The following is a 114168-nucleotide window of genomic DNA, read 5'->3' as shown; positions in this document are numbered from 1 at the left end:
CGCCGTGTACCGCTCGGGCGCCCTGGTGTGGCTGGTGACCTATCTCTACTGGACGGCCTTCGGCACGCTGACCTTCTTTGCCGCCACCATGCCCACCTACCTGGTGGACCAATGGCAGGTGGACACCACCCAGGCCTCCATGGTGTACACCTCGGCACTGGTGGTCTGCGTTGCCGTCACGCGGCCCCTGGGGGGCTGGCTGGCCGACCGTTTCGATACCCTGAAAATCCTCGCCTGGATGTTCGGCCTTGCCACCGTCCTGGCCCTGCTCATGGTGTTGCAGATTTCGCTGAGCGTGCAACTGTTCGCGATCTACGCCCTGGCGTTGCTGTCCGGCGCGTCCGCGGCCTCGGTGATCAAGCTGATCCCCACCTACTTCAGGCACGTGGGGGCGGTCAGCGGCCTGGCCAAGGCCGCCGGCGCGGCCTGCGGCTTCACCATGACGGTCACCCTGGCGGCCAGCAAACACATGCTGGGCGGTTATACCTTCGGTTACGCCGTGTGGGCACTGATGAACGTGGCCGCGTTCTACATCGTGTTCACCCGGGTGGGCTTCAGACACGCTCAACCCTTGCATTGAAGAATGCCCCTTGGGCGCCGGAACGCCCCGGGGAAGTCCTCTTGGTCAGCCGGGCTTATACCCGATCCACCCGGCTGACCCAGCCTCCAGGAGATGCTCCCGCAACACCCATGCGTTGTTGTGGCTCTCATTCCTGGCCGCATAGAGCAGCGTCGACCGCTCTCCCGCGCCAAGAGCAAGGGTAATAGGGGTAATAGGGGACGAGGGGGTAATAGGGGACAGACCAAGCACGGTAATAGGACACGGTAATAGGGGACCACGGTAATAGGGGACCACGGTTTTCATCTCTCCAACAAACCCCAAGTATCAATCTCCGCTTTCTTCCGGGGCCTGCCTGAAACTCCCGGGGCTGCACGCCTGCCCAGGGCTGTTTCAATCTCGGCTGCAAAGCGATTGTCTCCCAACGCATAGTTCCCATTCGTCGCCTGGCGAATGCTGTCCACCATGCCAGGTTCCAGTTCATGTCGGAACAGTTCCCGGTAGATCGACGCCCATCCTGCTTCATCGCCGGACAGCGACTGGTAAAGCGCGTGGGGCGTAACCAGTGGGTCGGGCTCTCCCTGGGCGTTGGCCCGATAACTTGACCATCGGTATTCTCCTGGATGGGCCACCATGCCCGCCCGAACAGGGTTCAATTCGATATAGCGCATACAGGTCAGCAGGTAACTGTCCTGCTGGGTCAGGCAGGAGCGGAAACGTCCCTCCCAAAGCGTGCCGCTGCGGCGATAGGTGCGATTGACGTACTGCACGTAGCGTTGCCCTAAAGCCTTCATCAGGGCACCGGCACCATGGCCTTCTTCTGATGTAAGCAGCAGGTGCACGTGGTTGGTCATCAACACGTAGGCGTGGATTTGGCAACGGGTCCTCTTTGCGCACTCGCCAAGCGTATCCAGGTAGTTACGGTAATCTTCGTCAGCGTAGAAACAGGCTTGACGGTTGTTGCCCCGCTGGATGATGTGTAGCGGAATGTTGGGAAGGGTCAGGCGCGCGCGGCGGGGCATACCGGATGAGTTGTTGGATCGTCTTCAATCATAATAAACCGTGGTCTGTCCCCTATTTCTTGTCCTATTTCTCTACTATTTCTCCTAGTCCCCTATTTCTCCTCGCTGCCCGTTCAGATAGGCATAGGCCACGTCGCGGGTGAAGCTGCTGCCGTGCACCTGGGTCTTGCTGGCGACGTTGCCGCCATAGTCGTAGGTCCAGGCGGTGGTGCCGCTTTCGTCGGTCATGCCGGTGAGGCGGTGGGCGGCGTCGTAGGTGAACTCGAACGCGGGACCGCTCATGAAGTCCACACCGGTCAACTGGCCCGCCAGGTCATAGGTGTAACTGACCATCTGGCCCACGGAGTGGCTGAATGTAAGCCACCCACGGGGGTGCGTTATTGCAAGACCTGACCCCATCCCTGCCATCCCTGCTCATCCCTGCTATCGTTTCTTGCGGCGATGGCCATTCCTCGCAGCACGCTTTCTCTTTCTGCTCCTCAACTCCTTCATGGCAAGGGCAAAAATTCCGAAGGCTGAGATACCGATCACCACGTAGCCCTCGTTTCCAGGAAAGAACTCTCGAGTCACCATGATGGCGACCGCGAAGATTGCGAATACGCCTCCAACACGCAAGAAGTAGCTTGACCACGTTGGCTCACTCATAGCATTCACCTGCACTCGCACGGGTCGCCGATGCGGATGTGACGTTCATCTGGGATCAGATTACCCAAAAGTTCCGCTCCTCCTTCGATGCCAGCCCATGAAGCACCTTCTTTCCAAGCACTACTGTTGTGTTTGTCTCCGCGCAGTGCGGTGCGGCGTGCGGCACGGCTGCCTGGGCGTAAGCCCTTAGCTCGCACCCACTGCCTTTCGGCTTTCAGCGTAGAACTCAACGCCGACAATTCGCTGAATGGGTTAACCAATCCGGCTAGTGCCGAGATCGCGACTACATCCCACTTGATACAGCGAAACCTGCCTCCGTTAGACATCAACTGAATCCCTATGTCTATCCCAGCACCGACAAGTGCTCCCCCAACAGCAAATTCACCTGTGGGGTCCGTATACATCAGCGGATTCCCATCCACATAGCCATAGGGGTTTGTGCCGCCCGCAAGGCCAATCGGATCAAACGAGGTATAGCGTCCTGTTCTGGGGTCGTAATCTCGATTGATGTTGTAGTGCAGCCCCGTTTCCCCATCGTAGTACTGCCCCGGGAACCTCAGGTTGTAGCTGAAGGTCCCCAGCCCCGAGGGATTCTCGTCAGGCAACCCCACGCCGAAGGGATCGGCATTATCCCACCGCCACACCACCCGGCCCTGGGTGTCCATGATCACCCTCGGCGCATTCAGGTGGTCCGCCTGCACGGTGTACACCGCCCCGCCCTTGAGCACGGCCACGGGCAGGTCGCCCAGCCACACCGTCTCCTGGATCGCCTGGCCGCTGCCGTCGTATTCCCCCAGCAGGTGCCCGTCCTCGTCATACACATAGCGCAGGGGGCCGCTGGAGACACCCCAGCCGCTCTTCTCCACCCGCTCGCCCAGGCCGTTGTGCTTGTAGGTGGTGGTGTTGGTGCCCAGCCTGGCCTGACGCAGGCGGCCGAAGTCGTTGTAGACGAAGGCGTAGGTGCCGTCGTGCGTGATGTTGCCGGCGGCATCGTACTGGTAGGCCTTGGCCACGGGGCCGGCCACGCTCATGAGCCGGTTGCTGCCGGCGGCCAGGGTGTAGGGGAAGATGGCGCTGCCGCTGACATGGCTAGTACGGTTGCCGTTGGCGTCGTAGGGGTAGGCCTGGCTGCCCTGGTAGGTGGTGGTACCGGAGAGCCGGTCCAGGACGTCGTAGCTGAAGCCCTGGTCCAGGGTGGACTGGCCGTGGGCATAGCCGGTGATGCGCCCGGCGGCGTCGTAGGCCAGGGCGCGGGCCTCCGACCCCAGGGGATGGCTGTTCAGCCAGCCCGTCTCCCCATCGAAGCCCCGTGCATAGGGCTGGCCGTTGCCCCAGGTCCAGGCCTTGGGGGCGCCGAAGGGCTGGTACTGGATTTCGCTCACCAGGGGGGCGCCATTGAGGGTGACGGCGGTGATCCGGCCCTGGCTCCAAGCGTAGTCCACATAGGCGCCGCTGGGGTAGGCGATGTGGGTGCGCTGCCCGTTCAGATAGGCATAGGCCACGTTGCGGGTGAGGCTGCCGCCGTGGACCTGGGTCTTGGTGGCGACGTTGCCGCCGTAGCCGTAGGTCCAGGCGGTGCTGCCGCTTTCGTCGGTCATGCCGGTGAGGCGGCCCAGGCCATGGTCTCCCTGGTCCCAGGTGTAGGTGGTGGCCGGTGTACTGCTGCCCCCGCTGATGCGGGTCAGCCGGTTGAGGGCGTCGTAGGTGTAGGTGAGTGTCTTGCCCCGGGCGTCGGTGCGGGTCTTGAGGTTGCCGGCCGCATCGTAGGTGTAGGTGGTGATGCCCCGGTCCGGGCTGGTTTCCCTGCGGACCTGGCCAAAGGCATCCCGCTCGTAGGGGGTGTTAAGGCCCCTGGAGTCGGCCACGGCGGTGAGGCCGTCCATCGCGTCCCGGGCCACGTCGGTGTGGCCCTGGAGGGCGTCCTCGCTGCGGGCCAGGCGGTCCAGGGCATCGTAGAGGGCCTGGCCGGCGTGGCCCAGGGGGTCGGTGCGCCGGGTGGGATTGCCCTGGGCGTCGTAGGCGTATTCGGTCACCGCGTCCTGGCCGTTGACGCGGCGGATCTCCTTCCAGAGCCGGCCCAGGGCGTCGAACTGGCGGGCCAGCTTCCGGGTCTGCGCCCCCTGGGCGTCGCGCACGGTTTCGGCGGTGACGTGGCCCAGGCCGTCGAGTTCATATTGGAGGGTGTTGCCCTGGGCGTCGCGGATGCCGGTGAGGCGGTGGGCGGCGTCGTAGGTGTATTCGAACCATGGGCCGTTCAGGAAATCCAGGCGCGTCAACTGGCCCGCCGGGTCATAGGTGTAACTGACCATCTGGTCCCCGGAGTAGCTGAATGTGAGCCATCCACGGGGGGAGTAATTCAGGACGACGACCTCGTAGTTGGGGCCGTGCAGGTAGAAGGGCCGGCCCTGGGCATCGTAGAGGTCGATGGTGGTGACGTGGCCCAGGGCATTGGTGATCGTCCACAAGCGGCCGCGCCGGGCCGGGTCCCAGTCGTCATCCGGGTGGTATGCGTAGGTGGTGACGTCGGCCACGTCGGTGCGGGGGCCGTCGGCGCGGGTCATGCGGCCCAGGGTGGTCCAGGTGTAGGTCCAGGTGCGGGACTCGTTGCGCGGGTTGTCGGTTTCCGTGCGGGTGAGCAGGTTGCCGTGGGTGTCGTAGGTGGAGGTGACGGTCTTGATGAGGGTGCCCAGGGGGGTGCCGTTGATGTCGGCGCCGCCGGTGTAGGTCTTCTCCACCGTGGGCAGGCGCCAGGTGGGGTGCCAGGCGGTGGTGAAGGTGCGGGTCTCGGGCCGGACCTGCTCGCTGCCGCTCACCACGGCCAGGCCTTCCACCCGGGTGGTCTCCAGGTTGCGGGCCAGGTCGTACCAAGTGCGGGTGCGGTGGCCGTTGAAGTCGTCCCAGGTGGTGACGTTGCCATTGACGTCGTGGCTGATGGCGGAAGAGGCCGCGCTGCAGCCGGCGCCGCCGGGCTGGGAGATGCCGGTGCCCTTCACCACCCTCAGGATGGTCTCGAAGCCGTAGGTGCGGGCCGTGCCCAGTGCGTCAGTGACGGTAGTGGTGCCGTCGGGGTTGTAGGCGAGGTCCACCCGCTCGGCGCCACCGGCATGCTCGCTGGAGACGGCCCGGCCCTGGGCGTCGTAGGTCCAGGTGGCGTAGCGCTGGCCGTTCTCGTCGGTGATGCCGGTGAGGGCGTGGGGGAAGTTGGGGTCTTCGTAGTGGTAGGTCTTGGTGGTGCCGTCCTGGTAGGTCACCGTGGCCAGGTTGCCTGAGGCGTCGTAGGTGTAGCTGATCACGCCGCCGGCGGGGTCGGTCAGCGTGGTGATCTGCAGGAGGGATGCGTATGAGAATGTCAACGAACGACCAAAATGATCCTCCACGCGCAATAACAAACCGGGTGGGAGCGGCGTGGAGGTTCCTTCAAAAACACCGCCACCAGGTGCCGCGGCGGTGCCGTCGCTATAGGTGAAGGTCGTGGTCAGGCCCGATGGTGTCTGAACCGCCAATAACTTGCCCGCGCCATCGTATTGCTCCACGTTCCTGTCGCTGGATGTGTAGCGCCAATCTCCTGAGATCTGGTCCAGGCTGGCGTTGATATCCGCATCGGGGGTCCACACGCCACCCACCCTACGGAAGAGATGCTCGTTGCCGCCGGGGCGCTCCACCCGGGCGAATTCCACCGCACCATCAACGCCAGTGACGATGCGCCTGTCATAGGAATGGCGCCACCCTTCGCCGACTTGTCCCGTTCTTGGCGCTGAAGTGCCATAGCGCCGCATCAGGTGTAAAGGGGCTGGGCCTGCCCCTCGATAGTCTTCCTCAATCTGGTGTTTGCCCCCTATGCCTAGGTGAATGGGGTTGGCACCCCAAACGCTGTCGCCCTTACAAGAGATCTCATTGTTCTTCAACGCATCATATGTGCCGTCCTCGCAGAGGCCACTGGCGGCACGGTAGGCAGTCCCGGCAGGGCAGCCGGAAGAATTCCAGTACACCCATCCTCCGTAATTGTCGCTACCACATCCGGCATTGGGGTTTTTGTGCAGCGCATAGCCACAGGAACCGCTTGTGTGAAAGACGTCAGGGGCAAGGCCTGCGCAACTATTAAAGTACACCGCTCCACCACAGGGACAGCCTGCGACATAGCCTAATACCGCAGCAAACGCCGAACCAAAATTCGGATGCTGGGTAACGCCGGTGTTGCCACAGTAGAAATCCCAACTGTGCGCAGAGAACTCAGTTATTGGTGCAACGGCGGGAGCAGCCTTGGCCGGTGTTCCTCACACAAGCAATCCGAGCGCCAAAGAAATTCCGAACAATGATTTGCACGTATGGATAAGCCCGGTCATTGTTTTCTCCCTTAGGCTGGATGCCTTATTGAAAAAACCTAACCGGAATCTAGTGGATAGGCCATATGCCAATCGGCATAGTGACTAAGTGCCCTGCTGCACAACGCGTCCGTTAGGCCAATTCTTCTACGTCATAGATAGATGCGCCTGTGTTATCGGATGGCGTAGCGGTCCGTCATGCACACGGTGTAATTTCCGAGCCATGGAGTCAGGATGTCCTGGCAATGACTGCCTTGAGACGAGGGCAGGGTCAACAAACGCCAGGCCGAGAAGCCTACCCTTTGCCCCCCAGCAGGTGCAGCAGATGGGCCTGGGCATCGAAGCCCCGGCCCCGGCGGGCGCGTTTGTGGAAGCTGCCGTCGGGTTCCATCTCCCAGCTCAGCACGTTGTCCTTCAGGTAGGGCTTGATGCCCTCGTTGATGACCCGCTTCTTTACCCTGGGGTCCAGCAGGGGGAAGCCGGTCTCGATGCGGCGGAAGAAGTTGCGGTCCATCCAGTCGGCGCTGGCCAGGTACACGTCCTCCTGGCCGCCGTTCCAGAAGTAGAAGATGCGGTGGTGCTCCAGGAAGCGGCCGATGACTGAACGCACGCGGATGTTGTCCGACACCCCGGGGATGCCCGGGCGCAGGGCACACACGCCGCGGATGACGAGGTCGACCTGCACTCCGGCCTGGGACGCGTCGTACAGGGCGGCGATGATCCTGGGTTCCAGCAAGGCATTCATCTTGGCGGCGATGATGGCCTTTTCCCCGGCCCGGGCCCGCTCCGCCTCGTTCTGGATGGCCTTCACCATGCTGGAATGCATGGTGAAGGGAGATTGCAGCAGGTGGCTATGGACCCCCGCGTCGCCCAGGCCGGTGATCTGCTGGAACACGTCGCTCACGTCCTGGCAGAGTTCCTGGTTGCAGGTGAGCAGGCCGAAGTCGGTGTAGAGGCGGGCGGTGCGGGCGTGGTAATTGCCGGTGCCCAGGTGGCAGTAACGTTTCAGTTTTCCGTCTTCCCGGCGCACCACCAGGGCCAGCTTGGCGTGGGTCTTGTAGCCCACCACGCCGTAAACCACGTGGGCGCCGGCTTCCTCCAGTTTCTGGGCCCAGTTGATGTTGGCCTCCTCGTCGAAGCGGGCCAGCAGTTCCACCACCACCGTCACTTCCTTCTGGCGCTGGGCGGCCTTGATGAGGTGGCGCATGAGTTCAGAGTCGGTGCCGGTGCGGTACACGGTCTGGCGGATGGCCAGCACGTTGGGGTCTTCTGCCGCCTGGCGGATGAATTCCGTCACCGGCTGGAAGCTCTGGAAGGGGTGGTGCAACAGGATGTCGCCCTTGCTGATGGCCTTGAAGATGTCCGGCTGCTTCAACAGGGGCGCGGGCGTGCCCTGGGTGAAGGGGGGGAATTTCAGGTCCGGCTTTTCCACCCGGTCCGGCACCTGCATGAGACGCACCAGGTTCACGGGGCCGTGGACCTGGTAAAGGTCTTCCCGTTCCAGGCTGAACTGGCCCAGCAGGAAGTTGGTCATGTCCTCGGAGCAGTTGTCCGCCACCTCCAGGCGCACGGCGTCGCCGAAGTGGCGGTGGGGCAGTTCCCCCTGGAGCTGTTCCCGCAGGTTCTTGTTCTCTTCGTCGTCCACGAACAGGTCGGAGTTGCGCGTGACGCGAAACTGATAGCAGCCCAGTACTTCCATGCCGGCGAACAGTTCCCCCACGTGGGCGTGGAGGATGGAAGACAGGAACACGAAGCCGTATTCGCAGCCGGCGATGGCGGCGGGCATCTGGATGACCCGGGGCAGGCTGCGGGGGGCCTGCACCACCGCGCCGCCGGAGTTGCGGCCGAATGCATCCTTGCCGGTTAGTTCCACCGCGAAGTTCAGGCTCTTGTTGAGCACGTTGGGAAAGGGGTGGGCCGGGTCCAGGCCGATGGGGGTGAGCACCGGCATCAGTTCCCGGAAAAAGTAGTCCCGGATCCACTGGGCCTGGGTCTCGTTCCAGTGGGTGCGGCGCAGGAACCGGATGCCCTCGTCCTCCAGCATGGGCAGCACGGACTTGTTCAGCAGCTCGTACTGGCGCGCCACCAGCCCATGGGCCACCTGGGCCACCTGCCCGTAGGCCTGGCGCACGGTCAGGCCGTCCGGCCCCTTCATGCCCGGGTTGAGCCGCAGCTGCTCCTTCAGGCCCGCCACGCGAATCTCGAAGAACTCGTCCATGTTGCTGGAGAAGATGCACAGGAAGCGCAGGCGCTCCAGCAGGGGTGTGTTCTTGTCCTCGGCCTGGGCCAGCACCCGGCGGTTGAATTCCAGGATGCCGAGTTCGCGGTTGATCAGGTGTTCGGGGGCGGGCAGGGGCAGGCTCATGGAGGTCTGTAACACATGGATGACCGTCTGATGCTAACTTCAAACCCCCAGCTCCATCTATCGCGCTCCTGAAATGAAACGGTTCCCTCACCTTCCCCCTGGCGGAGGTCCGGTTGGCGTGTCAGGCCTCCCGCAAGGCAAGGCGCTGAGCGCCGTGAGTTCCCTGCCGCAATGCGCCAGGGGAGAGCAACCCCCTTGAGGCGGCCTGGAGAGTACTGACATGGAAGTCGAACTCAAGCTTTCCCTGGACCCGGTCCACGCGACCAGGTTACGGCACGCCCCCCCGCTGGCCGGCGTCAAGGCCGCTACTCGCCACCTGCACAGCGTCTACCTGGACACGCCTGCCTGGGATCTGGTACGGCGGCGCATCGCCTTCCGGGTGCGCAAGGCGGGCAGCCAATGGCTGCAGACCCTCAAGGCGGAGGCTCCATCGGTGGGTGCCCTGACGCGGCGGCCCGAATGGGAAGTGGAACTGGCCCGGGGCCATCACGACCTGGCCCTCCTGCCGAAGGAGGCTATTTCCCTGCTGAAAGGCCTGGACACGGACCTCATCGGCCCGGCTTTCGCCACGGACTTTCGCCGCACCACATGGCTGGTGGCCCACGGCGGCGCGCGGATGGAAGTGGCTCTGGATTTGGGAGAGATCCGGGGCGGCGAGCAGGTCTTGCCCCTTAGCGAGGTGGAGATCGAATTGAAGGCCGGCCCCAGGGAGGCCTTGTTCGACCTGGCCCTGGCCCTGCTGGACCACGTACCCCTGGGTGTGGAGCCACGCAGCAAGGCGGCCCGGGGCTATGCCTTGGCTGGGGCCGTGACCCCCGGGCCTGTGAAGGCCGTCGCCCCCGGCCTGGCCCCGGGAATGCTGGCGGGCCAGTCCTGGGCGCTGCTGGCGGAGGCGGCCCTGGTGCAGATGGTGGGTAACGTGCCGGGTTTCCTCGTCGCGCCTGATGAGACCGAATACCTGCACCAGTTGCGCATCGGTCTGCGCCGCCTGCGCACCATGGCCGGCCTGGCCGCCAGCCTGGGCCGTGCAAGGCCCGCCTGGGACAAGGGCCTGAAGGACGTCATGGGGGACCTGAACGGCGCCCGGGACTGGGACGTGCTGCTGCACGAGACTCTGCCCCGGCTGGATGCCACCCTCCAGGCCCCCCCCCTGGGCCGGGCCATGAAGCTGCGGCTGGGCCGCGAGGGCCAGGCCGCCAGGGATGCGGCCCAGGCGGCTATCGCCAGCCCGGTCTTTGCACGACTGGTGCTGGAGATTGGCCGGGATCTGCTGGTTCCGTCTCCAGCCGCCGAGTTGATGCGCACCTGGGCAGCAGCCTGCCTGGAGACCCGCTGGCAGGGCGTGCTCAAGCGGGGCAGGGGATTCGATGGCCTGGATGCGGCCCAGCGCCACCGGCTGCGCATCGCCGCCAAGCGCCTGCGCTATACGGCGGATGTGCTGGGCAGCGCTTTCGCAGGCCAGCGGAAGTTCATGGATCGCCTGGCCAGCCTGCAGGAACATCTGGGAGCCCTGCAGGACAACGTGGTGGCCTCCCGAATGGTGAGCGGCCTCGGGACCCGTTCCCAGGCCATGCGCTTCGATGCGGGGCGATTGGTGGGCGTGCTGGCCGGTGAACGGGAAGGTCGGGGCCAGGGCGGCGGCAAGGCCTGGCGGGCATTGGCACGCTCCAGGCCCTTCTGGCACGCCAAGACGGGTAAAGCCGGGATCAGGCCAGGGAAGCGTTGAGGACGTCCCGGGCCGCCTGGGCCACCTCGGACGCGGTGAGTCCCACGGGCCCGCGCTTCTGGGACGCGGCCTTGTCTCCCGCCGCCCCATGCAACCAGACACCCACCACCGCCGCGTGGTCCAGGCTCATGCCCTGGGCCGCCAGGGCTGCAATGATGCCGCACAGCACGTCTCCCATGCCCGGTGCCGCCATGCCGGGATTGCCCGTGGTATTTCGCCAGGGGATGCCGTCCTCTCCCAGGACCAGGGTGGCAGGGCCCTTGAGCACAACGCTGGCGTAACAGCGCTGGGAAAGGGCCAGCAAGGCGTCATGCCGGTTTGCCTGCACCTCGGCGGCCGTGGTGCGTAATAGCCGCGCGGCCTCGCCGGGGTGGGGGGTGATCAGGGTCGGGGCGCGGCGGACGGCCAGGGAGGCCACCAGGGCCTCGTCCCGGGCCAGCAGGTTCAGGGCGTCCGCGTCCAGAAGCAGGGGCTGGGGAACGGTCAGGGCCTTTTCCAGCCAGTGGCGGGCGGCGCCGGACTGGCCCAGGCCTGGGCCTGCCACCAGGCAGGCGGGCGACGGCAGAGCCATGGCCTGGTCCGGCAGGGTAAGCATGAGCTCCGGGGTTGCGGCATCCACCGCCACCCGTTCGTCCAGCAGGCCCGCGAAGACCCTTCCGGCACCGCACAGCAGGGCCGCCCGGGCGGCCAGCAGGGCGGCTCCCACCGTGCCGGCAGCACCGCCCACCACGCCCACGGCACCGAAGTCGCCCTTGTTGCAGACGACCTTTCTGGGCGCTAGCCGGGCGGGAAGGGTGCTATGGCATATTTTCAGCATGGTTTTTTTATTGAATTCATGGGCCTATAAAAAGTGTTACACACCTTTGGCAGGAGGATGTCATGGAACACCCCATCCTTTCACCCCTCACATCGGCCGGCGGGCCGGTCACATCCTGCGACCTGGACGAGGCTTGCATGGAACTGCCTTGCAGCGATGTCATGGATGAATTTGGCGACATTTTGCTGGAAAGCAGCGAGGGCCGGGATTTCCTGGCCCACTACTGTGGCCTCGACTACATGGAAAAATTGCCCGGTCAGGGGAAATCTGGGAAATAATCCCGCCATAGCAAGACTTGTCAGGGACCGGCTGCGCCGGTCTTTTTTTCGTACCGCCCATGCCGCCAAACGATAAATCACCGAATGTCCTTGTTGTTGATGACGACACCCTGATGCGGGAGGTATTGAAGGCCATCCTGCGGGATGACGGTTTCACTGTGGTGGGGGAGGCCCGGGATGGCCAGGGCGCCCTGAGCCAGTTGGGCAAGCTGAACCCGGACGTGGTGTGCCTGGACGTCAACATGCCTGGCATGTCCGGACTGGATGTGCTGAAGGCCATGCAGCGGGCCGCGCCGGACACCAAGGTGGTGATGATCACCGGCGATGCTTCCATGGCCACGGTGCGGGAAGCCGTTAGCTTCGGCGCCGCCGGCTACATCATCAAGCCCTTCAAGGCCGGGCGCGTGGGCCCCGCCATCCGGGCCGCCCTGAAGGGGCCGGGCGACTCGCCCTTCAGCTAAAATCCCGACCTTTCCCATGCCTTGGGTAGGTCCATGTCCCGTGTTGACTCCCGCGTTCTGTTTCTTTCCGGCGCACCCGCATATTCCGATTTCCGCATCACCAAGCTGCTGGAGGCCCTGAAGCCCCGGGGCGTAAAGGGCCTGGAGGCCCGGTTCCGCTATTTCGTGGAGCTTGGCGATGATCTGGCAGAAGCAGATCTGGCCTTCCTGTGCGAACTGCTCCACGCCGAGGCCCACACGCCCGAGAAACCCGCCATCCTGGTGACTCCCCGCCTGGGCACCGTGTCCCCCTGGTCCTCCAAGGCCACGGACATCGTCGCCAACTGCGGCCTCACCGCCATCAGCCGCATCGAGCGGGGCGTGAGCTGGACCATCACCGCCAGGAAGGGCAGGACCCTGGACCTGGATGCCGTGCTGCCCGCCCTCCACGACCGCATGACCGAGAGCGTGCTGCTGGACGAGGTCGAGGCGCAGAAGCTGTTCCACCACGTGGAAGCGCCCCCCTTCAAGACCGTGGATGTGCTCAAGGGCGGTGTCAAGGCGGGCACGGGTTTGGGTAAAAAAGCACTGGAAAAGGCCAACAGGGACTGGGGCCTGGCCCTGTCCCCCGACGAGATCGACTACCTGGTGGAGAACTTCACCAAGGCCGGGCGCAATCCCACGGACGTGGAACTGATGATGTTCGCCCAGGCCAATTCGGAGCACTGCCGCCACAAGATTTTCAACGCCGACTGGGTCATCGACGGCAAGAAGCAGGACGAGTCCCTGTTCGGCATGATCCGCCACACCCACAAGCTGCGTCCGCAAGGCACCCTGTCCGCCTACACCGACAACGCCTCGGTGATCGAGGGGGCCACCATCGGCCGCTTCTACCAGGACGAAAAGGGCGTGTACGGCTACCACACCGAGCCCACCCACATCCTCATGAAGGTGGAAACGCACAACCACCCCACCGCCATCTCTCCCTTCCCGGGCGCGGCCACGGGTTCCGGCGGCGAGATTCGGGACGAGGGCGCCACGGGCCAGGGTTCCAAGCCCAAGGCCGGGCTATGTGGATTTACGGTGTCCAACCTGCGCATCCCCGGCGCCGAGCAGCCCTGGGAGAAGGACCACGGCAAGCCCGACCGCATCGTCTCCGCCCTGGACATCATGATCGAGGGCCCCCTGGGCGCCGCCGCCTTCAACAACGAATTCGGCCGGCCCAACCTCACCGGCTACTTCCGCACGTTCGAGATGGACACCCCCGATGGCCAGGTGCGGGGCTACCACAAGCCCATCATGCTGGCGGGCGGCGTGGGCAACATCCGCGAAGATCACATCCACAAGCTGGACTTCAAGCCCGGCACCCTGCTGATCCAGTTGGGCGGCCCTGGCCTGCTCATCGGCCTGGGGGGCGGCGCCGCCTCCAGCATGGGGGCCGGCACCAATGCCGAGGCCCTGGACTTCGATTCCGTGCAGCGGGGCAACCCGGAAATCCAGCGCCGCGCCCAGGAGGTCATCGACCGTTGCTGGCAGCTGGGCGAGGCCAACCCCATCCTCTCCGTCCATGACGTGGGGGCCGGCGGCATCTCCAACGCCATGCCGGAACTGGCCCACGGCGCGGGCCTGGGCGCCACCTTCCAGCTGCGGGACGTGCCCAGCCTGGAACCTGGCATGTCGCCCCGGGAGATCTGGAGCAACGAGGCCCAGGAACGCTACGTGTTGGCCATCGGCCCCGAATCTCTGGACTTGTTCAAGGCGATCTGCGAGCGGGAGCGCTGCCCCTTCGCAGTGGTGGGCAAGGCGACGCGGAAGAACCAGCTGGTCGTCGAGGACCGGCTGTTCAAGAACAAGCCGGTGGACATGCCCATGGACGTGCTCCTGGGCAAGCCACCGAAGATGACTCGCAACGTGAAGCACGTGGCCTCCGTCCTCAAGCCCTTCACCGCCGAGGGCCTGGACCTGGTGGAGGCCGCCTACCGGGTGCTGCGCCATCCCACCGTGGCCAACAAGACCTTCCTCATCACCATCGGCGACCGCACCGTGGGCGGCTACACCGCCCGGGACCAGTTCGTGGGCCCCTGGCAGATGCCTGTGGCGGACGTGGCCGTCACCACCCTGGGCTATGACACCAACCTGGGCGAGGCCATGGCCCTGGGGGAACGCACTCCCATCGCCCTCATCGACGGTCCCGCGTCGGGCCGCATGGCCATCGGCGAGTCCATCACCAACCTGGCGGCGGCCAACGTCAACGACATCGGCGACATCCGCCTGTCCGCCAACTGGATGTGCGCCGCCGGCCACCCGGGCGAGGACGCGGCCCTGTACGACACCGTGCAGGCCGTGGGCAAGGAGCTTTGCCCGGCCCTGGGGATCAGCATTCCCGTGGGCAAGGACTCCATGTCCATGGCCAGTCGCTGGGAAGAGAACGGTGAGAAGAAGGCTGTGGTGGCGCCCCTGTCGCTGATCGTCACCGCCTTCGCGCCAGTGACGGACGCCCGCCGCACCCTCACACCCCAACTGCGCACCGACTGCGGCGACACGGACCTGATCCTGCTGGACCTGGGCCGGGGCCACAACCGCCTGGGCGGCTCCATCCTGGGCCAGGTCTACGGCGAGCTGGGGGACAGTTGCCCCGACGTGGTGGACCCGGAACGCCTGAAGCGCTTCTTCGCCCTCATCCAGAAGCTGAACAGGGAAGGCAAGCTGCTGGCCTACCACGACCGGGCTGACGGCGGCCTGTTCGCCACCGTGGCGGAAATGGCCTTCGCCGGCCGCTGCGGCGTGGACCTGGACGTGGACGAGCTGCGCTACCACCGCCTCCACGACGACATCATGGAAGACGTGGAAGACGCCCCCGACCCCCACGAGCCCTACACCAGCCGTTTGTTCGGCATCCTGTTCAACGAGGAACTGGGTGCCGTGATCCAGGTGCGCAGGAAGGACACGGGCGACATCATCAACGCCTTCATCGACGCCGACCTGCGGGACGAGTTCTACATCATCGGCCAGCCCAACAAGAAGGACCGCCTGCGCATCAAGCGGGAAGGCAAGGCCGTGTTCGACGAGAAGCGGGAAGCCCTGCTGGCTGCCTGGTCCGAAACCACCTGGCGCATGCAGCGCCTGCGGGACAACCCCGCCTGCGCCGACGAGGAATTCAAGGGTCTCACCGACAAGAAGAACCCGGGCCTCCACGCCAGGCTGACTTTTGACCCCAACGAAAATGTCGCGGCTCCTTTCGTGAAGTCCAAGCGCACCCAGCCCAAGGTGGCCATCCTGCGGGAGCAGGGCGTCAACGGCCAGGTGGAAATGGCCGCCGCCTTCCACCGGGCCGGCTTCACCCCCGTGGACGTGCACATGAGCGACATCCTTTCCGGCCGGGAGAAGCTCAAAGGCTTCAAGGGCCTGGCCGCCTGCGGCGGGTTCTCCTACGGCGACGTGCTGGGGGCGGGGGGCGGCTGGGCCGCATCCATCCTCCACAACCAGCGCGCCCGGGACGAGTTCGAGGCCTTCTTCCAGCGGGAAGACAGCTTCGCACTGGGCGTCTGCAACGGCTGCCAGATGATGAGCCGCCTCAAGGGCATCATTCCCGGCGCCCAGCATTGGCCGAGGTTTGAACGGAATCTGTCGGAGCAGTTCGAGGCTCGCTTCGTCATGGTGGAGGTGCCCGAGTCACCTTCCATCCTGTTCGACGGCATGGCTGGCTCCCGCATGCCCATCGTCGTGGCCCATGGCGAGGGCAGGGCGGTATTCGACAGCAAGACGCAACGCCAGGCCGCCCAGGACTGCCTGCGCTACGTGGACAACCGGGGCAGGAAGACCGAGGCCTACCCCCTCAACCCCAACGGCTCCCCCAAGGGCATCACCGGCCTCACCACTCCCGATGGCCGCTTCACCATCATGATGCCCCACCCGGAGCGGGTCTTCCGCGCCGTGCAGCATTCCTGGCGACCCGACGACTGGAACGCAAATGCATGGCAGGAGGACGGTCCCTGGCTGCGGCTGTTCCGCAATGCCCGGAAGTGGGTGGGGTGATAGTAAGTGGGGCTGAGCGACGCGAAGTCTTCCGGCAACGGGACCAATCCATGTTGAGCACCGGTATCCGCCCGTCTGCAGGCTATTCCTTTTCGATCAGGCAGATCACTTCGTGGCCATTCATTTCGAAGTGAACGACTGATCCGGGAAACCTCAAGTACTCGATTCCCGCGGTCAGGCAGTGGAGCAGGGCCCTTGCGTCCCATGCGTGAAAGTGGATCGAGTATGCGGCGTCCATCAGAGACTGGGCGTAGGCTCCTGCTTTGTGAGCGGGTGTCTTCGCGACGAGATGAACCCATTCCAGGTAGTGATCACGCTTGCTCAAGCTGGGTCCTTGCTCATGGTCCAGAACCAGGTGTTCGATCGTGGTGTTCGGCCTATCCCTGTCAAAGGTGAACAGACGGTTGGGAATCGCGTAATACAAGCGACCACCGGGCCTGAGCTTCCCAGCGTGCACGAGCAATGTGCCAAGAAAGTCCTGGCAATGCTCCATGAAGTGGTTCGCGATGATGAAGTCAACTGATGGGATGGACTCCCCCCGCCTTATCGCGGTGTCTAAGCACCAATGATCTACCAAGGGTTGGGGATCAGGTTGAGACGAAAGGAGTCCACCATGAAAGCTAGTACAACCGTAGCCGTTGATCTGGCCAAATCCATTTTCCAACTCGCCGTCGCCGATGCGCAGTGGAAGGTAGTCGAATCCCACCGCCTCACCCGCGCCCAGTTTGAGCGCTGGTTCGACAACCGCGATATCGACACCGTGATCATGGAAGCCTGCGGTTCCGCCCACTACTGGGGCCGGCGCCTGGCCGGCCTGGGCATCCGGGTCCTGCTTTTGCCCGCCGCCTATGTCCGCGCCTACGTGAAGCGCAACAAGACTGACGCCGCCGATGCCCGCGCCCTGCTTGAAGCGGCTCGCGCGTCCGACATCGTGCCCGTGCGGATCAAGTCGGAAGAGCAGCAGGCCTTGCAAGGCCTGCACCGCATCCGTTCCCTCTGGATGAGCACGCGAACCGCCCGCATCAACGCCTTGCGCGGTTTCTGCCGGGAATTCGGCTTGGTCATTCCACAGGGGGCGCGCACCGGCGTCGAGGCAATCAGCCGGGCATTGGCCGATCCCGAGGTGCGTATCCCCGGGCTGATCCGGGGCGCCATGAACCGGCTCATCGAGGAAATACGCCTTTTGGAACAACGCATCGCCCAAATGGAACGGGAACTGACCGATGCCGCCCGTCACAGTCCGGCCTGTGCCCACCTGCTCACCGTGCCGGGTATTGGCCTGCTCACCGCCACGGCGATGGTCGCCGCCACCGGCGGCTCGGTGGCCCACTTCAAGGATGCCCGCCACTTCGCGTCCTGGTTCGGTCTCACGCCGAGGGAATTCTCGTCCGGCAACAGCCGGACCCTGGGGCGCATCTCGAAGAAGGGCGACCGTTACCTGAGGATGCTGTTGACCCACGGGGCGAGAGCCGTGCTGCGCGCGGCCTACGTGGCCCGACAGGCGAACCGGAGCCTGGATGGCCTGCGCACCTGGGCGCTTGAGGTGCAGGCACGGGCCAACCACAACAAGGCGGCCTGCGCCCTGGCCAACAAGCTGGCGCGCATCTGCTTTGCCGTGCTCCGGGATGCCGCGCCCTACGGCCAGCCGGTCAGCCGGCCGAACAAGAAGATCGAACGCACCGCGTTCGCCATCGCCCAATAGGTTCAGCAAGGAGAAAACAGTGTTTCCCACCCCGCGTTTGCCAAGAGACTGATCGCCCATCATGGCTAAAGAGGTCGCACCCACACGGATTGACGCCGATAACACTGCCGGCTCCCCAGCAGCCGCTTGTACCGATTGGCGCCCCGTGGGCAGATTCCATGTCGGCACGGGTCATTCAGAACCCACTCCAGATGCCGGATATACGACTGCATGCGTTTCCTCCCTGTCATTCTTATCGATCAACGCTCTTGCTTTTGGGGGGAGTCCATATACGAGTTGTTAGGAATGTGCTGGAGCACCTCTCCGTCGTCGATGCACTCGACATCCACCAGGGACCTCCCCTTGAGTTCTGGATATTGTTCGTACAAGGCGCTCTTCGACATCCTGTCCACGTACTGCACCCTGGCACCCCTTGGAACCTTCAAGGGCGTGCCGAGAGCGCCTATCTCGATGCCTTCGCCGCGGATGTACCGCTTCGCGACGGACGCGCGCAGGATTCTCTTGTCGAATTTCCGTGCAAATTTGAACATGCTGGTGAACCGCCGTTGTCGAAGTGCCAACCCGGGGGGGGCGGTGCCTGCTCTGCCCCGATCCTAGAAGAGCTCCATTCCCCCATCCTGCTGGGGCGGGTTGAGCAGCCCGGCTTCCACCAGGGCTTGGTAGTCCCGCACCTGGTTGCGCCCGTGGGCCTTGGCGAAATAGAGGGCCCGGTCGGCCTCGACGATGCTGAGGCTGGCCGGCTGCAACTGGCAGTCGATGGCACTGAAACCGACGCTGACGGTGACCTTGCCCACCTGGGGAAAGCCATGGCTTTCCACATTGTGGCGGATGCGATCCAGAGCGGACTGGGCGTGTTCCCGGGTGACGTCCTGGAGCAGGATGAGGAATTCCTCGCCGCCGTAGCGGAAGCACATGTCGGATTCCCGCAGGCTCTGGTGCAGGATGTTGGCGAAGATGATGAGTACCTCGTCGCCGATGAGATGACCGTGCTTGTCGTTGACCTTCTTGAAGCGGTCCAGGTCCAGCAGGGCCAGGTACTCCCCCCGGCCGGTGCGGTCTTCCTGGCGCCGGCTGTTGAGGTGGGCGGTGGTGATCTCCGCCAGGCGTCGCTCCAGGCGCTTGCGGTTGTAAAGGCCGGTGAGGGTGTCCTTCTCGCTGTCGAACAGCAGGCGGGTGAAGTTCATGTAAACCCGCACCATGCCGAGGGCCAGGCGGGTGTCGGTGTCGTCCCAGGTGGTCCGCCACAGCACCAGCACACGCCTGGCTGTCAGGTCGTGCACGGTGAGATTGACCAGCAGGAAGGACATGCCGCCCAGTTGGGTGTTGCGGGTTTCTTCCATGCCCGCCATGTCCAGAGCCATGTCCAGGATGGCATCGGGCAGGTCGTGGCCTTCCTGGGTGGTGTGGATGACGTGGAAATCGCCGGATTCCCGGAATTCCAGCACCTGGCATTCCACACCCTCCAGCATTTCCTCCAGGGAATGGAACAGGCTGTGTTCCAGGGAACGCTGGTCTCGTTGCTCCGTGAGCAGGACGATGGACTCCAGGACCTCGTGGATGAGTTCCGGGCTGGTGGCTTCCATGATGTTTTTCAGCTCAGAATGAAAAGGGTCAGAGGACGGGGAGCATGAACAGCAACATCCACCAGGGCACCTGCCGCTCCAGGGTGAAGGCCACGGCCGGGCTGGGCAGGCTTGCAACACCGTCCTCGCCCAGGGCGATGACCCGGACGTGGTAGTCGCCGGGTTGCAGGTCCTTCAGGACAGCACTGGAGGCGTCTGTGACCATGCTCAGGACGGGGTTGGCGAAGGCGGGTTCCGGTGCCACTTCCACGCGGTAGCGCTTGGCCTTGCCCTGCCAGGCCACGCCGGGTGGCGTGGCCTTGGCGTCCACCCGCAAGTCCGTGGGGGGGGGCGGGGGCAGGATCACCACATTGTGGGGGCTCCAGCCGCCGGCCTGGCCATCCTCCTCGTGTCCCCGCACCCGCCAGTGGTACTTGCCCGGCTCCAGTACCGCGAAGGCGGCGGTTTCCCTGGCTTGCTTGCTGGCCACCACCTTCCGGTCCCTGGCGATCTCGATGCCGTAGCTGTCGGCGCCCTTGACCGTGCTCCATGTGAAGTGAGCCTTGCCGCCATCTGCCTTGCTCTGCGCGTCGGCAGGGGGTATGGGCAGGGGTTTGACGATGAAGGCCCGGTGGGGGCTGAAAAGGTGCATCCGGCCCGCGTCGTCCAGGCTGGCCACCCGCCAGTGCCATTCGCCTTCCGTCAGGACTTCCTGGTGCTGGACCACCGGGGGCAGCTTGCGCTCCAGCACGCCGTTGTTGAATTCCGGGGTGGGGGAAACCTGCAGCACATAGCCGTGGGCGTCCGGTACGGCGGTCCAGGCGAAGTTGGACTGGGGCACGTAGAACCGTTCTCCCAGGGCCGGGGCGATGGGCACGGGGGGCATGGGGTGTACATCCAGGATGAAGGCGTGGACGCTTTCCATGCCCTCCAGGCCCGCCTCGTCGATGGCACGGGCCAGCAGGTAATAGGTGCCGTCCGGTAGGTTGTCGCTCCATTGGGCCGTGGGGCCCGTGAATACGTCGTCCAGCAGCACCGAACCATGGCCCTCGTCCCCGGCCACGCGGGCGCGCCAGGCCACGGCGCCCGCCTGGGGCGGCTTGGTGAACTGCAGTGGCTGGCGCTGGATCGTGCCGGGCATGGCGCTTACGTCGGGCGGGGCCAGCAGTTCCCGGGGCTGCACCGGGGCCTTGCCTGCCTCGGTGTAGGTGCCGTAGCCGGCGTTCACGGCCACGGCCTTGCCTTTGGCGCTCACCGCGACGCTGCCTTCCATGACCTCGTTGGTCATGCGCTGGCCGTCCTCCGCCACGTTGAGGCGGAATCCGGTGCCCCGCAGACCGGCCACGGCCACGGGGGTGCGTACGCTGAAGCCGCCGGCGGGGGCCTGCTGCCTGGCGGCGCTGGCCTCCAGGCGACCGGCCTCCAGGCTCAGTTCCGTGGAGATCATGCCGGTGTTGCCGTAGGCCGCCAGTCGGCCGAAGCCCAGGCGGCTGGAGGCCTGCTGGGTGAGGGTGGTGCCATCGGCGAAACGGAACGCGGCACTGCTGCGGGGACCGGTGATGACGGTCTCGCCGCCAATGAGCCGGGCGTTGGCCTGGAGGGGCTGGAAGCGGCCATCGGCTCCCTTGGCGCGCACGTTGCCAGTCACCGAGGTGACGGTCACGGGGGCCGGGGTGACCTTGAGGAGTTGCACGGGGATGCGCAGGCGGAAGTTGGTGGGCATGCGCTTGGGAATGTCCACCCTGTTCTCGGACTGGATTCGGGGCCAGTCGCCGGGATTCCTGAGGTAGCGCTGGCCGATGCCGATGAGGGTGTCGCCGGGTACCGTGAGGTATTGCCAATCGCTTGAGTCGCTGGCGGCGTGGCCCGGCAAAGGCAGGAAGAGCAGACCGGCCATGGCGAGCGCCATGAGGCGAAGTGCGATGTGTCGATGAGGTTCGGCCATGGGGTGCGCTCTTACGGTAACCTTGGTAGGCCTATTTTACGTTCGATAGATTGGATTGGCCGACATGCATATCGGAACCCCTTTGTCCCCCTTTGCCACCCGGGTCATGCTGCTGGGAGCGGGCGAACTGGGTAAGGAAGTCATCATCGCCCTGCAGCGCCTGGGCGTGGAAGTCGTCGCCGTGGACCGCTACGACAACGCCCCGGGCCACCAGGTGGCCCATCATGCCCAGACCATCGACATGAGCGATGGCAACGTGCTGGCCCGCCTCATCGACTCGGAGAAACCCCACCTGGTGGTGCCGGAGATCGAGGCCATTGCCACCGAGACCCTGCTGGAACTGGAGAAGGCGGGCCTCTGCACGGTCATTCCCAGCGCCCGGGCCGCCAATCTCACCATGAACCGGGAAGGCATCCGCCGCCTGGCCGCCGAGGAACTCAAGCTGCCCACTTCGCCCTACGCCTTCGCCGACTCCTTGAAGGACTTGCGTGCCGCCGTGGAAGGCAAGGACGGCATCGGCTACCCCTGCGTGGTGAAGCCCGTCATGTCCTCTTCCGGCAAGGGCCAGAGCAAGGTGGACAGCGAGGAGGACCTGACCGGGGCCTGGCGTTATGCCGCCAGCGGCGGACGGGTGGACAAGGGCCGGGTCATCGTCGAGGGCTTCATCGACTTCGACTACGAGATCACCCAGCTCACCGTGCGGGCCAAAGGTGCTGACGGGCGGATCGAAACCCACTTCTGCGAGCCCATCGGCCACGTGCAGGTGAAGGGGGACTATGTGGAAAGCTGGCAGCCCCAGCCCATGTCCGCCAAGGCCCTGGCGGAGGCCCGGCGCATCGCCAAGGCCGTCACCGACAACCTGGGGGGCCTGGGGCTGTTCGGCGTGGAGTGCTTCATCAAGGGGGACAAGGTGTGGTTCTCGGAAGTGAGCACCCGGCCCCACGACACGGGCATGGTCACCATGGCCACCCAGCGGCAGAGCGAATTCGAGCTCCACGCCCGGGCCATCCTGGGCCTGCCCGTGGACACCAGTCTGCGCAATCCCGGTGCCTCCGCCGTCATCTACGGCGGCATGGAGGCGGAGGGCATCCGCTTCGAGGGCGTGGACGAGGCCTTGCGGGTCCCGGGTACCGACATCCGCCTGTTCGGCAAGCCGGAGGCCTTCTTCCGCCGCCGGATGGGCGTGGCCCTGGCGGAAGGCAAGGACACGGACGAGGCCAGGGCAAGGGCCAAGAAAGCGGCCGGCAAGGTACGGCCGGTGAAGGCCTAGGAGGACGCCTCAACAGACCCGTAGCCTGGAGGAGTACAACGAGTCCAGGACCGGTGCGACGGGCTTTCCCGGACTCGGCTTCGCCTCCTCCGGGCTACATTGTTCAGGGCTTGCCCAGGGGCAGGCTCAGGGTGAACAGGGCACCGCCCTCGGGCGCGTTGGCGGCCTCCAGGCGGCCGCCGTGCTTTTCCACCAGGCCGTAACTGATGGCCAGGCCCAGGCCCGTGCCCTTGCCCACGGGCTTGGTGGTGAAGAAGGGCTCGAAGATGTGGGCCAGGTGGCTTGCCGGAATGCCGGGGCCGTTGTCGTGAAATCCCACCTCCACCTGATTCCCGCTTTGCCGCGCCGTGATGGTAAGGCGCGGTTCGGCCACGTCGGCGGTGGCGTCGCTGGCGTTCTGCACCAGGTTCATCACCACCTGCTGGATCTGGCCGGAGGAACCCACCACGGTGATGCCCTCGGGCAGGTCCAGGTCCACCTGGAAGCGGTCCGGAGCGGCCTTGCGCACCCAGTTGACGGAACGCTCGATCACCTCCGCCAGATTGAAGGGGCGGGCCTGGTCCCGGTCTACCACGGAGAAACGTTTCAGGCTGTCGACGATGTCCCGGGTGCGCTCCGCCCCTTCGATGGTGCCGTCCATGAGGGAGGGCAGGTCTTCCACGATGCGGTCGATGCGCAGCTCGTCCCGCAGGCGGGCCAGTTCCTCTGGGCTGTGATCGCCGTGCAGCAGCTGGATGTACTGGCCCAGGCGTTCTGCATAGCGGCGCAGGGCGTGGACGTTGCCCAGGACGAAGCTGATGGGGTTGTTGAGCTCATGGGCCACGCCCGCCACCAGGCGGCCCAGGGAGGCCATCTTTTCCGAGTGCAGGAGTTGCTGCTGGGTGCGCTTCAGGTCCTCGTGGGCCTCGTGCAGGGCCTGGTAGGCCCGGCGCAGTTCGCCCAGGGGCCGGCCTGTCACCACCATGCCCAGCAGGGCGCCCCGGTGGTTGTGGCGGGGCATGCAGTTGAAGGACACGGCCACGGGCACAGTGTCGGCGCCCAGCAGTTCCAGTTCGCAGTCCGCCAGGCCCTTCAGGCCCCGGGTGGCGAAGGACTGGCGTGCTGTGATGCGGGTGGCCTCGTCCGGGAACAGGTCGAACAGGGAGGTGCCCACCAGCGCCGCCTCGGTTTTGCCCGTGAAGTTGATGAGGGCCTGGTTCACCACCTCGATGCGGCCCTCCCGGTCGCACACCAGCAGCAGGTCGGACATGGAGGACAGCACCGACAGGACGAAGCGCTGGGATTCCTCCAGGGCGGCGTTCTTCTCCTCCAGGGCCACCTCGTACTTCAAGAGGTCGCTGTAGACCTCATCCATCTTGTGGATGACCTCGATCCAGGCCTCCTCGCCCTTGCGGCCTTCCTCGCCGCTCAGGGGGGAGGGCAGGGAGGTGTGATCCTTGGCCGACTTCGTCGTGTTCATGATTTCAGTGCACCGTGCAGACCATGCACGGATCGAATGATCGGACCACATGCTGTACCAGCAGGGGTGGCTCCTCGGCCTCGGGGGCGGGCAGGCCGGCCAGGGCCTGCTCCAGGGCGCCGGGGGTGCCTTGCTCATCCCGGGGAGAGAAGTTCCAGGTGGTGGGGGCGATGATCTGGTAATTGGCGATGCGGCCGTGCTTCACCGTGAGCCAGTGGCCCAGGGAACCCCGGGCCGCTTCCACCAGGCCCGTGCCGGATGCATCGTCCGGCAGATCCCCGTGGTGGCACCAGGGGGCCTTGGGCTCCAGTTGCCGCGCCCAGGCCTCCATACGGGGCAGCACCAGGGCCAGTTCCAGCAGCCGGGCCAGCACCCGGGCGGTGACGCTGCCCCCGTGGGTTTTTACCAGCTCCCGGATGAGGGGATGGCCCGCCACCATTTGCCGCGCCAGGGCGCCGGTCTCCGCTACGCCGCCGTTATAGCGGGGGGCCTTGCACCAGGTGTAGGCCTCGGGCTTGTCCGCCAGGGGCAGGGTCTGGCCCTGGGCGGGAGAGGAGGTATCCCCCGCCAGCCAGGCGTGGCTCAGGTCCTCCACGATGGCATCGGGTTCCAGGGGATGCCCTTGGGCCGCCCGCCACAGGCCGGAGGCGAACAGATGGCCGTGGGCTTCCTCATAGGCGCCGTAGCTGAGGAACACGTCCGTGGCCCGGCCGATCCTGTCCAGGCCCAGGTCCTCGGCCGCCTCCAGGAACAGGGCCAGGTCGCCATGCCTGTTTTGCCGCCAGGCGGCCAGGTCCGAAAGACTGGCGAGACCCCCCACGCTTTCCAGGCTGTCGTCGAACACGTGGCGCTCCAGGAAGCGGCGGAAGGCCCTCAGCAGCGCCGTGAGTTGAAGGCATTCCGCCTGCTCCAGGGGCCGGGCGGTGCCGCCGGGTTGCAGGCTCAGGGTGTGGGGCCATTTGCCGGCCATGAGGCCCATGAGGTGCATGAATTCCGCCCGGGCGGGGAGCACGTCGGCCGTGGCGCTGCCGCTGCTGGCCTTGAAGCGCTTTGCCACCCGCTCGAACCAGGGCCGGCCCGTGTAGCCGTCCCGGGCGAAGTCCGGCATGAAGAACAGATAGAAGTGGCTCAGGTGGTCCGCCAGGTTTTCGCAGGCGCTCACCAGGTTGTGGGCCAGGCGGCCGTTGTCCGGCAGGGCCAGGCCGGAGAGTGCGCGCAGGGCCGAGGCGGAAGCCGCGCTCTGGGCCACGGAACAGATGCCGCAGATGCGGGGCACGATGACCAGGGCGTCTCCCGGCGCCTTGCCGGACAGCATGGGCTCGAAGCCGCGATACAGGGGGGAGTTGACGTAGGCGGCCTTCACCTGGCCGCCTTCGGTCTCCAGGCGGACTTCCAGGTCGCCTTCGACGCGGTTGAAGGGGCCCACCAGGCGGGTGGTCATGAATCGATCCTCCAAGGAATGGAAGCGCCGCTGGAATCCCCCCTGGCCCCCCTTTTGCAAAGGGGGGGACTGGTGTGGGGGGCTTCTCCCCCCTTTGGAAAAGGGGGGCGGGGGGGGATTTGAGTCCGTATGAAGCCCTGCCCACGCATCCTCGCCTCCCTCACTTCAACCCCGTCTTCTTCACCGCCGGCGTCACCACCACGTGGTCGGAGGTGGCGTTCTCACGCACCCGCTTGGGCGTGGCGGATTTGGACAGGGCCGCCAGGGCCACGAACCAGGCCTTGGGCATGTCGCTGGGCAGGCCGATGGGAATGCCCGCCACCTTGGGGGTTTCGGTGAAGGGGTGGCCCGGCTCCTCGAAACGGGGCTCGGTGCAGGAGATGCAGGCATAGCCCCCCCGCAGGCAGGAGCCGCTGCCGTTCCACAGGCGGGTGTTGCAGTCGGCGTGGGCCTGGGTGCCCTTGCAGCCCATGTTCTCCATCATGCAGCCCAGGTCCGAGGCCTTCTCGGCGCTGGCCTTGAATTCGTAGAACTCGTTGCGGGGGCAGCCATGGTGGACCAGGTGATCCGCGTAGAAACGGGGACGGTGCAGGGCATCCAGATCATCTTCTGTCAGGCGTCTCATGGACAGGGCCAGCAGGGTGTCCAGCACCCAGCCCGGATGGGTGGGGCAGCCGGCCACGTTCACCACGGGCAGGCCGGCGCCGGCGCGGAAGCTGGCCGGCAGCAGGCCGCCGGGATGCTCGCCATGGAATTGCAGGCCCGTGGCCCCCACACTGGGGCCGGTGATGCCGGCGCTGGTGATGCCGCCGTAGGCCGCGCAGGTGCCCACGGCCAGCACATGGGCGGCTTTTGCCGCCAGCTCCTCGACCCAGGCCATCATGGGCCGGCCCGTGCCCGCCAGCATGTGGAAGCGGCCGGTGCCCGAGGGGCCCGTCATCACCGAGCCTTCCAGGCAGAGGATGTCCAGCCGCTGCCGGCCCTCGGCGCAGGCGCGGAGGATCTCCAGGGCCTCGTTGCCGCTGGCCTCCGACAGGCTGGGGTGCCACAGCAGGCGGATACTCGCGTCCGCCAGCCGGTCCATGAGGGCCGGCTGTTCCGCGTTGAGCAGGGACAGGGTGCAGCCGCCGCAGCCGCCGGACTGGAGCCAGAGCAGGTTGAGTTCAGGCATCAGTATCCCGTTCCGTGTCCCGGGGTCGGCCCCGCCGGGCCTGGGGCCGGGCCACGCCCAGGCGGTCCAGCTTGTTGCGCAGCCCCAGGCGGGTGAGGCCCAGTTCCGCCGCCGCCCGGGTCAGGTTGCCGCGATGGCGGGCCATGGCCTGGCGCAGGGCCTCGGCTTCCACCGCCTCCACCCGGCTGCGCAGGTCGTCGGCGGCCGGGGCGCGGGGCGCGTTGTCCAGGCCGGATGTGGCCGACTCCATGCCCAGGCGCGGCCCGTCCGCCAGGACCAGCATGCGGCGGATCTCGTTCTGCAGCTCCCGCACGTTGCCCGGCCAGGGTCGGGCCATCAGATGATCCAGCAGTTCCCGGCTGAAGCCCGTGGCCTTGCAGCCCAGCTGCTGCGCGGCCTGGGCCAGGATGGCCCGGGCCAGCAGGGGGATGTCCATGGGCCGCTCCCGCAGGGGCGGCACCCGCACGGGCACGGTGGCCAGGCGGTAATACAGATCCTCCCGGAAGCGCCCGGCCCGCACCTCTTCCCCCAGGTCCCGGTTGGTGGCGGCGATGACCCGCACGTCCACGGACTGGGCCCGGTTGCTGCCCAGGGGACGGAACTCGCCCTCCTGCAGCACCCGCAGCAGCTTCACCTGGAAGGCGGGGGAGGTCTCGCCGATCTCGTCCAGGAACAGGCTGCCGCCGTGGGCCGTCTGGAACAGGCCGATGCGGTCCTCGCTGGCGCCGGTGTAGGCCCCCTTGCGGTGGCCGAACAGCTCCGACTCCAGCAGGTTGTCCGGCAGGGCGCCGCAGTTCTGCACCACGAAGGCCTGGTCCGCCCGGCCGCTGGCGTAGTGGATGGCCCGGGCCAGCAGTTCCTTGCCGGTGCCGGACTCCCCCATGAGCAGCATGGACACGTCGTAGCGGGCGGCCTTGGCGATCTGTTCGCACAGGCTCTGCATGGGGCTGTCCGGGGCCCGCACGATGCGCTCCAGGCTGAAGGCCTCCTTCACCCGGGCCCGGCTGGTTTCCACGTGCTTGCGCAGCACCGGCTCGGCGGCCCGCAGTTCCACCGCCAGCTGGCAGTTCTCCTGTTGCAGGCGGTACAGCTCGGCGGCCCGCTTCAGGGTGAGCAGCAACTGTTCCGGGTGCCAGGGCTTGAGCAGGTACTGGTAGATGCCCGCCTCGTTGATGCCGGCGATGATGTCCTCGCTGTCCGTGTAGCCGGAGATGATGATGCGCACCGTGTCCGGCCACTCCTGGCGCACCTGGCGCAGGAATTCCACGCCGCTCACCTCGGGCATGCGCTGGTCCGTGAGCAGGATATGGATACCTTCCCGGATGCCTTCCCTCTCCATGACGGCCCGGGCCTCGGCGGCGCTGGAGGCGGTGAACACCTGGAAGTCCTCCTCCAGGGTGCGGCGCAGGGCCTCCTGGGAACGGACCTCGTCATCGACGACCAGGACGGTGGGCAGGGAGGGTGCGCTCATAGGCATGATCGTTCGGTACCAAAGTGTTTCAGGCCCGCAGGAATCCCTCCTGTCCTCCCTTTTGCAAAGGGAGGGACCCTCCGGCTGAGGCTTGTGGTACTCCCCCCTTTGGAAAAGGGGGGCGGGGGGAGATTTGACGGCCTATCCATCATGCCTCCGCGTCCCCCGGCACCACCCAGCCCAGCTCCCGGTGCCTGGCCAGGTGCCGGGGCGTCCAGGAATGGGGCGTCTTGTCCACGAAGTGATGCCGCGCCACGTGGTAGCTGGGATCGAAACCGTAGAAGTTGCGCTTCATGTGGGCCAGTTCCTCGGCCCGGTACTGGGCCAGGGGCTTGGCCGCCTCGTCCGCCGCCCGTCTGGCGCGCTTCTCATCCAGGTGGCCCATGAGTTCCGGTGCATCGGCCAGGGCGGCGGCGCGGTGCCGGACCTCGGCCTGGAAGGACGCCACATCCTGGCCAAAGCAGGTCTCGATGAAGCCGGTGGCCACCGCCTCCTTCGTGCCCAGGGGCAGGCGCCGGGCCATGATACGTTGCGCGGCCTCGCCCCCCACCCGCCTGGGCAGCAGGTAGGTCCAATACTCGGAGCCGTATAGGTTGCCCATGTTCTTGTAGTGGGGGTTGAGGATCACGCCCTCCCGTGCCCAGACGCAGTCCGCCGCCAGGGCCAGGAAGGCGCCGCCGGCCCCGGCGTTGCCCTGGAGAGCGGCCACGGTATGGTGGGTGGTGGTTTCGATCACCGCCCGGCACAGGTCGTCCATGGCCTCGATGTTGCGCATGGACTCGTCCGGCGGGCTGTCCGCCGCCTCGATGCGGTTCAGGTCCAGGCCGTTGCTGAAGAAGTCCGGGCCGCCCAGGAGGACGATGACCCGGGTGGGGCGCAGGCGCGCCGCTTCATAAGCCGTTTGCAGGCGCCGGCAGGCGTCCGTGCCCATGGCGCCGTTGTAGAAGTCGAAGTGGAGATAGCCCACGCCGTCGGCTTCCTCGTAGCGGATGTCGGGGTCGGCGGGATTTGATTCGACAGCCAATTCCATTAGTCCCAGCACTTCCGGAAACGCCACTGCGGCGGGCAGTTTGATGGACAGCGGGCTGTCGCCGCGCTTCACATGGCCGATGCACACCGCGCCATCGGCCGTGGCTCGCACCACGCCTTCGCCGCTACGCCCCAGCACGTCCCCCGGCGCGCCCCGGGCGGGGAAGGCATGGGCATTGAACAGATGGCAGGGGTGGCCGAACAGCTCATCCTTCACCCCGGGAAACCCATCGGCGGCATTGAGCTTGGCCAGCACGGTCTCGGTATTGTCATGGGCCCAGTCGATGGCCCGGTTCGCTTGCTGCATGAGGGCATGCATGGGGCGCAGGGGCACGGCCTGGGGGTGCCACTTGCCCGCGCGGTAATCCGGCAGCCGCTCCAGGGCCGTCATCACCACCCGCACCGCCGCCTCGGTCACCTCGTTGCGGTAGACACTGGATTTCTTCGCCTGCCGCAGGGGGAAGGTCGCGCTGGCCCACACGGGCCCGGCATCCATTTCCGCTTCGGCCTGGAGCAGGGTCACGCCCCATTCCTGCTCCCCCTTCAGGATGGCCCAGTCCAGGGCGGAGGGGCCCCGGTCGCCGACGATGCCCGGGTGCAGCACCAGGCACAGGTGGTTGCGCCAGATGGCCTCCGGGATGGCCCGGCGCAGGTAGGGGGCCAGGATCAGGTGGGGTCGGAACAGGTCCACCGCCTCGATGGTGACGCTGTCGTTGATGTCGAACTCGATGGAAACCTCGTGGCCCAGCCGGCTCAGTTCCAAATACAGCCGCTGGGTCAGGCTGTTGAAGGCGTGGGTGAGGAAGAGAATGCGCATGTTTACTGGGTGCTCCGGGGTGGATTGGAGGCGCCGTCAAATCCCTCCTGTCCTCCCTTTGCCAAAGGGAGGGACCCTGCGATCGACTGCGGAGGTATTTCTCCTAAAGTGGGGGGGCTTTCGGCGATGGTTTGCCGGGGTTCTCCCCCCTTTTGTAAAGGGGGGTTGGGGGGGATTCCAGCGGCGCTTCCATCTCGCACAGCCTGAAAAATCACCCCCAGCACGGCTTCTGTCTCGGTCAAAGCCTGCCGGTCGTCGAAGCGCAGGACACGGATGCCTTGCGCATCCAGCCAGGCATCCCGCTGAGTGTCCTTCCGCCTCTGCGTAGGATCGTCAACATGCTGGCTGCCATCCAGTTCCACGACCAGTTGGGCTTTGGGTGCGTAGAAATCCAGAATGTAGGGCCCCAGGGGGCGCTGTCGGTAGAAGCGGACACCCAGCTGATCCCGGCGCAGGTGGGACCAGAGCTTCTGTTCGGCTTCGGTCTGGCGGCTACGCAGGTTGCGGGCCAGGGGTTTCAGGCGGGGTTCATATTCGGTCATGGGGAGTGGTGCGCCGGCCTCGGGAATCCCCCCCGGCCCCCCTTTTCCAAAGGGGGGAGTAGAAGCTGCGTAGGGTTCCATTTCGCCCTTTGAGTTGGGTTCCGTTCCCCCCTTTGAAAAAGGGGGGCTAGGGGGGATTAGAGTCTTCCCAACCACTCAGCAAATCCTCGGCAACTGTTCACCACTCAGCCAATCCACCATCCGCCGTCCGCCGAACTTCGTCTTCATCTGCACGAAGCCATTGGGGTCTTCCACCACCTGGCCGATGACGGCGGCCTGGATGCCCAAAGGGTGGGCGCGCAAGGCGGCCAGGAGCCTGTCCGCGTCCCCGGCGGCACAGATGGCGATGAGCTTGCCTTCGTTGGCGATGTTCAGGGGGTCCAGGCCCAGCAGTTCGCAGGCGGCGTCCACTTCCGGCTTCACAGGGATGGCCGCTTCATCCAGGTGGATGCCCACGGCGGACTGGTGGGCGATCTCGTTGAGGGTGGCCGCCAGGCCGCCCCGGGTGGGGTCCCGCATGACCCTGATGTTGGCGCCGCTGGCCAGCATGGCGGCGGTGAGGCCGTTCAACGAAGCCGTGTCCGAGAGGATGGGCACATCGAAGCCCAGGTTCTCCCGCTTGCTCATGATGGCCACGCCATGGTCCCCCACGGTACCGGATACCAGCACCGCGTCGCCGGGCCGGGCCAGGTCACCGGAGATGTGCACGCCGTCTGGAAGGAAGCCCACGCCGGTGGTGGTGATGAACACCCCGTCGCCCTTGCCCTGTTCCACCACCTTGGTGTCGCCCGCCACCAGCTGCACGCCTGCATCCACGGCGGCCCTGGCCATGGACTCCACGATGCGGGCCAGGTCCGCCAGGGGAAAGCCTTCCTCCAGGATGAAGCCGGCGGTGAGGTACAGGGGCGTGGCGCCCATGACCGCCACGTCGTTCACCGTGCCGTGCACCGACAGGCAGCCGATGTCGCCGCCGGGGAAGAAGAGGGGCGAGACCACGTGGCTGTCGGTGGACACCACCAGCTTGCCCTGGCCCAGGGGCAGGCAGGTGCCGTCATTGCCCTGGGCCAGGTAGGGATTGCCCAGGTGGTTGGCGAACAACTCGGTGATGAGCTGCACCATGGCCCGGCCGCCGCCGCCGTGGCTCATGTCCACCCGGCCGTGCTTGATGTCCAGGGGGCGTACGTAACCTTTCTTGACCTGGCCGCTCATGGGGTGATGCCCAGGTGGTCGGGTTGAAGACGCGCCGTCGAATCCCTCCTGTCCTCCCTTTGGGAAAGGGAGGGACCCTTCGATACGCGCCGGAGGAACTCCCCCCTTTGCAAAAGTCCCCATTCGGGGATAAAGGGCTCCGGGGGGGATTCCCGCAGCGTATCCAACCCGTAAGTGGTCATTCCGTCACCTCCACATCCTTATACCGTCCGTAGGTGTAATGGGCCGCGCAGGCGCCTTCCGAGGACACCATGCAGCTGCCCATGGGATTCTCCGGCGTGCATACGGTGCCGAAGATCTTGCAGTCCGTGGGCTTCTTAACACCACGCAGGATGGCGCCGCACTCGCAGGCCTTGTTGTCCGGCACCGGCTGGTATTCGAGATGGAAGCGCCGCTCGGCATCGAACTCGGCGAAGCCTTCGCGAATCTTCAGGGCGGAGTAGGGCACCTCCCCCAGGCCCCGCCATTCGAAGCTGCGGCGCAGCTCGAACACCTCGGACACCAGGTTCTGGGCTTTGGTGTTGCCTTCCGGCGTGACAGCCCGGGTGAACTCGTTCTCCACCGTGGCCCGGCCCTCGTTCACCTGGCGCACCAGCATGAGGATGGCCTGCATCACGTCCAGGGGTTCGAAGCCGGCGATGACCACGGGCTTGCGGTATTCCTCCGCGAAGAACTCGTAGGGCCGGCTGCCGATCACCGTGGAGACGTGGGCCGGGCCCACGAAGCCGTCCAGGGGCACGGTGCCCAGTTCCCGCACCTCCTTGGACTCCAGGATGTTCATGATGGCCGAAGGCGTCAGCACGTGGCAGCACAGCACGCTGAAGTTCTTCAGGCCTTCCGCCTGGGCCTGCTTGATGGCCACCGCCGTGGGGGGCGTGGTGGTCTCGAAGCCGATGGCGAAGAACACCACTTCCTTGTCCGGATGGTCCCGGGCGATCTTCAGGGCGTCGGTCACCGCATACACCATGCGGATGTCTCCCCCCCGGGCCTTCGCCCGCATCAGGGACAGGCCGCCGGAGGCGGGGATGCGCAGGGTATCGGCGTAGGTGCAGAGGATGGCGCCCTGCTCCAGGGCCAGCCTGATGGCCAGGTTGATGCGGCCGATGGGCAGCACGCACACCGGGCAGCCGGGGCCGTGGATCATGCGCACGTTGGGAGGCAGCAGGTCCGGCACGCCGTAGCGGGAGATGGCGTGGGTGTGGCCGCCGCAGAACTCCATGAAGTTGTAGCGGCGGTCGTCGCGGACTTCGGCGGCGATGGCCTTGGCCAGGCCCTGGGCTACTTCTCCATCGCGGAATTCGTCGACGTATTTCACACGGCCTCCGGGGCAATGCCCGCCTCGGCCATGAGGGCCAGGGTCTTCTCCGCCTCCTCCGGGTCCAGGCGGGTGAGGGCGTAGCCCACGTGGACGATGACGTAGTCGCCCACTGCCACGTCCTCCACCAGGGCCAGGGACACGTCCTTGCGCACGCCCCCCAGGTCCACGATGGCCTGGTCGCCGACGGCGATTTCAACGACCTTGGCGGGAATCGCTAAGCACATTGGGTTCTCATTCCTTTTTCTCTGGGGATGGCTGAATCTGCTGCCAGAGGTCCCAAATGGAAATCCCATCATGGTTTACCCAATGTGTGGGGCCTCTTACGTCAGTGCTTTTGTACCCAAGCTTGAGCAGTAGCTTCTTAGCTAAATTACTCATTGAATAAAACTTATCCTGATACTTAAGTCGATTTCTGGTTACGGTTGCTTCCAATCCATCTTGTTTCTGTCCTTGATAGTCGACTAAGAACACCGTCTCGCCTTCCTTGACCAACCCATGCTGGATAAGCGCCTCTAGATTGGTTTTGGGTGCTTTTTTTCGTGAGTTATACAGCTCCATGCTTTCAGTAAGAAGCTGATCTAGGTCAAGCTCACCTGAGCTCTTGTCTGTCGTTGCTCTTGCTGTAAGTGGGCTCGAGTTAAGTCCCAGCAGCCTCCGAAGTGTGGCATTTGGTGTGTCGACAAACGGCTTTGCATGCGTTTGCAAGAAGGAAAAAACTTCGTCATCAATTTTGATTGTTTGCATCATGAGCTCCTTGAGAGTGGTGGCACACTCCAAGTCTAAGTAAGAACAAGAATAATACAAGGATAAGGTTGTCATTGTTTCTTGTTTAGCTCAGTCAGCGTGACCCAGGCCTGGCCTAAGCTCAGGCCGCCGTCGTTGGGGGGCACTTGGCGGGCCTCCAGGACTCGCAGTCCCCGCTGGCCAAGTAGGGCAGCCAACTGGCGGGACAGGATGTGGTTGAGGAAGCAGCCGCCCCCCAGGGCGATGGTATCCAGGCCCTGGGATTCAGCGGCTTGCAGGGCCCAGTCCGTCAGGGCCCGGGCCAGGGTGGCGTGGAACAGGGCGGCACCCCGGCGGGCATCGGGCTCGTCCGCCAGCCGGGCCAGAAGGGGCAGCAGGTCCAACTGGGTCGTCACCCCGGCGGAGGCCGGGGTCCAGGGGGTGTGGCTCTGGATTCCGGCGTTCGCCGGAATGACGGTCTCGATGAGTCGCCAGCCGTCCGTCATGGGCGCCACATCACCGGCTTCCTCCGCCAGGCCTTCCAGCAACATGGCTGCCTGGCCTTCGTAGGCCATCACGTCGCGGATGCCCAGCAGTCCCGCCGCCGCGTCGAACCATCGGCCCAGGCTGGTGGTGGGGGGGCAGTGCAGGTCCCGCTCCAGCATCACGTGCAGTTGCCCGGCTATGGGTTGATGGGGGAAGCGGCGGGGAATCTCGTCCGTGCGGCCCAACAGGAACAGGGTCGCCGCCGCCATGCGCCAGGGCTCTTTCGCCGCCTTGTCGCCGCCGGGCAGGGGCAGGGGGGTGAGGTGGCCCAGGCGGGTGAAGGAGGAACCCTCCATGCGCAGCAGTTCTCCGCCCCAGGCTGTGCCATCCGAGCCCAGTCCCACGCCGTCCAGGGCCAGGCCGAGGATGGGGTGTTCGACGCCATGTTCCGCCGCCACGGCGGCGATGTGGGCGTGGTGGTGTTGCACGGCCACGGCCGGCACGCCCCAGGCATCGGCCAGTGCCAGGGCGTGGCGGCTGCTGAAGAAGTCCGGATGCAGGTCGTGGGCCACGGCCTGGGGCTGCACCTGCAGGATGTCCAGCAGATGCGCCGTCACCTCCTGGAGCATGTTGCAGGTGGCCGGGTTGTCCAGGCCGCCGATGTGCTGGGAGACGAAGGCCTCGTCCCCCCGGGTGACGCAGATCGTGTTCTTGAGGTAGCCCCCCAGGGCCAGCACCGAAGGGCCGGAACGGGGCAGGCGGATGGAACGGGGGGTGTAGCCCCGGGCGCGGCGGATGAACTGGGTGGCGGGGGTGGAAGCGCCGTCAAATCCCTCCTGTCCTCCCTTTGCTAAAGGGAGGGACCCTTCGGTGGCGGTGGGCTGGAACTTCACTCCCCCCTTTGCAAAAGGGGGGCTGGGGGGGATTTGGGTGACACTCCGTACCACCGAGTCATCACACCGCACCACGATGTCCCGGTCATGCATCAGCACCGCGTCGGCGATACCGGCCAGGCGCTCGAAGGCTTCGTCGTTGCCGATCACCAGGGGCTCGCCGCCGGGGTTGGCGCTGGTCAAAACCAGCACCAGGTCCTGGGGCTGGTCCATCCAGGCCGTGCCGGCGGGTTGGCCGGTGTCGTCGCCTAGGCCTTTACAACGTTCGTTCGAATCGTGGAGACCTGCACCAACTGCATACGCATCGGTTGCGACGACATTCGTCTGCTTCACGGTCGCATCCCCGCGTTGCGGGGCCCCTGCTCCGCGCTTCGCAGCCGCCTCGTGGAAGATCAGCCAATGCAGGGGCGTATAGGGCAGCATGACCCCCAGCCAGGCCAGTCCCGGGGCGATGCCCGGGAAGGCGTCGTCGGTCCCCGGTTGCTTGCGCAGCAGGACGATGGGCCGCTCGGGGGATGCCAGCAGGGCCTGTTCCGCCTCGTTCATCTCCACCCACTCGGCGATGGAGGCCAGGTTGGCGGCCAGGACGGCGAAGGGTTTTTCCTCCCGGTTCTTGCGCTCCCGCAGGCGCTGCACGGCTGCGGCATTGCGGGCGTCGCAGGCCAGGTGGAAGCCTCCCAGGCCCTTGATGGCGATGATCTGGCCGGCCTGCAGGCGGGCGAGGGTGTCGGCGATGGGGGCTTGCTGGCGTGGGTCGAATCCCTCCTGTCCTCCCTTTACGAAAGGGAGGGACCCTTCGATGCCGGTCGGTTGGGATTTCACTCCCCCCTTTTGTAAAGGGGGGTTGGGGGGGATTCCGCCGGGGAGGATTCCAGCGGACTCCACCACCCACAAGCGCGGCCCGCACACCGCACAGGCCGTGGGCTCCGCATGGAAGCGCCGATTCGCCGGGTCGCGGTATTCCTTCTCGCAGTCCGGGCACAGGGGAAAGGCCGCCATGCTGGTCTGGGCCCGGTCGTAGGGCAGGCCCCGGGTGAGGGTGTAGCGGGGGCCGCAGTGGGTGCAGTTGATGAAGGCGTAGTGCCAGCGCCGGTCGGCGGGGTCGAACATCTCCGCCAGGCAGTCGGGGCACACCGCCGTGTCGTGGCCGATCATGGTGGCGGCCCGGCCGGCGCCGCTTTCCGTGATGAGGAATTCGGTGTGTTCGCCGGTGTGGGGCGCGTCATCCCAGGTGAGTTCCCGCACCCGGGCCAGGGGCGGGATTTCCTCGGGCAGGCGGCGGGTGAAGGCCTCGATGTGGAGGGGGTTGCCCTCCACCAGGATTTCCACCCCGGCGGCGTCGTTGCGCACCCAGCCGGACAGGTTCAGTGAATGGGCCAGGTGCCAGACATAGGGCCGGAAGCCCACGCCCTGGACGATGCCAGTCACGCGCAGGCGGCGCCGGCACACGGAGTCGGTGAGCAGCGGAGTGTTCATGAAATGCGAGGGCCACGGGAATCCCCCCTGCCCCCCCTTTTCCAAAGGGGGGAACCCTTCGCTTCAGGCTGACGCGGATACCCCCCCCTTTGGAAAAGGGGGGTGGGGGGGGATTTGAGTGGGCCGGCAACCCGCAACACGCTCACTCCCGGGCCGTGGCCTGTTCACCCAACCGCGCTTCCAGCTCCGCAATCCGCTTCTTCAGCAACTCCACGTTCTGCAAGCGGGCCGTTCTGGCCTGTTCCAGCCCGGCCATGAGCCAGTCCAGCCATGCCTCCATGCCCTGGCCGCTGGTGGCGGAGACCTGCATGACCTGGAGTCTGGGATTCACCCGGCGGGCGTAGTCCACGCACTTGGCCACGTCGAAATTCAGGTAGGGCAGCAGGTCCACCTTGTTCAGCAACATCAAATCCGCGGCGTGGAACATGTCCGGGTATTTCAGGGGCTTGTCCTCGCCTTCCGTCACCGACAGGATCACCACCTTGTGGGCCTCCCCCAGGTCGAAGGCGGCGGGGCATACCAGGTTGCCCACGTTTTCGATCATGAGCAGGCTGTCGTCGGGCAGGTTCAGGCGTTCCAGGGCGTGGCCCACCATGTGGGCGTCCAGGTGGCAGCCCTTGCCGGTGTTGACCTGGATGGCTGGGGCGCCGGTGGCGCGGATGCGGTCGGCGTCGTTGCTGGTCTGCTGGTCGCCTTCCACCACCGCCACCTTCACCTTGTCACTCAGCATCTCGATGCTCTTCACCAGCAGGGTGGTCTTGCCGGAGCCGGGGCTGGAGACCAGGTTGACGGCGAAGATGCCGTGCTCGGCGAAGTGCCTGCGGTTGCCGTCGGCGTAGGCGTTGTTCTTGCCCAGGATGTCCTGCTCGATGCGGACCATGCGCGCCTGGGTCAGGCCCGGCGCGTGGGCGTGGGCGGGGCCCAGGCCGTAGTGGAGGTCGCCTTTTCCCCCCTCGGCTTTGTGCTCGTGGTAGTGGGGCACGCCGGGTTCGTGCAGGTGGCCATGCCCATGGTCATGGCCCGTGTGGTCGTGGCTATGGGTGTGGCCATGCCCATGGCTGTGCACGGTGCCGTCGGCATGGACGTGCTCATGGCTATGGTCGTGATCATGATCGTGGCTGTGACCGTGAGGATGGTCATGAGAGTGACCCTGGCCTTCGATTCTGGTTTCGCCTTCGCCGCATCCGCATACCGTGCACATTGCTTTTCACTCCTATCATCGCTTCAACCACCGTCACCCCGGCGGACGCCGGGGTCCAGTTCCACTACCTGGATTCCGGCCTTCGCCGGAATGACAAGCAAAAGTCACTATTCCACCAACAAATCCTTGACCCGCATTTCCGTGCCGCCCGTGGCCTGGACCTGATAGCTGCCGCACTTGGGGCAGGCGTCGTACAGGGCCTGGATTTCCACCGTCTCGCCGCAGCCCAGGCAGTAGCCCTGGCCGGGAAGGCGTTCCAGTTCCACCCGGGCGCCCTCGGCCACGCTGCCCTTGAGCACCACGTCCATGCAGAAGCTCAGGGCTTCCACTTCCACGCCGGAGAGGGCGCCGATCTCCAGGCGCACTTCCGTCACCCGCTTGAAGCCCTGCTGGGCGGCGGTGTCTTCCACGATCTGGAGTATGCCCTCCGCCAGGGACATTTCATGCATTGCCTGGCTCCGATTCAATCTCCACGCCAAAGGCCACGCAGGGGTCCAGGGAGCGGGACACCAGGCGGGCCTGGACGTTCAAGTCCTCCGTTGTGGCATCCAGGCCGGTGAGGGCCTGGGCCAGGGGGCCGGCCGGGTGGAAGTTCCATTCCGTGGGGGCCAGGATGCGATAGTCCGCCACCTTGCCGTCATGGAGGCTGGCCACGTGGAACAGCAGGCCCCGGGAGGTTTCCACGCCGGCTATCCCCACCCCTTCACCTATAGACCACGCCCTGAGGGACCGGGTGCCCCCCGTCCGCATCGGGTAGGGCAGTTCCGCCAATTCATGAAGGCGCGCCAGCAGGCGGGCGCCCATGCCCCGGCCCCGTCTGGCGATCCACTCGGCCACCAGGGGCTGGCGGTGGCTGCGGGCGATGGCACCGGTTTCCGCCGGGGCGCCGCGCCAGTCAGGCAGGTTACAGAAGGCCATGTCCGCCAGGGTCCGGTGGGCCAGGGCCGTGGCCATTTCCGGGTTCCACGCCGACAGTTCGGGCAGCCATGCCGCCTGGCTGATGCCGGTATCGGGACCCTCGCCCAGGGTGGCGATGAGGTGGGCGAAAAGCCGGGCGGGGAGGGTGGCGCCCTGGCGCGCCCAGGCGTCCAGGCCGGCCAGGTCCCGGGCCAGCCAGGCGGCGGGGGCCTCCCCCAGCAGCGTTTCCCGCAGCAGGGTTTCCAGGCTGGCGTCGAAGTGCTCCGGCGGCGCCTGGCGCAGGGCCAGCAGGCTGGCCATGTCCGGGGCCTGGTCAACTTCCTGGGGCCAGTCCAGCAGCAGGCGCCAGGCGTGTTCCCTGGCCAGTTCCATGAGCACGGGGATTGTGTCCGACGAGTCGGTGGACTTGCCCAGGGCGGCATCGCAGGCGGCCCGGGCGGCGGCCCGCTGGGCCTGGCCGCACAGGCTGAAGATCATGCCGGCCAGATCGGCCGCCTCCTCAGGCGTGCGGCCGGCCATGAGCCTGCGGGCCAGCTGCGGACGGGTGGAGCGGATGTCCACGCCGGTGATGCGGCCCGCCTGCTGGGTCAGGCGCACGTCGATGCGGCCTTCCAGGTCGGTGCTCATGGGCGGTTTTGTCCCATGAACGCCCCCAGGAAGCCCCGGCGGCTGACGGGCTGCTCCAGCTTGCCCGTGAGGCCGGGGAGGGACGGGGCCGGCGCCTGGGGAGCCTGGGGCGTGAAGACCTCGGCCAGCGCCGCCGTCGCCACCTCCCGGGCCTGGTCCATGTCCTCGAACCCGAACATGGGGGAGAACAGGGAACTGGTGAGGTAGGGGCCCAGGGCGTCCTCGTGGGCGGTGAGGAATCCGTAGGTGCCGGAGGGCAGTTCCAGGTCCCGGTTCGAACCGCTGGACGTTTCTTCCCAGGCGGCGTTCGGGCCGGGCAGGCAGACGAGGCTCATGAACCAGGGGGTGATGAGCACGCCCACCCAGTCCGGGCCCCAGGGCCGGAAGCCCACGGCCTCCACCGTCAGGGCCGGGGTGACCATGGCCATGCCCGCCATGCGGGTCTCGGCGATGTGGCGGAAGGCAGCTTCCAGGCGGGCCGCGGGGTTCTCCCCCCTTTGCAAAAGGGGGGCTGGGGGGGATTCCAGCGGCGGTGCTTCGGGGGCGGCCGTCGAATCCCCCCTGCCCCCCTTTTCCAAAGGGGGGTTAGAGATGCGGGTCATGTCAGTCATCGATCACCATGAACTGTTCCCGGGCGCCGTCGCAGTTGGGGCAGCGCCAGTGGGGCGGCAGGTCGGCGAAGGCCGTGCCGGGGGGAATCTGCCACACCGGGTCACCCTCCGCCGGGTCGTAGACATGCCAGCAGATCTTGCACTCCAGCCTGGCGTCCGGGGGCAGACGGCTGGCGTCGCCGAGGAAGGAGCCTTCGAAGGTGGGCTTGGGCGTATTCTTGGGCGTATTCATGGCCACATATTGGCCCGATCCGCCCGGCTTTGTCTCCCCTTTGTGGAGGTGACTTTCAGCCTATCCATGCCAGGACTTCCGCCAGGCGGCCGGCGCTGTCTTCCAGGTCCTCGGCGGAGGCCCGCGCCACTTCCGGCACGTCGCTGATTTCCAGGGTGTTGAGGATCAGGGCGTCCTGGGAGTTGAAGTACTGCACCCACCAGACCCGGGCGATGCCCGTGGCGGTGATGCGGCAGTTGCCGTAGCCTCGGGACAGCAGCGTGACCCGGCCCCGGCCCAGGCGCTCGTCCAGCCAGGCGGCGTCTTCCGGGCTGAAGGGCAGCAGGGAGAGGTTGATGACGTGGGTGCCCCCCACCGGCCGGGCAGTCTGCTCGGCAATCTCGGCCAGCAGGGCGGGGGCGTTGATCACGCCGGGGCCAGGTGCGACCTGCATGGGAACGGGGTGGCCCGATTTCGCGGCGTTGCGGATGGCGGCAGGCACGTCGCCCACTTCCACCCGGTCGGCAAAGGTCCGGCCTTCCGCGTCCCGGCCCCGCAGGCGCCAGATGCCGGCGAACACGCTTTCCTGGATGGATAGGGTGCCCGCGTTGGCGCCTGTCTCACCGGTGATCTGGGCGCTGACTTCGCCTTCCCCCAGTACCTGGTCGATGAGCAGGCGGTCGGCCTCGTCCAGGCCACCCATGTCCAGGCTGAAGGCCACCTTGCCGGGGCGCCATTTTTGCGTGGCCTCCAGCAACTGGCCCAGCCACATCCTGGCGCCGGTCCGGTCGCGCACCTCTTCCGGCTCCGGCAGGATGGGGGTCTGGTAGGTGCGCATGTCGTGGGGCATGGGCAGGTAGTCCAGGGTTTCTTCCTCCAGGTGGGAACCCGGTCCCAGGGCCACAACGGGAATGGGAAAGGCATGCATGGCGTTGTCCTCTCAAGTAAACGAAGGGCCGCCCCGAGTTGACTTGACCCCCTCGGGGGGCGGGCTGGGCGCAGGCCGGCCCTGGGGGCGCTCAGTGGCAGGTGGGGGCGGCGGCGGTGCTGACGGCAATGCCGATGGAGGGCGGCCGGGAGGTGTTTGTGGCGAGCAGGTCCTGGATGCGGGCCAGGTACACGCTCCAGTCCTGGATGCCCGAAAGGGCCCCCACGTAGCCGCCGTCCCGCAGGAAGACCAGGGTGGGCCAGCGGTTGAAGCCGTAGCGGGCCTGCATCTCCGGCTCCAGGCCGGACGATGCCACGGCGGCCCGGAAACGGCCCGGGAAGGCGCGCAGCAGCTCCGGCAGCACCACGGCCACGTCCAGGCATTCCGGGTGCTGCACCGGGTCACCCGCGCACAGCAGCACGGCGTCGCCGTTTGCGGCGCAGAAGGCTTCCAGGCTGGCGGCATCCAGCAGGGGGTAGCCATATTCGCCGGTGAGGCGGGCGATGAGGGGATGGATCTGGGTCATGGGGTCACTCCTCTGAGATGGGGCGGCAGTTCCGGGGCGCGGTCCACAAGGTCGGCAAAGTGGTGGCCGATGTCGGTCTCGCCGGACAGCACCGCTTCCAGGCCGTCCAGGGCGGCATCTATTTGGGCGGCGGTGTCGGCGTCGATCACTTCCCGGGCGGCGTCGATGAAGCTCAGCAACCAGGTGCCCGGGGGTTGCTCGCCCACCAGGGCCAGGTCCAGCTGGCGCTGGCCGTTGCGCCCCTGGCACAGGGCCATGTAGCCGTGGCATGCGATGACCCGCATGGGGATGCCTACACACATGGGGCGTTCCCGAGGCTGCCGGCCGGGTCAAATCCCTCCTGTCCTCCCTTATCCAAAGGGAGGGACCATTCGGCAGGCGTGGTGGGATGAAATCCCTCCTGTCCTCCCTTTGGCCGCAAGCGCGAAACTTCGCTCCGCTCGTTTTCCAAAGGGAGGGATCCTGCGGCGATGTTCAGCGCTTCTTCCCCCTTTGCAAAAGGGGGGCAGGGGGGGATTCCAGCGGCGCCAGTCATGCCGCCTCCGCAAGAAACCTCACGTCGCCCACGCGGCAGGCCTGTTGGGCGCTGGGGCGCTGGCCTTCGTAGGGGGCCATGTCCAGGCTGCCCAGGGTGATGCGCTCCTCCGGGCCGGGCGGCGAGGCGCGCCGTTCCGGGCGGGCGCCCCAGGTGCGCAGGAAATCCACTGCCACGTCGATGGCCACGGGCAGTTTGGCCTTCACGGTGTCGGTGAGGCTGCCGCCGTAGTCCTCCAGCACCTCGGGCTGCACGCCGATGAGGGCCAGGCGTTCCGGCTGCCAGCCCCGCAGGGCGGCCACCGCCAGGACTTCCTGGAAGCCGGTCTGGTGCAGGCTCATCTTCCTGGCGCCCATGAAGGCGGGGACTTCGCTGTCCTGGGCGATCTTCACCGTGCCCGGCCGCAGGCCGTAGTCCACCGCGTCCAGGATCAGCAGGCGGCGGCTGTTTTCGACGAAGGGCAACAGGTACAGGCCCTGGGTGCCGCCGTCCAGCAGGCGGGTGCCGGGGCCGAAGCGCCAGCGCTCGTGCAGGGTTTCCAGGGCGCGGATGCCGAAGCCCTCGTCGGCCCACAGCAGGTTGCCGATGCCCAGCACCAGGGCGTCGCTGGCGTAGTCCAGGGCGTCGTTCACCGGGCGTCTCCGGAGGCGGAGGGGCCGGCCTGCCCGCGGCCCCGGTACAGGTAGGCGGCCAGCAGGGCGATGAAGGTGAGCAGGGCCACGGCCAGGTAGTCGTGGAGATGGCCGCCTTCATGGCCCGGATGGGCCAGGGCCGTGCCGGAAATCAGCATGAACGGGGCGGCGAGGGACAGGGTGGCGAAGCGGAATTTCATGGAGATCTCCTGGGTTGGTGTTGAAGCGCCCGATCAGGCGTGGCTCAGGGCTTGTCGTCCTTGAACAGGCGCCAGCCGGAGAGCATGGTGGAGACCAGGCTCTGGCGGGACATGATGTCCTCCCGGATGGCGGCATACACGTGGATCATCACGAACAGCACCATGACCCACAGGCCCACGTGGTGCCAGGTGTGCACGTCCTGGCTCTGGCCGAACAGGGGGATGACCCAGGAGGTGAACAAGGTGTGGGCCCAGCTACCCTCCTGGGCGCCTTCGCCGTAGAGGGCGAAGCCGGTGACGATCATGAACACCACGGTGGTGAGGAAGAGGCCAAACATGGCCAGCTGGGCCAGGGGGTTGTGGCCCACGTATTTCTTGGGGTCCGGTTCCAGGAACAGGTACCAGCGCAGTTCGAAGAACACTTCCTTCCACCAGTTGCGGTTGAAGACGGGCAGCACGAACATCTGCCGGGCGTGGTGGTTGCCCACGAAGGCCCAGTACACCCGGCCCAGGAAACCCGCCAGCAGCACGTAGCCGGCGGCGAAGTGGGCGAAGCGGATGTAGCCCATGAGGAAGTTTTCGCTGGCTTCCCCCGGCACGCTGGGCAGGGGGCTGGCGATGAACCAGCCGGAGATGGCCAGCACCGTGATGGCCAGGGCGTTGACCCAGTGCCACAACCGCACCGGGGCCTCGTAGACGTAAACCGCGCGGACGTGACGGCCGTGGGCCGCCGCTTCCTGCATGTCTTGTGCTGAGAGCATGTGTTTCTCCTAGTGGATGGCGGAGGTAGGGCAAGCGTGTCTGGAATCCCCCCTGTCCCCCCTTTTGCAAAGGGGGGGACCCTTCGGCAAGCGGAGGCGGGAATTCACTCCCCCCTTTGCAAAAGGGGGGCTGGGGGGGATTCGAGTACCCATTCTCACCGCACCTTCACCTTGCTCATCTCCTGTCCATCCGGCGCCATCACATGGGTGGAGCAGGCCAGGCAGGGGTCGAAGCTGTGGAGGGTGCGCAGGATTTCCAGGGGCTGGTCCGCCTTGGCCACCGGGGTGTTCATCAGGCTGGCCTCGAAGGCGCCGATCTGGCCCTTGGAATCGCGTGGGCTGCCGTTCCAGGTGGTGGGCACCACGCACTGGTAGTTGTCGATGCGCGTGTCCTTGATGCGGATCCAGTGGCCCAGGGCGCCGCGCGGCGCTTCGGTGAAGCCCACGCCCTTGGCTTCCTTGGGCCAGGTGGAAGGCTCCCACTTGTCGATGTTGGCCGTGGCCAGGTCGCCGGCCTTCAGGTTGGCCATGAGCTTGTCCTGGAAGTAGCGCATCTTGTGGGCGGCCCAGGAGGCCTCCAGGCCCCGGGCGGCGGTGCGGCCCAGGGTGGAGAACAGGGCCGGCAGGGGCAGGCCCAATTGCTTCAGGACCATGTCAACCGGTTCTTTGAACTCCGGGTTCTTCTGCACGTAGCCGATGATGTAGCGGGCCAGGGGGCCCACCTCCATGGCGTGGCCCCGCCAGCGGGGGGCCTTGATCCAGGAGTACTTGCCGCCCTCGTCGATCTGCTCGATGTTGGTGGAGGTGCCCTTGGCGTTCTTGCCCAGCTCGTAATGGGGCACGGTCTCGCCGTCCCAGGGGTGCAGGCCCTTGCCCGCGGCGCCAGCTTCGTACTTGAACCAGGAATGGTCCACGAACTCCTGCACCTGATTGGGATCCCGCAGGTCCACCTCGTGCACATTGGACAGGTCGCCGTTGATGATGGCGCCCCGGGGCAGCATGAGGTTGGCGGCGGAATGGTCGTTGGCCTTGTCCGGGATGTCGCCGTAGGACAGCACGCTCTTGGAGGAGAGACCGCCGCCGTGGGTCCAGCCCTTGTAGAAGCTGGCGATGGCCAGCAGGTCCGGGATGTAGACCTGGTCGATGAACTCGATGGTGCGGTCGATGATGTGGGACACCAGGTTCAGGCGCTCCATGTTCACCGCCCCCACGGCGCCCGTGTCGTGCACGTTGATGGCGCAGGGCACGCCCCCTACCAGCCAGTTGGGGTGGGGGTTCTTGCCGCCGTAGATGGTGTGGATCTTGACGATCTCCTTCTGGAAATCCAGTGCTTCCAGGTAGTGGGTCACCGCCATGAGGTTGGCTTCCGGCGGCAGCTTGTAGGCCGGGTTGCCCCAGTAGCCGTTCATGAACGGACCCAGCTGGCCGGATTCCACGAACTTCTTCAGGCGGTTCTGGATGTCGCGGAAGTAACCGGGGGAGGACAGGGGCCAGGAGGAGATGCTCTGGGCCAACTCCGAGGTCTTCTTGGGATCGGCTGACAGGGCGGAGACCACGTCCACCCAGTCCAGGGCGTGCAGGTGATAGAAGTGCACCAGGTGGTCGTGGGCCTGGAGGGTCAGCTGCATGATGTTGCGGATGCTGTTGGCGTTCTCCGGGATCTGGATGCCCAGGGCGTCTTCCACGGCCCGCACGCTGGTGAGGGCGTGGGTGCCGGTGCAGACGCCGCAGATGCGCTCGGTGAAGGCCCAGGCGTCCCGGGGGTCGCGGCCCTTGAGGATGACCTCCAGGCCCCGCCACATGGTGCCGGTGGAGACCGCGTTGCGAATCACGTTGCTGGAGTCCAGATTGACCTCTACGCGCATGTGGCCCTCGATGCGGGTCACCGGGTCCACCACCACGCGCTTGCCGGAGTTGTCGAGCTTGAAGCCCTGGGTTTCGTAAGTGCCCATGTCGGTCATCCTCACTTATCGTTGGCGGGGGTTTGCGTGGACTCGGACTGCCTGGTCCGGCTTTGCTTGATGGCGCTCACCGCCGCGTGGGCCGCCACCGCGGCGCCCACCACGCCGATGGCTGCGGTCCCCACCTTGTCGGCGTTGGATTCCACGCCGAACTGCTTGATGTCCGTGACCCGGTCGTAGAACCCGCCCTTGTCCCAGAAGCCGTCCTCGGAACAGCCGATGCAGCCGTGGCCTGACTGGATGGGGAAGGACACGCCGCCGTTCCAGCGCACGGTGGAGCAGGCGTTGTAGGTGGTGGGGCCCTTGCAGCCCATCTTGTAGAGGCAGTAGCCCTTGCGCGAACCCTCGTCGTCCCAGGCCTCGGCGAACTGGCCCGCGTCGAAGTGGGGGCGGCGATAGCATTTGTCGTGGATGCGCTGGCCGTAGAACATCTTCGGCCGGCCCTGGCGGTCCAGCTCGGGAATGCGGTCGAAGGTCAGCATGTAGGTGATGACGCCGGTCATCACCTCGGCGATGGGCGGGCATCCCGGTACCTTGATGATGGGCTTATCAAAGATGACCTTGTGCACCGGCGTCGCCTGGGTGGGGTTGGGCTTGGCAGCCTGGACGCAGCCCCAGGAGGCGCAGGAACCCCAGGAGATGATGGCCTTGGCGTCCTTGGCCACGTGCTTCAGCTGCTCCAGGAAAGGCTTGCCGCCGATGATGCAGCTCATGCCTTCCTGGTTGAGGGGCGGGTTGCCCTCCACTGCCAGGATGTAGTTGCCTTTGTACTTGGTCATGACCTCGTCGAGGATGGCCTCGGCCTGGTGGCCGGCGGCGGTCATGATGGTGTCGTCGTAATCCAGGGAGATCATGGACAGCACCGCGTCCTTGGCCAGGGGGTGGCCGGAGCGGATGAAGGACTCGGAGCAGCAGGTGCATTCCAGTCCATGCAGCCACAGCACCGGGGTGCGGGGCTTGGTCTCCATGGCGTGGGCGATGCGGGGCACGAAGCTGGGGCCCAATCCCAGGGAAGCGGCGGTCAGGCTACAGAATTTGAGGAAGCTGCGGCGGGTGATGCCCTGCCGCCGCATCACCTCGTAGAAGGTCTCCACCATGGGAACGGTCTCCTCTTGAGATCAGATTGGAATCCAGCCGGACCTGTTGTCTTGCCAGGTCTGGCGGGTCCTATCTCAAGAAGTGTGCCAAGTGTCTGTCTCTCTTCCGCTTCATAACAATCAAGCAGTTATGAGTTCCGAGTGGGCTCGATCACACATAAAACATATACAACGTAATCGTGTAAACGTTCAGCAAACAATCATTAATATGGACATTGACGACGTTTACCGTGAAACATGAGGCGGTAGGAGGCCCGCTCGCGGGCCGAATCCTTGTCCGCCCACGACACCGTGTTCGCGCCGCAAGCGGCGCTCCTGCCCGGTTTCATCAGCAGGGACGGCCCTTTGGGCCATGAACGGTTAGATGGTCTGTTTTCGTATTGTGGGAAAATAGCGGAACTTATGCGGAGGTGGTCCGTCCCGTTACGGGGGACACGTCCAAGCCAACTTGCCCTGGAAGCCGGATAGGGGCGGCAAGGCGGCATCCTCCGCACTGTTGTATCCAAGGAGAAATCTGCATGCAGAAGAAAGCCATTGCCGCCGCGGCGCTGTGTTGCGCTGCCCTGACCACATCAAACCAGGCCGCCGCCTGGTGCATCAAGGTGCCCGAGGCCAACCTGCGCCAGGGGCCAGGCACGAATTTCGAGAAAAGCTGGGAAGTCTTCAAGTACATGCCCTTGGAGAAGATCGGCCAGAAGGGCAGCTGGTACCAGATGAAGGACGTGGATGGCGACAGCCATTGGGTCTACAACAAGCTGGTCACCAACGGCATGAAATGCGCCGTGGTCAAGGTGGAAACGGCCAATGTGCGCACCGGACCGGGAACCAACCATGAATCCTCGCCCCTGAGCCCCGTGGAAAAATACTATTCCTTCAAGGTCATCGAGACCCAGGGCGACTGGGTCAAGGTGGAAGACGAGGTTTTCAACGAGGGCTGGGTGTACAGGCCGCTGTTGTGGATCCAGTAAGCCAGATATGGACGTAGCCCGGAGGAGCAAGGCGAGTCCGGGCTACGGGGGGGCTACTCCCGTCCGAAAATTTTCTTTAGCCACAAAGAGTTGGGGCTTTTTGCCACGTGCGGCTGGTAGAATCACGGGCTTTGTCTGATTCTGGTAACCCCCATGCGCCGCGCCCTTAGAAACATCGCCATCATCGCCCACGTCGACCACGGCAAGACCACCCTGGTTGACCAGCTCCTGCGCCAGTCCGGCACCTTCGCCGCCCACCAGCAGGTTTCCGAACGGGTCATGGACTCCAACGACCTGGAAAAGGAACGGGGCATCACCATCCTGGCCAAGAACACGGCCGTGGAATACGAGGGCGTGCACATCAACATCGTCGACACTCCCGGCCACGCCGACTTCGGCGGCGAGGTGGAACGGGTTCTGGGGATGGTGGACGGCGTGCTGCTGCTGGTGGACGCGGTGGAGGGCCCCATGCCCCAGACCCGTTTTGTCACCAAGAAGGCCCTGGCCCTGGGCCTGCGCCCCATCGTGGTAGTGAACAAGGTGGACCGGGATGGCGCCGACGCCGACAACGCCGTGAACCTGACCTTCGACCTGTTCGACAAGCTGGGCGCCACGGACGAGCAGATGGACTTCCCCATCGTCTACGCTTCCGGCCTCAACGGCTGGGCCGCCATGGAAATGGATGCCCCCCGGGAAAACATGGTCCCGCTGTTCGAGACCATCCTCAAGCATGTACCTGCCCCCAATACCGACGTGGTGGCCCCCCTGCAGTTGCAGATTTCCGCCCTGGACTACTCCAGCTACGTGGGCCGCATCGGCGTGGGCCGCATCCAGCGGGGCCGGGTCAAGACCGGCCAGCAGGTGATGGTGCTGTTCGGCACCGACGAGGAGATGGCCGAGCACGAGCGCACCCCCATCAAGGCCAAGATCGGCCAGGTGTTCGGCTACCAGGGCCTGAACAAGATCGAGCTGGATGAGGGCCTGGCTGGCGACATCGTGCAGATCACCGGCATCGAGGACCTGGTGCTGGGCGCCACCATCACCGACCCGGACCAGCCCGAGGCCCTGCCCCTGCTGAAGATCGACGAGCCCACCCTGTCCATGCAGTTCATGGTCAACGCCAGCCCTCTGGCCGGCACCGAAGGCAAGTTCGTCACCAGCCGCCAGATCCGCGATCGCCTGCACAAGGAACTGCTCACCAACATGGCCCTGCGGGTCCACGACACCAAGGACGCGGAGATCTTCGACGTGTCCGGCCGGGGCGAACTGCACCTGTCCATCCTCATCGAGAACATGCGCCGGGAAGGCTACGAGATGGCCGTGGGCCGCCCCCGGGTGGTGAAAAAAGTGGTGGATGGCGTCGAAATGGAGCCCTACGAGCAGCTCACCGTGGACGTGGAAGAAGGCCACCAGGGCGCCGTCATGGAATCCCTGGGCCTGCGCCGGGGCGACCTCCAGGACATGGTGCCGGATGGCCGTGGCCGGGTACGCATCGAATACCGCATTCCCGCCCGGGGCCTCATCGGTTTCCAGGGCGAGTTCATGAACATGACCCGGGGCACCGGCCTCATGAGCCACGTGTTCGACGAATACGCCCCGCTTAAGGAAGGCGGCGTGGCCGAGCGCCGCAACGGCGTGCTCATCTCCCAGGAGGACGGCGAGGCGGTGGCCTACGCCCTGTGGAAGCTCCAGGACCGGGGCCGCATGTTCGTCAACCCGGGCGACAAGCTGTACGAAGGCATGGTCATCGGCATCCACAGCCGGGAGAACGACTTGGTGGTGAACCCCATCAAGGGCAAGCAGCTCACCAACGTGCGCGCCTCCGGAACCGACGAGGCGGTGCGCCTGGTCCCTCCGCTGGACATGAGCCTGGAGAAGGCCATCGAGTTCATCGACGATGACGAACTGGTGGAGGTGACTCCCAAGACCATCCGCATCCGCAAGCGGCACCTGAAGGAACACGACCGCAAGCGGGCCGCGCGGGAATCAGCTTAAGCGCGCTTTGTCTAAATCAAACAAAAACCCGCCTTGTGCGGGTTTTTGTTTGTGGGTGGCTGCAAGCGCCGCCAATGCTGTTCAGGTATTGACGGTTTTTGCTTCCCTTCCTGTTGCTGGGTCGAACCTGAATCCCCAGCAAAAACCAAGGGAATGATGACTCGTTCCAGCGCAGGGCCTGGTGTTAAATGCTCAAGCAATCGCCCATCAAGCCGATAACAAGAATTCGTGCGTAGCAGCTTTTGGCTGGAAATTGGAGCACCGAGATGAAGCAGTTCAAATGGTTTAATGCTTTGCAATTAACCTTGATCCTGTTGCTTGCGTGTTCATCGTCAGCTGGTGCGGCTGACTTGGCTGAAATCAAGGCCAAAGGTGAAATCAGGCATCTCGGCATTCGCTATGCGAACTTCGTGACAGGCGCTGGGGATGGTTTCGATGCTGAGCTTGTGCAGGGCTTTGCCAAGCACCTCGGCGTCAAATACAAGTTGGTGTACAGCGACTTCTATTCGGTGATCCGCGATCTGCTGGGCAAGGATGTGGTTCGCAATGGCGACACGGTAACCCTGAAAGGCGACTACCCCATCAAGGGCGAAATGATCGCCACCGGTTTCACTGTGCTGCCCTGGAGGGAGAAAGTGCTCCTGTACTCGGAGCCCACTTTCCCCTCCCAGGTAATGCTGGTGGCTCGGGCCGATTCTCCGATAAAACCCATCAGGGGCAGCGATGACCTGCGCAAGGACATTCAAGAAACCAAGGCCCTGATTGGTCGGCAGAGTCTGCTGGTCATGGAGAATGAGGTTCCCCCGGAATTTCGTCTTCCAAGGGTGACATAAGATGGACGTCACGAAGGAAAGGAAGACGATGAAGATCCCGAAGCAGGAGTACACCGCCGAGTTCAAGGAGCTGGCGGTCAAGCGAGTCAAGGAAGGGCAGTCGATCGGCGCAGTGGCCAGGGAGTTGGGGCTGGTCGAGCAGACGCTGCGTAACTGGGTCAAATCGGCAGCGGCTGGCAAGCTCAATGGCGCTGGCGCCAAGGTGGTGACCCCGGAGGAAATGGAACTTTCGCGGCTGCGTGCTGAGAACATCCGGCTCAAGCGGGAGAACGAAATCCTAAAAAAAGCGACGGCGTACTTCGCGAGGGATGCGCTGTGAAGTACGCCTGGGTCGACGCGCAGCGGCAAACCTACGAATTGGCCGAGATGTGCGCCGTGCTGAACGTCAGCGTCAGCGGCTACCGGGCCTGGAAGCGTGGCGGCACGCCCAACCGCAAGCGCCTGACGGACGCCCAGATGCTGGTGCTGATCCGCGCCATCGACGCCGAACTCAAGGGCAGCTATGGTAGCCCGCGGATGGTTCTGGAGTTGCGGGATCGTGGTTTCTCGGCGGGCAAGGAACGGGTCGAGCGGTTGATGCGGGAGAACGGCATCCGGGCTCGTCACAAGCGGCGTTACAAGGCCACGACGGACTCGAAGCACAGCCTGCCGGTGGCGCAGAATCTGCTGGATCGGAACTTCACCCCAGAGGCGCCCAACCAAGTCTGGGCCTCGGACATCACCTACCTGTGGACGAACGAAGGCTGGCTGTACCTGGCCATCGTCTTGGACCTGTTCAACCGCGAAGTCGTGGGTTGGTCGCTGAAACCCCGGATGACGGCGGATATCGTGACGGATGCGCTGACGATGGCCTGGTTCCGCAGGCGGCCGGCGCCGGGGCTGCTGCATCACTCCGACCGGGGCAGCCAGTACGCCAGTCATGCCTTCCAGGCCAAGCTGGGCGGGTATGGGATGACCTGCTCGATGTCGCGCCGTGGCAACTGCTGGGACAACGCACCCGCCGAGAGCTGGTTCAACAGCTTCAAGAACGAGCGGGTGCATGGCCAAGCATTCGAGACGCGCGAGGAGGTGAAGGCGATGGCCTTCGAGTACATCGAGGTGTTCTACAACCGGAAACGCCTGCACTCGACCCTCGGATACAAGTCGCCAGCGCGGTTCATGAAGGATTGGATCGACACTCAGAAACGAGTGCAGCAGGTAGCATGAAGCCCACCCGTTGGAAGACGAAAAACCAGGGGAAGCTCATACCTTCAAAGGATCAAGGCTGACGGCACTTACAACCGGCTGGTCAACAAATATTACCCGGGCATACAGCGCTATTTCCCTGATTTCTTTGCTGGGCAAAGGTAAGGGGAAAGAGCAAGGAGTTATTGGGCATGCCTTCCTGGCTGACGCGTCGGCGCTGGATCTTGTTGTTGGCGGGCATTTTCTCTGCCTACGTGGTGGTGCTCCTCACAAATGTCTATCGCTCCCAGCAACAGCTGCGTTCCGCGGCGGAGGCGCGTCTTCTGGCAGATACGCAGCAAACGGCCGGCGTGCTGGGCGATCTCATCGCGGAGCAGCGTAACTTCGTGCGCAACCTTGCTGAAAGCCATGAGATCGAGACCTTTCTCATCAACAAGGCCCTGGGCATGTCAATGCGCTATGGTCTCAACGCAAACCTGTATGCCATCGAGGAGAGCTTTCGGCGCAAGATGGCACTCAGGCAGGTGATGGGTGCATCCGTTTACTCGCGCATCCTGTATCTCGATGAGCAGGGTGCCCTGATGGCCGACACCTCCCCAGGTAATCCCCTCCTGCCGATTCCCCGAGGCAACGGCCCTGAACCGGTAGTAACCATTGATGCCGCTCATGGCCGCATCATCGCCTCAGTCCCCATCAATTATCGCGATACGCCGGGCGGCACGCTCATGACGGTGACTAGCCTGGAACTGCTTTCGCGTTTTCTGGCCTCTTCCTCCGAGGAACTGGGCATTCGGCAAGTGCTCTTCAACAGTGCCGGTGAAGAGGTGGGGGGGGCGAGCAACACATTGATGGGGCACCTCGAAAAACCACACCTTGACCGTCCCCGGTAAAATCCCGGCTATCTGAACCCAGCTCCCCAGACCCCGATGAAACAGCGAAGCGCCATCAAGACAGACTTGTTTGCGGCGGACAAGCGGAAAGAGAAGATTGACCGGCTGGGCGACCCGCTGACGGCGATTGAAGAACACATTGATTTTGTGTCCCTGGCGTCTGAAGTGGATCGGGTGGCGCCGCGCCCGGAGAGTCTGCAAGGCGGCCGCCCCCCGTTCCCGACCGAGACGATGGTGCGCATCCTGATACTCAAGCGGCTCTACAACCTCTCGGACGAACAGATGGAATACCAACTGCTGGACCGGATGAGCTACCAGCGCTTCTGTGGCTTGGCCGACTCGGCCAGTATTCCAGACCGCACCACGATCTGGACCTTCGAGAACCGGATTGGCGAAGAAGGCGCCCAAGGCCTGTTTGAGGGTGTGGAACAGCAACTGCTCAAACAAGGCTATATAGCCCGGGGCGGCCAGATCATTGATGCCAGCCTGATTCCGGCGCCGAAGCAGCACTTCACCAAGGAAGACAAAGCACAGCTCAAACAGGACGCCATGCCGGCGGACTGGGAACCGGCCAAGCGTCGGCAGAAGGATCTGGACGCCACCTGGACCAAGAAACACGGCAAGAGCCATCACGGCTACAAGCTGTCCATCAATGTCGACAAGCGCTACAAGGTGATCCGCAAGCTTGAGACCGATACAGCCTCGACCCACGACAGCCAGCACTTCGACACGGTACTTGATGCGGCCAACACCAGCCGGGATGTATATGCCGACAAGGGCTACCCGAGTGCAGAGCGGGAAGCCAAGCTGAAGGCGGCCGGCTATCGCAACCATATCCAACGCAAAGGCCAGCGTAACCAGCCGCTGTCCGAGTGTCAGCAACGGCGCAACCAACGGATTGCCAAGACCCGTGCCCGGGTAGAGCATGTCTTCGGCGCGCTGGAGCAGATGGGGGGCAAGCTGATCCGCACCATTGGCCAGACACGAGCGAACTTTGCCATGGTCATGATGGCGGCTTGCTACAACCTGAAGCGGCTGACCTATCTCAAGCGGGCGGGAATTGAAGCCTTCTGACGCCGAAAATGGGCCGAATTGCCTGAAAAACAGGCAATTCGAAGAAAAAATGGGGCGAAACCGCCCCGCAACCCAGGCACTTGCCGGAAAAATCGAGGCTGATTCGGTCACACGCATCGTTTCGTCACCGGATTCACCCAAAGTCTCGGGTTATTCGAGGTGCCCTGATGCATGGTTCCCCATTTACGGACCTGAACCGCCTGCCCATCAATAAGCTGGTGCGGCTCGGCAGCCTGCCCAGCCTTGGCCCCGAACTGAAGAAGCGCTACGACCTGGTCCTGCGCACGCCTGTGATGGGAACTGCCCTATCCCTAGTGACGGTGCTTCCCGAGTCCCTTATCTATGGTCATATCACATCCAGGATCTTTCTCGTACTCGCCACCGCGGGGCCATTGGCATTCCTGGTGGCTCTGCTCTGGTTCGATCACATCCAGCGGCGGACTCGCAAGCTGGAAGCGGATGTCATCGAGTCCAACCGCAACCGTTCCGAACTGCAGGACAGAAACGAGACCCTGACTTTGGAAATCGCTCGCCGCGAAGCACTGGAGCATGAGTTGCGCGAAAGCGAGGAGCGTTACCGCACCTACATCGAACATGCGCCAGAGGGTATCTTCGTTGCCGACGCTGCAGGTCGCTTCGTAGACATCAACCCTTCTGCCTGCGAAATGGTCGGCTATACGCGAGAAGAACTATTGGGCATGACGATCACGGACTTGTCTCCACCTGGTCTTTCAGGAGAGCACACTGCCTTGCATCAGGCGGTCATTGAAATTGGCGCCCAGGAGGTGGAAATCAAGCTGCGCCGGAAGGACAGCAAAGAACTGATCGCCAACATGCGGGCCATAAACTTGCCTGGTGAGCTGGTCATGGGGTTTTGCGTGGACATTACCGAGCGCAAGCAGGCCGAGGAACAGATCCGACATCTGGCCTACTTCGACCCGCTGACGGCCCTTCCGAACCGGCGCCTGCTCATGGACCGCCTGCGCAGGGCCATGATGGGCAGCAGCCGGGACAGGCAATACAGCACCATGCTGATGCTGGACCTCGACCACTTCAAAGACCTTAACGACACCCAAGGGCATGATGTTGGAGACAGCCTGCTCATAGAGGTCGCGAAGCGACTGACATCTACGGTGCGCCAGGAGGACACCGTCGCCAGGCTCGGTGGTGATGAGTACGTGGTGCTGGTGGAAGAGTTGGGCACGGAGGAGGCGGCCGCCGCGCTGCAGGCCGAGATGATCGCCGAGAAGGTGCGCAACGCCCTTTGCCACCCCTACGCCATCCAGGAAGGCCGGCCTGCCTACCACAGCACACCCAGCATCGGCGTGACCCTGTTCCGGGGCCAGGAGGTGGCCGTGGACGTACTACTCAAACAGGCTGACGTGGCTCTCTACCAGGCCAAGAACGCCGGGCGCAACACCATTCGGTTCTTCAACCCGGACATGCAGGCCGCCATCGATGCTCGCGCCTTGATGGAGGCTGCCCTGCGGCGCGGCATCAATCAAGACGAACTGCGGCTCCATTACCAACCCCAAGTGGATTGGCACAACAAGGTGATCGGTGCGGAGGCCCTGCTGCGCTGGCTGCCGCCTGAAGGTGAACCGGTTCCTCCTGTGCGCTTCATACCCTTGGCGGAAGAGACTGGGCTCATCATCCCCATCGGCACATGGGTCCTGGAGCAGGCATGCGCCCAGTTGCAGCGCTGGCAGGTGGACCCCCACACACGCGATCTGGTGATTTCCATCAATGTCAGCGCCCGTCAGTTCCATCAGCCGGATTTCGTCCAGGTGGTGTTCGACAAGATGACAGCATACGGCATCGATCCGACCAGGCTGAAACTGGAACTCACTGAAAGCGTGGTGCTCGCCCGGGTGGAAGAGGTGATCGAGCGTATGCACTCCCTGAAAGCCCTGGGCGTGGGATTTTCCCTTGATGACTTCGGCACCGGATATTCGTCCTTGTCCTATCTCAAGCGCTTGCCGCTGGATCAGGTCAAGATCGACCAATCCTTCGTCCGAGACATCACCAATGACCAGAACGACATGGCCATCGTACGTGCCATTCTCGCCATGAGCCAGTCCCTGGGACTCAACGTCATCGCCGAAGGCGTGGAAACGGAGGAACAACGCGCATTTCTGCTGAGGTATGGCTGCGAAAACTACCAAGGCTATTTGTTTGGCAAGCCCGTTCCGATAGAGGATTTTCCCACTCCAGCCAATGCGAGCAGCTAGCTCTCATTGTGGGGAGCCACTCTCATCCCTGTATCAGGGAGCAGGGAGCCCGGCCAATATTGTCATGCTCTCGTAGGGAAGCGTGCTTGGGCCATGCGCTTTTCTGGATATCAGTCTGCACCGCAGCTCCGGACATGAGGGGGGCGGACCTGACATGCCCCTCGCGCGGGCCTGGTACGCCCTAGACGACCACGAAAATGTCCCCGGCCGTCAGGCTGGGGTGGGTGGACGTGCCGAGGAGGGCAAATTGCACGGCCTGAACGCCTCCCTGCCCGTCGGCATCGTAGTAGAGGGCACCTGTGGCGCTGTCGTAGACGACGCGGTCGTTCCCGTCATGGGCCGCGGTGGCACCCGCCGCCGTGTGGAACTTCCCGGCGGCCAGGACGGTGGTGGTCGAGACCGGACCCAGGGCCCGGAAAATGTCGTCGTCCAGGCGGATCGTGTCCGTTCCGGGGGTGAAATCCACCAGGGTGTCCAGGTTGGCGCCGGCGTTCAGGGAGGTGTTGAAGACGAAGTGGTCCACGCCGGCGTTGCCAGTCAGTCGGTCGTTGCCTGTTCCGCCGGCGAGCTGGTCATTGCCGCCACCACCCTGGAGGGTGTCGTTGCCAGATCCGCCGTACAGACCGTCGTTGCCACTGTTGCCCAGCAGCGAGTCATTGCCACCGTTGCCCCACAGCTTGTTGCTGGCGCCGTTGCCGGCCAGGGTGTTTGCCAGGCTGTTGCCCGTGCCGCTGATGTTCTGGTTCCCGGTGAGGGTAAGTTTTTCCACGTTGCCGCCCTTGCCGCCGGCGCCGTCGGTGTCCACCAGGCTGAAGGTGACGCCGGACTTGATGAGGTCCAGGCCTTGTCCAGCCAGTTCCAGAACCCGGTCATTGATGCTGCCGACCACGTAGGTGTCGTTGCCACCGTCGCCGCTCAGAGTGTCGTTGCCCCTGCCGCCGTTCAGGGTGTCGTTGCCTGCCTTGCCTGACAGGGTGTTGTCGCCTCCGTTGCCTTCCAGTACCTGGTTGCCAGCCGCTCCCGTGAGCATCAGGTCCTGCACGCCCAGGGCCACCAGGCGGGTTGCGCCGCTGACCAGGGTCAGGTCCACGGAGGAGAGGAGGGTGGAGGCGTCCCGCACATCGATCTTGGCGTTGGTGCCGTTGGACATTTCTGCGGAGATGACCAGGGGGGTTGCCAGGCCGCCGCCGCTGAAGGTGATGGTCTTGGTGCCGGCGGTGAGCTCAAGGGTATAACCGCCGCTGGCGGTTGACTGGGATGATGCCTCAGCGGTGGAGACGGTCATGGCGGAGCGACCCTCGCCCAATGAGTAGAAGCGGTTGCCGTCGCCGTCGGCGTAGGAAACGCCAAGCAGGAATACCTGGGGGCTGCCCCAGCGGACACCGAAATCCTGCGTCACCACATAGGGGCCCACCTGGGTGGCGGGATTGGCTTCGCTGACCACCCCCAGGCCCACCTCGCGGAAAATTGCGTTCATGATGTTGTCGCGGTGTCCGGGCGGGTCCTGCATGCCGACGGGCCCGGGGCCCCAGTCCACCATGAAGCCCGCGTGGGCGTAGAGCATGCTTTTTGAATAGGCGTAGATGTTTTCCCCCACATAGGAATAGCTGTAGCCGGCGTTGCCGATGCGGGTGCCCAGGCTGGCTTCCCCGGGCAGCTGGTGGGACTGCGCATCATGGGTGATCATCAACTGGGAATGGGCCTGGGCGGCGTCCGCGAGTTGGCCGTTCCAGGCCAGGGGCTGGGTAGGCGACAGGGCGTCGTAGGCGGTCTGCAATGCGGCGCCGGAAACCCCGAAGTACGCGAGCGCTCCCTGGATGTCCGGGTCGCTGGAAACCAGGGGCACGTAGCTGGAAATGTAGAGCGTCGACGACCCCGCGGGGTCCAGGCGGGTGTGGTTGATCAGCTCGAGCAACAGTTGTTCCTGATTGCTGGGTGCGCTCATGGGTTCTTGGCCTTCTTCATGCGGGTGGCATGTCCGGTGAAACCGTTTTCGCCGAAGCTCGTCTGGTCGTCAAGCCCCGGGGAACGAGGCGGGGGATGGTTCATCTTCATCCAGCACGTCGGTTACCCTGGCAGAAAAATCCGCCTGGGCGACGCCAGCCAGGAAATCCAGCCCCCCGGTCAAACTTTCCTCAGGACGTGCCAAACCAGAAGCCCAGGCTCTTGCCCAGGAACTCGTCCCAGCGCATGTAGTGGCTGCCGTCGCAGGAGAAGGTCAGGCTGATCATGCCGTTGAACAGGTTGATGGAGGCCATGCGCAGGTAGATGTTCTCGTCCGCCATGCGCAGGGCCTTCAGGGTGTCCAGGATGCGGGGCACATCCTCCTTGGGCACCAGGGCGTCGTCGGGATAGGGAATGGCGGGGTAGACCAGGCAGATGTCCGGGTCCGCCAGGGCGTCCTGGTCCAGGATGCGGTAGCGGTAGGGATCGTCCAGGGTCCACACCGTGGCCCGGCTGCTGGAGAAGTGGATGACGGCCTGGAACACACCCCGCTCCGTCATCAGCTCTTCCATGATGGACATGGACTGCTCCAGGGTCTGGTCCATGGGGCTGTCCACCCGGCATTGCAGCATCACGTTGCCGCGGATGGAGGGATCGCCCTTGATCTGCCGCCAGGCACTGGGTTCTTCATAGCGTCCCACGTTGGCCGGCAGATTGCGCAGGTCGAAGTCCGCCCCCAGGTAACCCACTACCTGGCCGTCCCGGCGCACGATCTGCAGGGCGGTGAGGGAAGGGCGCTTGTTCAGCAGGCTGATGTAGGCGTCGGAAAGCAGAAAGCCCCACACGGGCACTGCTTCCTTCATATAGGGCCGCTGGGACCGGTCGCGGCCAAAGTGCCCCGGCAGCAGGCCGGTGGCCTCGATGTTGTCGCAGATCTGGACGCCGTCCGTGCCCAGGCAGTACAGGAATTTGCAGTGGGGAATGGCGTTGAAACCCGTCATCAGCACGGCATTCAGGGCCTCCCGGTCTCCCCAGGCGGGGGCGCATTGCTCTGCCAGCCGGGCCAGGGGATCACGCAGCAGAAGGGCGAGTTGTTCGCGCTGTTGATAGATGCTGTCTTTCCAGGACATGTTGCTATGGGTCTCCGAGGATGGTGGCTCTATTGATCCGGCCAAGTGAAGATTGAAGTGGCCGTCATACCGGCGCAGGCCGGTATCCAGGTCTTCCGCTGGTGTATGACTGGACCCCGGCCTTCGCCGGGGTGACGAGTTCAAACATATTCTGGCCGGATCAATAATGATCCGGCCCGGTTATTTCTCTCTGCCGTTCGTGTTGAGCCTGTCGAAACATGAGCCTGTCGAAACATGAACGGAATCGAACATTCAGCCTGCCCAAATAGATTAATGCCAACCGCGCTACGAGTGCAGGGCCATCCGGGAGTTCCTGAAGCCGTTCTCCCAGGGGCGTGCGCGATTATTTCGGCGGCAAGCCGTTCACGAACTCAAGGCAATGGCCAATCCATTCCGCCAGGGCCTTGTCGGCTGCGATGCCCTCCGGCGACACATGCACATAGCCCTTCATCGGCTTGCCCGTGAAATCCATGGGCCGGGCATGGGGCCTGGCCAGGGCCTGGGTGTTCCTGTTTGGCCCCACCCGGGCCATCAGGGTGTCCCCCAGCACCCCCACCAGCATGTTGCCCCGCAGCATGAAGGCCAGGCCGCCGAACATCTTCCTTTCCGTCAGGTCCGCCTGGTCTTGCAGGGTTTCGCGAATGCGCTGGGCGAGTCCTTCGTCATAGGCCATGTCGTCTCCTCCGGGCTTACAAGGGTGTTGCTGCGGATCACGACCATACTGGACTTGAATGGTCGGGTATTTTGGCTAGGGTTAGGTTATTACTCCAGCGATGCCGAGTACAGGCACGTGGAGCCAACCTGAGGAGGATGACATGAGCTACGCCACGCAAAACATCGTTCGGCCCGGATACGAAGTACATCCCGACCCGGACTTTCCCCATGCCCCCATGGAGTGGAGCCGCGAGTTGGCCGAACAGCAGGCCCACCGGGAACACCTGACCCTGACGGAAGACCACTGGCAGGCCATCTGCGCCCTGCAGGAGTTCTACGCCCGCCATGACGGCTCCACCATCAATGTGCGCGAACTGCACGACGCCCTGGACGAATATTTCCACCCGGAAGGCGGCATCAAGTACCTGTACAAACTCTTCCCCACAGGCCCCGTGGCCCAGGGCTGCCGCCTGGCCGGCCTGGAACCGCCCCCCGGAGCCAATGACAAGGGGTTCGGCAGCGCGGTGTAAGGCCGTATCCGGCGAACGGCCTTTCCGTCGCCCCGCGCAAACAAATACGGCATGCCCGAGGGCATGCCGTTGGGCCGTACGGGGAAGGTTCAGTTCAGGCCAATGTCCAGGGCCACGGTCGCCCCCCTGGGCTGCACGGATTCGATCATGGAGATGTCTTCCGGGCCGAGTTGCGCACGGTGGCCGGACAAGCCCGTAATCACCAACGGCCGCACGGGCGCTGTGTCGGAAGGCTGCACGGACTTCACGTAGGACAGGTCATCCTGGGAAAGCTGGCCGCGGTGGCAAGCCGGGCCCGAGTTGCCCAGCGGCGCCTCCAGGGCGGCCAGGCGGACAGGTGCGGACTGGGGCTGCACCGAGACGACGATGGACTCGTTTTCCAGGCAAGGCTGGTTGAAGGGGCTGACCTTGGCGGCATGAACCGGCAGGGACAGCAAGGCAATGGCAATCAAGGCAGTGGTACGCATCATGGTTCCTTTACAGAAGTTTAAAAAATGCCAAAACATTAGCAATTTCTAATATAAGGACACCACCTAGGGGATGTTCTTGATATAAGTCAATAATGCCCGAGTATCGTACTGGGGTATGTGGTGTGGAGGATACATGCACGCTTGGGTGCGAGCATCCCTCAAAATGAAGGCCCACTCTCTGAAAGCGAGGCTCCCATGACCCAAGACACGCCGGTATTTGCCCTCTTGGGTTTCCTGGAGCGGAAGAGTTGGCATCCTCCCAGGTCCATAACAATCAACAAGCTGGCTATCCTGGCTGGTGCCCTGGGCCTGCTGTGGGGGGCTGGCGCGATGGCCGAGCCCTCATCCAAATCCTTGACCAACCCTCTGTCCAACACCCGAGCCAAGCCCTTGCCCACCCACGTGTGTTCGCCCCGCATGGGCGACTACAACGACCGCCAGGCCTTCGTCGGTTTCAATGATGGGTCTGTACAGTGGTGCCTTAGCCGCAACCAGTGCCGGCGGCTGGAAGGCCTGCCGGAGTCACAGTCCGCTATCGTGGCCTTTTCCTGCGAGCGGGAGCAGTTCGTCTGGCTGATCCGGGCCGATGGCCTGGTGTACCGCTGTGGCGGCGCCATCGGCCGCAAGGCCTGCGAACCGGTGCTGCTGCAATAGCGGCGCGCCTAGGGCGCGGGATTGCCGTGGCGCAGGTGCAGGTCCTCGATTTCCGCCTGGACCCCAGCGGCCAGGGGCCGGTCCCAGGCGTCCAGGTTCTCCCTGAGCTGTTCCAGGCTGGTGGCGCCGATGATGGTGCTGGCCACGAACCAGCGCCGGTACACGAAGGAGAGGGCCAGTTGGGCGGGGCTCAGGCCGTGCCGCCGGGCCAGGTCCGCGTAGGCCGCCACGGCGGACCCTACGCCGGGCTTGTCGTAGCGCTGGGCAAAGCCCTTGAACAGCGTTACGCGGCCTGATCCGCTTGGTTGCAGGTATTTCCCGCTGAGAAGGCCGAAGGCCATAGGGGAGTAGGCCAGCAGGCCTAGGTTTTCCCGGAAGGCAACTTCCGCCAGCCCGTGCTCGAAGACCCGGTTGAGGAGGTTGTAGGCGTTCTGGATGGACGCCACCCGGGGCAGGTCGTGCTCGTCGGCGGCGCGCAGGAATTGCATCACGCCCCAGGGGTACTCGTTGGACAGGCCCACGTAACGCACCTTGCCTTCCCGCACCAGTTCGGACAATGCCTCTAACTGGGCAGGGATGGGCACTGCATCGGTTTCCTGGGCCGGGTCGAACTGGTATTTGCCGAACATGGGTACGTTCCGCTCCGGCCAATGGATCTGGTAGAGGTCGATGTAGTCCGTACCCAGGCGCTGAAGGGATCCCTCGATGCCGGCGCGGATGTTGGCCCGGTCCAGGGCCGTGGGGCCACCGCGTATCCAGTCCATGCCCCGCCGGGGCCCGGTCACCTTGGTTGCCAGGATCACCTGGTCCCGTTGCCTACCCCGCAGCCAGCTGCCGACGATGCTCTCGGTGCGGGTGACCGATTCCGCCCTGGGGGGCACGGGGTACATCTCCGCCGTATCAAGAAAGTTGATGCCCCGGCCGAAGGCGTAATCCAGCTGGGCATGGGCCTCGCTTTCAGTGTTCTGCTGGCCGAAGGTCATGGTGCCCAGGCAGATTGCGGAAACCTCAAGGTCGCTGTGTCCCAGGCGGCGGTATTCCATGGCGGGGTTCCTTAGAGTCGGGCTTGGCTGTCAGGCAAGCATACCAATGCATCAACTCGCCAGACAGGGCATCAACGGATATGCAGCTGGCGCATGAGGCGTTCGAAACGGGCCAGGCGGGCCTCGTCCGGTGGCCAGCCCCCGGTCTTCTCCATGGCTTCCATGGCCAGGGCGTTGCCGCCGCCGTCCGGGGGTAGACGGGCGTGATGCAGGGCGGCCAGGGCCACCAGCAGGGCGTCGCTGATGCGTTCCGCTTCGGGTTGGGACTGTTCCATCATGGCCAGGAAGCGGACGCGGTTGACGAAGCGCTTCACACCCCGGGGGGTGGGGTCGCCCAGCAGGATGACCGGGTGCCAGTCCAGCAGGGCGGCGCCGAACTCGGGCTTGTCGCTGCCCCGGTCGGCCTGGCCCAGGGCCCGGCGCAGGGCGGGGAGCACGCCCTTGCCGTGGAGCCAGGGCAACCAGCGGTTGCGTGTGAACCAGAGGGCCAGGGCGATCAGCACGGCGGCGGGGGGCAGGGCCAGGAGCCAGGAGGAACCGGGCTGGGCCGCGCGCTCCAGGCCCACGGCCAGGGGCATTGATGCCGGCTCCGGCTGGGTGGCGATGGCCTTGGACGGGGTCAGGTTTGCGGCGGCCTGGGGTGCCGCGTCGGTGATGAAGGCCTTGGGCTCGGCCTGGGGCTGGAGCTGGTTCCACACCTGGGGCAGGCCCCAGCTCATGGCCACTACGCCGCCCAGCACCAGGGCCCAGCCCAGCCAGCGCCGCCAGGGGCTGGGGGGCGGTGGGCGTTCCGTGGCGCCGGTCTGGCGTTCCAGCATCTCCCGGGAGCGGTTGGGGTCCAGCATGGGAACGGGCACTTCGATGTTGATGAGCTTCTTCAGGTATTGCAGGGCGTATTCGCGCTTGTCCTGGTCGTCGGCCTTGGGTTCGATGCAGCAGGCCACGTGTTCCATGGCCATGCCCAGGACGATGAAGCACTGGCCCACGCTGGCCAGGTAGTTCACCAGTTCCAGCACTTCCCGCACGGTCTGGCAGGAGCAGCGGTCCAGGTCGTCGATGAACAGCACCAGGCGGCCGTCCAGGGCCTCGGTGAGCAGGGCGAACTCGGTGCGCAGGTTTTCCATGGTGCCCACGGCTTCCTTGCCTTCCGGCCGGGCGCGTTCCGGCAGCAGGCGCTTGAAGATATCCAGGTAGTTGAGGCCGTACACCGCCAGGCCCTTGCCCAGCAGCAGGGGCACCACCAGGGCGCCCAGCAGCACCGCCAGCATGGACTTGGGCCCCGCGCCCAGGTGCTGGGCGGCGGCGTCCAGGGCGGTACGCTCCTCGTCGGTGAGGCGGCGGGGCTTGATCAGCGCTTCCAGGCTGGCCTGGAGCTGGGCCGAGCTGGCGAAGGCGCAATCGCCGTCCCGCACCCGGCAGGGGCCGGTGCCGTCCGGAGCGCGCTCGCCCTTGGTCCACACCATGTTCTGTTCCAGGGCGGCCAGTACCTGGTCGTCCACCACGCCGTCCTTTTTGAGCCTGGCCAGGCTGGAGGGGGTGATGACCACGGGGCGGGTGTCCGTGAGGGCGGAGACCAGGGTCTGGCGCAGGCTGTCCAGGGGCGCTTCCTGGCGCGCCGCTTCGAAGCCGCCCAGCAACACCAGGGCCACCATGCCCAGGATGAGCAGGCGGTAGAACCCGCCCCGGTTCCAGATGAGGGTGCCGCGGATCACCCAGGCGGGGAAGGTGTAGAGGGGCGGTACCGCCTGGCGGCGGATGGTGTTGAACAGGGAGGCCAGTTGCCGGCCTTCCTGCTGGTGGTGCCAGGCGTTGAACCAGGCAGGGCGGAAGCCGGCTTCCTCCAGGCGATAAAGCAGCAGCCGCATGATGGAACTCTTGCCGCTGCCCCAGGAGCCGGTGACGGCCATGGTGATGCCGGGTTCCGTATTGCGGTTGAGGATGAAGTTGGCCAGGCCTTCCGCCACCAGGCCGTGGCCCAGGGGGTCCGGGTCGCCGGGGCCCAGGGGGTGGTCGGAGACGAACAGGCCGGCGATGCCCGCCGGGCTGGCGGCCTCGGGCGTCCTGATCTGGCCGATCTGCCGCCCGGCCCGCAGCATCAGGCCAATGCCGGCCAGGAAGGCCACATAGGTCCAGGGGGCGGGCAGGCGGGCGTAGGTGCCCGTGGTCTGCTGGTCGGCGGGACGGGTCTGGCGCTGCCAGGTCCGGCCGCCGTCCCGGGTGGCCAGGATGACGCCGTTCCTGCCCACGGCCCACCGGCGCAGGTCGTCGGCCTGGGCCGTGGCCAGCAGGGTGGCCTGGATGCCCGGGGTGGCGGGGGGCGCATAGGGCTGGACGGGTTTGAGGGCGGCCTGGAGCTGCTCTTCCGCCTGGGGGAACAGGGTCTTCAGTGTGTCGGCGCCGGCGGGGGACGACCAATCCGCGCCGCCGTTGCGGGTGATCAGGGCGATGCCCTGGGCGCTGGCGGCCCAGCCGTGGTTTTCATCGTTGAAATGCACGGCCACCAGGTCGGCATTGGCGGGAATCACCGGGGCGGCCTTGGGAGGCTGTGCCGGCGACTCGATGGCGGGTTTGGCCGCTGGTTTGGGTACCTGCTTGGGCGCTTGTTTGGGGGGTATCCGGACGGGGGGCGTGGGGGAGGCTGCCTGCTTATTCAGCTCGTCCGCCAGCATCTGCTTCTTCATGGCCTCCAGGTCGGCATTGCTGGGGGGCGTGCTGTCCGACTTACCCTCCGGGGCGGCTGGGGGCAGCGTTTGTTGCACAGGTTCCGTGACGCGCAGGTTCGCGGGGGCGTTGGGCAGCATGCGTTTTTCGACGGGTTGCGCCGGCTCGGTGAGCGTGCGCTGCACCGGGGCGTCCACGGCATGGGCTGTGGAAATGAGCCCGGGCAGGTAGGCCTTGCTTGGCGGTGTGGGCGTTTCGCTGTTTTCAATGGAGGTCTTGGGGTGTTGTTGCTGCCAGTCGTGGCCATCCTTGGCGTGCAGGATCAGGCCCTTCTGGCCCACGGCCCAGACCTTTTGCGTGCCCGGCAGCACAAACATGCCGGCCAGGTCACCGCTGACCCGGGGCAGGCGCAACTGCGGATTGCGTTCCAGGGGCTGGAGCCACCAGGCCGCCTGGCCAGGTGTGGGGGGCGTTGCCGTGGCATCGTCGCGTACCGGTTGCCGCCAGGCCGCCGCCAGGGAGACCAGCACCAGCAATGCCCCCAGGATCAGGCCCAGGCGTGGCAGCCACGGGTTGGCCGGGGCCACTGGCTGGGGGCGCTTGGGTGGATGGGCAGGTGTGGGGCCGTGTTTGCGCTGGGGTGGGGGGCTCATGGGGTTAGTTGCCTGATACGGTGTGGCATGTCATGGGGTTTCCCCCCTTTGGAAAAGGGGGAAGGATGGGCGGGAGTTGTGGACCCCCCTTTCGCAAAGGGGGGCAGTGGGGATTTGACGGCGGTGCCTGGGGAGATGCCGCTGGAATCCCCCTCGGTCCCCCTTTTGCAAATGGAGAAGGATGGACGGGAGTTGTGGACCCCCCTTTCGCAAAGGGGGGCAGTGGGGATTTGACGGCGGTGCCTGGGGAGATGCCGCTGGAATCCCCCTCGGTTCCCCTTTGGAAAAGGGGGAAGGATGGACGGGAGTTGTGGTCCCCCCTTTCGTAAAGGGGGAAGGTGGATGTCGGTAGGGGGTGGCCCATGTCACACCGCCGCAATCAGCTCCATCCCCCGCCGGTAGGTGTCGCTGAACCGGTCCAGGCCGTGGCTGCCGCCGTTGACGGCCCGGCGGGCGGCGCGCAGATCGTCTTCCAGCAGGGCTTCCTTGATGACCCGTTCCTTGTCCTTGAGGAAGGCGGCCAGGATCTTGCCGGCGATGTCCGGCACGCTGGCAAGCTCGGGCTTGTTCACCAGCTTGATGCCCAGCACCCTGCCGTAGCGTTCGTAGTTGGCCCGGCCGGTGAGTTGCACGTAGCCCCGGCCCCGGAAGCGTTCCCCGTCCGGCGCGCCCCGGTTGCCGATGTCCCGGCGCCTGTCGTACAGGTCGAAGGGATGGCCGTTGGGGGAGGTGTTGTAGCGAGAACGGTATTCCGCCACGGGCTCGAAGCTTTCCGTTTCCGCGCGGATGGTGGCCAGGGCCACCAGCACCATGGGCCGGTCCACCAGGCCGAAGGCTTCCAGCCCCGCCAGGGTAGGGGGCAGATTGGCCTTGATGTTGCCGATGGGGGTGAAGGGGAACAGGCGGGAAACCGCCTGGGTAGTGACGCCGGGAATGACGGTGGCCAGGTTGTCGTCGTCTACCAGGCCCAGGGACTTGAGGGTGCGGGGGCCGGCCACGCCGTCCGCCAGCAGGCCCTTGCCGCGCTGGTAGGCGATGAGCGCCGCCTCGGTGCCTGGGCCGAAGTCGCCGTCGATGTTGCCGGGTGAAAAGCCCAGCTTCTGCAGGCGCTTCTGCAGGCGTTCCACGTTCTTGCCGGTGGAATTGAGTTTGAGGATGTCCATGGTGTCTCCCGGGCTGTATCAATTGGGCTTGGTCAATTGTTCCGCCGGCATGGGGCAACGCTTGTCCAGCAGGGCCGTGAAGCGATCCGCCAGGCTGGTGCCGGCGGGGGCATCGGGCAGGTTGTCGATGCCGTTGCCGGCACAGCCGGCCAGGGTGGCGGCCAGTGCCAGGGCCAGGATGGAGCGGCGCAGGGACATGGCGGTCTCCAGGTGTGATCGATCAGTCATAGGCCAGGTCCCTGGCATTGAAGGGCCGTGCAGGCGAGGCGCCCAGGATGCGGTAGAGCACCGAGTTCATGGTGGCCACGTCATTGTCGAAGCCGCCGTGGGATCGGCTGGTGCTGGCGGCCCTGGCCTGTTCCGGGTTGCCCTCGGAGTCCTTGGTGAGGATCAGGTGGGGCAGGCCGTTGGCATCCACGCCCTGGTAGGCCGTCCGCATGGCCTTGTCCTTTGCCAGGAAGCAGTTCATGCCCAGGATGGGGGTGCCGCGCTTCTTCTCGCAGGCGTTGGACACCAGGTAGAGCAGGGACTTGCCGTACACCAGCTGCCCGCCCACGGTGTCGTCCAGCTCGGCGGCGTCGGAGAGCAGGTACATGACGGGCAGGGGGCACTGGCCCTGGGTGGCGGGCTTGAACACCTTGTCGCGGAACACGTCCAGTTCCACCGCCGGGGCCAGGAACTGCACGCTCTTGAGGGGCAGTTCCAGTTCCAGGATGTGGCGCAGCATGTGGGCGAAGAAGATGCTGCCGGCGGAGTGGGCCACCACGTGGAGTTCCCAAGGTTTGCCCCCCTTGCCGCCGCTCTTGCCGGCCTGGCGGATGTAGCTGGCCAGGAGCTGCATGGCGCCCTGCTTGTCCCGGTGGTCCGAGGCCAGGCGGGCGTTTTCCTTCATCTCGCCCCAGATCCTGCGCAGGGGAAAGGCCAGGCTGCGCTCGATCATCCAGTCCCGGCCCTCGCCCACGCTGTCCAGCAGGCTGCGGCCGGAGAGCTTGTCGGCGTTGGTGAACCAGTCGCCGAATTGGCTGGTGAGGGATTCCATGAAGCCGGTTTCCCACATCACGTGCAACGGATAGATCTCATTGGCCAGGCAGGGGCCACGCATGGCGGCGATGCGCTTGGCCGCGGATTTCTCGTTGTTGAGGCCCCCGTGCAGGTAGAGCATGACCCGGCTCTTCTTCCAGCCGGCCGTGGCCCGGGGGATGTCATGGGTGACCAGACGTTCCAGGTCTTCCGCCGTGGTCCAGTAGTCTCCGTTGTTGGACAGCTCGCCGTTGTTGCCCACGTCGATGACGTAGGGCCGCAGGCTGTCCAGGGTGAGGGCGGGCAGGGCGCGGGAGGAACCTTCCGAGATGATGGCGTTCTTCTTCTCCTCCTCCGCCCACACATCCACGCTCACCGGCACACCCAGTTGGGCCACCCACACGTCCGTGGCGTGGAGCATGTAGTCTTCGTAGGGCAGCAGGGCAAAGCCCCCCGCGCCCCAGCCGGTGCCCCAGGAATTCTGGATGACGAAGCCCTGCTCCGTGTAGCCGACGATGGCCACGGCATGGCCGCTGTCGGCGCGGCCCTGGCGGGTGATGACCGGCAGCTTCAGGGTGGTCTTGCGGGTACCGTTCACATATGCCACGGGCACGGTCCTGGGGCCGGGTTCCATCCAGCCGTCGTGGACCATGAGGGTGGCGTAGAGAATGCCTACTTCCGCCAGGGCGGCATGCATGTCCCGCACCTGGCGGTGGTTGACGCGGTAATAGGCGCCGCCGGGGCATTTCATGGCGTCCCGCACCACGTCCTGGTTCATGTGCCTGGTGCCGTGCTGGGTGTCCTTCCACAGGGTGCGGCGGGCCACGCCATGGCGCAGCCAGCCTTTCATGGCGCCCCGGGCGGAGGAGCCTTCGTACCACTCTCCCGGCCATTCGTCGTAGCGCCGGGCCATCTCGTAAAGCATGCGCGGGCTGACGCGCCGGTCCTGGCCCTGGTTGTGCAGCAGGAAGTTGGCCACCGCCGCCAGGGCGAAGCCGGTGCAGGCGCCTTCCTGGCCCTGGTCCAGGATTTCCGGCACCCGGGCGCAGTTCACCAGCACCGGCGGCACGGGCAGCAGGCTGGGCTGGTAGATCCAGTCGCGGATGTCGATGCTGTCCGGCAGGGCGTTGAGGGAGGCCTTGCGTGCAGCCCAGTTCTTGAGCAGGGCGCTGCTCCTGGCTGCCTTGGTCGAGGGGGTCTTTGATGCGCTTTTGCCGCGGGTCTTGCTGGCCATGGAATGTCCTCCTTGAGTGCCTGTAGGCTGTTTATGAGGACAGATAGCGCAAGGGCCGTGCCATGCCGAGCATGGCCACGGTCCGCATGTTTTCAGGGGCTTAGCGTGGGCGGGGGGGTGGGGAGTGGGTCATGGGCGACCCGATTGGATCAAGTGGGTACATGTCCCCGGGTCGTTCATGACCCAGGGTTGGGTGGGGCGTGAACCGGATGGGAGGCCGTGTCCGGCCTCGCCACCCGATGAAGCTCAGAGCACCTTCACCTCCACCTTGCGGGGCTGGGCGTGTTCCGCCTTGGGGATGCGCAGGGTCAGCACGCCATGGTTGAACTCGGCCCCCACCTTGGTGCTGTCCAGTTCCTTGGACAGGGTGAACACCCGGCGGTAGCGGGGCAGGCTCACCTCGGCATGGGTGGCCTCCATGCCCTCGGGCATGGCCAGGTCGATCTCGCCCTCGATGCTGAGGGTGTCCGCCTCCACGTGCAGGTGGAGCTTGTCCTTGGGCACGCCGGGCAGGTCGGCGTAGAGGGTGATGCCGTTGGCGTCTTCGATCACGTCCACGGGGGGCATGAGTGAGGCTTCCGGGCGGGCGGTTTCGGCTTGCTTGGTGTCGGCCATGGTTTCGTCCTCCTTGCTGGATGGCTTATTGAACAGTGATACGGCGGGGTTGGGCGGCTTCCTGGCGGGCGATGCTGATGTGCAGCACGCCGTCCCGGTACCGGGCCTCCACGGCATTGGGGTCCACGTCGTCGGGCAGGGTCACCACCCGGCGGAAGGGGCCGGCGAATCGTTCGTCGATGTGCACGGCGGCCTTCTCGGGGGCCTCCAAGGCCTTGCGCTCGCCGGCGATGGTGAGCACGCCCTTCTCGATCTGCACGTCCAGGCTGGCCGGGTCGATGCCTGGGGCGAAGGCGTAGATTTCCACCGACTTGGGCGTGCCGCCCACGTTCATGGCGGGGAAGCCCCGGGTCAGGCCCCGGATGCTGGGGGACCACTCGGAAGCCTGCTGCATCTCCCGCTGCAGGCGGTCCAGTTCCGCGAAGACGTCGCGGGGAAACAGGGTACGGTACATCATGGTTCTATCCTCCATGGTCAGGTCATGGACGCCATCCGGCGCCCTTGCCATCCAATGTAGGTACGGCCTGACGGAGTTCAATATCTTGATCTTGGGCATGTAGCTACCATGTAACGTGAGGCTCGCCGTGCCCCCGGCCCGGCGAATGACTTGTGATTTTTCAGAGGCCAGCATGCAATTCAAGGACTATTACGAGACCTTGGGCGTGCCCCGGGACGCCACGGCGGAGGACATCAAGAAGGCCTTCCGCAAACTGGCGCGCAAATACCACCCGGACGTGTCCAAGGAAAAGGACGCCGACGCCCGCATGAAGGACGTGAACGAGGCCTATGCAGTGCTCTCGGACACGGAGAAGCGGGCCGCCTATGACCAGTTGGGCCAGGGCTACCGGCCCGGCCAGGACTTCCGGCCGCCGCCGGACTGGGACGCGGGCTTCGAGTTTTCCGGCCACGGCTATTCGCCCCACGGGTTTTCTTCCAGCGAGGCGGCGGATTTCTCGGATTTCTTCTCCGAGTTGTTCGGCCGCATGGGCGGCGCGGGCTTTCATGCCCAGGGCACGCACCATGGAACACAGTTTCGTGCCCAGGGGGAGGACCACCACGCCAAGGTGCTGCTGGATGTGGAAGACGCCTTTACCGGCGCCACCCGCCAGCTCGGCCTGCGGGTGCCCCAGGTGGACGCCCAGGGCCGGGTGACCCTGTCCACCCGTACCCTGAACGTGAAGATTCCCAAGGGTGTGCGCGCCGGCCAGGTCATCCGCCTGGCGGGGCAGGGCGCGCCGGGCATGGGGGGCGGTCCCGCTGGCGACCTGCTGCTGGAGGTGCAGTTCAATCCCCATTCCCGTTTCCGCGTGGAAGGCCGGGACCTGCACCTGACCCTGCCCGTGGCCCCCTGGGAGGCCGCTCTGGGGGCGGTCATCAACGTGGACCTGCCGGGTGGTTCGGTGAAGGTGCGCATCCCGGAAGGGGCCCAGAGCGGCAGGCAGCTTAGGGTGCGGGGCAAGGGCATCCCCGGCGAGCCGGCGGGGGACCTGCTGCTGGACATCCAGGTGGCCTTGCCGCCGGCCGATACGGTCAGGGCCAGGGAACTCTACGAAACCATGGCCCGGGAGATGGCCTTCAATCCCAGGGACAACACCCCCCATGGAAGGAGCTGAGCCATGCGTGAAGAAGACATCCTGACGGGCTGCCTCATGGAGGAGAGCTGGCTCACCCTGGAGCAGGTGGCCGCCGCCTGCGCCGTGGAGCCTGCGTGGCTGTTGCGGCACCTGGACGAAGGTCTGTTCCCCCACGCGGAAAGCGTGGCCGGCGTGTGGCGCTTCTCCGGCCCGGCCCTGCTGCGGGCCCGGCGCATGCGCCAGCTGGAGCGGGATTTCGAGGCCGTGCCGGAGCTGGCGGCCCTGGTGGCCGACCTGCTGGAGGAGATGGACGACATGCGCGCGCAATTGCGCTGCCTGGGGAGGATGCCATGAGCATGCGCTTCACGGCCTTCTTGGCGGCCATGATCTTCCTGATGCCGTCCGCATGGGCCCAGGATGGTGGCATCGAGAGCCTGCGCCAGACGGGCAAGGCCTTTTCCACCGTGGCGAAGAAGGTGGCGCCATCGGTGGCCTTCATCCAGGTGGAGGAGCGTTCCGTTGTGGAAGAAGAAGGAAACCGGGCTTTTCGGGACGATCTGTTCCGGCGGTTCTTTGGCGATGATTTCCCCGGGTTGTCGCGCCGCTCCGGCCCCCGCAAACCGCGCCACACCATCGGCCAGGGCTCCGGCTTCGTGTTCGCCACCAAGGAGGATAGGACTTACCTGCTTACCAACAGCCACGTGGTGGAGGATGCCCAGAGCATCCGCGTGAAGTTCCAGGACGGACGGGAGTTCGACGCCCGGGTGAAGGGCACGGACCCCAAGTCCGACGTGGCCGTTCTGGAGGTGGCTGCCCGGGGGCTGCCGGCCTTGCAGTGGGGGGATTCCGGCAAGCTGGAAGTGGGGGAGTGGGTGGTGGCCATGGGCAATCCCTTCGGCCTGTCCCACACCCTCACCACCGGCGTGGTGAGCGCCAAGGGGCGCACCAGCCTGGGCATCAACGACTACGAGGACTTCATCCAGACGGACGCGGCCATCAACCCGGGCAACTCAGGTGGGCCCCTTTTGAACCTGGACGGGGAGGTGGTAGGCATGAACACCGCCATCTTCAGCCGCAGCGGCGGCTATATGGGGGTGGGCTTCGCCATACCCAGCAACCTGGCCCGCACCATCGCCGAGCAACTCCTGGCCCGGGGCAAGGTGGTGCGGGGCTACATCGGCCTGGCGGTGCAGCCCCTGACCAGCGACGTGGCCGAGGCCCTGAAGCTCAGCGAGCCGCGTGGCGTGCTGGTGAATCAGGTGTACGCCGATTCTCCCGCCCAGCAGGCAGGCATCCGCCCTGGGGACGTGCTGCTGAGCTTCGATGGCCAGGGCCTGGACGATGGCGGCCATTACCGCAACCGGGCGGCCCTGGCCCGGCCGGACAGCCAGGTGCGGCTGGGCCTGCTACGGGACGGCCTTCCCCTGGAGGTGCGGGTGAAGGTGGGCCGGCTGGAAGAGTCCGCCTCGGAACGTGCCGGGGCGGTCCAGGCCCTGGGTCTGTCCGTACGGGGCCTCACCCCGGAGGAAGGCCGCCGCCTCCGGCTGGGGGAGGCCATCATCGTCACCGCCGTGGAGCCCGGCTCCCTGGCCGCCCTGGCGGGCATGGGCCCGGGAACCCTGATCCTGGAAGTGAATCGCAAGCAGGTAGGTACCCCCACGGCTTTTGCCACGGCCCTGGCGGAATCCGAAGGCAGTGTGTTGCTGCGTGTCGCCGCCAACGGCCGCAGCCGATATGTCACCTTGCGCTGGCGCTGAACAATCATCAAGGAAAGCTCCCTAAGCCATGCCTACCCAAGACCGTTTCCTCGTCCGGCTATTCTGGCTCACCCTGGCGGCGGCTCTGCTGCTCATCCTTTGGCGGGGGGGGCCGGACATAGGCGGCTGGCTGGCGAGCAAACCCGACGCCACACCTCGCTCGGTCACCGCCCGGGGTGACCTGGCGGCGGACGAACAGGCCACCATTCAGTTGTTCGAGCAATCCAAGGATTCCGTGGTGTTCATCACCACCCGCGCCGAGGTGCGGGATTTCTGGACCCGCAACGTCTTCTCCGTTCCCCGGGGCACCGGCTCGGGCTTCATCTGGGACGACGCCGGCCACGTCATCACCAACTACCACGTCATCGAGAAGGCCAGCGAGGCCACGGTAAAACTGGCGGACGGGCGCAGCTTCAAGGCGGCCCTGGTGGGGGCCTCGCCGGCCCACGACATCGCCGTTCTGAAGATCGGCGTGGGCTTCAAGCGGCCGCCCCCCGTGCCCGTGGGCAGCAGCGGCGACCTGAAGGTAGGGCAGAAGGTCTACGCCATCGGCAACCCCTTCGGCCTGGATTGGACCCTCACCAACGGTATCGTCTCGGCCCTGGACCGCTCCCTGGGGGGCGAGAACGGTCTGACCATTGACCATCTGATCCAGACCGACGCGGCCATCAACCCTGGCAACTCCGGCGGCCCCCTGCTGGATTCAGCCGGCCGCCTCATCGGCATCAACACCGCCATCTACAGCCCCAGCGGCGCCAGCGCAGGTATCGGCTTCGCCGTGCCCGTGGACACGGTGAACCTGGTGGTGCCGGAACTGATCCGCGACGGCAAGATCATCCGTCCCGCCCTGGGCATCGAGGTGGATGAGCGCCTCAACCAGCGCCTGGCCCGATTCGGCGGCACGGAAGGCGTGGTGATCCTGCGGGTGGCGCCCGGCTCGGCGGCGGAGCAGGCCGGCCTCAAGGGGGCCACCATCACCCGGGACGGGGGAATCGTGCCGGGAGACATCATCATCGCCATCGAGGGCCAGCCCGTGGACGGCCTGGGCAAGCTGTTCAGCCGCCTGGACGACTACAGCGTGGGGGACACGGTGAAAGTGACCGTGCGCCGGCAGGACAAGACCGTGGAGGTGCCCGTCACCCTGCAGCCTGGCGCTTGATGGCCGGGCTGAGTGCGAGCCGGCAAGCCCAGGTGTGAATTCTTTGTCGCATTGACCCCGCCCTGGTGTGGCCGCACTTCCCCGCGCCTCGCATCGCATCCCGCGGGCAAACGGCGCGGGGCATGCGTCCTGCTGAAATAGCCTTTTAGAATGCAAACATTGCCGAAGAGAGCACAGTTCATGTTTATTTCGTCCGGGTCGGAGCCGATGTGATTGCATTGCTCAAGACCCTGTTTGCCAAGCACGCGCCGGTGCCCGAGCCCGGCGAGGCCGACTGGGATAGTGCCCTATCCCTGCCTCTGTTCCATGGCTTGAACCTGGAGGAGCGGCAACGGCTGCGGGCCCTGGCCCTGGATTTGTTGCGGGGCAAGCGATTCAGTCCTGTCGCCGACGCGGTACCCACCGGTCTGGACATCGCCGTCATCGCGGCCCAGGCTGCCCTGCCCGTCATGAACCTGGGGGCCAACTGGTACAAAGGCTGGAACGAAGTGGTGCTTTATCCCGCCGAGTTCGTCCACGAGGGAGACGAGACGGACGAGATCGGCGTGGTGCACAAGGTGCGCCATGTGCGCACGGGAGAGGCCTGGGAGGGCGGCCCCCTGGTGCTGGCGCTGGATTCGGTCCGGGCCTCTGGCCAGCTGGAAGGTTACAACGTGGTGATCCACGAGTTTGCCCACAAGCTGGACATGAACAATGGCACGGTGAACGGTTTCCCGCCCATGCACGGGGACATGAAGGCCGAGGACTGGTCAGCGGTCTTTGGCGCCGCCTATGGGGATTTCTGCGGCCGTCTGGAGGCCATGGAGAATGAGGAGGCATCCGTGCTGGATCCCTATGCGGCAGAGAGTCCGGCGGAATTCTTCGCCGTCATGTCAGAATATTTCTTCGAATGGCCGGAACTGGTGGTGGACACCTACCCGGCTGTATATGAGCAACTGAGCCGGTTCTACCGTCAGGATCCCCTGGGACGATTTTCAAGACACTTTGGCACCATGAGCGGAGCGAGCGAATGACCCTGCAATACCACGACCACAGGCATGAGGCGGATGTCTGCGAAAAATGCATCTTCGATACCGACCTGCATCACTTCGAGGCGGACGTGATCGAGGCCTCCAGGCATCACCTGGTGCTGGTGGACCTCTGGGCCGAGTGGTGCGGCCCATGCCATTTCCTTTCCCCCGTGCTGCAGAAGGTGATCCCCACCTACGACGGCAAGGTGCGCCTGGCCAAGGTAGAGGTGGACGAGGGCGACAACATGAAGCTGGCAGGCCGCTACGGTGCCCGGGGCTTCCCTACCGTGCTGCTGTTCAAGGATGGCGAGGAGAAGGCCCGCTTCCATAGCGCCAAGCCCGAGCACTTTGTGCGCCAGTTCATCGAGGAGCACCTGGCCTGAAGCCCGCCACGCCTGGCATCTCCCTGCGCGCCCGGGAGATCGAGCCTTTCCGCGTCATGGCCATACTGGCCCGGGCCCGGGAACTGGAGGCCCGGGGGCGGGACATCGTCCATCTGGAAATCGGCGAGCCGGATTTCGCCACGCCGGCCCCCATCGTGGCGGCAGGCATGGACGCCCTGCAGGCGGGACTTACCCACTACACCCCGGCCCTGGGACTGCCGGCGCTGCGCCAGGCCATCGCCGCCTACTATGGCACCCGTTACGGCGCTGCGGTGGACCCGGAACGGGTTTGCGTGACGCCTGGCGCCTCCGGCGCCCTGCTGTTGGCCATGGCGGCCCTGTTTGATCCCGGCGAGGAAGTGCTCATGGCGGACCCGGGCTACCCTTGCAACCGGCACTTCGCCCGGCTGGTGGAAGCCAGGGGGGTGGGCGTTCCAGTGGGCCCGGAAAGCCATTTCCAGCTCACCGCCGAACTGGTGGACCGGCATTGGCGGCCCCAGACCAGGGGCGTTCTGGTGGCCAACCCGGGCAATCCCACCGGTACCCTCATCGCCCCCGGGGAACTGGCAGCCATCCACGAGGTGGTGCGGAAGCGGGGTGGGGTGCTGCTGGTTGACGAGATCTACCACGAGCTGGTCTACGGCGATTCCCCCCCCAGTGCCGCCGGCCTGGGGGAGGACGTGGTGGTCATCAACAGCTTTTCCAAGTACTTCCTGATGACTGGCTGGCGCCTGGGGTGGATGCTGGTGCCTCCGGCCCTGGTCCCGGCGGTAGACCGGCTTGCCCAAAACATCTTTCTTGCCGCGCCCACGGTGGCCCAGCATGCTGCCCTGGCCGCGCTGGCGCCCCAGACGCGCCCTTTGCTGGAGGCGGCGAAGGCAGAACTCGGGAACCGGCGGGATTGGCTGTTTCCCCAGTTGAAGCACCTGGGCTTCGATCTGCCCGTCATGCCGGATGGGGCGTTCTATATCTACGCGGGTATCGATGCCTTTGGTGAGGAGGCCGAAGGCCTGGCTGAGCGTTGGCTCATGGAGGCTGGCGTGGCAGTCACGCCGGGCACGGACTTCGGCTTGCACTTGGCAAGCCGGCATGTCCGCTTCGCCTACACCACCTCCATGGAACGGGTCCGGCAGGCGGTGGAGCGACTGGAAAAAGTCTTAGGCTGACTGCCGACGGCGCAGGAACGCAATACCAGCCAGGCCCAGGGGCAACAACGCCAGGGTGGCGGGCTCCGGCACGCCAGCGGGCGGAGGGTCGACCAGGATGCTGTCGTTGGCGCAGTTCTGGGTCCAGTGGATATCGAAGGCGCTTTCCCCATCCCAGCCCGCCTGCTTGAGCAGGTTCAGCCCGATGCTCATTTCATAGAAATAATGGGTGTCATTTGCCCACTCTCCATAGCCCTTCTGTCCGGTGGTCGTGTAGGTCAGCGTGGCCAGGCCAAGGTAATCGCCGTCCATCAGATAGGTGGGGTGGTCCGGGTCGGGATGGCTGGGATCATGGGCGCCGGAGGCATTCCACAACCCGTATGCCCACTGGGCGTTGCCGTATACCCCACCCTCGTCGCCCCAAGCCTCCTTGCCGCTGGTCGTCATGTGCTTGATGTTGATGCCCATGTCAAAGTCGCCGTCCTTGCCGAAATCGAACGCGAAATCGCCCGCGCCGTAGCTGTTGGCGCTCGGCTTGTTCAGGGTGTTCGGGTTATGGCCGGTGGCCAGGGCGACAAAGAGCTTCCATTTGTTGTCTGAATCCTTGGCGATCGTGGTGTAGATGGCCTCAGCGTCGTAGGCCTGACCACCATAACCGGGGTTCAGGAAACTGGAGTGCTGGTCCTCGACAGTGAACTGGATGTCGCTGCCCGCTGTTGGATTCCAACCGACAGCACCCACATTTTTCTGGACGCCCCAATCACTTAGGTCTCCGTCGATAGTGAACGCTTGTGCGCCTGCGGAGGCCGCCATGGCGGAAACAAGCACGAGAGTGGATAGGGTGGAACGCATCATTGCCTCCAGAGGGTTAACGGTCTGATAGGCAAACAGCAGGAATGGTGCCAGCCAGTAAAGGCTATTTATATCAATATGTTACGCATGATTATGCGTCTGGGGATGGAAGTTGGATTGATTGTTCGTGGACACCTTTGCCGAGAAATTGTCACCTTGTGAACACAATTGGCTGCAAGCAGCCCCTGGTGAGGGTGATAAAAAAGCCGGCCCGAAGGCCGGCTTTCATGCGCGCTATACCAATTACTTGGCGGGAGCGGCAGCAGCGTCGGCGGGAGCGGCAGCAGCGTCGGCGGGAGCGGCAGCAGCGTCGGCGGGAGCGGCAGCAGCGTCGGCGGGAGCGGCAGCAGCGTCAACGGGAGCGGCAGGAGCGGGAGCTTCCATGGCGGGGGCAGCAGCCTCGGGAGCGGGGGCTTCTTCTTTTTTGCCGCAGGCAGACAGAGCAACGGCCAGCAGAGCAGCGAACAGAACGGAGTATTTCATTGGGTATTCCCTTAACGAAGTTGATCAATCCATTAATCAACCGGCACGCGAGATGCGCACCAATCGACGCGAAAATTCTAGCAAATTATTGTAGTTGTGCTAGAGGGTTTACGGGCTTGATAGAAGTATTTTTTATATCTCGGCGATTTGATAGAAATAATTTTCTATCAAACTATTAGGTAGCCTGCACGGTACCAAACGTAAACAATTTCCACCAATTCCTCCTGGATATTGATGGGGGGGAGGTGTCGGTGGTCAGCCAACTGGCGCAGGGTATTGGCAATGCCGGCCGCAGCCAGCAATTGCTCGCCGTTTATGAAAAATGAGCGTCCGCGAAATAGCAGTTGGGTGCGGGGGTCCAGTCGTAAACCTTTCCTGGCGATGGTTTGTTTGAATGCGTTAAGGGTCAGGGGGCGCGCCGGAGGATCGAAAAAGACATGGGCTTTGGGTTCGCTGAGGTAGCGGCCCAGAAATTCCTTGATGGATCGTTTGTTCCAGCGGGTTCGGTTTATCGTCGCCTCGGTCCAGTCCAACAGGCGGGTTGGAATTTCCCCGGGGTGGCGCGTGGGTTTCAGGCCCGGGTCGGCGTAAATGCCAGCCACATCCAGGTGGTCCTGCAGGTGGTTGAGGAATTGGCTGACCACCTCCTGGGCGGTGGGGGAGCGAAAACCCACTGACCAGGTCATGCATTCTCCCAGGGCGATACCATTGTGGGCGAAGCGGGGCGGCAGATAGAGCATGTCCCCCGGTTCCAGTTCCCAGGAACGGGTAGGCTCGAATTGCCGCAGGATGCGCAGCGGGGCCCCCGGCACCAGGGACAGGTCCGTCTGGTCGCTGATTTCCCAGCGACGGCGGCCCAGGCCCTGGATCAGGAACACATCGTAGGAGTCGAAGTGGGGGCCCACGCCGCCGCCCTTGGGCGCGAAGCTGACCATCAGGTCGTCCAGGCGGGCTCGGGGCACGAAATCGAAGGCATTCAGCAACGCATCGCCTTCGGGCATGAGGTGGTTGACGCCGGAAACCAGCAGGCTCCAGCCCTTGGCCGGGAGGTTTTCCAGTTCCTCCGCCGCAAAGGGGCCATGATGGAGATGCCAGGCTCCACGCTTGTACTGCACCACACGGCTTTCCGCGTCCTCGCGACAGGCAAGCCGGGTTAGACCATCCCTCCCCAGCCAGCCGCCGAACCCCGGAAGGGCCTGGCGTACCAGCAAGGGTTGCTTTTGCCAATATTCGGCCAGGAATATGGCCGGGCTCATGCCCCCCAGCAATCTCGACAGGGAGAAGGCATCCATGGAAAAGCTGGGAGTAGTGTCGGAGGCTTTGCTCATATAATGCCCGGGCTCTGTTTGATGAGGATTCGAGATGCTGAACGAAGGCGCCATCAAGGCGGGTGACCGCGCGCCAGACTTTGAACTGCCGGACGCAGACATGTCCGTCTGCCGGCTTGCAGACTGCCTGCAGGGAGACCAGGCCGGCACCTTGGTGCTGTTTTTCTATGTACGGGATGATACGCCTGGCTGCACCACGGAGGCCATCGAGTTCAGTGACCTGGAAATGGATTTCGCCCGCCAAGGCGCCACGGTACTGGGCGTTTCCCGGGACGATTGCATTCGCCATGGCGCCTTCCGGGACAAGCACGGCATCAGCGTGCGGCTCCTGGCCGACAAGGACGGCATCGCCTGCCGGGCCTTCGGCGTCCTGGTGAACAGGGAAGTGGACGGGGTCATGCGGGAAGGCGTGGTCCGCTCCACCTTCGTCATCGACAAGCAAGGCATCGTCCGCCATGCGCTCTACGGAGTGAACGCCAAGGGTCATGCGGCGGAAGTATTGAAACTCGTGCGGGAACTGTGAAATGCAAATTGGCAAAGACACGGTGGTCACACTGACCTACCAACTGACCACCCTCGCCGGCGACATGCTGGAAGAGGCCACCCATGACAACCCAGCCGCCTATCTCCATGGGGGATACGATGGAATCTTTCCCAAGGTGGAAGCGGCCCTGGAGGGCAAGGGGACCGGCGAGGCCCTGGACCTGTTGCTGGAGCCGGACGATGCCTTCGGCGAATACGACGCGGAGCTGGTGCGTGTGGAACCCGCCCATCTGTTTCCCGAGAACGTTTCTGTGGGCATGCAGCTGGAAGGCAGCAGCGAGGACGGCCACCACCATTTGCTGTACACCGTGACGGACATCGCCGATGGCAAGGTGGTAGTGGATGGCAACCATCCCCTGGCGGGCCAGTCCCTGCGCCTGCAGTGCCGGGTGGAGGACGTGCGGGCGGCCAGCGGGGAAGAGGTGGCCCACGGCCACGTCCATGGTCCTCACGGGCACCAGCATTAACCCCTTGTAAAATCCAACCCCTTTCATCAAGGCCCGATTCGACATGAAGGTGACCTTTCTCGACTTCGAACAACCCATCGCCGAACTTGAAGCCAAGATCGAGGAATTGTCCGAAGTGCGCGGCGACCCGGGTCTGGACATCTCGGAGGAGATCGAGCGTCTGCGCAAGAAGAGCGCGACCCTGACCAAGCAGATCTACGCCAAGCTCAATGCCTGGCAGATTTCCCAGGTGGCCCGCCATCCCCAACGCCCCTACACCCTGGACTACATCCAGAATCTGTTCAGCGAGTTCGAGGAACTGCACGGCGACCGCGCCTATGCGGACGATCCTGCCATCGTCTGCGGCGTGGCCCGCTTTGGCGGGGAGCCCGTGGTGGTCATGGGCCACCAGAAGGGCCGAGACGTGAAGGAACGCCAGTACCGCAACTTCGGCATGCCCCGTCCGGAGGGCTATCGCAAGGCCCTGCGCCTGATGCACATGGCGGAGAAATTCCGCATGCCAGTGCTTACATTCATCGACACCCCCGGGGCCTACCCGGGCATCGGCGCGGAGGAGCGGGGCCAGTCGGAGGCCATTGCCCGCAACCTTTACGCCATGGCGGAACTGAAGACGCCGATGATCTGTACCGTCATCGGCGAGGGCGGTTCCGGGGGGGCCTTGGCCATCGGCGTGGGCGACCGGGTGCTGATGCTGCAATACGCCACCTATTCCGTCATCTCGCCAGAGGGCTGTGCTTCCATCCTGTGGAAGAGCGCCGAGAAGGCGCCTCTGGCGGCCGAGACCCTGGGCATCACCGCCAACCGTCTGAAGACCCTGGGGCTCGTGGACCAGGTGGTCAGCGAGCCCGTGGGCGGTGCCCACCGGGAGCCTGAGACCATGATGGAAAGCCTGCGCAGCGCCCTGTCCGATGCCCTCAATGAGGTGCGCGAACGCCCCCTAAACGCCCTGCTCAACGACCGCTACGCCCGCCTAATGGGGTATGGCAAGTTCAAGGAAGGGCGTGCCTGACCCTGGCGGAGAAGCCCAGCGGGCCATCGCGGCCTGTCTTGCAAGATTCCTGCCCGCAGGTGGGCGGCTGGCCGTGGGTTACTCCGGAGGACTGGATTCCACGGTACTGCTCCATGCCCTGGCGGGCCTGAGACAGCTGCATCATCTATCCGTCTCGGCGGTGCATGTGCATCACGGGCTGTCACCGCAAGCGGACGCCTGGGCGGCTCATTGCCAGGGCGTGTGCGATGCCCTGGAAATTCCCCTTACCGTGCATCGCGTACGGGTGAATCCCGCGGGCCAGGGCCTGGAGGCGGCAGCCCGTCAGGCACGCTACCAGGTTTTCTCGACACAGGATGCGGACGCCATTCTGCTGGCCCAGCACCAGGACGACCAGGCCGAAACCGTGCTGTTGCAACTCCGCCGTGGGGCCAGCGCCAAGGGCATGTCCGCCATGCCCGAGTGCAGACAGCTCGTGCCAGGCAAGCTACTGTTGTTGAGGCCCTTCCTGGGGCTCACTCGCACCCAGCTGGAGGCTTTTGCCAAGGCACATGGCCTGAGCTGGGTGGAGGATGAAAGCAACCTGGACCCCAGCCTTGCCCGCAATCATGTGCGCCATACCCTGCTGCCCCTCCTGGATGCCGTGGTTCCCGGCATGTCCCCGGCCCTGACCAGGGCGGCGGAGCAGTTCGCGGAATGGTCGGCATTGCTGGACGCCCTGGCGGACAGCGATGGCGCCTCTGCCCTGGACCATAGAGGCCTGGATACGTCGATCCTGTCAAATTTGCCGGAGGCCCGCGCCCGCAACCTGCTGCGCCGGGTACTGGAGCAGGCGGGGGTCCAGGTGCGCCGGGCGCCCCTGATGGAGGCCACCCGGCAACTGCGGGAGGCGTGCGCCAACAGCCAGGTGCGTGTCGATTTCGGCGGGGCCAGCGTGGCTCGATTCCAGGGGCGGGTCCAGGTGGTGCCCAGCGCCATGTATGCCCCGGTGCCGGACCTCGGCAAGCCCTGGCGGGGCGAGGTCCAACTCGATCTGGGGTTGGCGGGATGGCTGGATTTCAAGGCCCGGGAAGGGGCTGGAGTCGAACTCCTCGGCCATGACGTCCTGGTACGCCATCGTAGGGGCGGTGATCGCCTGAGGTTGAGGCCCGGGCAGCTGGCCAGGCCCGTGAAGGACCTCCTGCGGGAGGCGGGTATCCCGCCCTGGCTGCGCCCCTGGCTGCCCGTGGTGGAAGTGGATGGCCGGGTGGCCTGGGTGGGCGGACTTGGGGAGAACACCGAATGCCGGGCCGGGCCGGGCAGGCCCGGCTGGCTTATCGCGTGGGCGCCGCCGTGGTGATCACGCCGTCCATGCCCAGACGGCGCATCTCGGCCTGGGCCTTTCCCGCCTCCTGACGGTTCAGGAAGGGGCCCACGTGCACCCGGGTCTCGGTGCTGGCCCGGATGCCTTTTTCCTTCAGGCGCCGCACCAGCTCCTCCGCCCGAGCGGGACTGCTGAAGACACCGATCTGCACGACGAAATGGCCGCTGGCCGAGGTGGCGGGTAGTGCCGGTGCAGGCTGGACGTGGGGTAGCGGCAAGGGTGTGGTCTGGGTTGGCGCATGGCCTGGCCTGGATGGGGGAGAATCCGGGATGGAGGCGGGCAGGCGAGGTGCATTGCTCACCCGGGGCGGGGGCGGTGCCTCCTGGGGGACTGCGGCCTCGTTGGGCTCGGCCTGGGGTGCGGATTCCTGCGGCGCTTCCGACATGGGTTCAACCTGGGGCAGGGCAGGTTCCGGCGTCTGGGCCGGCCGGATGGGAGCGGGTTGGGTCGTGGGAATAGCCGCCGTCTTCGACGGTGCCTGCTTGCCCTGATCCAGCCACCACAGTCCTCCTAGGGCTGCGGCGGTCACCAGACCGGCTACAGCCAGTCGAGCCAGGGCTTTTTTCTTGACGTCCTCGTTGTCCGGCAGGTCGTTTTCCGACGCCATTCAGGTCTCCTCAACATGCCCGCCGACGGGGCGGATCGCCTTTATTTTAGGGGCGTTTCGTGGTACCTTGCGCGCGCTTTTTTGCATCAATTCAACATCTTTCCTTCCAACAAATCCCGGAGAAATTCAACGTGGCTACCCAACGCACGCTTTCCATCATCAAACCCGACGCCGTAGCCAAGGATGTCATCGGCAAGATCTATTCCCGCTTCGAGACCAACGGCCTGAAGATCGTCGCCGCCAAGATGGCCTGGCTGTCCCGCACCGAAGCCGAGGGTTTCTACGCCGTGCACAAGGAGCGCCCCTTCTTCAAGGATCTGGTGGACTTCATGATGTCCGGCCCCGTGATGATCCAGGTGCTGGAAGGTGAGAACGCCATCGCCAAGAACCGGGAACTGATGGGCGCCACCGACCCCAAGAAAGCCGAACCGGGTACCATTCGCGCCGACTTCGCCCAGAGCATCGACGCCAACGCCGTGCATGGTTCCGACGCCCCCGAAACCGCCGCCGTGGAAATCGCCTACTTCTTCCCCGCCTGCGAGATCTTCTCACGCTGAGATCCCATTGAGCCGCGTCAACCTGCTGGATTTCGATCTTCCCAGCCTCACCGCCTTCTTTTCCGAGATCGGTGAGAAGCCCTTCCGCGCCCGCCAGGTCTTGCGGTGGCTGCATCAGTATGGGGTGGACGATTTCGAGCAGATGACGGACCTGGCCAAGTCCCTGCGGACCAAGCTGCCGGAGGTGGCGGAAATCCGTCCGCCCCATCTGATGCAAGAACAGGTGTCGGACGACGGCACCCGCAAGTGGCTCCTGGAAGTGGGGCCCAACAACCGGGTCGAGACCGTCTTCATCCCCGAGAACGAGCGCGGCACCCTATGCGTGTCCACCCAGGTGGGCTGTGCCCTGGAGTGCGCCTTCTGTTCAACGGGTCGGCAGGGCTTCAACCGCAACCTGTCCGTGGCGGAGATCATCGGCCAGCTGTGGTGGGCCAACAAGGCCATGGGCCGGGATCCCAAGGGTGAACGCATCATTTCCAACGTGGTTCTCATGGGTATGGGCGAACCCCTGCTCAATTTCGACAACACCGTGGTGGCCTTGTCCCTCATGCTGGACGACCACGCCTACGGTCTGTCCAGGCGGCGGGTGACGGTGTCCACATCGGGCATCGTGCCGGCCATGGACCGGCTGAGGGAAGTTCAGCCCGTGGCCCTGGCGGTGTCCCTCCATGCACCCAACGATGCCCTGCGGGACCAGCTGGTGCCCATCAACAGGAAGTATCCCCTGAAGGAATTGATGGCCGCCTGCAAGCGCTATCTGGACAACGCACCCCGGGATTTCATCACCTTCGAGTACGTCATGCTGGCCGGAGTGAACGACCAGCCGGAACATGCGGAGCAATTGTTGTCACTTACCCGGGATGTGCCCTGCAAGTTCAATCTGATTCCTTTCAACCCGTTCCCCGACTCGGGCTTCAAGCGCTCCTCGGCCGATGTGGTGCGCCGCTTCGCCCACCGGCTCATGGCCGAGGGCAAGATTTCCACCACCCGCAAGACCCGTGGTGACGACATCGACGCTGCCTGCGGCCAGCTGGCGGGCCAGGTGGAGGACAAGTCCAGGCGTGTCAAGCGGCGCGAGGTACAGCCCATGGAGTTCACGGCATGAAGCGAGTCCTGGCATCGTTGGTCCTCCTCGGTATGGCTGCCTGCGCCCCCGTGCCACCTGCAGGTGGCGGTTCCGGCCCGGAGAGTCCTCCCGGTAGCAGCAGCCTGTACCGTGCCAAGGTGCATGCGGAACTGGCTGCCGGCTATTACTCCCGGGGCCAGTATTCCGTGGCTCTCAACGAGGTGAACATCGCCCTGGCCGCTGAACCCGACTATGCCCAGGCCTACAACATACTGGCCCTGATCCGGGCCGCGTTGAGGGAGGACAAGGAGGCCGAGACAGCCTTCCGTCGCGCCATATCGTTACAGCCCCAGAATCCCGAGGCCCATAACAATTACGGCCTGTTCCTTTGCCAGCGCGGCAGAATGGATGAGGCCCTGGGCCACTTCGAACAGGCCCTCGGCAATCCCCTCTACGCCACCCCGGAGACCGCCCTGGTCAACGGTGGCGCCTGCACCTTGAGCCAGGGCAACCTGGCCAAGGCGGAGGTGTATTTCGCCCGGGCCCTGCGGCAGGCGCCCAACCTGGGATCCGCCCTGCTGGGCATGGCCGAGGTGGATTTTCGCGGCCAGCGCCTGCTGGCGGCTCGGGGCAAACTGCGCCAGTTGTCTAACCAGGGGGAATTGAGCGCCCAGGCCCTTTGGCTGGGGGTGCGAGTGGAACGCGCCCTGGGCGACAGGGCGGCGGAGAACAGCTACGGGGCCCAGTTGCGGCGCCGTTTTCCAGAATCCCTTCAGACCCAGTGGTTGATCATGGGCCAATATGATCAATCTGGAGGCCTGCTATGAGAGAACTGCTCAGGCCTGGCTACGGCCAGGCTTTGGCAAGCGCCAGGCTTGTCAAGGAGTTGTCCCTTGCAGACGTGGCTGCCAAGCTCAAGCTCACGGTGCGCCAGGTGGAAGCCCTGGAATCTGAGGACGTGGCCCACCTGCCCGGCGACGTCTTTCTGCGGGGTTTCGTGCGCAATTACGCCCGGCTTGTGGACCTGGATGCGGATGAACTCATCGCCCCCATGGATGCCCAGGCGGCAGTTTCTGAAACCATCACGGCCCACAGCGAGGGGGTCACCATGAGTTCCGGGGGCCTCAGGCGTTGGCTCCTGGTGCCCCTGCTGATCCTGGGTGTGTTCGTCATATTCGTGGCGGTGCTCTACCAGTGGCTGCGCCAGGGTGAGGATGCCCTGGTGCCCCAGACCGCCGTGGAGACCACCACCGCTGTGGTGACCCGAACCTTGCCGGTTTCCTCGGATGCCGGCCAGCGACAAGGCGAGGTGGTGTTGCCCCAGCCTTCCACTGTGGTGGATAGGGCCGATGCCGATGCCGATACGATCCCTCCCGCCCACACTGCGCCGTCACCCGTCTCCAAGGCGTCCAACGTGTCTCCTCCCTCGGCCCCCGTGGTGGTGGAATTTCCAACCAAGCCCGTCCTCGCCGACGAAGAATCGCTGGCAAAAACTAAGGAATCGCCGAAGCAAGGTGACACCGGCGTCCATATGCTGCGCTTCCTGGCCTCCCAGGATGCCTGGATCCAGGTGGTGGACGGCAGTGGCAAGCGTTTTTCCAAGCTGATCCGCGCCGGTGGCGTTGACAGCATCTCCGGCGCGGCCCCCTTCAAGCTGGTGGTGGGGGAGGCGGCCCAGGTGCGTCTGACCTATGACGGCCACCCCATCGATCTGACGCCCTTCATCGGCCAGAAAGTGGCCCGCCTTACCCTGGAATGACCATGTCCAAGACCATCGTGCGCCGACCCACTCGCCGGGTCATGGTAGGCCATGTGCCTGTTGGGGGCGGTGCCCCCGTGGTGGTCCAGTCCATGACCAATACCGACACGGCGGACGTGGCGGCCACCGTGGCCCAGACCTACGAGCTGTGGCAGGCCGGTTCCGAACTGGTACGCATAACCGTCAACACCGAGGAGGCAGCCCGTGCGGTGCCGGCCATCCGCGACAAGCTGGAGGCCATGGGCTGCAACGTGCCGCTGGTGGGAGATTTCCACTTCAACGGCCACCGCCTGATCAAGGCCGTCCCGGAGTGCGCCCAGGCCCTGGCCAAGCTGCGCATCAACCCGGGCAACGTGGGCAGAGGGGCCAGGAAGGACGAGCAGTTCGCCACCCTGGTGGAGGCCGCGGTCCGTTACGGCAAGGCGGTGCGCATAGGCGTCAACTGGGGCAGCCTGGACCAGGAACTCCTGGCCCGCATGATGGACGAGAATACGAAAAGGCAGTCGCCCCTGGATACGGGGGAAGTCATGCGCCACGCCCTCATCGCCTCTGCCCTGGACTCCGCCAGGCGGGCCGAGGAACTGGGGCTGGGTGCGGATCGCATCATCCTGTCCTGCAAGCTCTCCGGCGTGCAGGACCTGATCAGCGTCTACCAGGACCTGGCCAGCCGCAGCGACTACGCCCTGCACCTGGGCCTTACCGAGGCGGGCATGGGATCCAAGGGCATCGTCGCATCCACGGCGGCCCTGTCAGTGCTGTTGCGGGAGGGCATCGGTGACACCATCCGGGTGTCACTGACGCCCAAGCCCGGAGAGCCTCGTACGACCGAGGTCCAGGTGGCCCAGGAGATCCTGCAGACAATGGGCATACGCTCCTTCACTCCCCTGGTGACGGCGTGTCCCGGTTGCGGTCGCACCACCTCCACCTTCTTCCAGGAACTGGCCCAGAAGATACAGAACTGGCTGCGCAACCAGATGCCCGCCTGGCGGGGACAATATCCGGGCGTGGAGAACATGAGCGTAGCGGTGATGGGCTGCGTGGTGAATGGCCCGGGGGAAAGCAAGCATGCCAACGTGGGCATTTCACTGCCCGGCACCAATGAGACGCCCGTGGCCCCCGTCTACGTGGACGGCGAGAAGACCGTGACCCTCAAGGGCGACCGCATCGCCGAGGAGTTCCAGGCCATCGTCGAAGAATACGTCCAGCGCACCTACGGCACGAAGAAGAACTGAAGCACCTGACCAAGAACCATAACCATGAGCAACCAAATGCGCGCCGTGCGCGGCATGAACGACATCCTGCCCGCCGATTCCATCTTGTGGCGTCACTTCGAGACCATTGTCGAGGACTGGTTGGACCAGTATGGCTACACGGAGATGCGCACCCCCATCCTGGAGCATACGGGCCTGTTCAAGCGGGCCATCGGCGAGGTGACCGACATCGTCGAGAAAGAGATGTATACCTTCGTCGACGAACTGAACGGCGAATCACTGACCCTGCGCCCGGAAGGTACCGCTTCCGCCGTGCGGGCGGCCATCGAGCACAACCTGCTGTTCGATGGCGGCAAGAGGCTTTGGTATCGGGGCCCCATGTTCCGCCACGAGCGTCCCCAGAAGGGTCGCTACCGCCAGTTCCACCAGGTGGGAGTGGAGGCCCTGGGCTTTGCCGGTCCGGACCTGGACATCGAGCACCTGCTCATGACCGCGCGGCTGTGGAAGCTCCTGGGCCTGGGCGAATTCATTCGCCTGGAGATCAACTCCCTGGGTGGCGCCGAGTCCCGGGCCAGGCATCGGGAAAAGCTCGTCGCCTATTTCCAGGCCCACGAGCCGGAACTGGACGAGGACGCCAGGCGCCGCCTGCACAGCAATCCCCTGCGCATCCTGGACACCAAGAATCCCGCCATGCAGTCCCTGGTGGAGGCCGCGCCTCAACTCATGGATGAACTGGACGAGGTGGCCCTGGCCCATTTCGAGGCGGTGAAGCGTGGCCTGGACGACGCGGGCATTCCCTATCGCGTGAACCTTCGCCTTGTGCGCGGTCTGGATTACTACAACTCCACCGTGTTCGAATGGGTCACCGATAAATTGGGAGCTCAGGGCACGGTGTGCGCCGGAGGACGTTATGATGGCCTGGTAGCCCAGCTGGGAGGTAAGCCTGCGCCTGCCTGCGGCTACGCCATGGGCGTGGAACGCCTGCTGGTGATGATGCGGGAGGCCGATCTGGTGCCCGAGGCCATCGGTCCTGATGCCTACGTGGTGAACGTGGGCGAGGCTGCCGCTCGCTTTGCCCTGGTGGCCGCGGAGGCTTTTCGGGACGCGGGCCTAAGGGTCGTCACCCATGGCGGTGGTGGCAGCTTCAAATCTCAGATGAAGAAGGCCGATGCCAGCGGGGCCCGCCATGCCGTCGTCATCGGGGACGACGAAGCTGCGGCCGGCGAGGTGGCGGTGAAACCATTGCGCGCCGAGGGCGAGCAGCGCCGGGTCCCCCTGGGCCTGGCAGCGGATATTCTGAAAGGGTTCTGATATGGCATACGATCTTGAAGAACAGGAACAGCTTGACGAAGCGAGGGCCTGGTGGAAACAGCATGGCAACAAGGTCATCTGGGGCGTGACGGTCTTCCTGGCGGCGGCGGGGGGTTGGCGTGCCTGGGAAACCTGGAATCGCAACCAGGCCGCCGAGGCCTCCATGCTGTTCGACCGGGTGGTCCAGTCGGCCGGCATGAACGATGCCAAGAGCGCCAAGGATGCAGCCGCCCAGATCATGGAAAACCATGGCCGCAGCGCCTACGCCACGCCCGCCGCCTGGCTGGCGGGCAGTGTCAACTACGAAGCGGGCGACCTGAAGAGTGCCCGCGCCCAGTATGAATATGCCCTGGAGCATGCCCGGGACGAGGGCACGGCACAGCTGGCCCGCCTGCGCCTGGCCGCACTGAAGTTCGAGGAAAAGGATGCGGCGGGTGCCATGGCGCTGCTCAACGAAACTTACGATCCGAGCTTCGCCGGCCTGGCGGCCCAACTCAAGGGCGACGTGCTGGTGAGCCTGGGCAAGCAGGAGGAAGCCAGGGCGGCATACAAGGAAGCCGTGGAGAAACTCGGTGACAAGAGCTCCCTCAAGCCCCTGGTGGAAATGCGTCTGGATGCCTTGGGAGGTTGATGTGAAAGCCGGTGCCGCGTTTGCTGTCCTTGTCCTGGCCCTTGCCCTGGGGGGATGTTCATCGGTGACCTCAACGGTCGGTGGCTGGTTTGGCTCAGGCAAGGCGGCGGTCAAGCCCGCCGAGCTGGTGGAATTCAAGGCCAGCGCCAGTCTCGGCAGGGTCTGGGACGCCAGCGTGGGCACGGCGGGGGTCTACGCGTTTTCTCCTGCAACGGACGGCGAGGCGGTTTATGCCGCGGGACGTGATGGCCGCATCGTCAAGCTGGACCTGGCCAGTGGCCGGGAAGTCTGGCGCGCCGAGGCGGGCCAGGTTCTTTCCGGCGGCGTGGGCGTGGGGGAGGGCCTTGTGCTGGTAGGCACGCCCAAGGGCGAACTGCTGGCCTTCCGGGCCAAGGATGGTACCCGGGCCTGGTCCGCCAGGCTGTCGGGCGAGATCCTGGTGCCCCCCGTGGCGGCTCATGGGCTAGTGGCTGCCCGGGCCAATGACGGCCATGTCTCGCTATTGGACTCGGCAGACGGCAGGCTGCGCTGGAGTGCGGGGCGTAGCCTGCCCGCCCTGACGTTGCGGGAACAGGGCCATTTGCTGCTGACGCCCGATGCGCTCTTCGCCGGCCATGCTGGCGGACGCATCTCCGCCCTGTCCCTCAAGAATGGGGCGCCCCTGTGGGAATCCAACGTGGCCCTGCCCCGGGGCGCCAGCGAACTGGAGCGGATCGCCGACGTGGTGGGGCCCCTGTCCATGGATGATAAACGGGTCTGTGCCGCCGCCTTCCAGGGTCGCGTGGCCTGCTTTGACGCCGTGCGGGGCAACGCTCTTTGGGCCCGGGAGGTCTCCGCTCTCAGGGGTGTGGACATGGACGATCGCATGGTCTACGTGGCGGATGAGCACGGTGCCCTGCTGGCCTATGACAAGACCCGGGGCACCAATCCCTGGAAACAGGACAAGTTGCGGGACCGCCGGCTCTCCACCCCCGTCGCCGTGGCAGAACGTTATGTGGCCACCGGGGACTTCCAGGGCTATGTCCATCTGGTTAGCACGGACGACGGCGCCTTTGCCGCCCGGGCTGCCACCGATGGCAGCGCCATTCAGGGCGTCATCATCCCCCTCAGGTCCGGCTTGGTGGTGCAGACGGCAAATGGCGGCGTGTATGCGCTCAAGATCCAGTAAAGAGGGTAAGGGGCGGGTGAACGGTAGAGGGTTTGATGTCAGTGTTTGTAGCCCTTCACCCGTAACCCTCCCCCCTTCAATGCCATGAAACCCACCGTAGTCCTGGTCGGCCGACCCAACGTCGGCAAGTCCACCCTGTTCAACCGCCTCACCAAGACCCGGGACGCGCTGGTTCATGACCTGCCTGGCTTGACCCGGGACCGCCACTACGGCCATGGTCGGGTGGGCAGCAAACCCTATCTGGTGGTGGACACAGGGGGCTTCGAGCCGGTTGCCGACACGGGCATCATGGCGGAAATGGCCAAACAGACCCTCCAGGCGGTGGACGAGGGGGACGTGATCATCTTCCTGGTGGATGGCCGCGCCGGCATCACGCCCCAGGACAAGATCATCTCCGAGCGCCTGCGCCGCACGGGCAGGCCCGTATTCGTGGCGGTGAACAAGGCGGAAGGCATGAATCGGGGCGTGGTGTGCGCGGAGTTCCACGAATTGGGGCTGGGGGAGCCGGTGGCCATCTCGGGTGCACACGGCGAAGGCGTACGTGAGCTGGTGGAACTGGCCCTGGAGTACTTTGATGATGCCGCGGAGGAAGAGGGGGCCGACGACCATCCCAAGATCGCCATCGTGGGTCGCCCCAATGTGGGCAAGTCCACCCTGGTGAACACCCTGGTGGGCGCGGAAAGGGTCATCGCCTTTGACCAGCCAGGTACCACCCGGGATTCCATCTACGTGGATTTCGAGAAGAACGGTCGCCCCTACACCCTGATCGATACCGCCGGGGTGCGCCGCAAGGGCAAGGTATTCGAAGCCGTGGAGAAGTTCTCGGTGGTGAAGACCCTGCAGGCCATCGAGGACGCCAACGTGGTGGTGCTGGTGCTGGATGCCCACCAGCAGATCAGCGACCAGGATGCCCACCTGGCCGGGTTCATCCTGGAAGCCGGCCGGGCCCTGGTGGTGGCCATCAACAAATGGGATGGCATGGACAATTATCAGCGCGATCAGCTCAAGCATGAATTGAACCGGCGCATGGAGTTTCTCTCCTTTGCCCGCTTCCACTTCATTTCCGCGCTACACGGCCAAGGCGTGGGCGGGATTCTGAAATCCGTGGACGAGGCCTATGCCGCCGCCTTCGTGAAGTTGTCCACCCCCAGGCTGAGCAAGATTCTCCATGAGGCGGTGGCCCAGCATCAGCCTTCCAAGTCGGGACTGTTCCGGCCGAAGCCGAAGTATGCCCATCAGGGTGGCAGCAACCCCCCGGTGATCGTGGTGCACGGCAACCATCTGGAAGGCATCACCAACGACTACAAGCGTTACCTGGAGAATACCTTCCGCAAGGCCTTCGACCTGGCTGGCACGCCCCTTCGGGTGGATTTCAAGGCCAACATCAACCCCTTTCAGGACCGCAAGCCTAAGGCCCTCACCCAGCGGGAGGCCAACAAGGTCCGCCGCGAACGGCGCCACCGCAAGAAAGCATTCGGCTGAAAACACCACCGTGCTATAGCTGGCGCATCGTGTGGGCAATATTCCTGCCCACGTGGCAACGGTCTAGAACCTAGGCACTGGTTTCAACCTGGTCCTGTGCGGCCTGCTCCCTCAGCCGCACCAGATAGATCGAGCCCTCGGGGGGTACCTGGTAGATGAGTACATCCTTGGTGTCGAAGAATTTGGCGACACGTGTGCCGTCATCCATTTCGAAGCGTATGCGTCCCAGAGACGCCGGCTCATCCTCCGGTCTGGACTGGTTGCTAGCATTGTCCTCGGGTTTTCTGCTGGAGTTTGCCTGTTTTTGGGCTTCGGTTTCAGGCTGCACTTGAGCGGCCAGGCGCTGGGAAAATACCTCTCCCGACTGCCGTGGGGGTTCCGTGGCAGTACGGGAACCCGTCAGTGGAGTCGTGGTCTGGCTAATGGTGTTGATGGCTTGAATTTCCATCAATGCGCTCTATGTGCTGTGTTTCAATCATAGAACAAGAATAAACCTCTTCCTCCCCCAGCGAAATCATTGCCTTGGTAAGCGTTTGCGCGTACAAGTTTTTTCCCGGGCAAGGGCTAACCTCGGCAAAAAGGTAATAAAATCCCTGCCCTATAACTAATGACCCGATAAGGAAATTACATGAGCAAAGGGCTGCAACTACAAGACCCGTTCCTCAACGCCTTGCGCCAGGAACAAGTACAGGTTTCTGTCTACCTGGTTAATGGCATCAAGTTGCAGGGCCACATTGAAAGCTTTGACCAGTACGTGGTGCTGCTCAAGAACGCGGTGACCCAGATGGTGTACAAGCACGCCATCTCAACAGTGGTGCCTGCCCGTCCGGTTTCCATCCAGCGCGCTGGCGAGGACGCCTGACCTAGTGCTGCTTCATGTTTGAGCGGCCCGATGCCGGGCTGGCGGTCGTCTTGGCCGCCATCGATTTCGGCGATCCGGATTACGCGGAAAATCTCAACGAACTGAAACTGCTGGCCACCAGTGCCGGCCTGGACGTGGTGGGTTTGGTGGAGGGCAAGCGAGCCAAGCCCGATGCCGCCCTGTTCGTGGGCAGCGGCAAGGCGGACGAGATTGGCTCTGCGGTGCGCATGGCGGGGGCAAACCTGGTTATCTTCAACCACGAGCTATCCCCCGTGCAGGAGCGTAACCTGGAGCGCCATCTGCAATGCCGGGTGCTGGACCGCACCGCCCTTATCCTGCACATCTTCTCCCAGCGGGCACGAAGCAACGAGGGCAAGCTCCAGGTTGAACTGGCCCAGCTGCGACATTACGCCACTCGTCTGGTGCGGGGATGGACCCACCTGGAACGCCAGAAAGGCGGTATCGGCATGCGTGGCGGTCCAGGCGAGACTCAGCTTGAACTGGACCGGCGCATCATCGCCCAGCGCATCAAGACCATCGAGGCCAAGCTGGAAAAGCACGGCCGCAGCCGGGCGGTGCAGCGCCGGGGTCGTCAGCGAGGCGGTGTCTTCTCTGTTTCCCTGGTGGGCTATACCAATGCGGGCAAGTCTACCTTGTTCAATACCCTGACCCACGCTGGCGCCTATGCCGCCGACCAGCTGTTCGCCACCCTGGACACCACCTCCCGTCGCCTTTGGGTGCCCCAGGCGGGGAGGGAGGTAGTGATTTCCGATACGGTGGGCTTCATCACCCGGCTGCCACACACCCTGGTGGCGGCTTTCCATGCCACCCTGGAGGAGACGGCCCATGCGGACCTGCTGCTGCACGTGGTGGATTCCGCCAGCCCCAACCGCACCCGCCAGATGGAAGAGGTGGATAAGGTGCTGCGGGAGATCGGTGCGGAACATGTTCCCCAGATCCGGGTCATGAACAAGGTCGACCTCACGGGTACGGAGCCCCAATTGGCCAGGGATGAGTATGGTAAGATCGCCGCCGTTTGGCTCTCCGCAAGGACTGGCGCGGGTATTGAGCTCTTGCGGGACGCGTTGGGCGAAGTGGCCAACGACCTCTCGAACGATCGCGCCAGCATCCTCCGGTCACCGTCTAAAAATGATGCGGAAATCAATGAATCTGATTAAAGATTTTTTGCGCGTGCCCTTTTGGGTCGTGCAGCGATATTTCTTGTGGCCTCTTGCCGCGATGCGGCGGGGGGCTCCCATTGCCATGGCCTGGAACGACCCCCAGTGGGGCAAGGACAAGCAGGATGGCCCTCCAGACCTGGACGAACTCTGGCGCAACTTCAACCGCCGCCTGAACGGCCTTTTCGGCCGCAAGGGTTCCGGCGGGGGCTCATCCTCGGGCGGCGGCAAGGATTTCCATTTGCCCGGTGGCGCAGCCCTGCTGGTGGTGCTGGCCCTGCTGCTCTGGCTGGCTTCCGGCTTCTACATCGTCGACGCCGGCGAGCGGGGCGTGGTGCTGCGCTTTGGCAAATACCTGGAAAGCACCCAGCCAGGCCCCCGCTGGCACCTGCCCTTTCCCCTGGAAACCGTTGAAGTGGTGAACATCGAGCAGGTGCGCACGGTGGAGGTGGGCTACCACAACAACGTGAAGGCCAAGGTGCAATCCGAGGCGCTCATGCTGACGGACGACGAGAACATCATCGACCTCCAGTTCTCCATCCAGTACACCCTGAAGGATCCGGAGGACTATCTGTTCTCCAACCGTCACCCGGACGATGCGGTCAAACAGGTGGCGGAGACCGCCATGCGGGAGATCGTCGGCAAGAGCAAGATGGACTATGTGCTTTATGAAGGCCGCGCCGACATCGCTGCCCGGGCCACCAAACTGATGCAGGATTTGCTGGATCGTTACAAGACTGGCATCAATATCAGCAAGGTGAACATGCAGCAGGCCCAGCCGCCGGAACAGGTGCAGGCAGCCTTCGACGATGCGGTCAAGGCTGGCCAGGACCGGGAGCGCCTGAAGAACGAAGGCCAGGCCTACGCCAACGACGTGATTCCAAAGGCCCGGGGCGTGGCCGCACGCCTGATGGAAGAGGCCAACGGCCACAAGGCCCGGGTGGTTGCCCAGGCCGAGGGTGATGCCTCTCGCTTCAAGCAGATCCTGGCGGAGTACAACAAGGCACCCCAGGTGACCCGGGAGCGCCTCTACCAGGACGCCATGCAGCAGGTGCTGTCCAGCACCACCAAGGTGCTGGTGGATGACAAGCAGGGCGGCAACCTCATCTACCTGCCCCTGGATAAGCTCATGCAGTTGACCTCAAGTGGCCAGGTCAATGCGGACAGCCAGCCAGCCATTCAACCGCAAACCACGCCCAATACCACCACTCCCCAGGACAGTCTTTTCCGCTCCCGTGATGCCTTCCGCAGCCGCGACCGGGAGGCACGGCCATGATGAAAAATCCCGTCAATCTGATCGTCGCCCTGGTGGCAGCGCTGTTGCTGCTGTCACTCTCGATTTACACCGTGGACCAGCGTCAGGCGGCCATGGTGTTCCAGCTGGGCGAAGTCGTGCAGGTGCACAAGTCGCCGGGCCTCTACTTCAAACTGCCCTTCGTGCAGAACGTGCGCTATTTCGATACCCGCATCCTGACCCTGGACGCGGCGGAGCCGGAGCGCTTCATCACTTCCGAGAAGAAGAACGTGCTGGTGGACTACTACATCAAGTGGCGCGTTTTCGACGTGGAGAAGTACTACGTCAGCTTCGCCGGTGACGAGGTTCGGGCCGAGAACCGCCTGTTCCAGACCGTCAACGACGGCATGCGGGCCGAATTTGGCCAGCGCACCGTGCATGACGTGGTGTCCGGCGAACGGGACAACGTCATGGACCTGTTGCGTGGCAAGGCGGACCAGGATGCCCGTCGCTTCGGCGTCCAGGTCATGGACGTGCGCATCAAGAGGGTGGACCTGCCCGCTGAGGTGAGCGAATCTGTCTACCGGCGCATGGATGCTGAACGCAAGCGGGTGGCCAACGAACTGCGCTCCACCGGATCCGCCGAGGCGGAGAAGATTCGAGCCGACGCCGATCGTCAGCGGGAGATCATCATCGCCGAGGCCTACCGCGATGCCCAGCGCATCAAGGGCGAGGGCGACGGCAGGGCCTCCGCCATCTACGGCGCGGCTTACGGCATGAATCCCGAGTTCTATGCCTTCTACCGCAGCATGGATTCCTACCGCCAGAGCTTTGCCGGCAAGAACGACGTAATGGTGCTGCAGCCCAACTCCGAGTTCTTCCGTTACATGAAATCTCCCCGGGGCGGCAAGTAAGCCTTTGTCGGACATGGAACTGGCGAATGGATTCGACGCGTGAGTCTGGGCGACATCTTCCTGCCGGCCTTGGCCCTCATGCTGGTCATGGAGGGTGTGCTGCCCTTCATCGCGCCAGCAGCCTGGCGTGAGGCCTTTCTGCGCATGACCCAGTTCAATGATGGCCAGTTGCGATTCATGGGACTGACTTCCATGCTGGCCGGGCTGCTGATCCTCTGGTTGACACGTCCTTAACTAATTCCCCCGTTCAATGACTCCAGCCTGGCTTCTGCCCGAATATATCGAGGACATCCTGCCACCCTACGCCCGCTCTGCGGAGGCCTTGCGCAGGCGTTTCCTCGACCTGTTCGACAGCTATGGCTACGACCTCATCGCTCCGCCCCTGGTGGAGTATCTGGATTCCCTCCTCACGGGCGCCGCCCGGGACCTGGACCTGAAGACCTTCAAGGTGGTGGATGGCCTTTCCGGCCGCATGCTGGGCGTGCGGGCCGACATGACCCCCCAGGCCGCCCGCATCGACGCCCACCTGCTCAATCGCCAGGGGGTTGCCCGCCTTTGCTACGCCGGCCCTGTGCTACGTACCAAGCCCGCCGGCATGCTGGCCAGCCGGGAACCCATCCAGGTGGGCGCGGAACTGTTCGGTCATGCCGGCATCGAGGCGGACCTGGAAATCCAGTCCCTGCTCCTGGCCGCCTTGCGGGTGGCGGGCGTGCCGGACATGCGCCTCAGCCTGGGCCACGCTGGCCTTTTTCACGCCATGGTGGCCGGTTCGGGCCTGGAGGCGGACAAGGCGAGCCAATTGTTCGCCGCCCTGCGCCAGAAGGATGCGCCCGAGGTGGCCGCCCTCACCGCCGGCCTGGATAGGGCCTGGCGCGAGGGCTTCGGCGCCCTCACGGAACTCTATGGCGGCCGGGAGGCCCTGGACCGGGCTAAGACCCTTCTGCCCAAGCTGCCAGCCATCCACATGGCCCTGGATGACCTTTCCCGCCTGCTGGCGGCTGGGGAGGGTGCCCAGGTGAGCGTGGACCTGTCCGACCTGCGGGGTGACGGCTATCACAACGGTGTTGTCATGGCCGCCTATGCCGGCGGCCAGGCCCGGGCAGTGGCCCTGGGTGGCCGTTATGACGGCGCCGGCAGCGTGTTCGGCCGCAGCCGTCCCGCCACGGGGTTTTCCCTGGACCTGCGCCAGATCCTGGACTGCCTCGCCGAGCCCGCGGCCCGGGGCGGCATCCTCGCCCCCCACGATGCGGACGACGGCCTGCAGGCCCGCATTGACCAGTTGCGCCAGGCCGGCGAGCGGGTGGTCGTGGAACTGCCTGGCCAGGCAGGTCATCGCGCTGAAACCGGCTGTGACCGTATCTTGAACAAAACCGCCGATGGCTGGACCATCCAGCCTCTGAACTCCTAACCCATCTCCGGATCGACCAAGGGAAGCAAAATGAGCAAGAACGTTGTGGTGATCGGCACCCAGTGGGGTGACGAAGGCAAGGGCAAGATCGTCGACTGGCTTACCGATCGCGCCCAGGGTGTGGTGCGTTTCCAGGGCGGCCACAACGCTGGCCACACCCTGGTGATCGGCGGCAAGAAGACCGTGTTGCACCTGATCCCCTCCGGCATCCTGCGGGAAGGTGTGCGCTGCTACATCGGCAACGGCGTGGTCTGCTCTCCCGAGGCCCTCATGGAAGAAGTGGAGATGCTGGAGAAGGGGGGGATCGATGTGGCCAGCCGCCTCACCATTTCCGAGGCCTGCCCCCTGATCCTGCCCCACCACGTGGCCCTGGACCACGCCCGGGAAGCCGCCAAGGGCGCCGGCAAGATCGGCACCACCGGCCGAGGCATCGGCCCCGCCTACGAGGACAAGATCGCCCGCCGCGCAATCCGCATGCAGGACCTGCTGCACCGGGAGCGCTTCGCCGCCAAGCTGGGCGAGGTGCTGGACTACCACAACTACGTGCTCAAGCACTACTTCAAGTGGGAGACCGTGGACTTCCACCAGACCCTGGACCAGGCCATGGAACTGGCCGAGAAGATCAAGCCCATGATCGGCGACGTGCCCCGCAACCTCTACGAAGCCAACAAGCGGGGCGAGAACCTGCTGTTCGAAGGCGCCCAGGGCACCCTGCTGGACATCGACCACGGCACCTATCCCTTCGTCACCTCCTCCAACTGCACCGCCGGCGGCGCCTCCACCGGCTCCGGCATGGGCCCCTCCGCCATGCACTACATCCTGGGCATCACCAAGGCCTATACCACCCGCGTCGGCTCCGGGCCCTTCCCCACGGAACTGTTCGACGACAACGGCAAGTGGCTGGCCGAGAAGGGCCACGAGTTCGGTGCCACCACTGGTCGGCCCCGCCGCTGCGGCTGGTTCGACGCCGCCGCCCTCAAGCGGGCCATCCAGATCAACGGCCTCACCGGCATGTGCGTCACCAAGCTGGACGTGCTGGACGGCATGGACACCATCCGCATCGCCACCGGCTACAAGCTGGGAGGCGAAGTCTGCGACATCCTCCCCGTGGGCTCCGAAATGCTGGCCGATTGCGAGCCGGTGTACGAGGACCACCCGGGCTGGAAGGAAAGTACCGTGGGCGTAAAAACCTTTGAAGAACTGCCCGCCAACGCCCAGAAATACCTGATGCGCATGGAAGAACTCTGCGGCGTGCCCGCCGACATCATCTCCACCGGCCCGGACCGGGAAGAGACCATCGTGCGCCGGCATCCCTTCGAGTAAACGGCACCCGGCGGAGGCGTCAGGACAGTTCCCAGGCCCAGCCCATGCGAACCGTCGTGCGCCTCCTGCTTCTTCTTCTCGCCGCATTCCTTTCCGCCTGCTCAGGTCCTTCCAACAGCCCCTATCCGGGGGGCCTGGCGGGCCAGTCCGTCCTCTTCTCCGCCTTTTCCGAACGGCCCAAGCATCTGGATCCGGCCCGCTCCTATAGCGAGAACGAGTATGTCTTCATCGGCAACATCTACGAGCCCGCCCTCCAGTACCATTTTCTCAAGCGGCCCTACGAACTGGAGCCCCTGACCCTGGAGGCCATGCCCCGGGTGCGGCACCTGGATGCCCAGGGCAGGGAAGTGGCGGCGGACAATCCGGCCCTGGCCTTTACGGAATATGAGCTGCGCCTGAAGCCGGGCATCCGCTACCAGCCCCACCCGGCCTTTGCCAGGAAGCCGGACGGCACGCCTCGCTACATCCCCATGGATCCGGTGGAACTGGAGGCCATCGACCGATTCGACCAGTTCCTGGAAACCGATACCCGGGAACTGCAGGCCGCCGACTACGTGTTCCAGATACGGCGTCTGGCCGACCCCCGGGTGCAATCCCCGCTGCTGGGCCTCATGGCGGAATACATCGTTGGCTTGAAGGAGTTTTCCCTGGCCATCGCCGCCGAGGCGAAGCAGGTGCCCAGGGACGGCTTCATCGACCTGGACCGCTTCGAACTGCCCGGGGCCCAGGTGGTGGACAAGTACACCTGGCGCATCCGCATCCGCGGCAAGTATCCCCAGTTCCAGTACTGGCTGGCCATGCCTTTCTTCGCGCCGGTGCCCAAGGAGGCGGAACGCTTCTATCGCCAGCCGGGCATGGCGGAGAAGAATTTCACCCTGGACTGGCAACCGGTTGGCACCGGGGCCTATTACCTGGCAGAGAACGATCCCAACCGGGTCATGCGCTTGGCGCGCAATCCTCATTACCACGACGATTTCTTCCCGGCGGGCCACCAGGACGCGGGCCGACGCCTGCCCATGGTGGACCAGGTGGTTTATTCCCTGGAAAAGGAGGACGTGCCCTACTGGAACAAGTTCCTCCAGGGCTATTACGACGCCTCCGGGGTCAGTTCCGACAGCTTCGACCAGGCCATACGCATCGGTGCCGACGGCACCCCGGACCTGACGCCGGACATGCGTGAACGGGGCATCCAGCTCACCACCACCGTGAGGGCGTCCAACTGGTACCTGGGCTTCAACATGATGGATGCCACGGTGGGGGGGGTGGCCGAGAGGAACAGGAAACTGCGCCAGGCCATATCCATCGCCCTGGACTATGAAGAGTTCATTTCCATCTTCCTCAACGGCAGGGGCGTGCCGGGCCAGGGGCCCTTGCCCCCCGGCATCTACGGCCAGCGGGATGGCGAGGAGGGTATCAATCCCGTGGTGTACACCTGGGATGGCAGGCAGCCGCGGCGCCGTCCCCTGGCCGAGGCCCAGGCACTGCTGGCCCAGGCGGGCTATCCCGGTGGCCGGGAGGCGGCCACGGGGCAGCCTCTGACCCTGTATTTCGACACCATGGCCAGCGGCCCCGAGGCCAAGTCACGCCTGGACTGGTACCGCAAGCAGTTCGCCAGGCTGGGCATCCAGCTGGTGGTGCGCTCCACGGACTACAACCGCTTCCAGGACAAGATGCTCAAGGGCAACGCCCAGCTATTCGAATGGGGCTGGAACGCGGACTACCCGGACCCAGAGAACTTCTTCTTCCTGCTCTATGGCCCCAACAAGAAGGTGGGCAGCAACGGCGAGAATGCGGCCAACTACGAGAATTCGGCCTTCGACCGGCTGTTCGAGCGCATGAAGGAAATGGAGAATGGGCCAGAGCGCCAGGTCGTCATCGACCAGATGGTGAGGATCACGCGGGAGGACGCCCCCTGGGTGTTCGCCTTCTACCCCAAGAGCTTTGGCCTGCGCCATGGCTGGGTGGCCAACGCGGAACCCAACCTCATGGCCCATAACCAGCTCAAATACCGGCGCGTGGACGGGGCCGCCCGGGCTGCCTACCAGGCGGCGTGGAACAGGCCGGTATGGTGGCCCCTGGCATTGACAGTGGCCCTGCTCGCAGCCGTGATCTGGCCTGCTGTGGCGGCCTACCGCAAACGCCTGAAGGCGACGGCATGCTGAACTACCTGATCCGCCGACTTCTCTACGCCGTGCCCATCCTGCTTGGGGTGAATCTGCTCACCTTTGCCTTGTTCTTCATGGTGAACACTCCGGACGACATGGCCCGCATCCACCTGGGTGCCAAGCGGGTGACGCCTGAAGCCATCTCAGCCTGGAAGGCGGAACATGGCTATGACCGCCCCCTGTTCCTGAACCGCCAGGCCCAGGGGGCTGGGCAGGTGACGGACACCCTGTTCGTGGACAAGTCCCTGAAGCTGTTTGCCTTCGATTTCGGCATGGCGGACGATGGCCGCGACATAGGCCGGGAGATCGGCAACCGCATGTGGCCTTCCCTGGCCATCGCCCTGCCCACCTTCCTCGTGGGGGTGTTGTGCTATGTCAGCTTTGCCCTGCTGCTGGCCTTTTTCCGGGGCACGGCCCTGGACACGGGAGGCGTGATCCTGTGCGTGGCCCTAATGTCCATTTCCGGCCTGTTCTACGTCATCGGCGGACAGTACCTCATGGGCAAGCTGTGGCACTGGTTCCCCATCTCCGGCTGGCAGCCCGGCATCGATGCCTGGAAATTCCTGTTCATGCCTGTGGTGGTGGGGCTGGTAGCCGGCATCGGCGACTCCACACGTTTCTACCGTGCCCTGTTCCTGGAGGAGATGGGCAAGGATTACGTGCGTACTGCCCGGGCCAAGGGCCTGTCCGACCTGCGGGTGCTGTTCCGCCACGTGCTGTCCAACGCCATGATCCCCATCCTCACCGGAGTGGTGGTGGTGATCCCCCGCCTGTTCCTGGGCAGCCTGATCATCGAGTCCTTCTTCGGCATTCCCGGCCTGGGCAGCTACACCATCGACGCCATCCAGGCCCAGGACTTTGCCATCGTCCGCTCCATGGTGTTCCTGGGCTCCGTGCTGTACATCGTCGGGCTGGTGCTCACGGATATCTCCTACACGCTGGTGGATCCCAGGGTGAGGTTGGAATGAATAACTTCCGGGAGTGGGGAATGGGGGGTGGGCTGCGGGAAAACCACGCCCCACCCTGCCTACTCACTTCTCCCCACTTCCTACTCCCCCCATGAAACCCGTCATCCTCTGGTCCGACGCCCTTCTGCTCCTTCTCCTGGCGGGGGTGGCGGCCATGGCCTGGAGCATGCGCCACCAGGACTGGTTCCGTGATCCCTGGCGCCAGGTGATGAAGTCACGCCTGGGTGCGGGCAGTGCCCTGGTGCTGTCGCTGTTCCTGGCGGTGGGCCTGCTGGACTCCCTGCACTACCAGGAGCGGTTGCCGGACGAACCCGGGGCGGCGAACCCCACGGCGCAATATTCCGGCGAAGTCCTCTCCGTGCTGGACTGGTTGCTCTCCGACCTGCGCACCCGCACCGAGAAGACCTATTCCGCCCCCCTGGCCACCCATCTCTACGTCAAGGAAAGCGTGAAGGGCCCGGACGGGCAGGAGGTGAGGGACTATCCACCCCTGCAATATCCGGGCACCCACCTGCTGGGCACGGACAAGGTGGGCCAGGACGTGCTCTACCTGTCCCTCAAGAGCATCCGCACGGGCCTGCTCATAGGCACCCTCACCACTCTGATCATGCTGCCCTTCGCCATCGGCCTGGGCATTGCCGCCGGCTACTTCGGCGGCCGGGTGGACGACGTGATCCAGTACCTCTACACCACCCTCAACTCCATCCCCGGCGTGCTTCTCATCGCCGCCGCCGTGCTGGTGGTGCAGGCCCAGATCGAAGCCCGGCCGGAACTCTTCGACACCGCCGCCGCCCGGGCCGACGTCCGCCTGCTGGCCCTGTGCGCCATTCTGGGGCTCACGGGCTGGACGGGCCTGGCCCGTCTGTTGCGGGGAGAGGCCCTGAAATTGCGGGAACTGGAATTCGTCCAGGCCGCCCAGGCCTTCGGCGTGCGCCGGGGCCGCATCCTGGCCCGCCACCTGCTGCCCAACGTCATGCACCTGGTGATCATCACCGCCGTCATCGACTTCTCCGGTCTGGTGCTGGCGGAAGCGGTGCTGTCCTACGTGGGTGTGGGCGTGGACCCGGCCACGAACAGCTTCGGCAACATGATCAACGGTGCCCGCCTGGAGCTTGCCCGGGAACCGGTGGTCTGGTGGCAGTTGGCCGCCGCCTTCGTGTTCATGTTCGTACTGGTGCTGGCCGCCAACCTGTTCGCCGACGCGGTGCGCACGGCCCTGGACCCCAAGTCGGAGCGCAAGGCATGAGCGAAGCCCGCACCGGCCTGAGCGTTGAAAACCTGCGGGTGGAGATCGCCGCCGGTGGCCGCCGGCTTGTGCCCGTGGACGGAGTCAGCTTCGGGGTGGGGGTCAACGAGTGCGTGGCCCTGCTGGGTGAGTCCGGCTGCGGCAAGTCCATGACCGCTCTGGGCCTCATGCGCCTGCTGCCCGAGGCGGCGAGGGTGACGGCGGGCCAGGTGGCCCTGGGAGGAGAAGAACTCCTGGGCCTGCCGGAAACCGGCATGCGCGAAGTCAGGGGCGGGCGCCTGGCCATGATCTTCCAGGAGCCCCAGACCTCCCTGAACCCGGTGATGACCGTGGCGGAACAGATGCAGGAAGCCCTGGCCGCCCATCGCCGCCTGTCTGGACCGGCGGCCCTGGCCGAGGCGGCGGTATTGCTGGAGGCCGTGGGCCTGGAGGCCGGCAAGCTGGAGTCCTACCCCTTCCAGCTTTCCGGTGGCCAGCGGCAACGCGCCCTCATCGCCATGATGCTTGCGGGAGAGCCTGAGGTGCTCATCGCCGACGAGCCCACCACCGCCCTGGACGTCTCTGTCCAGGCCCAGATCCTCAAGCTGCTGAAGCAGCTGCAGCAGGAACGGGGCATGGGGCTGTTGCTCATCACCCACGACCTGGACGTGGCGTCCGACATGGCGGACCGGGTGGCTGTCATGTACGCCGGCCAGATCGTTGAATGGGCGTCACGGGACCAGCTGTACAAGGCGCCGCGGCACCCCTACACACAGAAGCTGTTCGCCGTGCTGCCCCGCCTGGACCGGCGAGGCCAGCGACTGGACAGCCTGCCGGGGCGGGTGCCCAGCCCGGACGCGGAATTGCCGGGCTGCCGCTTCGCGGACCGCTGCCCCCAGGTGTTCCCACGTTGCGGCACGGAGGTCCCCGGCTGGCATGAGGTAGAGCCGGGACACTTTTCCCGCTGCCATCTGGCCGAAGAGGGCCTGGCCCGCAGCGAGGCCAAGGCACGTTTGCCCGAGCCGCCCGGGGGACTCCCGCGGGATTTGTCCCTGGACAAGGTTCCTGTCCTGGAGATAGCCGATCTTGCGGTGCACTTCCCCCTTCGCAGGGGCCTGCTTCGCCGTACCGTGGACCACTTCCGGGCCGTGGACGGGGTCAGCCTATCAATAGCTGCCGGGGAGACCCTGGCCCTGGTGGGTGAGTCGGGTTGTGGCAAGACCACTCTGGCCAGGGCCGTGCTGCGGCTGACGGAGCCCACCTCCGGCGAGGTGAGGCTGACGGGCGAAAATCTGGGGGACATGAAGGGCGAAGTCCTGCGGCGCAAGCGACGGGACATGCAGATCGTGTTCCAGGATCCCTTCTCCAGCCTCAACCCGCGCATGAAGGTGGGGGCCATTCTGGAGGAGGGCATGGCCGCCCTGATGCCGGAACTGGGCGCCAGGGCCCGGGCGGAGCGAGTGGCCTCCCTGCTGGAGCGGGTGGGACTGCCCCTGGAAGCCACGGGGCGCTATCCCCACGAGTTCTCGGGGGGGCAGCGCCAGCGCATCGCCATCGCCCGGGCCCTGGCGGTGGAACCCAAGCTGCTGATCCTGGACGAGCCCACCAGCGCCCTGGACGTGTCGGTCCAGGCCCAGATCCTCAACCTGCTGGCTGATATCCAGGCCCGGAGCGGCCTGGCCTACCTGTTCATCACCCACAACCTCTCGGTGGTGGGCTATCTGGCTCACAGGGTGGCGGTCATGCGCCAGGGGCGGATACTGGAACAGGGGGAGACCGAAGCGATGTTGACGCAGCCGTCCTCGTACTACACCCGGCAGTTGCTGGATGCGGTGCCGGGCAGGGGGCGGATGGGCTAAGCAGTCCTCCGCTCCGGGTCAACTGGGCCTAGGCGAAGCTTAGGCAAGGGCCTGGGCGCCCGGCCGGCCTGTTATCCCGCCGCGCTGGCGGGGATGTCCAGTTCCATGCCTGGGCTGATCCGCTCGTCCAGGTCATTCAGGCGCTGGATGTCCGCCACTTCCACGTCGTACAGGCGGGCCAGCTTGCCCAGGGTCTCCCCCTTGCGCACGGTGTGCTTGCGCAGGGCGATGGGCTGCTTGCCGGCCTTGGCGGACACCCGCGCCTTGGGGGGCGTTTTCGAGATGGCCACCTTGGGGACCACCAGTTCCTGGGTCTTGGTCAGCTTGCCCCGGGCGGGCTTGATGGGGTTGTGCTCCTTCAGCCACTCCACGGTCACGTTGAATTTCTGGGCGATGCGGGCGACGCTTTCCCCCTTGAGGGCGGCATAGGGCTGCAGGGTGCCCTTGTCCAGGCCCTGGCGATGCAGGTTGAACTGGAAGGTTTCCACCCTGTCCGCCGGCAGCAACAACACGCCCCGGGTATCGGTGTGGATGACCCGGCGCTGGAAGCCGGGGTTCAGGGCGGCGAACTCGTCCACGCTCATTTCCGCTAGCCTGGCGGCCGTGCGGGCCTCTATGGGCCGCTTGAGGTTCACGGGCATGAAATAGGGCTCGTTGGCCATGGGGTCCAGTTGGATACCGTAGTTGACCGGGTCCAGGACGATGTTGCGAACGGCCACCAGCTTGGGCACGTAGTGGCGGGTTTCCGTGGGCAGCCGCAGGCTGGCGAAATTCTTGCCGCCGCTTCGGGTCATGGCGCGCTGCACGCAGCCTTCGCCGCAGTTGTAGGCGGCCAGGGCCAGTTCCCAGTCGCCAAACATGCCGTGGAGTTTCTCCAGGTAGTCCAGGGCCGCCTGAGTGGCTTCCACCACGTCGCGGCGCCCGTCATACCAGCCGTTCTGGCGCAGCCCGAATACCTTGCCGGTGGAGGGGATGAACTGCCAGATGCCTGACGCCTTCTGGGGGGACTGGGCCATGGGGTTGAAGGCCGATTCGATCATGGGCAGCAGGGCGATCTCCATGGGCATGCCGCGCTTCTGCACCTCATCGACGATGTGATACAGGTAAGGTCTGCTGCGTTCAGCGGCCCGCTCCAGATGACCCGGATGGTTGGCGAACCACTGCTCGTGGGTACGTATCAGCCCGGGGCTGGATTCAGGCAGCTGGAAGCCGGCCCGGATGCGATCCCAAAGATCCTGGACGTTGCCCTGACCGGGTATCGGAGCGCCCGCCATGGCGTAGCTGATCTTGAGGGCGGGAGTGTGAACTTCCTCGGCCCGGAGGGGCTGGCTGGCCCAGGTCAGTGCCAGGCTCAGCAGGCTTGCGGTCAGCCAATGCTTCATGGGCGGTTGGGTGCGTGATCGCAAAATATTGAAAACAATGAAATTTTACCGCGCCCCCCCTGGAGCGACCAAGGACTTTAACCACTTTTGGCAAATATGATTTCGTGAAATACGAAGATTCAGTAGCTGTCCTTCCAGCGGCGCAGGCTGGCAAACGCCTCTATGTCGGTGTTTGCGGGCAGTCCGGTGTGGTGCGAAATTGCAACACGTACGCCTGGCAGGTGGCAACGCAGGAAGGGATTGGTGGCCAGTTCCTGGGCGATGGAAACGGGCAGGGTGGGTTGTCCTGACCTTCGCATTTGCCGGGCTTGGCCATAGCGGGCTTCCAGGGCGGCGTTGTCCTCTTCAACTTCCCTGGCGAAGCCGATGTTGGGCAGTGTGTACTCGTGGGCGCAGTGCACCAGGGTGTCCGGCGGCAACCGGGCCAGGCGTTGCAGGGAGGCATGCATTTGCGCCGCGGTCCCTTCGAACAGCCGGCCGCAACCGCAGGAAAACAGGGTATCGCCGCAGAAAAGGTGGCCATGGCCAACGTAGCAGACATGCCCCCGGGTGTGCCCAGGGGTTTCCAGGACGCTTAAGGACAGTCCAAGCCGGTGGATGTCCACCACGCTTCCCTCGCTCACCGGATGGGTCACCCCGACGATGTCTTCCTTGCCCGGGCCGTACACGGGCATGGACCAGCGCCCAGCCAGGGCGGGCAGGGCCCCCGTGTGGTCATTATGGTGATGGGTGACCAGCACGGCCACAGGTGTCGCCCCCTGGGATTCAAGCCAAGATAGAATCGCCTCCGGTTCGCCCGGGTCCACCAACACGGCCAGGTGATCCGACCCCACGTGGTCGTGGATCACCCATACATAGTTGTCACGAAAGGCCGGCACGGGCGTAATTTGCATCGTTGACTCATCTTTGCTTGGGCGATATTCCATTCTATGCAGGCCTGGTTCGAAAGTGATGTGGGTCGCTATGTCCTGGCTAGGGAAATGGCCTGGTTCGACAGCGTCAGCGCCGACCTGTTCGGCTTCAACGCCATGCAGCTGGGCCATGCCGGCGAGGATTACCTGCGGGCCAACCGCATGCCCTACCGGTTCTGCGCCGGCCCGCGGCAGGGGGCGCTGGTTTGCCATCCGGAACAGTTGCCCCTCGCCAGCCAGAGCCTGGACCTGGTGGCCTTGCCCCACCAGCTTGAGTTTTCCCCCCATCCCCACGAACTGCTGCGGGAAGTGGAGCGTGTCCTGCGCCCGGAGGGGCGGGTGCTCATCGCCGGGTTCAACCCCTTCAGCCTGTGGGGTCTGCGGCGGGTGTTGAGCGGCCAGGATGCGGAGTGGCCCTGGAACGGGCGATTCATCCATCTGGCCAGACTGAAGGACTGGCTGGCCCTGCTGGGCTTCGACATCGTTGGCGGGCGCATGGCCTGCTATGCGCCTCCCATGGACCGGGCCACCTGGATTGACAGGTTCGCCTTTCTCGAAGCGGCCGGAGATCGATGGTGGGCCCTGGGCGGGGGGGTGTACCTGCTCCATGGCGTGAAGCGGGTGCGCGGCATGCGCCTGATCGAACCCAAGTGGGATGGCAAGTGGCTGGCCCGGCCAGCATGGGCAGCCACTCCCCGCAACACTGCACAATGAAGGCAGCCATGACAGACAGCATCAAGGTGGTGGACCTCTATACCGACGGGGCCTGCAAGGGAAACCCGGGCGTGGGGGGGTGGGGCGTGCTGATGCGCTACGCCGACCACGAGAAGACCCTTTGCGGCGGGGAAGGTGACACCACCAACAACCGCATGGAGCTCCTTGCCGTCATCGAGGGGCTGAAGGCCCTGAACCGGACCTGCCGCGTGAGGGTGCACACCGATTCCCAGTATGTGCAGAAGGGCATATCCGAGTGGTTGCCCAATTGGGTCCGGCGGGGCTGGAAAACCGCGGGCGGTGGAACGGTGAAGAACAAGGACCTGTGGCAGGCCCTCCAGCGGGAGGCGGGCCGACATGAGGTGGAATGGCATTGGGTGAAGGGGCATGCCGGCCATGTCGAGAACGAACGGGCGGACGCGCTGGCCAATGAAGGTGTGCGTCAGATCATGGAAAGGACACGTTGATGCGTCAGGTGGTTCTGGACACGGAAACCACGGGCCTGGATCCCGCCCTGGGACACCGGGTGATTGAAATCGGTGCCGTGGAACTGCTCAACCGCCGTTCGACCGGCGGCACCTTCCACGTCTACCTGAACCCCGATCGGGCCATCGATGCGGGCGCGGCGGCGGTGCACGGCATCACCAACGAATTCCTGGCGGACAAGCCGCGCTTCGCGGATGTTTCGGCCGAATTCCTGGATTTCGTGCACGGCGCGGAGCTGGTCATCCACAACGCCCCCTTCGATGTGGGATTCCTGAATGCCGAACTGAAGCGGCTGGATGAATCCCCCCTGACCCATATTTGCGGCGTCCTGGACACCCTTAAGCTGGCGAAGGAAATCCATCCGGGGCAGAAGAACAATCTGGACGCCCTGTGCAAGCGCTATCAGGTGGACAACTCGGGGCGGAATTTCCACGGGGCCCTCCTGGATGCCCAGTTGCTGGCCGAGGTTTACCTGTCCATGACCCGGGGCCAGGAAACCCTCGGCATCGATGCGCTGGACCAGCCAGGGGAGCGGTTCCAGGCAGCGATAAGGCCGGTCAGGCGGGGGCGGCTCAGGGTCCTGCGCCCATCGGCCGGGGAATTGGCCGCCCATGCCGACTACCTGGCCGCCCTTGGCAAGGCATGTGGGGAGGTAAAGGAGTGGTGAAGATGAAGATCATGCAAGCCGGCTGCGTATGGCTGCTATCGTGCCTGGCCATGCATCATGCCGTGGCCAAGGAACTTTCCGAACTGGATTTCCTGGGCACGGGAGAAATGCGGGTGCTGAGCGCAAGCCGCCTGGACCAGCCCATCATGGATGCGCCCAATGCCATCACGGTGCTGGACCGCGCCACCATCGAGGCCAGTGGCTACACCAGGATATCCGACCTGTTCCGTCTGGTGCCCGGCATGTACGTGGGCCATTCCAAGGGCTGGTTCCATAACGTCACCCATACCATGGCGGACGAGTTCGCCCGCCGCATGCAGGTGCTTGTGGATGGCCGTTCCGTGTATCTGCCCAGCATCGGCGGTGTGCGTTGGGACACCTTGCCCCTGTCCATCGACGATATCGAGCGCATCGAGGTGGTGCGGGGTCCCAATGCAGCCACCTTCGGGGCCAATGCCCTTACCGGGGTGATCAACATCATCACCCGGCACCCGGACGATGTCTCGGGACCCATGCTGCACCTCATTACCGGCGACCACAGCCTGGGCGAGGCCTGGTTCCGCTGGGCCGGCGGCGGGGACACGTTCAGCCATCGCCTGACCCTGGGCACTCGCGAGGACGGCGGATTCCGCACCCAGCATGATGACGCCGTCTCCAAGGTCATCAATTACCGGGGCAACCTCCGCATCGACGGCGCCAGTTCCTTGGGCCTCCAGGCCGGACTGCTGCAGGGGAGGCGGGGCGACGGGGAGGTGGCAACAGGCATCACCATCCTGGATGCCCTGGACCAGCCCCACTGGCAGGACGTGGAGAACGCCTACGTTCAGGGCGATTACCAGCGAACCCTGGGAGAAGACCAGCAACTGTCCTTGAAGCTGTATTTCGCCGAAGAGGCTTCCGAAGCCGATGTGCCTTTGCGTGCCGGCAATTTCCTACTGTCCGCCGCGCCGCTGATCGCGCTCAACATTCCCGCCGGCAGCTACTACGAATCGGACCTGGCGTCCCGGCGACTGCACATCGAAGGGGAGTGGGATGCCCAGTTGGGTCCGGGCCAGCGCACCTCGGTCGGCGCCTACCTGCGCCGGGATTCCGTCAGATCGGAAATTTATTTCAATACCCGCGAATGGCTGGAAGTGAATTCCTGGGGCGTGTTCGCTCACCTTGAACAGCGGCTTTCCCGGTCCTGGCTGCTGAATGCCGGCGCGTTCTGGGAGGACTATGAACTGGTGGGGGGCAAGCTCTCTCCCCGCGTTGCCCTGAACTGGCAGCCGGATCCGCGCCATACGGTCCGGTTTGGCGTCTCAAGGGCGTATCGCAACCCCGTGTTGTTCGAGTCCAGGGCGGACACGAATTTTTCGTTGCTGGCCGCCAACGGGGTCCAGTTCTTCAAGCTGGGCTCCCTGTTCCTTTCCAGCGGCGCCGCTGAACCCGAGGAAGTTCTCAGCTACGACATATCGTATCTGGGCAACTGGCCAGGCCAGGGCCTCTCCCTGGATGCAAGGGTGTTCCGCGAGCGGGTCAGCGACTACATCAGCGCTGAGCGTGTACCCGGCGTGATCTACCGGGATTTCTTCAATATCGGCAGGACTATCCAGGAAGGCATGGAACTACAGGTCAAGTGGCAGCCTCGAAATAGTACGCAGATCCTCGCGAACTATGCCTTTTTACGTATCGACAGCAACTTCGACGAGAAGCGATATTCCCCATCACACCTTGCGGGAGTGCACTTCATGCAGACTTTGTCCGGAGACATAGGCTTCACGCTGTCGCATTACTGGACCTCCGCCTTCGAGCCCATCGGGCAGGATCCCCTTCCCGCCTCGAGGAGATGGGACGCACGCCTGGCCAAGGGCTTCAACCTGGGGACGGCTCAGGCTCAACTGGCGCTAGGCGTGGAGAACGTCGGCGACAGCTATCTTGAGTTCTCTCCGGATCCTGACAACCGATTCGACACCCGCGGCTACGTCCATTTCAAAGTGGATTTCTAGTCGCCCGCGTCTACGAAGGGGGAGACCAGCTGGTGCGCTGGGTTTTCGCTTTTCTCCTTGCGCTGGTGTCATGGGGCGCCATGGCGGAGGGGCATATCTATCTGCTTCTCAGCGGCACGGACGCTGTCTATGAAGACGCGGCCAATGAATTTCGCGAGGGGCTTGGCAAGGATCACCGGATTGTGACCCGTGATGTCGGGGAGGTGAGCGCCGAGTGGATAAAGAGCATATCCAGCGATGAAAACCTGATCGTTCCCGTCGGCTTGAAGGCGGCCCGCCTCGTGGCCTCCAGCCATGGGGGTCACGGGGCTGTTTTGGCCCTGATGGTGCCGCGGATAACCATGGACAAGTTGCGCTGGCCGGACGCGCTCGTTCCGGGCAGGTTGTCCTTTGTATATATCGACCAGCCTCTGGAACGCAGCTTATCCCTGCTGGAGACATTGATGCCCCAACGCAGGCGGCTCGGTGTGATCGTCTCCCGCGAAAACGAAGGTTCCCTGGGAACTCTGAAATCGGAAGCCTTACGCCGGGAGCTGGCTTTGAGCGCGACAACAGTGGATGAGGCTGGCGAGGTGGGGCCGGCCTTGCGCCGCGCCCTGGCCAACATCGACGCGCTGTTGCTGTTGCCGGATGCGGTGGTGCTTAATCCGGCGAACATCCAGAGCCTGCTCCTGGCCAGTTACAGGTTGCGCGTACCGGTGCTGGGTTTTTCTCCCGGCCTGGTCAAGTCAGGTACCGTGGCGGCAGTCTTTTCCACCCCGGAGCAGATAGGCCGACAGGGCAACAGCATGGCCCGGCGCTGGCTCGGGGAGCGGCAATTGCCAGGCCCCCAGCATGCCTCGGAGTTCTCCCTGGGGATCAACCATTACGTGGCGCGATCCCTCGGCCTGTCCCTGCCGCCGGAGACCGAGGTGGCCAGACAACTGGGGGCTAGCCCACCACCTGGTACCCGCCGTCCTGAATAGCCCGTGAAATGGCCTCCCTGTCACACAGGGAGGGGTCATGGCTTACATCGACGCGACCCGTGGCCAAGTCCACCTGAATGGAAGCGATGCCGGGCAGGGCGGAGACCAGGTTCTTGACGCTGTTGACGCAGCCCATGCAGCTCATGCCGCCTACGGTCAGGGTCAGGGTGTTCATGCGCTGTCTATCCGTCTGTTCTGGTTGAGGAAATCGGTGAGCCTGCCGCCGGCGTCGTACACGCCCCGACTGGTCACCGAGTGTTGCAGGATCTGAAGTGCCACCTGGGTGCGCCGCATCTGTTCCTCCATGAGGCGGCCGTTGACCTTGTTCAGGCGATCCGATGCATGGACCAGTTCCTCCAGTCGCAGCCAGGCCTGGGGAGGAGGCGCCTGGCCGAATAGTCGCTGCCTCAGGTCGGCCAGGCCTTGCGGATTATCCGTACCCGCCAGCTTCGCCAACCGCAGCCAATGGGTCGCCAGCATGCGATGCGTTTCATCCCGCCTGGGCAACATGGCCGCCAGCTTCTCCGCATCCTGGCCAGCCAGCGCCATGGCTTCCTCCTCCAGGAACTGGCAGAAAGTCCCCAGGGTTTGTTCCAACTGGGCCAGCGCATTCTCCAGGTTGCCGATCATCGGTTGTTCATGCTTCGCAAATGCTCGATGGTCTCGTTGATGAGCCCTTCGGCCACGGCTTCGTCATCAACCTTGAAGGTGCCGTCCGCGATGGCCTGGCGAATGGACGCAACTTTTTCCGGGTCCGAGATTTCCAGCTCGGCCAGACGGTTTTCCAAGTCTCTCAACTTGCCTGCTTCACCGGTCAGTTCCACTTGATCATGAACTCCTAGCTGTCGGGTCGGGCTGGTGGTGGCACGACCTTTACCGCCCCTGGCTTCCTTCACCCGGGGCGGTGCCTCAGCTTTCATTGAGTTGTCGATTTTCATTGGCTGTTCCCCCTAGTAGCCTGAATACATATCGGCAGCCGGGCCTAATCCTTTAACCCGGTTTGAACATCTTGGCGAGAGAGGTACCCCAGGCGGCTGCCAGGGTGGCCCGGCCCAAAGGGCCAGGGCGGAAAAGCTCAAGGGCGGATTTCCACATCGCCCGAGGGTGTGGCCATGCCGCGCACGATGCGGCCCGTGGGCATTTTCACCTGCACGGAACCGCCGGCCTGGGCGGCATTGAGGGCCTTGCCTTCCTGGG

106 protein-coding genes and 1 pseudogene (2 of these 107 only partly in view) are annotated in these 114168 nt (G+C 64.9%); 52 read left to right on the top strand and 55 right to left on the bottom strand.

Annotated elements, in window-relative coordinates; genetic code table 11:
• On the top strand, positions 1–580 hold the end of the coding sequence (locus H6935_03610; protein ID MCP5277431.1) for an MFS transporter. Its footprint begins 686 nt before the window's first position; 580 of the gene's 1266 nt are visible here — the last part of the coding sequence; the start codon falls outside the window, past its left edge; its stop codon occupies positions 578–580.
• A gap of 281 nt (positions 581–861) precedes the next feature.
• On the opposite strand, the gene H6935_03605 is transcribed toward H6935_03610, so the two are convergent.
• From H6935_03605 to ppk1, 4 genes are all read right to left on the bottom strand, one after another.
• Positions 862–1581: a transposase gene (locus tag H6935_03605; protein MCP5277430.1), complete on the bottom strand. Its 720-nt coding sequence runs from the start codon at positions 1579–1581 to the stop codon at positions 862–864.
• A gap of 84 nt (positions 1582–1665) precedes the next feature.
• Positions 1666–1923 (bottom strand): RHS repeat protein, encoded by a 258-nt coding sequence (locus H6935_03600; GenBank protein ID MCP5277429.1) that lies wholly within the window; start codon positions 1921–1923, stop codon positions 1666–1668.
• A gap of 308 nt (positions 1924–2231) precedes the next feature.
• Positions 2232–5903 (bottom strand): RHS repeat protein, encoded by a 3672-nt coding sequence (locus tag H6935_03595; protein ID MCP5277428.1) that lies wholly within the window; start codon positions 5901–5903, stop codon positions 2232–2234.
• A gap of 940 nt (positions 5904–6843) precedes the next feature.
• Positions 6844–8913, bottom strand: a complete 2070-nt coding sequence (ppk1, locus tag H6935_03590) for a polyphosphate kinase 1 (GenBank protein MCP5277427.1) — start codon at positions 8911–8913, stop codon at positions 6844–6846.
• 220 nt (positions 8914–9133) lie between these two features.
• Here ppk1 and H6935_03585 point away from each other — a divergent pair, with 220 nt between their 5' ends.
• Entirely contained in the window at positions 9134–10639 is a 1506-nt protein-coding gene (locus tag H6935_03585) for a CYTH and CHAD domain-containing protein (GenBank protein MCP5277426.1), read from the top strand.
• Here the strand turns inward: H6935_03585 and H6935_03580 are convergent.
• Complete coding sequence (locus tag H6935_03580) at positions 10620–11456, bottom strand: NAD(P)H-hydrate dehydratase (protein ID MCP5277425.1); 837 nt, start codon at positions 11454–11456, stop codon at positions 10620–10622. The genes H6935_03585 and H6935_03580 overlap by 20 nt on opposite strands.
• Positions 11457–11518: 62 nt before the next feature.
• Here H6935_03580 and H6935_03575 point away from each other — a divergent pair, with 62 nt between their 5' ends.
• From H6935_03575 to purL, 3 genes are read left to right on the top strand one after another with little or no spacing between them, the layout of a single operon-like run.
• A complete protein-coding gene (locus H6935_03575; protein MCP5277424.1) occupies positions 11519–11734 on the top strand; it encodes a hypothetical protein in 216 nt (71 codons plus the stop codon).
• Between the two features lie 59 nt (positions 11735–11793).
• Complete coding sequence (locus H6935_03570; protein MCP5277423.1) at positions 11794–12195, top strand: response regulator; 402 nt, start codon at positions 11794–11796, stop codon at positions 12193–12195.
• Positions 12196–12228: 33 nt separating this feature from the next.
• Positions 12229–16209 (top strand): phosphoribosylformylglycinamidine synthase, encoded by a 3981-nt coding sequence (purL, locus tag H6935_03565; GenBank protein ID MCP5277422.1) that lies wholly within the window; start codon positions 12229–12231, stop codon positions 16207–16209.
• A gap of 82 nt (positions 16210–16291) precedes the next feature.
• Here the strand turns inward: purL and H6935_03560 are convergent, their stop codons facing one another.
• Complete coding sequence (locus H6935_03560) at positions 16292–16702, bottom strand: hypothetical protein (GenBank protein ID MCP5277421.1); 411 nt, start codon at positions 16700–16702, stop codon at positions 16292–16294.
• Positions 16703–16822: 120 nt separating this feature from the next.
• On the opposite strand from H6935_03560, the gene H6935_03555 reads away from it, so the two are divergent.
• Entirely contained in the window at positions 16823–17911 is a 1089-nt protein-coding gene (locus H6935_03555) for an IS110 family transposase (GenBank protein MCP5277420.1), read from the top strand.
• A gap of 239 nt (positions 17912–18150) precedes the next feature.
• Here the strand turns inward: H6935_03555 and H6935_03550 are convergent, their stop codons facing one another.
• The 3 genes from H6935_03550 to H6935_03540 form a co-directional block, all read right to left on the bottom strand.
• Positions 18151–18441 (bottom strand): hypothetical protein, encoded by a 291-nt coding sequence (locus tag H6935_03550; protein ID MCP5277419.1) that lies wholly within the window; start codon positions 18439–18441, stop codon positions 18151–18153.
• A 63-nt stretch (positions 18442–18504) separates the two neighbouring features.
• On the bottom strand, positions 18505–19494 hold the full coding sequence (locus H6935_03545) for a GGDEF domain-containing protein (protein ID MCP5277418.1): 990 nt from the start codon (positions 19492–19494) through the stop codon (positions 18505–18507).
• A gap of 28 nt (positions 19495–19522) precedes the next feature.
• The gene (locus H6935_03540) at positions 19523–21418 is read right to left on the bottom strand and encodes a FecR domain-containing protein (GenBank protein MCP5277417.1); all 1896 of its coding nucleotides are present in this window, start codon (positions 21416–21418) and stop codon (positions 19523–19525) included.
• A 64-nt stretch (positions 21419–21482) separates the two neighbouring features.
• Here H6935_03540 and purT point away from each other — a divergent pair, with 64 nt between their 5' ends.
• Positions 21483–22688, top strand: a complete 1206-nt coding sequence (gene purT, locus H6935_03535) for a formate-dependent phosphoribosylglycinamide formyltransferase (GenBank protein ID MCP5277416.1) — start codon at positions 21483–21485, stop codon at positions 22686–22688.
• Between the two features lie 103 nt (positions 22689–22791).
• Here the strand turns inward: purT and H6935_03530 are convergent, their stop codons facing one another.
• From H6935_03530 to H6935_03415, 24 genes are all read right to left on the bottom strand, one after another.
• Positions 22792–24147, bottom strand: coding sequence for a PAS domain-containing protein (locus tag H6935_03530; GenBank protein MCP5277415.1), 1356 nt, complete (start codon positions 24145–24147; stop codon positions 22792–22794).
• Between the two features lie 4 nt (positions 24148–24151).
• Positions 24152–25588 carry a nickel-dependent hydrogenase large subunit gene (locus H6935_03525; protein ID MCP5277414.1) on the bottom strand — a complete coding sequence of 479 codons (1437 nt, stop codon included), beginning with the start codon at positions 25586–25588 and terminating at the stop codon, positions 24152–24154.
• A gap of 160 nt (positions 25589–25748) precedes the next feature.
• Entirely contained in the window at positions 25749–26759 is a 1011-nt protein-coding gene (locus tag H6935_03520) for a HupU protein (GenBank protein MCP5277413.1), read from the bottom strand.
• On the bottom strand, positions 26752–28230 hold the full coding sequence (locus tag H6935_03515; GenBank protein ID MCP5277412.1) for a sigma-54-dependent Fis family transcriptional regulator: 1479 nt from the start codon (positions 28228–28230) through the stop codon (positions 26752–26754). Before H6935_03515 ends, H6935_03520 begins: the two co-directional genes overlap by 8 nt.
• A gap of 148 nt (positions 28231–28378) precedes the next feature.
• The gene (locus tag H6935_03510) at positions 28379–30076 is read right to left on the bottom strand and encodes a hydrogenase maturation protein (protein MCP5277411.1); all 1698 of its coding nucleotides are present in this window, start codon (positions 30074–30076) and stop codon (positions 28379–28381) included.
• Positions 30077–30078: 2 nt separating this feature from the next.
• Positions 30079–30618 (bottom strand): DUF559 domain-containing protein, encoded by a 540-nt coding sequence (locus H6935_03505; protein MCP5277410.1) that lies wholly within the window; start codon positions 30616–30618, stop codon positions 30079–30081.
• A gap of 156 nt (positions 30619–30774) precedes the next feature.
• Positions 30775–31827, bottom strand: coding sequence for a hydrogenase expression/formation protein HypE (gene hypE / locus H6935_03500; protein ID MCP5277409.1), 1053 nt, complete (start codon positions 31825–31827; stop codon positions 30775–30777).
• A 178-nt stretch (positions 31828–32005) separates the two neighbouring features.
• Positions 32006–33142 carry a hydrogenase formation protein HypD gene (gene hypD, locus H6935_03495; protein MCP5277408.1) on the bottom strand — a complete coding sequence of 379 codons (1137 nt, stop codon included), beginning with the start codon at positions 33140–33142 and terminating at the stop codon, positions 32006–32008.
• Positions 33139–33369: a HypC/HybG/HupF family hydrogenase formation chaperone gene (locus H6935_03490; GenBank protein ID MCP5277407.1), complete on the bottom strand. Its 231-nt coding sequence runs from the start codon at positions 33367–33369 to the stop codon at positions 33139–33141. Before H6935_03490 ends, hypD begins: the two co-directional genes overlap by 4 nt.
• Before the next feature lie 7 nt (positions 33370–33376).
• A complete protein-coding gene (locus tag H6935_03485) occupies positions 33377–33892 on the bottom strand; it encodes a hypothetical protein (protein MCP5277406.1) in 516 nt (171 codons plus the stop codon).
• 68 nt (positions 33893–33960) lie between these two features.
• The gene (locus H6935_03480; GenBank protein ID MCP5277405.1) at positions 33961–36723 is read right to left on the bottom strand and encodes a carbamoyltransferase HypF; all 2763 of its coding nucleotides are present in this window, start codon (positions 36721–36723) and stop codon (positions 33961–33963) included.
• Positions 36724–36865: 142 nt separating this feature from the next.
• The gene (hypB, locus tag H6935_03475; GenBank protein ID MCP5277404.1) at positions 36866–37924 is read right to left on the bottom strand and encodes a hydrogenase nickel incorporation protein HypB; all 1059 of its coding nucleotides are present in this window, start codon (positions 37922–37924) and stop codon (positions 36866–36868) included.
• 107 nt (positions 37925–38031) lie between these two features.
• Positions 38032–38373, bottom strand: a complete 342-nt coding sequence (gene hypA, locus H6935_03470) for a hydrogenase maturation nickel metallochaperone HypA (protein MCP5277403.1) — start codon at positions 38371–38373, stop codon at positions 38032–38034.
• Positions 38366–39469 (bottom strand): nickel-dependent hydrogenase large subunit, encoded by a 1104-nt coding sequence (locus tag H6935_03465; protein ID MCP5277402.1) that lies wholly within the window; start codon positions 39467–39469, stop codon positions 38366–38368. Before H6935_03465 ends, hypA begins: the two co-directional genes overlap by 8 nt.
• Positions 39466–40071 (bottom strand): [NiFe]-hydrogenase assembly chaperone HybE, encoded by a 606-nt coding sequence (gene hybE, locus H6935_03460; protein MCP5277401.1) that lies wholly within the window; start codon positions 40069–40071, stop codon positions 39466–39468. The genes H6935_03465 and hybE overlap by 4 nt, the downstream gene beginning before the upstream one ends.
• 1 nt (position 40072) lies before the next feature.
• Entirely contained in the window at positions 40073–40312 is a 240-nt protein-coding gene (locus tag H6935_03455) for a rubredoxin (protein MCP5277400.1), read from the bottom strand.
• Between the two features lie 55 nt (positions 40313–40367).
• Positions 40368–41219, bottom strand: a complete 852-nt coding sequence (locus tag H6935_03450; GenBank protein ID MCP5277399.1) for a hydrogenase expression/formation protein — start codon at positions 41217–41219, stop codon at positions 40368–40370.
• A 91-nt stretch (positions 41220–41310) separates the two neighbouring features.
• Positions 41311–41745: a hydrogenase gene (locus H6935_03445; protein ID MCP5277398.1), complete on the bottom strand. Its 435-nt coding sequence runs from the start codon at positions 41743–41745 to the stop codon at positions 41311–41313.
• Positions 41742–42047 (bottom strand): HypC/HybG/HupF family hydrogenase formation chaperone, encoded by a 306-nt coding sequence (locus H6935_03440; protein MCP5277397.1) that lies wholly within the window; start codon positions 42045–42047, stop codon positions 41742–41744. The genes H6935_03445 and H6935_03440 overlap by 4 nt, the downstream gene beginning before the upstream one ends.
• A 229-nt stretch (positions 42048–42276) precedes the next feature.
• The gene (locus H6935_03435) at positions 42277–42900 is read right to left on the bottom strand and encodes a HyaD/HybD family hydrogenase maturation endopeptidase (GenBank protein MCP5277396.1); all 624 of its coding nucleotides are present in this window, start codon (positions 42898–42900) and stop codon (positions 42277–42279) included.
• Between the two features lie 8 nt (positions 42901–42908).
• Positions 42909–43112, bottom strand: a complete 204-nt coding sequence (locus H6935_03430; GenBank protein ID MCP5277395.1) for a hypothetical protein — start codon at positions 43110–43112, stop codon at positions 42909–42911.
• Between the two features lie 44 nt (positions 43113–43156).
• Entirely contained in the window at positions 43157–43873 is a 717-nt protein-coding gene (gene cybH, locus H6935_03425) for a Ni/Fe-hydrogenase, b-type cytochrome subunit (GenBank protein MCP5277394.1), read from the bottom strand.
• Between the two features lie 155 nt (positions 43874–44028).
• Positions 44029–45834 carry a nickel-dependent hydrogenase large subunit gene (locus tag H6935_03420; GenBank protein ID MCP5277393.1) on the bottom strand — a complete coding sequence of 602 codons (1806 nt, stop codon included), beginning with the start codon at positions 45832–45834 and terminating at the stop codon, positions 44029–44031.
• A gap of 2 nt (positions 45835–45836) precedes the next feature.
• Positions 45837–46931, bottom strand: coding sequence for a hydrogenase small subunit (locus tag H6935_03415; GenBank protein MCP5277392.1), 1095 nt, complete (start codon positions 46929–46931; stop codon positions 45837–45839).
• 518 nt (positions 46932–47449) lie between these two features.
• Here H6935_03415 and H6935_03410 point away from each other — a divergent pair.
• From H6935_03410 to H6935_03380, 7 genes and pseudogenes are all read left to right on the top strand, one after another.
• Positions 47450–47899, top strand: a complete 450-nt coding sequence (locus H6935_03410; protein ID MCP5277391.1) for a hypothetical protein — start codon at positions 47450–47452, stop codon at positions 47897–47899.
• Between the two features lie 153 nt (positions 47900–48052).
• Positions 48053–49894, top strand: a complete 1842-nt coding sequence (gene typA, locus H6935_03405) for a translational GTPase TypA (GenBank protein MCP5277390.1) — start codon at positions 48053–48055, stop codon at positions 49892–49894.
• Positions 49895–50160: 266 nt separating this feature from the next.
• Positions 50161–50685 (top strand): annotated as a pseudogene (locus tag H6935_03400) (ABC transporter substrate-binding protein).
• A 70-nt stretch (positions 50686–50755) separates the two neighbouring features.
• Positions 50756–51933, top strand: a protein-coding gene (locus H6935_03395; GenBank protein ID MCP5277389.1) for an IS3 family transposase whose coding sequence is annotated in 2 segments (ribosomal slippage) — positions 50756–51008 and positions 51008–51933 — 1179 coding nt in all. Because the reading frame shifts where the segments join, the coding sequence is not laid out codon by codon here.
• Positions 51934–52103: 170 nt separating this feature from the next.
• Complete coding sequence (locus H6935_03390; GenBank protein MCP5277388.1) at positions 52104–52802, top strand: hypothetical protein; 699 nt, start codon at positions 52104–52106, stop codon at positions 52800–52802.
• 36 nt (positions 52803–52838) lie between these two features.
• Positions 52839–53876, top strand: coding sequence for an IS5 family transposase (locus H6935_03385; GenBank protein ID MCP5277387.1), 1038 nt, complete (start codon positions 52839–52841; stop codon positions 53874–53876).
• A 167-nt stretch (positions 53877–54043) separates the two neighbouring features.
• A complete protein-coding gene (locus H6935_03380; GenBank protein MCP5277386.1) occupies positions 54044–56107 on the top strand; it encodes an EAL domain-containing protein in 2064 nt (687 codons plus the stop codon).
• Between the two features lie 181 nt (positions 56108–56288).
• On the opposite strand, the gene H6935_03375 is transcribed toward H6935_03380, so the two are convergent.
• The 3 genes from H6935_03375 to H6935_03365 all read right to left on the bottom strand — a co-directional run bounded on the left by H6935_03375 (position 56289) and on the right by H6935_03365 (position 59854).
• Positions 56289–58052, bottom strand: a complete 1764-nt coding sequence (locus H6935_03375; protein MCP5277385.1) for a hypothetical protein — start codon at positions 58050–58052, stop codon at positions 56289–56291.
• A gap of 190 nt (positions 58053–58242) precedes the next feature.
• Entirely contained in the window at positions 58243–59181 is a 939-nt protein-coding gene (locus tag H6935_03370) for a hypothetical protein (GenBank protein MCP5277384.1), read from the bottom strand.
• 343 nt (positions 59182–59524) lie between these two features.
• Positions 59525–59854 (bottom strand): TfoX/Sxy family protein, encoded by a 330-nt coding sequence (locus tag H6935_03365; GenBank protein MCP5277383.1) that lies wholly within the window; start codon positions 59852–59854, stop codon positions 59525–59527.
• Positions 59855–59996: 142 nt separating this feature from the next.
• On the opposite strand from H6935_03365, the gene H6935_03360 reads away from it, so the two are divergent.
• A complete protein-coding gene (locus H6935_03360) occupies positions 59997–60365 on the top strand; it encodes a TusE/DsrC/DsvC family sulfur relay protein (GenBank protein ID MCP5277382.1) in 369 nt (122 codons plus the stop codon).
• A gap of 89 nt (positions 60366–60454) precedes the next feature.
• On the opposite strand, the gene H6935_03355 is transcribed toward H6935_03360, so the two are convergent.
• Positions 60455–60835, bottom strand: coding sequence for a hypothetical protein (locus H6935_03355; protein ID MCP5277381.1), 381 nt, complete (start codon positions 60833–60835; stop codon positions 60455–60457).
• A 195-nt stretch (positions 60836–61030) separates the two neighbouring features.
• Here H6935_03355 and H6935_03350 point away from each other — a divergent pair, with 195 nt between their 5' ends.
• Complete coding sequence (locus H6935_03350; GenBank protein MCP5277380.1) at positions 61031–61489, top strand: hypothetical protein; 459 nt, start codon at positions 61031–61033, stop codon at positions 61487–61489.
• Positions 61490–61497: 8 nt separating this feature from the next.
• Here the strand turns inward: H6935_03350 and H6935_03345 are convergent, their stop codons facing one another.
• From H6935_03345 to H6935_03315, 7 genes are all read right to left on the bottom strand, one after another.
• Positions 61498–62532, bottom strand: coding sequence for an NADP(H)-dependent aldo-keto reductase (locus H6935_03345; protein ID MCP5277379.1), 1035 nt, complete (start codon positions 62530–62532; stop codon positions 61498–61500).
• Positions 62533–62603: 71 nt separating this feature from the next.
• Positions 62604–65846 (bottom strand): hypothetical protein, encoded by a 3243-nt coding sequence (locus H6935_03340; protein ID MCP5277378.1) that lies wholly within the window; start codon positions 65844–65846, stop codon positions 62604–62606.
• A gap of 365 nt (positions 65847–66211) precedes the next feature.
• A complete protein-coding gene (locus H6935_03335) occupies positions 66212–67009 on the bottom strand; it encodes a peptidoglycan-binding protein (protein ID MCP5277377.1) in 798 nt (265 codons plus the stop codon).
• A gap of 18 nt (positions 67010–67027) precedes the next feature.
• Positions 67028–67237, bottom strand: coding sequence for a hypothetical protein (locus H6935_03330; protein ID MCP5277376.1), 210 nt, complete (start codon positions 67235–67237; stop codon positions 67028–67030).
• Positions 67230–69263 carry a peptidase C1 gene (locus H6935_03325; protein MCP5277375.1) on the bottom strand — a complete coding sequence of 678 codons (2034 nt, stop codon included), beginning with the start codon at positions 69261–69263 and terminating at the stop codon, positions 67230–67232. The genes H6935_03330 and H6935_03325 overlap by 8 nt, the downstream gene beginning before the upstream one ends.
• A 246-nt stretch (positions 69264–69509) precedes the next feature.
• Entirely contained in the window at positions 69510–69878 is a 369-nt protein-coding gene (locus H6935_03320; protein ID MCP5277374.1) for an Hsp20/alpha crystallin family protein, read from the bottom strand.
• 25 nt (positions 69879–69903) lie between these two features.
• Positions 69904–70335, bottom strand: coding sequence for an Hsp20/alpha crystallin family protein (locus H6935_03315; GenBank protein ID MCP5277373.1), 432 nt, complete (start codon positions 70333–70335; stop codon positions 69904–69906).
• Between the two features lie 172 nt (positions 70336–70507).
• On the opposite strand from H6935_03315, the gene H6935_03310 reads away from it, so the two are divergent.
• The 7 genes from H6935_03310 (at position 70508) to H6935_03280 (ending at position 76927) form a co-directional block, all read left to right on the top strand.
• Entirely contained in the window at positions 70508–71491 is a 984-nt protein-coding gene (locus tag H6935_03310) for a DnaJ domain-containing protein (GenBank protein ID MCP5277372.1), read from the top strand.
• Positions 71492–71494: 3 nt separating this feature from the next.
• The gene (locus H6935_03305; protein ID MCP5277371.1) at positions 71495–71806 is read left to right on the top strand and encodes a MerR family transcriptional regulator; all 312 of its coding nucleotides are present in this window, start codon (positions 71495–71497) and stop codon (positions 71804–71806) included.
• On the top strand, positions 71803–73209 hold the full coding sequence (locus H6935_03300; protein MCP5277370.1) for a Do family serine endopeptidase: 1407 nt from the start codon (positions 71803–71805) through the stop codon (positions 73207–73209). Before H6935_03305 ends, H6935_03300 begins: the two co-directional genes overlap by 4 nt.
• Positions 73210–73237: 28 nt before the next feature.
• Positions 73238–74368, top strand: a complete 1131-nt coding sequence (locus H6935_03295) for a trypsin-like peptidase domain-containing protein (protein ID MCP5277369.1) — start codon at positions 73238–73240, stop codon at positions 74366–74368.
• Positions 74369–74577: 209 nt separating this feature from the next.
• On the top strand, positions 74578–75381 hold the full coding sequence (locus H6935_03290) for a zinc-dependent peptidase (protein MCP5277368.1): 804 nt from the start codon (positions 74578–74580) through the stop codon (positions 75379–75381).
• Positions 75378–75761, top strand: a complete 384-nt coding sequence (locus tag H6935_03285; protein ID MCP5277367.1) for a thioredoxin — start codon at positions 75378–75380, stop codon at positions 75759–75761. Before H6935_03290 ends, H6935_03285 begins: the two co-directional genes overlap by 4 nt.
• 56 nt (positions 75762–75817) lie before the next feature.
• Positions 75818–76927, top strand: a complete 1110-nt coding sequence (locus tag H6935_03280) for a pyridoxal phosphate-dependent aminotransferase (GenBank protein ID MCP5277366.1) — start codon at positions 75818–75820, stop codon at positions 76925–76927.
• Here the strand turns inward: H6935_03280 and H6935_03275 are convergent.
• From H6935_03275 to H6935_03265, 3 genes are all read right to left on the bottom strand, one after another.
• Entirely contained in the window at positions 76919–77374 is a 456-nt protein-coding gene (locus H6935_03275) for a PEP-CTERM sorting domain-containing protein (protein ID MCP5277365.1), read from the bottom strand. The two genes, H6935_03280 and H6935_03275, sit on opposite strands and share 9 nt — an antisense overlap.
• Before the next feature lie 627 nt (positions 77375–78001).
• Entirely contained in the window at positions 78002–78241 is a 240-nt protein-coding gene (locus tag H6935_03270) for a hypothetical protein (GenBank protein MCP5277364.1), read from the bottom strand.
• A 167-nt stretch (positions 78242–78408) separates the two neighbouring features.
• The gene (locus tag H6935_03265) at positions 78409–79533 is read right to left on the bottom strand and encodes a cupin domain-containing protein (protein MCP5277363.1); all 1125 of its coding nucleotides are present in this window, start codon (positions 79531–79533) and stop codon (positions 78409–78411) included.
• Positions 79534–79603: 70 nt separating this feature from the next.
• Here H6935_03265 and H6935_03260 point away from each other — a divergent pair, with 70 nt between their 5' ends.
• From H6935_03260 to tilS, 4 genes are read left to right on the top strand one after another with little or no spacing between them, the layout of a single operon-like run.
• Entirely contained in the window at positions 79604–80092 is a 489-nt protein-coding gene (locus H6935_03260) for a peroxiredoxin (protein ID MCP5277362.1), read from the top strand.
• 1 nt (position 80093) lies between these two features.
• A complete protein-coding gene (locus H6935_03255; GenBank protein ID MCP5277361.1) occupies positions 80094–80579 on the top strand; it encodes a peptidylprolyl isomerase in 486 nt (161 codons plus the stop codon).
• Positions 80580–80622: 43 nt separating this feature from the next.
• Positions 80623–81588, top strand: coding sequence for an acetyl-CoA carboxylase carboxyltransferase subunit alpha (locus H6935_03250; protein ID MCP5277360.1), 966 nt, complete (start codon positions 80623–80625; stop codon positions 81586–81588).
• Complete coding sequence (gene tilS / locus H6935_03245) at positions 81581–82906, top strand: tRNA lysidine(34) synthetase TilS (GenBank protein MCP5277359.1); 1326 nt, start codon at positions 81581–81583, stop codon at positions 82904–82906. Before H6935_03250 ends, tilS begins: the two co-directional genes overlap by 8 nt.
• On the opposite strand, the gene H6935_03240 is transcribed toward tilS, so the two are convergent.
• On the bottom strand, positions 82881–83537 hold the full coding sequence (locus H6935_03240) for an SPOR domain-containing protein (protein ID MCP5277358.1): 657 nt from the start codon (positions 83535–83537) through the stop codon (positions 82881–82883). The genes tilS and H6935_03240 overlap by 26 nt on opposite strands.
• 131 nt (positions 83538–83668) lie before the next feature.
• Here H6935_03240 and ndk point away from each other — a divergent pair, with 131 nt between their 5' ends.
• The 9 genes from ndk (at position 83669) to der (ending at position 92722) form a co-directional block, all read left to right on the top strand.
• A complete protein-coding gene (gene ndk, locus H6935_03235) occupies positions 83669–84094 on the top strand; it encodes a nucleoside-diphosphate kinase (protein MCP5277357.1) in 426 nt (141 codons plus the stop codon).
• A complete protein-coding gene (rlmN, locus tag H6935_03230) occupies positions 84018–85199 on the top strand; it encodes a 23S rRNA (adenine(2503)-C(2))-methyltransferase RlmN (protein ID MCP5277356.1) in 1182 nt (393 codons plus the stop codon). The genes ndk and rlmN overlap by 77 nt, the downstream gene beginning before the upstream one ends.
• Positions 85196–85987 (top strand): type IV pilus biogenesis/stability protein PilW, encoded by a 792-nt coding sequence (pilW, locus tag H6935_03225; GenBank protein ID MCP5277355.1) that lies wholly within the window; start codon positions 85196–85198, stop codon positions 85985–85987. Before rlmN ends, pilW begins: the two co-directional genes overlap by 4 nt.
• Entirely contained in the window at positions 85984–86919 is a 936-nt protein-coding gene (locus H6935_03220; protein ID MCP5277354.1) for a helix-turn-helix domain-containing protein, read from the top strand. Before pilW ends, H6935_03220 begins: the two co-directional genes overlap by 4 nt.
• A gap of 2 nt (positions 86920–86921) precedes the next feature.
• Positions 86922–88151, top strand: a complete 1230-nt coding sequence (gene ispG / locus H6935_03215) for a flavodoxin-dependent (E)-4-hydroxy-3-methylbut-2-enyl-diphosphate synthase (GenBank protein MCP5277353.1) — start codon at positions 86922–86924, stop codon at positions 88149–88151.
• A gap of 24 nt (positions 88152–88175) precedes the next feature.
• Positions 88176–89441, top strand: coding sequence for a histidine--tRNA ligase (gene hisS, locus H6935_03210; protein MCP5277352.1), 1266 nt, complete (start codon positions 88176–88178; stop codon positions 89439–89441).
• A gap of 1 nt (position 89442) precedes the next feature.
• Entirely contained in the window at positions 89443–90072 is a 630-nt protein-coding gene (locus H6935_03205; protein ID MCP5277351.1) for a tetratricopeptide repeat protein, read from the top strand.
• Positions 90056–91240 (top strand): outer membrane protein assembly factor BamB, encoded by a 1185-nt coding sequence (gene bamB / locus H6935_03200; GenBank protein MCP5277350.1) that lies wholly within the window; start codon positions 90056–90058, stop codon positions 91238–91240. Before H6935_03205 ends, bamB begins: the two co-directional genes overlap by 17 nt.
• 84 nt (positions 91241–91324) lie before the next feature.
• Positions 91325–92722: a ribosome biogenesis GTPase Der gene (der, locus tag H6935_03195; protein MCP5277349.1), complete on the top strand. Its 1398-nt coding sequence runs from the start codon at positions 91325–91327 to the stop codon at positions 92720–92722.
• Positions 92723–92792: 70 nt separating this feature from the next.
• Here the strand turns inward: der and H6935_03190 are convergent, their stop codons facing one another.
• A complete protein-coding gene (locus H6935_03190; GenBank protein MCP5277348.1) occupies positions 92793–93170 on the bottom strand; it encodes a hypothetical protein in 378 nt (125 codons plus the stop codon).
• 180 nt (positions 93171–93350) lie between these two features.
• Between H6935_03190 and hfq the strand changes: the two genes are divergently transcribed.
• The 11 genes from hfq to H6935_03135 all read left to right on the top strand — a co-directional run bounded on the left by hfq (position 93351) and on the right by H6935_03135 (position 105858).
• Entirely contained in the window at positions 93351–93584 is a 234-nt protein-coding gene (gene hfq / locus H6935_03185; GenBank protein ID MCP5277347.1) for an RNA chaperone Hfq, read from the top strand.
• Between the two features lie 14 nt (positions 93585–93598).
• Positions 93599–94762: a GTPase HflX gene (hflX, locus tag H6935_03180; GenBank protein MCP5277346.1), complete on the top strand. Its 1164-nt coding sequence runs from the start codon at positions 93599–93601 to the stop codon at positions 94760–94762.
• A gap of 85 nt (positions 94763–94847) precedes the next feature.
• The gene (hflK, locus tag H6935_03175; GenBank protein ID MCP5277345.1) at positions 94848–96038 is read left to right on the top strand and encodes an FtsH protease activity modulator HflK; all 1191 of its coding nucleotides are present in this window, start codon (positions 94848–94850) and stop codon (positions 96036–96038) included.
• The gene (gene hflC / locus H6935_03170; protein ID MCP5277344.1) at positions 96038–96910 is read left to right on the top strand and encodes a protease modulator HflC; all 873 of its coding nucleotides are present in this window, start codon (positions 96038–96040) and stop codon (positions 96908–96910) included. Before hflK ends, hflC begins: the two co-directional genes overlap by 1 nt.
• A 45-nt stretch (positions 96911–96955) precedes the next feature.
• Positions 96956–97144 (top strand): DUF2065 domain-containing protein, encoded by a 189-nt coding sequence (locus H6935_03165; GenBank protein MCP5277343.1) that lies wholly within the window; start codon positions 96956–96958, stop codon positions 97142–97144.
• A gap of 16 nt (positions 97145–97160) precedes the next feature.
• Complete coding sequence (locus H6935_03160) at positions 97161–98318, top strand: ATP phosphoribosyltransferase regulatory subunit (GenBank protein ID MCP5277342.1); 1158 nt, start codon at positions 97161–97163, stop codon at positions 98316–98318.
• A 30-nt stretch (positions 98319–98348) separates the two neighbouring features.
• Positions 98349–99641, top strand: coding sequence for an adenylosuccinate synthase (locus tag H6935_03155; protein MCP5277341.1), 1293 nt, complete (start codon positions 98349–98351; stop codon positions 99639–99641).
• A gap of 44 nt (positions 99642–99685) precedes the next feature.
• The gene (locus H6935_03150) at positions 99686–101803 is read left to right on the top strand and encodes an ABC transporter substrate-binding protein (GenBank protein ID MCP5277340.1); all 2118 of its coding nucleotides are present in this window, start codon (positions 99686–99688) and stop codon (positions 101801–101803) included.
• Positions 101797–102774: an ABC transporter permease gene (locus H6935_03145; protein ID MCP5277339.1), complete on the top strand. Its 978-nt coding sequence runs from the start codon at positions 101797–101799 to the stop codon at positions 102772–102774. Before H6935_03150 ends, H6935_03145 begins: the two co-directional genes overlap by 7 nt.
• Positions 102775–102865: 91 nt before the next feature.
• Positions 102866–104020, top strand: a complete 1155-nt coding sequence (locus H6935_03140; GenBank protein MCP5277338.1) for an ABC transporter permease — start codon at positions 102866–102868, stop codon at positions 104018–104020.
• Positions 104017–105858 (top strand): ABC transporter ATP-binding protein, encoded by a 1842-nt coding sequence (locus H6935_03135; protein ID MCP5277337.1) that lies wholly within the window; start codon positions 104017–104019, stop codon positions 105856–105858. Before H6935_03140 ends, H6935_03135 begins: the two co-directional genes overlap by 4 nt.
• A gap of 71 nt (positions 105859–105929) precedes the next feature.
• Here the strand turns inward: H6935_03135 and H6935_03130 are convergent, their stop codons facing one another.
• Both H6935_03130 and gloB read right to left on the bottom strand, forming a co-directional pair.
• Positions 105930–107240 carry a transglycosylase SLT domain-containing protein gene (locus tag H6935_03130; protein ID MCP5277336.1) on the bottom strand — a complete coding sequence of 437 codons (1311 nt, stop codon included), beginning with the start codon at positions 107238–107240 and terminating at the stop codon, positions 105930–105932.
• Positions 107241–107359: 119 nt separating this feature from the next.
• Positions 107360–108133 carry a hydroxyacylglutathione hydrolase gene (gloB, locus tag H6935_03125; protein MCP5277335.1) on the bottom strand — a complete coding sequence of 258 codons (774 nt, stop codon included), beginning with the start codon at positions 108131–108133 and terminating at the stop codon, positions 107360–107362.
• 36 nt (positions 108134–108169) lie between these two features.
• Here gloB and H6935_03120 point away from each other — a divergent pair, with 36 nt between their 5' ends.
• Genes H6935_03120 through H6935_03100 form a run of 5 tightly spaced genes read left to right on the top strand, consistent with a single transcriptional unit; the run spans position 108170 to position 112971 of the window.
• Positions 108170–108865, top strand: a complete 696-nt coding sequence (locus tag H6935_03120) for a methyltransferase domain-containing protein (GenBank protein MCP5277334.1) — start codon at positions 108170–108172, stop codon at positions 108863–108865.
• An 8-nt stretch (positions 108866–108873) separates the two neighbouring features.
• Positions 108874–109332 (top strand): ribonuclease HI, encoded by a 459-nt coding sequence (gene rnhA, locus H6935_03115; protein ID MCP5277333.1) that lies wholly within the window; start codon positions 108874–108876, stop codon positions 109330–109332.
• Entirely contained in the window at positions 109332–110018 is a 687-nt protein-coding gene (dnaQ, locus tag H6935_03110; GenBank protein MCP5277332.1) for a DNA polymerase III subunit epsilon, read from the top strand. Before rnhA ends, dnaQ begins: the two co-directional genes overlap by 1 nt.
• Before the next feature lie 2 nt (positions 110019–110020).
• Entirely contained in the window at positions 110021–112006 is a 1986-nt protein-coding gene (locus H6935_03105; protein MCP5277331.1) for a TonB-dependent receptor, read from the top strand.
• A 32-nt stretch (positions 112007–112038) separates the two neighbouring features.
• Positions 112039–112971 carry a hypothetical protein gene (locus H6935_03100; protein MCP5277330.1) on the top strand — a complete coding sequence of 311 codons (933 nt, stop codon included), beginning with the start codon at positions 112039–112041 and terminating at the stop codon, positions 112969–112971.
• Here H6935_03100 and H6935_03095 read toward each other — a convergent pair.
• The 4 genes from H6935_03095 to flgA form a co-directional block, all read right to left on the bottom strand.
• Positions 112937–113146 carry a heavy-metal-associated domain-containing protein gene (locus H6935_03095; protein MCP5277329.1) on the bottom strand — a complete coding sequence of 70 codons (210 nt, stop codon included), beginning with the start codon at positions 113144–113146 and terminating at the stop codon, positions 112937–112939. The genes H6935_03100 and H6935_03095 overlap by 35 nt on opposite strands.
• Positions 113143–113601 carry a flagellar export chaperone FlgN gene (gene flgN, locus H6935_03090; protein ID MCP5277328.1) on the bottom strand — a complete coding sequence of 153 codons (459 nt, stop codon included), beginning with the start codon at positions 113599–113601 and terminating at the stop codon, positions 113143–113145. Before flgN ends, H6935_03095 begins: the two co-directional genes overlap by 4 nt.
• Positions 113598–113909 (bottom strand): flagellar biosynthesis anti-sigma factor FlgM, encoded by a 312-nt coding sequence (flgM, locus tag H6935_03085; GenBank protein ID MCP5277327.1) that lies wholly within the window; start codon positions 113907–113909, stop codon positions 113598–113600. Before flgM ends, flgN begins: the two co-directional genes overlap by 4 nt.
• Before the next feature lie 137 nt (positions 113910–114046).
• On the bottom strand, positions 114047–114168 hold the final stretch of the coding sequence (gene flgA / locus H6935_03080) for a flagellar basal body P-ring formation protein FlgA (GenBank protein ID MCP5277326.1). The gene runs 523 nt beyond the window's last position; the window shows 122 of its 645 coding nt (coding positions 524–645); its start codon lies off the right edge, out of view; the stop codon is at positions 114047–114049.

The organism is Thiobacillus sp., from assembly GCA_024235835.1.
Classification (GTDB): domain Bacteria; phylum Pseudomonadota; class Gammaproteobacteria; order Burkholderiales; family Thiobacillaceae; genus PFJX01.
This window is presented reverse-complemented; position numbering and strand designations above follow the sequence as displayed.

Coding starts and splice junctions, on each gene's coding strand:
- H6935_03250 (MCP5277360.1), top strand. CDS start 80,623: ATGAAGGTGACCTTTCTCGACTTCGAACAACCCATCGCCGAACTTGAA.
- hfq (MCP5277347.1), top strand. CDS start 93,351: ATGAGCAAAGGGCTGCAACTACAAGACCCGTTCCTCAACGCCTTGCGC.
- H6935_03275 (MCP5277365.1), bottom strand. CDS start 77,374: ATGGGCATCAACATCAAGCACATGACGACCAGCGGCAAGGAGGCTTGG.
- H6935_03255 (MCP5277361.1), top strand. CDS start 80,094: ATGCAAATTGGCAAAGACACGGTGGTCACACTGACCTACCAACTGACC.
- H6935_03105 (MCP5277331.1), top strand. CDS start 110,021: ATGAAGATCATGCAAGCCGGCTGCGTATGGCTGCTATCGTGCCTGGCC.
- purT (MCP5277416.1), top strand. CDS start 21,483: ATGCATATCGGAACCCCTTTGTCCCCCTTTGCCACCCGGGTCATGCTG.
- H6935_03120 (MCP5277334.1), top strand. CDS start 108,170: ATGCAGGCCTGGTTCGAAAGTGATGTGGGTCGCTATGTCCTGGCTAGG.
- H6935_03370 (MCP5277384.1), bottom strand. CDS start 59,181: ATGTCCTGGAAAGACAGCATCTATCAACAGCGCGAACAACTCGCCCTT.
- H6935_03505 (MCP5277410.1), bottom strand. CDS start 30,618: ATGACCGAATATGAACCCCGCCTGAAACCCCTGGCCCGCAACCTGCGT.
- H6935_03145 (MCP5277339.1), top strand. CDS start 101,797: ATGCTGAACTACCTGATCCGCCGACTTCTCTACGCCGTGCCCATCCTG.
- H6935_03310 (MCP5277372.1), top strand. CDS start 70,508: ATGCAATTCAAGGACTATTACGAGACCTTGGGCGTGCCCCGGGACGCC.
- ppk1 (MCP5277427.1), bottom strand. CDS start 8,913: ATGAGCCTGCCCCTGCCCGCCCCCGAACACCTGATCAACCGCGAACTC.
- H6935_03260 (MCP5277362.1), top strand. CDS start 79,604: ATGCTGAACGAAGGCGCCATCAAGGCGGGTGACCGCGCGCCAGACTTT.
- H6935_03160 (MCP5277342.1), top strand. CDS start 97,161: ATGACTCCAGCCTGGCTTCTGCCCGAATATATCGAGGACATCCTGCCA.
- H6935_03525 (MCP5277414.1), bottom strand. CDS start 25,588: ATGACCACCCGCCTGGTGGGCCCCTTCAACCGCGTCGAAGGCGACCTG.
- hypE (MCP5277409.1), bottom strand. CDS start 31,827: ATGAGCGGCCAGGTCAAGAAAGGTTACGTACGCCCCCTGGACATCAAG.
- H6935_03575 (MCP5277424.1), top strand. CDS start 11,519: ATGGAACACCCCATCCTTTCACCCCTCACATCGGCCGGCGGGCCGGTC.
- H6935_03585 (MCP5277426.1), top strand. CDS start 9,134: ATGGAAGTCGAACTCAAGCTTTCCCTGGACCCGGTCCACGCGACCAGG.
- H6935_03150 (MCP5277340.1), top strand. CDS start 99,686: ATGCGAACCGTCGTGCGCCTCCTGCTTCTTCTTCTCGCCGCATTCCTT.
- H6935_03340 (MCP5277378.1), bottom strand. CDS start 65,846: ATGAGCCCCCCACCCCAGCGCAAACACGGCCCCACACCTGCCCATCCA.
- H6935_03285 (MCP5277367.1), top strand. CDS start 75,378: ATGACCCTGCAATACCACGACCACAGGCATGAGGCGGATGTCTGCGAA.
- H6935_03540 (MCP5277417.1), bottom strand. CDS start 21,418: ATGGCCGAACCTCATCGACACATCGCACTTCGCCTCATGGCGCTCGCC.
- gloB (MCP5277335.1), bottom strand. CDS start 108,133: ATGCAAATTACGCCCGTGCCGGCCTTTCGTGACAACTATGTATGGGTG.
- hypA (MCP5277403.1), bottom strand. CDS start 38,373: ATGCATGAAATGTCCCTGGCGGAGGGCATACTCCAGATCGTGGAAGAC.
- der (MCP5277349.1), top strand. CDS start 91,325: ATGAAACCCACCGTAGTCCTGGTCGGCCGACCCAACGTCGGCAAGTCC.
- H6935_03345 (MCP5277379.1), bottom strand. CDS start 62,532: ATGGAATACCGCCGCCTGGGACACAGCGACCTTGAGGTTTCCGCAATC.
- H6935_03320 (MCP5277374.1), bottom strand. CDS start 69,878: ATGGCCGACACCAAGCAAGCCGAAACCGCCCGCCCGGAAGCCTCACTC.
- H6935_03390 (MCP5277388.1), top strand. CDS start 52,104: ATGCCTTCCTGGCTGACGCGTCGGCGCTGGATCTTGTTGTTGGCGGGC.
- H6935_03450 (MCP5277399.1), bottom strand. CDS start 41,219: ATGCATGCCTTTCCCATTCCCGTTGTGGCCCTGGGACCGGGTTCCCAC.
- H6935_03295 (MCP5277369.1), top strand. CDS start 73,238: ATGCCTACCCAAGACCGTTTCCTCGTCCGGCTATTCTGGCTCACCCTG.
- H6935_03330 (MCP5277376.1), bottom strand. CDS start 67,237: ATGACTGATCGATCACACCTGGAGACCGCCATGTCCCTGCGCCGCTCC.
- H6935_03240 (MCP5277358.1), bottom strand. CDS start 83,537: ATGGCGTCGGAAAACGACCTGCCGGACAACGAGGACGTCAAGAAAAAA.
- H6935_03190 (MCP5277348.1), bottom strand. CDS start 93,170: ATGGAAATTCAAGCCATCAACACCATTAGCCAGACCACGACTCCACTG.
- H6935_03485 (MCP5277406.1), bottom strand. CDS start 33,892: ATGATGCAAACAATCAAAATTGATGACGAAGTTTTTTCCTTCTTGCAA.
- H6935_03155 (MCP5277341.1), top strand. CDS start 98,349: ATGAGCAAGAACGTTGTGGTGATCGGCACCCAGTGGGGTGACGAAGGC.
- H6935_03365 (MCP5277383.1), bottom strand. CDS start 59,854: ATGGCCTATGACGAAGGACTCGCCCAGCGCATTCGCGAAACCCTGCAA.
- pilW (MCP5277355.1), top strand. CDS start 85,196: ATGAAGCGAGTCCTGGCATCGTTGGTCCTCCTCGGTATGGCTGCCTGC.
- H6935_03510 (MCP5277411.1), bottom strand. CDS start 30,076: ATGCGCATTCTCTTCCTCACCCACGCCTTCAACAGCCTGACCCAGCGG.
- H6935_03375 (MCP5277385.1), bottom strand. CDS start 58,052: ATGAGCGCACCCAGCAATCAGGAACAACTGTTGCTCGAGCTGATCAAC.
- H6935_03545 (MCP5277418.1), bottom strand. CDS start 19,494: ATGGAAGCCACCAGCCCGGAACTCATCCACGAGGTCCTGGAGTCCATC.
- H6935_03270 (MCP5277364.1), bottom strand. CDS start 78,241: ATGAAATACTCCGTTCTGTTCGCTGCTCTGCTGGCCGTTGCTCTGTCT.
- H6935_03560 (MCP5277421.1), bottom strand. CDS start 16,702: ATGGAGCATTGCCAGGACTTTCTTGGCACATTGCTCGTGCACGCTGGG.
- H6935_03095 (MCP5277329.1), bottom strand. CDS start 113,146: ATGAACACCCTGACCCTGACCGTAGGCGGCATGAGCTGCATGGGCTGC.
- H6935_03135 (MCP5277337.1), top strand. CDS start 104,017: ATGAGCGAAGCCCGCACCGGCCTGAGCGTTGAAAACCTGCGGGTGGAG.
- H6935_03205 (MCP5277351.1), top strand. CDS start 89,443: ATGGCATACGATCTTGAAGAACAGGAACAGCTTGACGAAGCGAGGGCC.
- hybE (MCP5277401.1), bottom strand. CDS start 40,071: ATGACCCGCATCTCTAACCCCCCTTTGGAAAAGGGGGGCAGGGGGGAT.
- hflX (MCP5277346.1), top strand. CDS start 93,599: ATGTTTGAGCGGCCCGATGCCGGGCTGGCGGTCGTCTTGGCCGCCATC.
- H6935_03515 (MCP5277412.1), bottom strand. CDS start 28,230: ATGAGCGCACCCTCCCTGCCCACCGTCCTGGTCGTCGATGACGAGGTC.
- rlmN (MCP5277356.1), top strand. CDS start 84,018: ATGGTTCCGACGCCCCCGAAACCGCCGCCGTGGAAATCGCCTACTTCT.
- H6935_03315 (MCP5277373.1), bottom strand. CDS start 70,335: ATGATGTACCGTACCCTGTTTCCCCGCGACGTCTTCGCGGAACTGGAC.
- H6935_03480 (MCP5277405.1), bottom strand. CDS start 36,723: ATGAACACTCCGCTGCTCACCGACTCCGTGTGCCGGCGCCGCCTGCGC.
- H6935_03220 (MCP5277354.1), top strand. CDS start 85,984: ATGAGAGAACTGCTCAGGCCTGGCTACGGCCAGGCTTTGGCAAGCGCC.
- H6935_03520 (MCP5277413.1), bottom strand. CDS start 26,759: ATGCCTGAACTCAACCTGCTCTGGCTCCAGTCCGGCGGCTGCGGCGGC.
- H6935_03555 (MCP5277420.1), top strand. CDS start 16,823: ATGAAAGCTAGTACAACCGTAGCCGTTGATCTGGCCAAATCCATTTTC.
- H6935_03465 (MCP5277402.1), bottom strand. CDS start 39,469: ATGAGCACCGACCTGGAAGGCCGCATCGACGTGCGCCTGACCCAGCAG.
- bamB (MCP5277350.1), top strand. CDS start 90,056: ATGCCTTGGGAGGTTGATGTGAAAGCCGGTGCCGCGTTTGCTGTCCTT.
- H6935_03580 (MCP5277425.1), bottom strand. CDS start 11,456: ATGCTGAAAATATGCCATAGCACCCTTCCCGCCCGGCTAGCGCCCAGA.
- hisS (MCP5277352.1), top strand. CDS start 88,176: ATGAGCAACCAAATGCGCGCCGTGCGCGGCATGAACGACATCCTGCCC.
- purL (MCP5277422.1), top strand. CDS start 12,229: ATGTCCCGTGTTGACTCCCGCGTTCTGTTTCTTTCCGGCGCACCCGCA.
- H6935_03550 (MCP5277419.1), bottom strand. CDS start 18,441: ATGTTCAAATTTGCACGGAAATTCGACAAGAGAATCCTGCGCGCGTCC.
- H6935_03300 (MCP5277370.1), top strand. CDS start 71,803: ATGAGCATGCGCTTCACGGCCTTCTTGGCGGCCATGATCTTCCTGATG.
- H6935_03605 (MCP5277430.1), bottom strand. CDS start 1,581: ATGCCCCGCCGCGCGCGCCTGACCCTTCCCAACATTCCGCTACACATC.
- H6935_03130 (MCP5277336.1), bottom strand. CDS start 107,240: ATGAAGCATTGGCTGACCGCAAGCCTGCTGAGCCTGGCACTGACCTGG.
- H6935_03385 (MCP5277387.1), top strand. CDS start 52,839: ATGAAACAGCGAAGCGCCATCAAGACAGACTTGTTTGCGGCGGACAAG.
- H6935_03445 (MCP5277398.1), bottom strand. CDS start 41,745: ATGACCCAGATCCATCCCCTCATCGCCCGCCTCACCGGCGAATATGGC.
- hflK (MCP5277345.1), top strand. CDS start 94,848: ATGGCCTGGAACGACCCCCAGTGGGGCAAGGACAAGCAGGATGGCCCT.
- typA (MCP5277390.1), top strand. CDS start 48,053: ATGCGCCGCGCCCTTAGAAACATCGCCATCATCGCCCACGTCGACCAC.
- H6935_03380 (MCP5277386.1), top strand. CDS start 54,044: ATGCATGGTTCCCCATTTACGGACCTGAACCGCCTGCCCATCAATAAG.
- H6935_03325 (MCP5277375.1), bottom strand. CDS start 69,263: ATGGCCAGCAAGACCCGCGGCAAAAGCGCATCAAAGACCCCCTCGACC.
- H6935_03335 (MCP5277377.1), bottom strand. CDS start 67,009: ATGGACATCCTCAAACTCAATTCCACCGGCAAGAACGTGGAACGCCTG.
- flgN (MCP5277328.1), bottom strand. CDS start 113,601: ATGATCGGCAACCTGGAGAATGCGCTGGCCCAGTTGGAACAAACCCTG.
- rnhA (MCP5277333.1), top strand. CDS start 108,874: ATGACAGACAGCATCAAGGTGGTGGACCTCTATACCGACGGGGCCTGC.
- H6935_03420 (MCP5277393.1), bottom strand. CDS start 45,834: ATGACCGACATGGGCACTTACGAAACCCAGGGCTTCAAGCTCGACAAC.
- cybH (MCP5277394.1), bottom strand. CDS start 43,873: ATGCTCTCAGCACAAGACATGCAGGAAGCGGCGGCCCACGGCCGTCAC.
- H6935_03265 (MCP5277363.1), bottom strand. CDS start 79,533: ATGGATGCCTTCTCCCTGTCGAGATTGCTGGGGGGCATGAGCCCGGCC.
- H6935_03530 (MCP5277415.1), bottom strand. CDS start 24,147: ATGAACACGACGAAGTCGGCCAAGGATCACACCTCCCTGCCCTCCCCC.
- H6935_03355 (MCP5277381.1), bottom strand. CDS start 60,835: ATGATGCGTACCACTGCCTTGATTGCCATTGCCTTGCTGTCCCTGCCG.
- dnaQ (MCP5277332.1), top strand. CDS start 109,332: ATGCGTCAGGTGGTTCTGGACACGGAAACCACGGGCCTGGATCCCGCC.
- H6935_03570 (MCP5277423.1), top strand. CDS start 11,794: ATGCCGCCAAACGATAAATCACCGAATGTCCTTGTTGTTGATGACGAC.
- H6935_03440 (MCP5277397.1), bottom strand. CDS start 42,047: ATGTGTGTAGGCATCCCCATGCGGGTCATCGCATGCCACGGCTACATG.
- H6935_03140 (MCP5277338.1), top strand. CDS start 102,866: ATGAAACCCGTCATCCTCTGGTCCGACGCCCTTCTGCTCCTTCTCCTG.
- hypB (MCP5277404.1), bottom strand. CDS start 37,924: ATGTGCACGGTATGCGGATGCGGCGAAGGCGAAACCAGAATCGAAGGC.
- H6935_03350 (MCP5277380.1), top strand. CDS start 61,031: ATGACCCAAGACACGCCGGTATTTGCCCTCTTGGGTTTCCTGGAGCGG.
- H6935_03410 (MCP5277391.1), top strand. CDS start 47,450: ATGCAGAAGAAAGCCATTGCCGCCGCGGCGCTGTGTTGCGCTGCCCTG.
- H6935_03360 (MCP5277382.1), top strand. CDS start 59,997: ATGAGCTACGCCACGCAAAACATCGTTCGGCCCGGATACGAAGTACAT.
- H6935_03490 (MCP5277407.1), bottom strand. CDS start 33,369: ATGTGCTTAGCGATTCCCGCCAAGGTCGTTGAAATCGCCGTCGGCGAC.
- H6935_03415 (MCP5277392.1), bottom strand. CDS start 46,931: ATGGTGGAGACCTTCTACGAGGTGATGCGGCGGCAGGGCATCACCCGC.
- flgM (MCP5277327.1), bottom strand. CDS start 113,909: ATGAAAATCGACAACTCAATGAAAGCTGAGGCACCGCCCCGGGTGAAG.
- H6935_03430 (MCP5277395.1), bottom strand. CDS start 43,112: ATGAAATTCCGCTTCGCCACCCTGTCCCTCGCCGCCCCGTTCATGCTG.
- H6935_03305 (MCP5277371.1), top strand. CDS start 71,495: ATGCGTGAAGAAGACATCCTGACGGGCTGCCTCATGGAGGAGAGCTGG.
- hflC (MCP5277344.1), top strand. CDS start 96,038: ATGAAAAATCCCGTCAATCTGATCGTCGCCCTGGTGGCAGCGCTGTTG.
- H6935_03455 (MCP5277400.1), bottom strand. CDS start 40,312: ATGAATACGCCCAAGAATACGCCCAAGCCCACCTTCGAAGGCTCCTTC.
- H6935_03280 (MCP5277366.1), top strand. CDS start 75,818: ATGGCCATACTGGCCCGGGCCCGGGAACTGGAGGCCCGGGGGCGGGAC.
- ispG (MCP5277353.1), top strand. CDS start 86,922: ATGTCCAAGACCATCGTGCGCCGACCCACTCGCCGGGTCATGGTAGGC.